84 protein-coding genes and 1 tRNA gene (1 of these 85 running past the window's edge) are annotated in these 115,343 nt (G+C 68.8%); 37 read left to right on the top strand and 48 right to left on the bottom strand.

Going from position 1 to position 115,343, the window contains the following annotated elements:
• Window positions 1–787, bottom strand: the 5' portion of a protein-coding gene (locus IT182_07010) for an SMP-30/gluconolactonase/LRE family protein (GenBank protein MCC6163083.1). It extends 191 nt beyond the left edge of the window; 787 of the gene's 978 nt are visible here — the first part of the coding sequence; it begins with the start codon at window positions 785–787; its stop codon lies beyond the left edge, outside the window.
• A gap of 165 nt (window positions 788–952) precedes the next feature.
• Between IT182_07010 and IT182_07005 the strand changes: the two genes are divergently transcribed.
• Window positions 953–1,345, top strand: coding sequence for a VOC family protein (locus tag IT182_07005; protein ID MCC6163082.1), 393 nt, complete (start codon window positions 953–955; stop codon window positions 1,343–1,345).
• A gap of 25 nt (window positions 1,346–1,370) precedes the next feature.
• Entirely contained in the window at window positions 1,371–1,694 is a 324-nt protein-coding gene (locus tag IT182_07000) for an L-rhamnose mutarotase (protein MCC6163081.1), read from the top strand.
• Window positions 1,695–1,811: 117 nt separating this feature from the next.
• On the opposite strand, the gene IT182_06995 is transcribed toward IT182_07000, so the two are convergent.
• The 5 genes from IT182_06995 to IT182_06975 are packed head-to-tail and all read right to left on the bottom strand — an operon-like array spanning window position 1,812 to window position 7,108.
• On the bottom strand, window positions 1,812–2,804 hold the full coding sequence (locus IT182_06995; GenBank protein MCC6163080.1) for an alcohol dehydrogenase catalytic domain-containing protein: 993 nt from the start codon (window positions 2,802–2,804) through the stop codon (window positions 1,812–1,814).
• A 13-nt stretch (window positions 2,805–2,817) separates the two neighbouring features.
• Complete coding sequence (gene iolB / locus IT182_06990; GenBank protein ID MCC6163079.1) at window positions 2,818–3,693, bottom strand: 5-deoxy-glucuronate isomerase; 876 nt, start codon at window positions 3,691–3,693, stop codon at window positions 2,818–2,820.
• A gap of 13 nt (window positions 3,694–3,706) precedes the next feature.
• A complete protein-coding gene (locus IT182_06985; GenBank protein ID MCC6163078.1) occupies window positions 3,707–4,669 on the bottom strand; it encodes a substrate-binding domain-containing protein in 963 nt (320 codons plus the stop codon).
• 19 nt (window positions 4,670–4,688) lie between these two features.
• Window positions 4,689–5,621, bottom strand: a complete 933-nt coding sequence (locus IT182_06980; GenBank protein ID MCC6163077.1) for an ABC transporter permease — start codon at window positions 5,619–5,621, stop codon at window positions 4,689–4,691.
• Window positions 5,622–5,638: 17 nt separating this feature from the next.
• Window positions 5,639–7,108: a sugar ABC transporter ATP-binding protein gene (locus IT182_06975; protein MCC6163076.1), complete on the bottom strand. Its 1,470-nt coding sequence runs from the start codon at window positions 7,106–7,108 to the stop codon at window positions 5,639–5,641.
• Window positions 7,109–7,607: 499 nt separating this feature from the next.
• Between IT182_06975 and iolD the strand changes: the two genes are divergently transcribed.
• The 4 genes from iolD to IT182_06955 are packed head-to-tail and all read left to right on the top strand — an operon-like array spanning window position 7,608 to window position 12,997.
• The gene (gene iolD, locus IT182_06970; GenBank protein MCC6163075.1) at window positions 7,608–9,452 is read left to right on the top strand and encodes a 3D-(3,5/4)-trihydroxycyclohexane-1,2-dione acylhydrolase (decyclizing); all 1,845 of its coding nucleotides are present in this window, start codon (window positions 7,608–7,610) and stop codon (window positions 9,450–9,452) included.
• Window positions 9,453–9,486: 34 nt separating this feature from the next.
• The gene (locus IT182_06965; GenBank protein MCC6163074.1) at window positions 9,487–10,965 is read left to right on the top strand and encodes a CoA-acylating methylmalonate-semialdehyde dehydrogenase; all 1,479 of its coding nucleotides are present in this window, start codon (window positions 9,487–9,489) and stop codon (window positions 10,963–10,965) included.
• A 32-nt stretch (window positions 10,966–10,997) separates the two neighbouring features.
• Complete coding sequence (locus IT182_06960) at window positions 10,998–11,900, top strand: TIM barrel protein (GenBank protein MCC6163073.1); 903 nt, start codon at window positions 10,998–11,000, stop codon at window positions 11,898–11,900.
• Window positions 11,901–11,947: 47 nt separating this feature from the next.
• A complete protein-coding gene (locus IT182_06955; protein ID MCC6163072.1) occupies window positions 11,948–12,997 on the top strand; it encodes a Gfo/Idh/MocA family oxidoreductase in 1,050 nt (349 codons plus the stop codon).
• A gap of 48 nt (window positions 12,998–13,045) precedes the next feature.
• Here the strand turns inward: IT182_06955 and IT182_06950 are convergent, their stop codons facing one another.
• The gene (locus IT182_06950; protein MCC6163071.1) at window positions 13,046–14,167 is read right to left on the bottom strand and encodes a transaldolase; all 1,122 of its coding nucleotides are present in this window, start codon (window positions 14,165–14,167) and stop codon (window positions 13,046–13,048) included.
• A gap of 441 nt (window positions 14,168–14,608) precedes the next feature.
• Here IT182_06950 and IT182_06945 point away from each other — a divergent pair, with 441 nt between their 5' ends.
• Both IT182_06945 and IT182_06940 read left to right on the top strand, forming a co-directional pair.
• Complete coding sequence (locus IT182_06945; GenBank protein MCC6163070.1) at window positions 14,609–17,884, top strand: TonB-dependent receptor; 3,276 nt, start codon at window positions 14,609–14,611, stop codon at window positions 17,882–17,884.
• 82 nt (window positions 17,885–17,966) lie between these two features.
• Window positions 17,967–19,034, top strand: a complete 1,068-nt coding sequence (locus IT182_06940; protein ID MCC6163069.1) for a LacI family DNA-binding transcriptional regulator — start codon at window positions 17,967–17,969, stop codon at window positions 19,032–19,034.
• Window positions 19,035–19,223: 189 nt separating this feature from the next.
• On the opposite strand, the gene IT182_06935 is transcribed toward IT182_06940, so the two are convergent.
• The 9 genes from IT182_06935 to IT182_06895 form a co-directional block, all read right to left on the bottom strand.
• The gene (locus IT182_06935) at window positions 19,224–20,279 is read right to left on the bottom strand and encodes an NAD(P)-dependent alcohol dehydrogenase (GenBank protein ID MCC6163068.1); all 1,056 of its coding nucleotides are present in this window, start codon (window positions 20,277–20,279) and stop codon (window positions 19,224–19,226) included.
• A 207-nt stretch (window positions 20,280–20,486) separates the two neighbouring features.
• Entirely contained in the window at window positions 20,487–21,854 is a 1,368-nt protein-coding gene (locus IT182_06930) for a Gfo/Idh/MocA family oxidoreductase (GenBank protein ID MCC6163067.1), read from the bottom strand.
• Window positions 21,855–21,890: 36 nt separating this feature from the next.
• On the bottom strand, window positions 21,891–22,973 hold the full coding sequence (locus IT182_06925; protein ID MCC6163066.1) for a VWA domain-containing protein: 1,083 nt from the start codon (window positions 22,971–22,973) through the stop codon (window positions 21,891–21,893).
• A 48-nt stretch (window positions 22,974–23,021) separates the two neighbouring features.
• Complete coding sequence (locus tag IT182_06920; protein ID MCC6163065.1) at window positions 23,022–23,909, bottom strand: VWA domain-containing protein; 888 nt, start codon at window positions 23,907–23,909, stop codon at window positions 23,022–23,024.
• A 37-nt stretch (window positions 23,910–23,946) separates the two neighbouring features.
• Complete coding sequence (locus IT182_06915) at window positions 23,947–24,489, bottom strand: hypothetical protein (GenBank protein MCC6163064.1); 543 nt, start codon at window positions 24,487–24,489, stop codon at window positions 23,947–23,949.
• 84 nt (window positions 24,490–24,573) lie between these two features.
• A complete protein-coding gene (locus IT182_06910) occupies window positions 24,574–24,804 on the bottom strand; it encodes a hypothetical protein (protein ID MCC6163063.1) in 231 nt (76 codons plus the stop codon).
• Window positions 24,805–24,937: 133 nt separating this feature from the next.
• Window positions 24,938–26,284, bottom strand: coding sequence for an efflux transporter outer membrane subunit (locus IT182_06905; GenBank protein MCC6163062.1), 1,347 nt, complete (start codon window positions 26,282–26,284; stop codon window positions 24,938–24,940).
• A gap of 128 nt (window positions 26,285–26,412) precedes the next feature.
• On the bottom strand, window positions 26,413–29,559 hold the full coding sequence (locus IT182_06900; protein MCC6163061.1) for a multidrug efflux RND transporter permease subunit: 3,147 nt from the start codon (window positions 29,557–29,559) through the stop codon (window positions 26,413–26,415).
• A gap of 2 nt (window positions 29,560–29,561) precedes the next feature.
• Window positions 29,562–30,752, bottom strand: a complete 1,191-nt coding sequence (locus IT182_06895; protein MCC6163060.1) for an efflux RND transporter periplasmic adaptor subunit — start codon at window positions 30,750–30,752, stop codon at window positions 29,562–29,564.
• 145 nt (window positions 30,753–30,897) lie between these two features.
• Between IT182_06895 and IT182_06890 the strand changes: the two genes are divergently transcribed.
• Entirely contained in the window at window positions 30,898–32,406 is a 1,509-nt protein-coding gene (locus tag IT182_06890) for a sigma-54-dependent Fis family transcriptional regulator (GenBank protein MCC6163059.1), read from the top strand.
• Window positions 32,407–32,526: 120 nt separating this feature from the next.
• Here the strand turns inward: IT182_06890 and IT182_06885 are convergent, their stop codons facing one another.
• The gene (locus tag IT182_06885) at window positions 32,527–32,754 is read right to left on the bottom strand and encodes a hypothetical protein (GenBank protein MCC6163058.1); all 228 of its coding nucleotides are present in this window, start codon (window positions 32,752–32,754) and stop codon (window positions 32,527–32,529) included.
• A gap of 131 nt (window positions 32,755–32,885) precedes the next feature.
• On the opposite strand from IT182_06885, the gene IT182_06880 reads away from it, so the two are divergent.
• Window positions 32,886–33,281 carry a nuclear transport factor 2 family protein gene (locus IT182_06880; protein MCC6163057.1) on the top strand — a complete coding sequence of 132 codons (396 nt, stop codon included), beginning with the start codon at window positions 32,886–32,888 and terminating at the stop codon, window positions 33,279–33,281.
• 201 nt (window positions 33,282–33,482) lie between these two features.
• Here IT182_06880 and IT182_06875 read toward each other — a convergent pair whose 3' ends face one another.
• Both IT182_06875 and IT182_06870 read right to left on the bottom strand, forming a co-directional pair.
• Window positions 33,483–36,797: a DEAD/DEAH box helicase gene (locus IT182_06875; protein MCC6163056.1), complete on the bottom strand. Its 3,315-nt coding sequence runs from the start codon at window positions 36,795–36,797 to the stop codon at window positions 33,483–33,485.
• A 13-nt stretch (window positions 36,798–36,810) separates the two neighbouring features.
• Window positions 36,811–37,788, bottom strand: coding sequence for a sugar phosphate isomerase/epimerase (locus IT182_06870; GenBank protein MCC6163055.1), 978 nt, complete (start codon window positions 37,786–37,788; stop codon window positions 36,811–36,813).
• A 38-nt stretch (window positions 37,789–37,826) separates the two neighbouring features.
• On the opposite strand from IT182_06870, the gene IT182_06865 reads away from it, so the two are divergent.
• From IT182_06865 to IT182_06855, 3 genes are all read left to right on the top strand, one after another.
• Complete coding sequence (locus tag IT182_06865; GenBank protein ID MCC6163054.1) at window positions 37,827–38,519, top strand: hypothetical protein; 693 nt, start codon at window positions 37,827–37,829, stop codon at window positions 38,517–38,519.
• 176 nt (window positions 38,520–38,695) lie between these two features.
• Complete coding sequence (locus IT182_06860) at window positions 38,696–39,304, top strand: sigma-70 family RNA polymerase sigma factor (GenBank protein ID MCC6163053.1); 609 nt, start codon at window positions 38,696–38,698, stop codon at window positions 39,302–39,304.
• The gene (locus tag IT182_06855) at window positions 39,297–40,895 is read left to right on the top strand and encodes a serine/threonine protein kinase (GenBank protein ID MCC6163052.1); all 1,599 of its coding nucleotides are present in this window, start codon (window positions 39,297–39,299) and stop codon (window positions 40,893–40,895) included. The genes IT182_06860 and IT182_06855 overlap by 8 nt, the downstream gene beginning before the upstream one ends.
• 195 nt (window positions 40,896–41,090) lie before the next feature.
• Here the strand turns inward: IT182_06855 and IT182_06850 are convergent, their stop codons facing one another.
• The gene (locus tag IT182_06850) at window positions 41,091–41,984 is read right to left on the bottom strand and encodes a phosphatase PAP2 family protein (protein ID MCC6163051.1); all 894 of its coding nucleotides are present in this window, start codon (window positions 41,982–41,984) and stop codon (window positions 41,091–41,093) included.
• Window positions 41,985–42,147: 163 nt separating this feature from the next.
• Window positions 42,148–42,918 carry a class I SAM-dependent methyltransferase gene (locus IT182_06845; protein ID MCC6163050.1) on the bottom strand — a complete coding sequence of 257 codons (771 nt, stop codon included), beginning with the start codon at window positions 42,916–42,918 and terminating at the stop codon, window positions 42,148–42,150.
• A 156-nt stretch (window positions 42,919–43,074) separates the two neighbouring features.
• On the opposite strand from IT182_06845, the gene hemN reads away from it, so the two are divergent.
• From hemN to hemG, 3 genes are all read left to right on the top strand, one after another.
• Window positions 43,075–44,556: an oxygen-independent coproporphyrinogen III oxidase gene (hemN, locus tag IT182_06840; GenBank protein ID MCC6163049.1), complete on the top strand. Its 1,482-nt coding sequence runs from the start codon at window positions 43,075–43,077 to the stop codon at window positions 44,554–44,556.
• Window positions 44,557–44,657: 101 nt separating this feature from the next.
• Window positions 44,658–45,611 carry a ferrochelatase gene (gene hemH, locus IT182_06835; GenBank protein MCC6163048.1) on the top strand — a complete coding sequence of 318 codons (954 nt, stop codon included), beginning with the start codon at window positions 44,658–44,660 and terminating at the stop codon, window positions 45,609–45,611.
• Window positions 45,608–47,032 (top strand): protoporphyrinogen oxidase, encoded by a 1,425-nt coding sequence (gene hemG / locus IT182_06830; protein ID MCC6163047.1) that lies wholly within the window; start codon window positions 45,608–45,610, stop codon window positions 47,030–47,032. Before hemH ends, hemG begins: the two co-directional genes overlap by 4 nt.
• 6 nt (window positions 47,033–47,038) lie before the next feature.
• On the opposite strand, the gene IT182_06825 is transcribed toward hemG, so the two are convergent.
• The gene (locus IT182_06825) at window positions 47,039–48,214 is read right to left on the bottom strand and encodes a DUF2088 domain-containing protein (GenBank protein ID MCC6163046.1); all 1,176 of its coding nucleotides are present in this window, start codon (window positions 48,212–48,214) and stop codon (window positions 47,039–47,041) included.
• Between the two features lie 184 nt (window positions 48,215–48,398).
• Window positions 48,399–49,346, bottom strand: a complete 948-nt coding sequence (locus tag IT182_06820) for a GNAT family N-acetyltransferase (GenBank protein ID MCC6163045.1) — start codon at window positions 49,344–49,346, stop codon at window positions 48,399–48,401.
• A 146-nt stretch (window positions 49,347–49,492) separates the two neighbouring features.
• Between IT182_06820 and IT182_06815 the strand changes: the two genes are divergently transcribed.
• Together IT182_06815 and IT182_06810 are read left to right on the top strand one after the other, a co-directional pair.
• Complete coding sequence (locus IT182_06815; protein ID MCC6163044.1) at window positions 49,493–50,536, top strand: NAD(P)-dependent oxidoreductase; 1,044 nt, start codon at window positions 49,493–49,495, stop codon at window positions 50,534–50,536.
• Window position 50,537: 1 nt separating this feature from the next.
• Window positions 50,538–51,584, top strand: a complete 1,047-nt coding sequence (locus tag IT182_06810; GenBank protein ID MCC6163043.1) for a dihydrodipicolinate synthase family protein — start codon at window positions 50,538–50,540, stop codon at window positions 51,582–51,584.
• A 62-nt stretch (window positions 51,585–51,646) separates the two neighbouring features.
• Here the strand turns inward: IT182_06810 and IT182_06805 are convergent, their stop codons facing one another.
• Both IT182_06805 and IT182_06800 read right to left on the bottom strand, forming a co-directional pair.
• The gene (locus IT182_06805) at window positions 51,647–52,612 is read right to left on the bottom strand and encodes a hypothetical protein (protein MCC6163042.1); all 966 of its coding nucleotides are present in this window, start codon (window positions 52,610–52,612) and stop codon (window positions 51,647–51,649) included.
• A gap of 9 nt (window positions 52,613–52,621) precedes the next feature.
• Window positions 52,622–53,785 (bottom strand): exo-alpha-sialidase, encoded by a 1,164-nt coding sequence (locus IT182_06800; GenBank protein MCC6163041.1) that lies wholly within the window; start codon window positions 53,783–53,785, stop codon window positions 52,622–52,624.
• Here IT182_06800 and IT182_06795 point away from each other — a divergent pair.
• The gene (locus tag IT182_06795; protein ID MCC6163040.1) at window positions 53,784–54,968 is read left to right on the top strand and encodes an amidohydrolase; all 1,185 of its coding nucleotides are present in this window, start codon (window positions 53,784–53,786) and stop codon (window positions 54,966–54,968) included. The genes IT182_06800 and IT182_06795 overlap by 2 nt on opposite strands.
• A 29-nt stretch (window positions 54,969–54,997) precedes the next feature.
• On the opposite strand, the gene IT182_06790 is transcribed toward IT182_06795, so the two are convergent.
• Genes IT182_06790 through IT182_06780 form a run of 3 tightly spaced genes read right to left on the bottom strand, consistent with a single transcriptional unit; the run spans window position 54,998 to window position 58,295 of the window.
• Window positions 54,998–56,809, bottom strand: a complete 1,812-nt coding sequence (locus IT182_06790; GenBank protein ID MCC6163039.1) for a thioredoxin family protein — start codon at window positions 56,807–56,809, stop codon at window positions 54,998–55,000.
• A gap of 55 nt (window positions 56,810–56,864) precedes the next feature.
• Window positions 56,865–57,602 carry a PIG-L family deacetylase gene (locus IT182_06785; GenBank protein MCC6163038.1) on the bottom strand — a complete coding sequence of 246 codons (738 nt, stop codon included), beginning with the start codon at window positions 57,600–57,602 and terminating at the stop codon, window positions 56,865–56,867.
• Between the two features lie 27 nt (window positions 57,603–57,629).
• Entirely contained in the window at window positions 57,630–58,295 is a 666-nt protein-coding gene (locus tag IT182_06780) for a winged helix-turn-helix domain-containing protein (protein MCC6163037.1), read from the bottom strand.
• A 230-nt stretch (window positions 58,296–58,525) separates the two neighbouring features.
• Here IT182_06780 and IT182_06775 point away from each other — a divergent pair, with 230 nt between their 5' ends.
• From IT182_06775 to IT182_06750, 6 genes are all read left to right on the top strand, one after another.
• Window positions 58,526–59,452, top strand: a complete 927-nt coding sequence (locus IT182_06775; GenBank protein ID MCC6163036.1) for a DUF3662 domain-containing protein — start codon at window positions 58,526–58,528, stop codon at window positions 59,450–59,452.
• Window positions 59,453–59,536: 84 nt separating this feature from the next.
• Entirely contained in the window at window positions 59,537–61,165 is a 1,629-nt protein-coding gene (locus tag IT182_06770; GenBank protein MCC6163035.1) for a serine/threonine-protein phosphatase, read from the top strand.
• Window positions 61,165–63,177, top strand: coding sequence for a serine/threonine protein kinase (locus IT182_06765; protein MCC6163034.1), 2,013 nt, complete (start codon window positions 61,165–61,167; stop codon window positions 63,175–63,177). The genes IT182_06770 and IT182_06765 overlap by 1 nt, the downstream gene beginning before the upstream one ends.
• Entirely contained in the window at window positions 63,177–66,533 is a 3,357-nt protein-coding gene (locus IT182_06760) for an FtsW/RodA/SpoVE family cell cycle protein (GenBank protein ID MCC6163033.1), read from the top strand. The genes IT182_06765 and IT182_06760 overlap by 1 nt, the downstream gene beginning before the upstream one ends.
• A 50-nt stretch (window positions 66,534–66,583) precedes the next feature.
• Complete coding sequence (locus IT182_06755; protein MCC6163032.1) at window positions 66,584–67,396, top strand: FHA domain-containing protein; 813 nt, start codon at window positions 66,584–66,586, stop codon at window positions 67,394–67,396.
• Between the two features lie 90 nt (window positions 67,397–67,486).
• A complete protein-coding gene (locus IT182_06750; GenBank protein ID MCC6163031.1) occupies window positions 67,487–67,948 on the top strand; it encodes an NUDIX domain-containing protein in 462 nt (153 codons plus the stop codon).
• 12 nt (window positions 67,949–67,960) lie between these two features.
• On the opposite strand, the gene IT182_06745 is transcribed toward IT182_06750, so the two are convergent.
• The 4 genes from IT182_06745 to IT182_06730 form a co-directional block, all read right to left on the bottom strand.
• Window positions 67,961–70,429: a TonB-dependent receptor gene (locus tag IT182_06745; protein MCC6163030.1), complete on the bottom strand. Its 2,469-nt coding sequence runs from the start codon at window positions 70,427–70,429 to the stop codon at window positions 67,961–67,963.
• Between the two features lie 385 nt (window positions 70,430–70,814).
• The gene (locus tag IT182_06740) at window positions 70,815–72,782 is read right to left on the bottom strand and encodes a VCBS repeat-containing protein (GenBank protein ID MCC6163029.1); all 1,968 of its coding nucleotides are present in this window, start codon (window positions 72,780–72,782) and stop codon (window positions 70,815–70,817) included.
• Window positions 72,783–72,857: 75 nt separating this feature from the next.
• On the bottom strand, window positions 72,858–73,934 hold the full coding sequence (locus IT182_06735; protein MCC6163028.1) for a TIM barrel protein: 1,077 nt from the start codon (window positions 73,932–73,934) through the stop codon (window positions 72,858–72,860).
• 393 nt (window positions 73,935–74,327) lie between these two features.
• Window positions 74,328–78,182: a c-type cytochrome gene (locus IT182_06730; protein ID MCC6163027.1), complete on the bottom strand. Its 3,855-nt coding sequence runs from the start codon at window positions 78,180–78,182 to the stop codon at window positions 74,328–74,330.
• 229 nt (window positions 78,183–78,411) lie between these two features.
• On the opposite strand from IT182_06730, the gene IT182_06725 reads away from it, so the two are divergent.
• Window positions 78,412–80,046: a serine/threonine protein kinase gene (locus IT182_06725; GenBank protein MCC6163026.1), complete on the top strand. Its 1,635-nt coding sequence runs from the start codon at window positions 78,412–78,414 to the stop codon at window positions 80,044–80,046.
• Between the two features lie 106 nt (window positions 80,047–80,152).
• Here the strand turns inward: IT182_06725 and IT182_06720 are convergent, their stop codons facing one another.
• The 4 genes from IT182_06720 to IT182_06705 are packed head-to-tail and all read right to left on the bottom strand — an operon-like array spanning window position 80,153 to window position 86,248.
• Window positions 80,153–83,704, bottom strand: a complete 3,552-nt coding sequence (locus IT182_06720; protein ID MCC6163025.1) for a ThuA domain-containing protein — start codon at window positions 83,702–83,704, stop codon at window positions 80,153–80,155.
• Between the two features lie 22 nt (window positions 83,705–83,726).
• Window positions 83,727–84,596: a phosphoenolpyruvate hydrolase family protein gene (locus tag IT182_06715; protein MCC6163024.1), complete on the bottom strand. Its 870-nt coding sequence runs from the start codon at window positions 84,594–84,596 to the stop codon at window positions 83,727–83,729.
• 12 nt (window positions 84,597–84,608) lie between these two features.
• Window positions 84,609–85,844, bottom strand: a complete 1,236-nt coding sequence (locus IT182_06710; GenBank protein ID MCC6163023.1) for a Tm-1-like ATP-binding domain-containing protein — start codon at window positions 85,842–85,844, stop codon at window positions 84,609–84,611.
• Window positions 85,841–86,248, bottom strand: coding sequence for a cupin domain-containing protein (locus tag IT182_06705; GenBank protein MCC6163022.1), 408 nt, complete (start codon window positions 86,246–86,248; stop codon window positions 85,841–85,843). The genes IT182_06710 and IT182_06705 overlap by 4 nt, the downstream gene beginning before the upstream one ends.
• Before the next feature lie 204 nt (window positions 86,249–86,452).
• Here IT182_06705 and IT182_06700 point away from each other — a divergent pair, with 204 nt between their 5' ends.
• Window positions 86,453–87,961: an MFS transporter gene (locus IT182_06700; protein MCC6163021.1), complete on the top strand. Its 1,509-nt coding sequence runs from the start codon at window positions 86,453–86,455 to the stop codon at window positions 87,959–87,961.
• A gap of 52 nt (window positions 87,962–88,013) precedes the next feature.
• On the opposite strand, the gene IT182_06695 is transcribed toward IT182_06700, so the two are convergent.
• Window positions 88,014–89,702 (bottom strand): GMC family oxidoreductase, encoded by a 1,689-nt coding sequence (locus tag IT182_06695; GenBank protein ID MCC6163020.1) that lies wholly within the window; start codon window positions 89,700–89,702, stop codon window positions 88,014–88,016.
• Between the two features lie 6 nt (window positions 89,703–89,708).
• Window positions 89,709–90,323 carry a gluconate 2-dehydrogenase subunit 3 family protein gene (locus IT182_06690; protein MCC6163019.1) on the bottom strand — a complete coding sequence of 205 codons (615 nt, stop codon included), beginning with the start codon at window positions 90,321–90,323 and terminating at the stop codon, window positions 89,709–89,711.
• Between the two features lie 61 nt (window positions 90,324–90,384).
• On the opposite strand from IT182_06690, the gene IT182_06685 reads away from it, so the two are divergent.
• From IT182_06685 to IT182_06645, 9 genes are all read left to right on the top strand, one after another.
• Window positions 90,385–91,014 carry a sigma-70 family RNA polymerase sigma factor gene (locus IT182_06685; protein ID MCC6163018.1) on the top strand — a complete coding sequence of 210 codons (630 nt, stop codon included), beginning with the start codon at window positions 90,385–90,387 and terminating at the stop codon, window positions 91,012–91,014.
• Window positions 91,015–91,037: 23 nt separating this feature from the next.
• A complete protein-coding gene (locus IT182_06680; protein MCC6163017.1) occupies window positions 91,038–93,680 on the top strand; it encodes a protein kinase in 2,643 nt (880 codons plus the stop codon).
• A gap of 75 nt (window positions 93,681–93,755) precedes the next feature.
• The gene (locus IT182_06675; GenBank protein MCC6163016.1) at window positions 93,756–94,094 is read left to right on the top strand and encodes a PadR family transcriptional regulator; all 339 of its coding nucleotides are present in this window, start codon (window positions 93,756–93,758) and stop codon (window positions 94,092–94,094) included.
• Window positions 94,095–94,099: 5 nt separating this feature from the next.
• Entirely contained in the window at window positions 94,100–94,903 is an 804-nt protein-coding gene (locus IT182_06670; GenBank protein ID MCC6163015.1) for an ABC transporter permease, read from the top strand.
• Window positions 94,881–96,278, top strand: a complete 1,398-nt coding sequence (locus IT182_06665) for an FtsX-like permease family protein (protein MCC6163014.1) — start codon at window positions 94,881–94,883, stop codon at window positions 96,276–96,278. The genes IT182_06670 and IT182_06665 overlap by 23 nt, the downstream gene beginning before the upstream one ends.
• Entirely contained in the window at window positions 96,278–96,592 is a 315-nt protein-coding gene (locus tag IT182_06660; protein ID MCC6163013.1) for an FtsX-like permease family protein, read from the top strand. The genes IT182_06665 and IT182_06660 overlap by 1 nt, the downstream gene beginning before the upstream one ends.
• A gap of 114 nt (window positions 96,593–96,706) precedes the next feature.
• Window positions 96,707–97,690 (top strand): substrate-binding domain-containing protein, encoded by a 984-nt coding sequence (locus tag IT182_06655; protein MCC6163012.1) that lies wholly within the window; start codon window positions 96,707–96,709, stop codon window positions 97,688–97,690.
• Window positions 97,691–97,772: 82 nt separating this feature from the next.
• Window positions 97,773–98,420, top strand: coding sequence for a PEP-CTERM sorting domain-containing protein (locus IT182_06650; GenBank protein ID MCC6163011.1), 648 nt, complete (start codon window positions 97,773–97,775; stop codon window positions 98,418–98,420).
• A gap of 37 nt (window positions 98,421–98,457) precedes the next feature.
• Window positions 98,458–99,687, top strand: a complete 1,230-nt coding sequence (locus tag IT182_06645; GenBank protein ID MCC6163010.1) for a VCBS repeat-containing protein — start codon at window positions 98,458–98,460, stop codon at window positions 99,685–99,687.
• A 179-nt stretch (window positions 99,688–99,866) separates the two neighbouring features.
• Here the strand turns inward: IT182_06645 and IT182_06640 are convergent, their stop codons facing one another.
• The 10 genes from IT182_06640 to IT182_06595 all read right to left on the bottom strand — a co-directional run bounded on the left by IT182_06640 (window position 99,867) and on the right by IT182_06595 (window position 112,603).
• The gene (locus IT182_06640; protein ID MCC6163009.1) at window positions 99,867–102,989 is read right to left on the bottom strand and encodes an efflux RND transporter permease subunit; all 3,123 of its coding nucleotides are present in this window, start codon (window positions 102,987–102,989) and stop codon (window positions 99,867–99,869) included.
• Window positions 102,986–106,093, bottom strand: coding sequence for an MdtB/MuxB family multidrug efflux RND transporter permease subunit (locus tag IT182_06635; protein MCC6163008.1), 3,108 nt, complete (start codon window positions 106,091–106,093; stop codon window positions 102,986–102,988). Before IT182_06635 ends, IT182_06640 begins: the two co-directional genes overlap by 4 nt.
• Window positions 106,090–107,469 carry an MdtA/MuxA family multidrug efflux RND transporter periplasmic adaptor subunit gene (locus IT182_06630; GenBank protein MCC6163007.1) on the bottom strand — a complete coding sequence of 460 codons (1,380 nt, stop codon included), beginning with the start codon at window positions 107,467–107,469 and terminating at the stop codon, window positions 106,090–106,092. Before IT182_06630 ends, IT182_06635 begins: the two co-directional genes overlap by 4 nt.
• A 214-nt stretch (window positions 107,470–107,683) precedes the next feature.
• Window positions 107,684–108,274, bottom strand: coding sequence for a YdeI/OmpD-associated family protein (locus IT182_06625; protein ID MCC6163006.1), 591 nt, complete (start codon window positions 108,272–108,274; stop codon window positions 107,684–107,686).
• 71 nt (window positions 108,275–108,345) lie between these two features.
• Window positions 108,346–108,567, bottom strand: a complete 222-nt coding sequence (locus tag IT182_06620; protein MCC6163005.1) for a hypothetical protein — start codon at window positions 108,565–108,567, stop codon at window positions 108,346–108,348.
• Window positions 108,568–108,576: 9 nt separating this feature from the next.
• Complete coding sequence (locus IT182_06615; GenBank protein ID MCC6163004.1) at window positions 108,577–110,286, bottom strand: sodium:solute symporter family protein; 1,710 nt, start codon at window positions 110,284–110,286, stop codon at window positions 108,577–108,579.
• 382 nt (window positions 110,287–110,668) lie between these two features.
• Window positions 110,669–111,229, bottom strand: coding sequence for a hypothetical protein (locus tag IT182_06610; protein MCC6163003.1), 561 nt, complete (start codon window positions 111,227–111,229; stop codon window positions 110,669–110,671).
• Complete coding sequence (locus tag IT182_06605; protein MCC6163002.1) at window positions 111,204–111,458, bottom strand: hypothetical protein; 255 nt, start codon at window positions 111,456–111,458, stop codon at window positions 111,204–111,206. The genes IT182_06610 and IT182_06605 overlap by 26 nt, the downstream gene beginning before the upstream one ends.
• 103 nt (window positions 111,459–111,561) lie before the next feature.
• On the bottom strand, window positions 111,562–112,176 hold the full coding sequence (locus IT182_06600) for a hypothetical protein (GenBank protein ID MCC6163001.1): 615 nt from the start codon (window positions 112,174–112,176) through the stop codon (window positions 111,562–111,564).
• Window positions 112,177–112,526: 350 nt separating this feature from the next.
• A tRNA-Pro gene (locus IT182_06595) sits at window positions 112,527–112,603 on the bottom strand.
• A gap of 315 nt (window positions 112,604–112,918) precedes the next feature.
• On the opposite strand from IT182_06595, the gene IT182_06590 reads away from it, so the two are divergent.
• A complete protein-coding gene (locus IT182_06590; GenBank protein ID MCC6163000.1) occupies window positions 112,919–115,201 on the top strand; it encodes a fatty acid desaturase in 2,283 nt (760 codons plus the stop codon).
• Window positions 115,202–115,343 lie beyond the last annotated feature (142 nt).

Below are 115,343 nucleotides of genomic sequence, written 5' to 3'. Positions count from 1 at the left end.
CGGCCCACACGTTGCCATCCATGTCGCAGCGGATGCCGTCGGCGCCGCCCTTCCCCATGTCGTGGAACAGCCGGCCCGCTCCCAGCGTCGTCCCGCCCACGACGTCGAACACGTGGATGCCACGGGGACGACCCGGCGCGGGATTCTCGGTGTCTGCGACGTACAGCTTCGAGTAGTCGGGCGAGAAGCAGAGGCCGTTGGGCCGCCGCAGAGCGTCGGTCACGCGCGTCACCGCCCTGGTGGCCGGATCCAACCGGTACACCCGCGTCGGCAGCTTCTGCTCTTCCTTCAATCCTTCGTACAAGGAGAGGATGCCGTAGCCGGGATCGGTGAAACACAGCGATCCGTCCGGGTGCGAGACGATGTCGTTGGGGGAGTTGAGGGGCTGTCCATCCACGCGCTCGACGAGCGTGGTGATGCTGCCGTCGAGCTCCGTGCGCGTCACGCGACGCCGCTCGCAGGTGACGAGCCGCCCCTGCGTGTCGCGCGTGTGTCCGTTGCAGTTGTTGGCCGGCTGACGGAACACGCTCACCTCGCCTGTCTCCTCCGTCCAGCGCATGATGCGGTCGTTCGGGATGTCGCTCCACAGCAGGCAGCGCATGTCGCCGAACCACACGGGCCCCTCCGCCCAGCGACAGCCCGTGTACAGTCGTTCGATGGCCGCGTTGCCGGCGCGATACTTGTCGAATCGCGGGTCGAGTGATCGCACGGCGGGATCGGGATACCGCACGATGGCCGGCGCCTGCGACGCGGACGTCGTCCGTGCCGACGCAGACCGACCACTCACGACACCCGCCGCAACGGACAACGACAGAAACGCACGACGGTTCACGAAGCCTCCTGGGAGTGGTGAAACTGTAACACCGGCTCGGAACCGTGGTTTCCCTTTCCCGCAAGCCGCAAGCCGCAAGCCATGAGCCGCAAGCCGCCCACGTCAGGTACCATCCCCGTCATGGCCGGTCTCGCGTTCGAACATCTCGCTGTCAACGTCTCCGATCCCGCGGCGGTTGCCGCCTGGTACGTCGATCACCTCGGCATGACCATCGTCCGCCGCGGCGATCCCCCCGTGTCGATGCACTTCCTCGCCGATGCCGGACGCCGCGCGATGATCGAGCTCTATTCGAACGCGTCGGCGCCAACGGACATCTATCGCGATCTGCACCCGGCGCAGCTGCACCTGGCGTTCACGTCGGCGGACCCCGATGCCGACACCGACAGGCTCGTGGCCGCCGGCGCCACGCTCATCGAGCACCTGCACAACCCCGACGGCTCGCACCTGACCATGCTCCGCGACCCGTGGGGGCTGCCCATCCAGCTCGCCAAGCGCGCCACTCCGATGCTGTGAGCCCCACTCGTGAGCCATGAGCCCCATTGAAACCGTGTCGTTCCGGATGCAACTGCACGCCGGCCAGGCGGAGGAATATCGTCGCCGGCACGAGGCGATCTGGCCCGAGCTGGTCGAGCAGCTGAGGTCCGCCGGCGTGATCGACTACCGGATCTTCCTCGACGAGTCCTCGCTCGCGCTCATCGCTGTCATGACACGACGTACCGATCACACGCTCGACGACGTGCGGAAGCATCCCGTCATGAAGCGGTGGTGGGCGATGATGGCCGACATCATGGACACCAACCCGGATCAGTCGCCGCAGACGTTCCCGCTGCGGGAGGTCTTCCGTCTCACCGATTCGTTGTAGACCGTCGTGTCGCGGGCCTGGCAATGGCCGGGCCCGGCTACCTGTTGCCGCAGTGGGTAGGGCCGGCTCCCCAAGCCAGGCCCCTTGTACACAGAGGTGATGGCGGAGGTCCGACGACTACGGGAGTCGAGGGTCGAAGACCACCTTGATGCCGCGGGCCTGGCGCAACTCCGCGAACACGCGCGCCCACTCGCGCAGCGGCACCACCGACGACACGAGCGGCTCGAGGACGACACGGCGCGTCTCGACGAAGCGCAGCGCCCGCTGCCACGACGCGGGCGTCGACGCGAAGCCCGATGACATGGTGAGCTCCTTGCGGAACACCTGATCGAGCGGCACGCACACGTCTTTGCCGAACACGCCCACCTGCACGTACCGCGCGCGCCTGCCGGCGGCATCGAGGCACGCGATCGCGCCGCCGGCCGCACCGGAGCATTCGATGACCACGTCAGCCCCCGCCTCCGTGGCGTGCGCCGTGCGCAGGCCGAGCGCGCGCGCCGCGTCGAGCCGCTGGTCATCCTGCGGCAGGCCAACGACGAGCACGTCGCCGCCGAGGGCCCGCGCCACCTGCGCGGCAAGCAGGCCCACGGGCCCTGGCCCCGTGACGAGCACGCGGTCGCCCGCCGTCACGACAGGGGGGGCGCAGAGGCAATGGCACACGCAGGCGAGCGGCTCGACGAGCACCGCGGCGTGCGGGTCGAGCCACTCGGGAATCCTGTGCAGGTTGATGGCCGGCACGACGAGCCGCGGCGCGAACGCGCCGTCGACCAACGATCCAATCGAACGTCTGTCGGGACACAGGTTGGTTCGGCCGTCGCGGCACCACCGGCACGTTCCGCACGTGGAGAAGTACGTCTCGGAGACGACCGTCGCGCCGAGCCACGCCGGCTCCACTCCGTCGCCGACGCTGATCACGGTGCCCGCCACTTCATGTCCCATCGTCACCGGCGGCCGCGTCGGGAACTCGCCGGCCTCGATGTGCAGGTCGGTGCCGCAGATGCCCGCACCGTGGACCTCGATGAGTACCTCACCGGCCGCGGGCTCGCGCTCCTCGCGCTCCGCGAGGCCCACGTGTCCGGCGCCCGGTGCGAGCTTGGTCAGGCCCTCCATGATCGGAACGCGATCAGGCGGATCGTGCGGCCGTCTGACGCCGGACCAGCGGCACCCGGGGATCGGGCGCCGGCCACGCACTGCGCAGGTGCGCGTACCGCGGATCGTCGGGGGCGGCCATGGACCGGAAGCTGCCCGCGAGCGTGTTCAGGTAGTACGCGTCGTACCCGTAAGCGGCCACGAACGGATGGTAGCCGTCGCGCACGAGCACGAGGTCGCCGTTCGCGACGGTCACCACCTCGTCGCGCCTGCCGTCAGCCGTGTAGAGCCGCTGGATCCCGAAGGCGTCTGGATCGGCGAACCTGTAGTAGTAGGTCTCCTCGAGGTCGGCCTCCACCGGCGGATTGTGCTCATCGTGCTTGTGCGGAGGGAAGCTGGACCAGTTGCCGGCCGGCGTATAGACCTCGCACACCAGCAGGCGATCGGCCGGCGCAGACGGCGGAAGGATGTCGATGATCTGGCGCGTCGCGTTGCCACCACCGCGGATCTCGAGGCCGCAGTCTTCCGGCCTGATGACGCGCGCCGGATACTGCTCGGTGGTAGGCGACTGGCACACGGCGATCTCGACGCTCCGCGTCGCGCGGATCTCGTAGGCCGTCCCCGGTGGCAGGTACACCGCGTGCGGGTAGTCGCTGAAGACGTCGCGTCGCGGCCCGAGTCGCACGGCGCGCGTTCGGCCTGTCCAGGTGACGGAGGCCAGGCCGGAGAGCAGCACCAGGCATACCTCGTGACGGCCAGTCCGGCGCTGCAACGCCTCGCCTCTGGCGATCTGATGGACGGCGAAACCCACGCGCTCCCAGCCCGCGCGCTTCGGCGTGACGGACACCTGCGTGCCGGACGTGTCCTTCGCGATCGCGCGTGAACGCAGCAGGATTCGTGTGTCGGTCATTCGGTCTGCTCCTCTACGGGTTCGGCGCGTCGGCGCCGGCATCCCTGGTCACCAGGGCGATCGCGACGCGTTGCTCGGCGGGCAGCGTCTCGCCCTTCAGCAGTCTGGCGGCGCTCTCGACGGCCACGCGTCCCATGTCGCGTGGTGATTGCGCCACCGATGCCACCATGCGGCCCGCCTCGATGGCCTTCCGTGCATCGTCCAGCGCGTCGAAGCCGATGATGCGGACCTGGCCCGTGCGGCCGGCCGCGGCCACGGCTTCGACGGCGCCCAGGGCCATGAGGTCGTTGCACGCAAACAGGGCGTCGATGCCCGGATGCGCCTGCAGCATGTTCTGGGCGACGGAGAATCCCTGATCGCGCTCCCAGTTGGCCGGCTGGCTGGCGACGACGGTCATGCCCGACGCCTGCTGGATGGCATCGCGGAACCCGCGCAGGCGCGCGTCGCCCGTCTCATGTCCGGGAATCCCCTCGAGGATCGCGACGCGGGCCGTGCCGCCCGTCTCCCGCACGAGGAACTCTCCGGCGAGCTTGCCGCCTTCGTAGTTGTCGGATCCGATGAACGACTCGAGGCGCAGGTTGCTGCTCTGCACCATCGCGGCGTCCACGCGGGTGTCCACGACGATCACCGGCACGCCCGCCGCGTTCGCCTTCGCGATGGCCGGTGCGATCTCCTTCGAGCCGCTCGGCGTGACGATGAGCGCGCGGATGCCCGTCTGCAGCAGGTTCTCGATGATCTGCATCTGCTTTTCGACGTCAATCTCGCGCTCGGCCGCCTGCACCACCACGCGTACGCCAGCCGCTGTGGCCGCCTCCTCTGCGCCGCGTTGCATGTCGAGGAAGAACGGGTGGTTGAGCGTCTTCATGACGAACGCCACCCGTGGCGCCTGACCGTCGTTCCCGCTCTCGCGATTGCACCCGGCCGCGAGGCCGAGTACCGCCAGCGCAACGACGAGCGTGTGTGTGAAGCGTGTCATGACCTCGATCCTCTCCGGCCTACTGGCGCCGCCGCTTGAACCACGTATCCATGAACACGGCACCGATGATCACGGCACCGATGACGACCTGCTGGAAGAACGATGACACATTGAGCAGGTTCAGGCCGTTCCGCAGCACGCCCATGATGAGCGCGCCGGTGAGCACCCCGACCACCGAGCCTTCGCCGCCGGTGAGGCTCACGCCGCCAATCACCGCGGCCGCGATCGCATCGAGCTCGTACATGATGCCCGCCGTGGGCTGCGCCGAGTTGAGGCGCGCCGTCAGCAGGACGGCTGCCGCGCCGCTCATGAGTCCGGCCACGCCGTACGCGCACGTCTTGTGGAAGCGCACCGCGACGCCCGACAGGCGCGCGGCTTCCTCGTTGCCGCCGATGGCGAACGTCGCACGGCCGAACACGGTGCGCGACAGCACCGCGTGCGCGATGGCGTAGATCGCGATCATGACGAACACCGGCGCAGGCACGCCCGCGACGCGACTGGTCGCCAGCATGCGGAACCCCTCGTCGAACCCCGACACCGGACGGCCCTCGGCCAGCATCAGGGCGACGCCGCGCGCCACGCTCATCATGCCGAGCGTGGCGATGAAGGGCGGCAGGCGTCCCCAGCTCACCAGCGCACCGTTGATCGTGCCGCAGGCGGTACCGACAACGAGTCCCAGCGCGATCGCCGCGGGCATCGGCATGCCTGCGGCCAGGGCGTTGCCGAGCACGATGCCCGAGAGCGCGAGCACCGATCCGACGGAGAGGTCGATGCCGCCCGATACGATCACGAACGTCATGCCGACGGCGACGATCGCGTTGATGGCCGTCTGATCGAGGACGTTGAGCAGGTTGGAAACGGTGAGGAAGTGCGGCGTCAGGATCCACAGGCCCACGCAGAGCGCGACAAGCCCCGCCACCGTACCGACCTGCCGCCCGCGATGCCGCAGCAGTTCCGCGAAACGCCCGGTCACGACGCCATCCCGAACGCCGCGCCGAGCACGCGCGCTTCAGTGGCGTCGGCGCCCTCCAGTTCGGCCTGCACCGCGCCGCCGCGCATCACGAGCACACGATCACTCATCCCGAGCAGTTCCGACATGTCCGACGACACCATGATGATGCCGGCGCCTTGTTCCACGAGTCCGTTCATCAGCAGATAGATCTCCTGTCGTGCAGCCACGTCGATGCCGCGCGTCGGCTCATCGAAGATGAAGATGCCGGCACCGGCCGCGAGCCACTTCGCCAGCACCACCTTCTGCTGGTTGCCGCCACTGAGGTTGACCACGAGTTGGTCGCGTCCGGGCGTCCTGATGCGCAGACGCGCGATCGCGTCGTCGGCTTCGTTGCGCTCACGCCCCGTGTCGAGGAGACCCGCACGCGACAACTGCCGCAGGTGCGACAGCGCGATGTTGTGCTGGACCGGCAGCTTCAGCACCAGCCCCTGGCGCTTGCGATCCTCGGGCAGGAATCCGATCCCGGCGTCGACGCCGTGGCGGGGCGTGGTCATCCTCGTCTCGGTGCCCCTGATGGTGATGGTGCCGCCGGCGACGGGTTCCGCACCGGCGATCGCCCGCACGAGCCGCGAGCGGCCGGCTCCGACCAGTCCTGCGATCCCCAGGATCTCTCCGGCGTACAGCCCGAACGAGACGTGCTTGATCGCACCGCCGTGCAGGTCGTCCACCCGCAGGAGTTCGGCGCCCCGCGCGTGCGACCGCGCGGGGTAGTGGGCGCTGACGTCGCGGTTCGCCATCAGGCGCACGAGTTCAGGTTCCGTGACGTCGGTGATGGGCCGCGTGGTCACCACACGCCCATCACGCATGACAGTGACGCGGTGCCCGATGCGGAAGAGTTCGGCCATGCGGTGCGAGATGTACACCACGGCCACGCCGTCCGTCGTCAGCCGGCCGATGGCGTCGAAGAGGCTGTTCACCTCCCTGTCGCTCAGCGCCGCCGTCGGTTCGTCCCTGATGACGATGCGCGCGCAGGCGGCGAGGGCCCTGGCGATCTCCACCATCTGCTGTTGCGCGAGACGCAGGCTGCCGGCGGGCGCGTCGGGATCGATCGACGTGCCGAGGCTCTCGAGCACGCGGCGCGTATCGGCGCGCATGCGCTCGAAGTCGACCATGCCGAACCCGCGTCGCGGGGCGTGACCGAGGAAGACGTTCTCGGCCACGCTCAGGTGCGGGACGAGGCTCAGTTCCTGGTAGATGGCGCGGATGCCGTGACGCTGTGCCTTGATGGGGTCGCTCACGTCGATGGCCGTGCCCGTCAGCAGGACCTCACCCGTGTCGCACGTGGTCGCACCGCTCAGCACCTTCATGAGCGTCGACTTGCCGGCGCCGTTCTCGCCGAGCAGGACGTGGACCTCGCCGGCGCGCAGGTCCAGTGACACATCGTCAAGCGCCACCACGCCCGGATATCGCTTGCCGATGCCGCGCATCTGCAGCAGCGGCGGCCGGCCGGGGGAGGCCTCTGACAAATCGCTTCGCTCGCTCACCGTTGCATCCCGATCAGTGAGACGCGAGTCGGGAGGTTCGCGTCGTCCCGGTGGGGGGTGACGATAGCCAGGCGGCGGAGCACTGAACGGAGAGGCATCGAATGCGGCATTGGATCCCCGACCTCGAAGTCTGGTGGTGTGTTTTCGGGTCCAGAGTATAGCAAGGCGCGCCCTGAGGACCTGCGCGCACCCCCATGGGCGCGGGCCGAGGCGCGCAGGAGACCGGTGAGAGCGGAGACGGCGGAGGGCCCGACGCCTTGGCGTCAGCGGGCTGGCGAAGCGCTTTGCCAGCGGCCCCATCGTCTCTGCTACACTCGTGCGCGTGATCGACCATCGAGGGGCCGCCGACGCTACGATGTGCCGATCGGAGCTGCTGCGACAACGGTAGACACGCCGCTCCTTCATGGGAGACAGCCGAGTGCACACCACGAGACGCCTCACGATGGCCCAGGCGCTGGTCGAGTTCCTGGCGCACCAATACACCAGCCTCGACGGCGAGGAACAACAGTTCTTCGGCGGCGTCTTCGCCATCTTCGGCCACGGCAACGTGGCCGGCGTCGGACAGGCGCTCTTGCAGGCCGGGGATCGGATCCAGTGCCTCGTCCCGCGCAACGAGCAGGCCATGGTGCACACCGCGGTCGGCTACGCGAAGATGGCCAACCGCCGGCGCGCGCTGGCATGTACGACATCCATCGGCCCCGGCGCGACCAACATGGTGACCGGCGCCGCGGTGGCGACGATCAACAGGCTCCCGGTGCTGCTGCTGCCCGGCGACATCTTCGCCTCGCGCGGCCCGGCGCCCGTCCTGCAACAGCTCGAATCGTCGGCGTCGCAGGACGTCTCGGTGAACGACTGCTTCAGGCCGGTCTCGCGCTACTGGGACCGCATCAACAGACCCGAACAACTGATCACGGCGCTGCCCGAAGCGCTGCGCGTCCTCACGTCGCCGTCGGAGACGGGCGCCGTCACGCTGTGCCTCCCGCAGGACGTGCAGGCCGAGGCGTACGACTATCCGGAGGAGCTGTTCCGCCGGCGCGTCTGGACGATCGCGCGGCCGCGCCCCGATCGGACGCGCCTGGCCGACGCCGCGTCGCTGCTGCGCACCGCGCGCACGCCGGTGATCGTGGCCGGCGGCGGCGCGATCTACAGCGAGGCCACCGGCACGCTGCAACGCTTCGCCGAAGCCACGGGCATCGCCGTCGTCGAGACGATGGCCGGCAAGGGTGCGCTGTCGTTCGATCATCCGCAGGCGCTCGGCGCCGTGGGGGTGACGGGCACGCCCGGTGCGAATCGCCTGGCGCGCGAGGCAGACGTCGTGGTGGTCGTCGGATCGCGTCTCAGCGACTTCACCACCGCGTCGAAGACGGCGTTCCAGCATCCCGACGTGCGGTTCATCGCGGTGAACATCACCGAGTTCGATGCCGGCAAGCACCAGGCGCTGCCGCTCGTGGGCGACGCGAAGGCCGTGCTCGAGGAGTGGCTGCCGCTCATGGAGGGCTGGCACACCTCGCCGGCGTACGACGCGCGCGTGACAGGCGAGAAGGCGGCATGGGACGCCGAGGTCGAGCGCGTCTATCGCACGCCCCACGAGCCGACGATCAGCCAGGCCGAAGTGATCGGCATCCTCGACGACCTGGTCGGCCCGCGCGACGTCATCGTGAACGCGGCAGGCAGCCTTCCCGGCGACCTGCACAAGCTCTGGCGCGCACGCGATCCGAAGCAGTACCACCTCGAATACGGCTATTCGTGCATGGGCTACGAGATCGCGGCGGGTCTCGGCGTGAAGATCGCCGCACCCGATCGCGAGGTCTACGTGCTCGTGGGCGACGGGTCGTACCTGATGATGGCGCAGGAGATCGCCACGGCCATCCAGGAAGGCATCCGGCTGACGGTGCTCATCCTCGACAACCACGGCTTTGCGAGCATCGGCGGGTTGTCGCGATCTGTCGGGTGCGCGGGCTTCGGCACCGAGTATCGCTACCGCGATGCGGAGACGGGACAACTCGGTGGCGCGGTGTTGCCGGTGGACCTCGCGGCCAACGCCGAGTCGCTTGGCGCGCACGTGATCCGCGCGTCGACGCCCGCCGCCATCCGCGACGCTCTCGCTGCGGCTCGTGAGGCCGATCGCACGACGGCCATCGTCATTCCCGTGGATCGCTATGCGCAAGTCGGTGGTTACGAGTCGTGGTGGGACGTGCCGGTGGCCGAGGTCTCGACCATCGAGGCGGTGCAGCGCGCGCGCCAGGCCTACGAGCGCGCGAAAGTGGCCGAGCGCCGGTACCTGTGAATGACGCAAGGCGTGGCACACGGAGAGTGATTGCATGATCGCCCAGGGGACGTTGTTGAACTACGTGGGAGGGCAGTGGCAGCGCGCCGCTGTCGCCGACACGCTGCCGGTCCACAACCCGGCGACGGGAGAAGTGCTCGCCTCGGCGCCGCTCAGTGCGGCCGCCGACGTGGCCGCGGCCGTGAGCGCCGCGGAAGCCGCGCAGGACGAGTGGCGGCGCACCCCGCCCGGCCAGCGCATCCAGCCGCTCTTCCGGTTGAAGGCGCTGCTCGACGAACACGTCGGCGAGATCGCCCGTCTCGTCACCGAGGAGTGCGGCAAGACGCTGGCCGAAGCCGAGGGGGAACTCCGGCGCGGGATCGAGAACGTGGAAGTGGCGTCGGGCATCCCGTCGATGATGCTCGGCTCCAACCTCGAGGACATCGCGCACGGCATCGACTCGATGATGATCCGCCAGCCTGTCGGCGTCGTGGGCATCATCACCCCGTTCAACTTCCCGGGCATGATTCCGCTGTGGTTCCTCCCGTACGCGGTGGCCTGCGGCAACACCCTGGTGTTGAAGCCCTCGGAGAAGACGCCCCGCACGATGGCCCGCGTGTTCGAGTTGATCGAGGCAGCCGGGTTCCCGCCGGGCGTGGCGAACCTCGTGCACGGCGGCAAGGACGCGGTGGACGGCATCCTGGATCATCCGAGCGTGCGCGCGATCTCGTTCGTGGGATCGACGGGCGTCGCCCGCTATGTCTATGCGCGCGCCGCGGCCAACGGCAAGCGCGCGCAGTGCCAGGGCGGCGCGAAGAACCCGATCGTGATCCTCCCCGACGCCGACATGGACACGACCACGCGCATCGCCGCGGACTCGGCGTTCGGCTGCGCGGGCCAGCGGTGCCTCGCGGCATCGGTGGCGATCACGGTGGGCGAGGCCGCCGAGGCGTTCACCGAGCGCATCGCCGACGCGGCCGCGTCGCGCAAGGTCGGTAACGGCCTCGACCGCGCCGTGGAGATGGGGCCGGTGATCTCGCCCGAGAGCCGCGCGCGCATCGAGTCGCTCATCGCACGCGGCGTGGCCGAAGGCGCGCGCACCGTCGTGGACGGACGTGGCGCGGCGGTGCCGGGCGGCGAACACGGCAACTTCCTGCGACCCACGGTGCTCGCCGGCGTCGCCCCTGCAAGCGATCTCGCACGCACCGAGATCTTCGGGCCCGTGCTGAGCGTCACGCGCGTCGATTCGGTGGACGAGGCCATCCGTCTCGTGAACCAGTCGGCCTACGGCAACATGGCGTGCGTGTTCACCACGAGCGGCGCATCGGCACGGCAGTTCCGTCACGAGGTGCGCGCCGGCAACGTCGGCGTGAACATCGGCGTGGCCGCACCGATGGCCTACTTCCCGTTCTCGGGCTGGAAGGAGAGCTTCTTCGGCGACCTGCACGCCCAGGGAGCCGACGCGATCGACTTCTTCACGGAGAAGAAGGTGGTCGTCGAGCGCTGGCCCTCGACGTGGAGCCGGAAGTTCTGACCTGTGACCTTTCCCCGAGCCCTGAGCCCGTCATGATCCGTGTCGCAAACGCCCCCTGTTCATGGGGAGTCCTGGAGTTCGAGTCGAAGGCGGCCAGCCCTGGCTACACGCAGGTGCTGGACGAGATCGCGGCGTCCGGCTATGTCGGCACCGAGCTGGGCGACTGGGGCTTCATGCCGACGGTCCCCGGCGTGCTGCGCGACGAGCTCGCGCGACGCGACCTCTCGATGCTTGGTGCGTTCGTGACGACCAGGCTCGCCGATCCGTCGTCGTTCGACGAGAGCGAGCGGAACGCCGTGCGCACGGCGCGGCTGCTCGCCGACGTCGATGCCGGTGCAAGGCCGGTGATCGTCCTGTCGGACGAGCCGACGGCGAGCCCGGAGCGCACGCGCAAGGCGGGACGGATCGAGGCCGGCGACGGGCTGTCCGACGCGCAGTGGGACGCAGCGGCGAGCGGCGTGGAGCGCATCGCGCGCGCCGTGCGCGAGCAGACGGGCCTGCGCACCGTGCTCCACCACCACGCGGCCACGTACGTGGAGACGCCCGACGAGATCGCCACGCTGCTCGATCGCACAGATCCGGCGCTCGTGGGGCTGTGCCTCGATTCGGGCCATGCCGTCTACGGCGGTGGCTCGCCACTGGATTTGCTGGCGCGCAACGCGGCGCGCGTGTGGCACGTGCACTTCAAGGATTGCGAGCCTGCCGTCGCGGCGCAGGCGCGCCATGAGGCGTGGGACTACCAGACCGCGCTCCGTCACGGACTGTTCTGCGAACTCGGTCGCGGGTCCGTCGACTTCGCCGCGCTGCTCCAGGCGCTCGTCGCCGGCGGCTACGACGGCTGGATCGTGGTGGAGCAGGACGTCCTGCCGTCCATGGGGGCGCCGCTCGAGAGCGCGCGCCGCAACCGCGAGTACCTGAGAAGCATCGCGCTCTGAGGCGCGAGGATGCCTTGCCGAGGCGTCAGTGAGAAGCGAGGACACCGGTGTCGAAGACGAGCACAGCGAGATTGAATGTCGGGCTGGTCGGATTGGGGCGTCTGGGACGCGCCTACGCGAAGTACCTTGCCGCGCATCTTGACAGCGCGCGCCTTGTCGGGGTGGCCGACGTCGACGCCGGTGCCGTTGACGCCGTCGCGCGGGCGTTCGACGTGCCGCTCGCGGTCACCGACCCTGCCGCGCTGATCGACGATCCGTCAGTGGACGCGGTGGTCATCGCCAGTCCCACCAGTACGCACGGCGACATCACGCGCATCGCCGCGCACGCGGGCAAGCCGACCTTCTGCGAGAAGCCGCCGGCCATCGACCTGGCGAGCGCCGTCGCGATGCAACAGGTGGTCGCCGACTCGGGCATCTTCTTCCAGCTCGGATTCATGCGGCGGTTCGATCCCGGCTATGCGGCGGCCAAGGCGCGGCTCGAGTCCGGCGACATGGGCGACGCCGTGGTCTTCCGTTCCTCCTCGCGCGACCAGTCGCGGCCGTCGGTGGAGTATGCCAACCCGGCGATGAGCGGCGGGATGATCATCGACATGGGCATCCACGACTTCGACCTCGCGCGCTGGTTCATGGGCGACGTGGCGACGGTGCAGACCAGGGGCGGCGTCCTGGTCTATCCGGAGCTCGGCGAAGTGGGCGACATCGACAACGCCGTGGTCACCATGACGTTCAGGAACGGCCGGCTGGGCGTGATCGACCTCACGCGTCACGGCGTCTACGGCTACGACATCGTCACCGAGCTGCTCTGCACGAAGGGCACGCTGCGTGTGGGCTACCAGCAGGAGACACCGCTGCTGGTGATGACCAAGGGCGCGATCACGACCGATACGGTGCCGGGCTTCCTCGAGCGCTTCCGCCACGCCTACGTCGCGCAACTCGAGAACTTCGTCGACAACGTGCTCGACGATCGGGAGCCGCCGATCACGGCGGCCGACGGCACCGAGGCGTTGCGCGTGGCTGTCGCCGCCACGAAGGCCCGCGAGCGCGGCCAGCGCGTGGACGTGGCGGCCATCACCAACGATGGCACCATCGCCTCGTGAGCAGATGATGACGTGAGTGCGCGGCGAAGAGCCCTGATCGTCTGACGATCAGGGCCGCGGCGCGGGCGTCACCACGTCGCGCACCTGCGCTTCGAGCTGATGGCACGCCTCCATGAACTGCCGGAGCGTGCGCAGCGTGGGCGCGAACGTGTCGAACTCCTCTGCGGTGAGGCCGTCCTCGTCGTAGGCGCGCCTGAAGTCCTCGAACTTCGTGTAGAGCGTGTGCATGATGGCGGGATCGACGGGCGTGTCGATGCGCGGCACGACAGGCACGTCGCTCGCGTTGTAGCGGCGCTGCCACTTCGCCGGCGGCGAGATGACCACGTCGCCGCCGATGAACTCGCTCCAGTGCATGTGGTTCCGGAACGCGGCCGAGAGCAGCCGCAGCCGATAGCCGCGCTCCCGGTAGAGACGATAGGCCTTCTTGAACACGGCCACGCCGGCCCACTCGAGGTGTCCGGGGTCGACGGTCACGTCGCGCGCATCGGCCACGGCCTTCAGCCAGTCGTCGAGGCGGCCGACCATGAGCGTGCACACCGGGCCCATCGTGCTGATGTCGTGGCCGGACTGCTCGCGGCGGGCGAGACCACGCTCCACCGCTTCGGCAACCGCCACGGCCTGCGGCAGCGCGAAGGAGACGGTGGCGTTGATGCTCACGCCGCGGGCCGTCACTTCCTCCATGGCCTCGATGCCGGCGCGCGTGGCCGGCAGCTTCACGATCATGTTCGGGGCGAGCGTGTCGAAGTGCAGCGCCTGCTCCACGAGGGCCTGCGCGTCGCGGTAGAGGCGCGGGTCGGTCTGGATCGACAGCCGGCCGTTCCTGCCCCCGTATGCCTCGAACACGGGACGCAGGAGGGCGGCGCGCGTCGCGCTGATCTCCTCGACGAGCCGCCACGCGATGTCCTGTTCCGTGGCGGCCGGCATCTCCGCGGCCAGCGCGGCGATCCGCGGCGTCCACGTGTCGATCTCCGCCTTCAGCACCTCGAGGACGATGACGGGGTTGCACGTGGCGCCGACGGCGCCGTGGGCCATCGAGTACCGCAGGTCCGCTTCGCCGCAGGAGTCGTTCCAGAGGCAGGTCGGACCGGCGTCGGTCATCTGCTGCAACGGGCTCCTGGCGGCGCCGGGGACGGACGCTCCGGCGGTGGGGGCACTGACTGGGCTCTGCATGGTCGTGGTGGCGAAGCGCTTAGTTCACGAGGCCGCCGCAGACGCCACGCAGCCCATGGCCGCCCAGGGATGTCCGCTCGCGGGCCTGAGGTTCGCCGGAGTATGGGATCACGCGAATCGCCTTGTCAAGCACGCGACGGCGCGGGTCGGGCCGGCAGCCATCGCGGTGGCTGCCGGCGGGAGGGGGCGCCCGCGTCATGTCGCTGTAGCGCTTCGCCCGTGACCATCCGCGATGCGCATGCCATGCGGGCGGGTCCGACGGTGAAGCGCTTCAATCACGGCGCCTTGACAGTCGAGATGGCTGTATGTTTCATTGAAGCCGTCGCGCCGAAATTTCCTTGAATAAGGGCTCTCGGCCGCACTGTCGGTCCTGCCGATGAAGCGCTTAGCTGGCAGGCCGGTGCTGGACGTCGACGTCATCACCGCGGCAACAGAGAGGGAATGGCCATGTCTATACGTCTCCAACGTGCCCTGCTGCACGTGTTCCTGCTGTGCTGGCTCGTGCCGGCGCATGCGCTCGCGCAATTCGACAGCGCGACGGTCCTCGGTTTCATCAGCGACCAGTCCGGAGCGGCGATGCCCGGCGTCACGGTCACGCTCGCCAACCCGGCGACGGGCATCACGACGACGGCCGTCACGGACGATCGCGGGCAGTACCAGTTCCTCAACGTGCGCGTGGGCACCTACACGCTGCGCGCCGAACTCGAGGGCTTCACCACGGCCGTGGCCGACGCGTTCACCGTCACGGTGAACGCCCGCCAGCGCGTGGACCTGGCCATGACCGTGGGCGGCATCGGTGAGACGGTGCACGTGAGCGGCGCGGCCCGCCTGCTCGAGAGCGAGTCGAGCGACCGCGGCACGGTCATCACGCGCGAGCAGATCGTCAACCTGCCGCTCAACGGTCGTGCGTATGCCGACCTGGCGCTCCTCAGCCCCGGCGTCCGCAAGTCGTCCATCTCGAACTCGCGCGACGCGTCGTTCAACGTCAACGGCCTGCGCAGCGCGCTCAACAACTTCATCCTCGACGGCGTCGACAACAATTCGTACGGCACCAGCAACCAGGGCTTCTCGAACCAGGTCGTCCAGGTGTCGCCCGACGCGGTGGAGGAGTTCAAGGTCCAGACCAACAACTTCAGCGCGGAGTTCGGCCGCGCGGGCGGCGCGGTGATCAACGCCACGTTCCGCAGCGGCACCAACCAGTTCCGCGGCGCGGCGTGGGAGTTCAACCGCAACACGAAGCTGAACGCCACAGGCTTCTTCAAGCCCTCGTCGGGCGTGAAGCCCGAGATGAACCGCAACCAGTTCGGCGGCGTGTTCGGCGGGCCGATCCTTCGCGATCGGGCGTTCTTCTTCTTCAACTACGAGGGGTTCCGCGAGGTCTCCAAGCAGCTCACCTTCGCGAGCATCCCGACGCTGGCACAGCGGCAGGGGAACCTCGGCGTGCCGATCCGCAATCCCATCACCGGCGAGGTCTACGCCGACGGCGTGATCCCGCAGTCGGCCATCACCGATTTCGCCAAGCAGGTCCTGGCGGGCCTGCCCGCACCGACGCGAGCCGGCAACTCGAACAACATCGACTCGATGCCGCGGCGCGAGGACTTCAATGACAAGTTCGACATCAAGTTCGACCAGAAACTGAACGCGGCGACCACGACGTTCTTCCGCTTCAGCCACCGCAAGGTGAACAACTTCGAACCCGGGTCGATCCCGGGCGACATCGGGTCGCCGGCCAACAACTTCGTCGAGGTGCTGAACCAGCAGTACGCGGGCGGCCTCACGCGCACGCTCTCGAACAACTCGCTGCTCGAACTGCGCGTCGGTGTGTCGCGGACCGAGGCGGGCAAGTCGGCGCTCGGCACCGGCGGTCCCAACATGCTGCAGGCGTACGGCATCACCGGCCTGCCCACTGACACGTACTTCGCGGGCGGCCTCACGCAGCAATCGGTGAACGGCTGGACTGCATGGGGGCGGCAGAGCAGCAACCCGCAGTTCCAGAATCCGCTCGTGTGGGACGTGCGCCTGAACTACTCGTGGATCAAGGGCGCGCACACGCTCAAGACGGGCTACGAGTATCAGCGCATCAACACCGACGTGGACGACGTGCACCCGAAATACGGGGCGGATTCGTACTCGGGGCAGTTCAGCCGGCCGGCGGGTGCCGCAGCCAACGCACCGATCTACAACCTGGCCGACTTCATGTTCGGCGCGCGCAGCTCGTATGACCTGGTCAACCCGTTCGTCTTCCAGTTGCGCCAGCGCATGCACTTCGGCTACATCCAGGACGACTGGAAGGCCGCGCCCAACCTGACGATCAACATGGGCCTCCGCTACGAGTTCGGCACCCCGCAGTGGGAAGAGAACAACTACCTGAGCAACTTCGATCCGGACACGCGGACGATCCTGCGCGCCAGCGACGGCTCGATCTACGACCGCTCGCTCGTGAACCCCGATCGCAACAACTTCGCCCCGCGCGTGGGCATGGCTTACAGTCTCACGCCGCGCACGGTGCTGCGCTCGGCGTACGGCGTGAGCTACATCCACTTCAACAGGCTCGGCGGCGAGAACCTGCTGTCGTTCAACGGCCCGCACGTGGTGCCGGCGTCGATCGCGCAGCAGCCGTCGCAGGGCCTCTGCTCGGGCAATCAGGCGCCGACCTCCTGCTTCCGGACGACGCAGATGGGCTACCCGGCAGGCATCAACGACGAGGGGAACTTCAATCCGCTCAACGGCCGCGTGAACCACATCCCGAAGGATCTGCGCACGGGCTACGTCCAGAGCTGGCACGTCACGCTGCAGCGTGAACTGCTCTCGAACCTCATGGTCGACATCGCCTACATCGCCAACAAGAGCGACAAGCTGATGATCCTGGCCGACATGAACCAGGCGCGACCGAACGGTCCAGACGAGAACACGCTGCTCCAGTTGCGCCGGCCCATCCAGGGCTATCAGTTCATCCAGTCGGCGTTCGACGGCGGACGTGCCGACTATCGTGCGCTCCAGGTGAAGGTGGAGCGTCGCTGGTCGGACGGCCTCTATCTCCTCAACTCGTTCACCTGGTCGCGCGCCCGTGACAACGCGTCTGGGCACCTCGAGACGGCCAACGGCGACAACAGCCGCGTCAACTACGCCAACATCGCGGGCGAGTTCGGCACCTCGGGCTACAACCAGCCGCTCAACAACACGACGTCGGTGGTCTGGGAACTGCCGTTCGGCGCCGGCCGTCGCTGGGGCACAGACATGCATCCCCTCGCCGACGCCATCGTCGGCGGCTGGCGCATCACGGCGATCAACCTGATCAGCAGCGGCTTGCCCGTCAACCTGACCTACTCGCCGTCGGCGCAGTTCTCGGTGAGCGGCACGCCGACGTACAGGCCGAACATCTCGGGCGAGATCTACGCCTCGGATCCGACGATCGACAACTGGTTCAACCGCGACAACATCACCATCCCGACCGACCGCACGCAGCCGTTCGGCAACGCGCCGCGCAACGCCGCGCGCGGCCCGAAGATCTGGTCGCTCGATCTCGGCCTGCACAAGGGCTTCGGTCTCGGCATGGGACAGAGCCGGCTCGAGGTGCGCATCGAGGCGTTCAACGTCCTCAACCGCGCCAACTTCGGCGCGCCGAACGGCAACCGCTCGTCGGCTGACTTCGGCACGATCCGATCGCTGTCGACCACGCCGCGTCAGATTCAGCTCGGCGCGCGAATCAGCTTCTGACGGCACAGGGCAAAGGGGAGGGGCGCGTATCGCCCCTCCCTGTCAGGCGGGCTGTTAGAATCGCGCCCCGGAAACCCCCGTCATGGCCACCATCTTCGATGTTGCCAAGCGTGCCCGTGTGTCGACAGCCACGGTGTCCGCCGTACTGAACAAGACCGCGTACGTCAGTCCACCGCTCCAGGCGCGCGTCAACGCCGCCATCCAGGATCTGGGCTATCAACCCAACCTCGTCGCCAGGAGCCTCGCCCGGCAGCGAACGCAGACGCTGGGCATGATCGCGCTCAACATCGCCAACCCGTTCTGGCCGGCCGTCATCCGTGGCGTCGAGGACGCCGCGCGACACCGGCGCTACGAGCTGCTGCTCGCCAACAGCGATGATGACCCGGAGAAGGAGGCGGAGCACCTGCGCCTGTTCCTTGCCAAGCGCGTCGACGGCATTCTCCTCACCAAGGCGCGCGGCAAGCTGCCGCCCGACATCGTCGAGCGGCTCAAGACCACGGGTATCCCGATCGTGCAGCTCATGCGCTTCGGGACCGGCCTTCGCTCCGACGTGGTCACCGTCGACGAAGAGGACGGCTCCTACGAAGCCGTGGCGCACCTCGTGCGGCTCGGATATCGCCGCATCGGCATGCTCAACGGACCTGACGTGAGCACGTCGCGTCGCCGGTTCGAGGGCTACAAGATGGCGCTCGCCGACGGCAACCTGCCGTTCGATCCCGACCTGGTCGTGTCCGGGGACTTCCGCGTGGAAGACGGATACTCCACCGGCATCACGCTCCTCAAGCGCAAGCCCGATGCCGTCTTCGTCGCCAACTACATCAGCGCCGTCGGCTTCATGGGCGCGCTCCGGCAGTATCAGCTCCGCTGTCCGGAAGACATCGGCATCGTCACGTGCGACGACCACCCGTGGCTCGACGCCTTCGCACCGCGGCTCACCACCATCAACCTGCCGAAGTACGAACTGGGGCAGTCTGCCGCGGAACTCCTCATCGACGCGCTCGAGCCGAAGGACGGCGAGAAGAAGCGACGGGGCTACAAGACCGTCGTCCTGAGGACGTCACTCCTCATCAGGGACTCGTGCGGATATCCGTTGCGCGCCGGTCGCTACGTCAGGGGTGACAGTGCCCCGGTGGAGCCGGCGTCCGGGTAGAACACAGGACTGAAAAGTCCAAAGGAAAAAGGGTAACGGACAAGGGCAGCGACAAAGGAGAAAGGGTCAAGGGGACAAGGCGGAAGTCTGAAGGCAGAAGGCAACCGGTCGCTTCGCGCCTTTGCCTCGTGCATTTCACTTTGCCCTCGAGGCTTCCTCCTTTTTCGCTGCCCTTGTCCGTTACCCTTCTTACGCTTTGGACTTCATGTCGATCACAAACCTGTATCTGACGTCGCTGGCGAGCATGCGTTCGTAGGCGTCGTTGATGTCCTGCATGCGGATCAGCTCGATGTCGCACGTGATGTCGTGCGCGGCGCAGAAGTCGAGCATCTCCTGCGTTTCTGGCAGGCCGCCGATGAGGGAGCCGGCGATCGCGCGCCGGCCGAACACGAGGTTCATCACGCTCGGCGAGGGGTGTGCGTGCTCGGGGACGCCGACGAGGACCATGGTGCCGTCGCGCTTCAGCAGGCTGACGAACGGATCGAGCGGGTGCGACGCGGCGACCGTGTTCAGGATCAGGTCGAAGCTCGCTGCGTGCTGCTGCATCGCCTCGGCATCGCGCGAGAGCACGACCTCGTCGGCCCCGAGCCGCCGGCCATCGTCCACCTTGCTCGGAGACGTGGTGAAGAGCACCGTGTGCGCACCGAGCGCATGCGCGAACTTCACGCCCATGTGCCCGAGTCCACCCAGGCCGACGATGCCGACCTTCTTGCCCGGACCCGCTCCCCAGTGCTTCAGCGGCGAGTACGTGGTGATGCCCGCGCACAGCAGCGGCGCGGCGGCCGCCTTGTCCAGCGAGTCGGCCACCTTCAGCACGAAGCGCTCGCTGACGACGATGCTCGTCGAGTAGCCGCCGTGCGTCATCTGCCCCGGCAGGTGGGCGTCGGGCGAGCCGTAGGTCATGACCATGCCGCCCGCGTTGCAGTACTGCTCCAGGCCTTCGCGGCAACTCGCGCACGTGCGGCACGAATCGACGAGGCATCCCACGGCCGCCGTGTCACCCACGACGAACTTCGTCACGGCACTCCCGACCGCCGAGACGCGCCCGAGGATCTCATGCCCCGGCACGAGCGGGTACGTCGACATCCCCCACTCGTTGCGCGCGAAGTGGAGATCGGAGTGGCACACCCCGCAATACAGAATCTCGATCTCGACATCGTCCGGCAGCGGATCGCGTCGAGTGATCGTCATGGGACCGAGCGGCGACGAGCTGTCGACCGCACCATAGGCGGAGGCGAGGGGCATGGGGGACAAAGTGTAAAGCAGAAAAAGGGTAATGGGTAAAGACAGCGAAAAAGGAGAAAGCTTCAAGAGGAAAGCGAAATGCCCGAGGCGAAAGCGCGAAGCGACCGCCCGGCTTTCCCCTTCGGACTCTTGCCTTGCGCTTTTGTTGCTTCCCTCCTTTTCTCTGTCTTTACCCCTTACCCTTTCTCTCTCTTTCTCCCTTTTCTCCTACGTCAGCCTCCACCCTGTCCTGTACTGTGGCCGTTTGATGAAGCGTTCGGCGTCGCGCACGTTGGTGATACGCATGGCCTTGTGGTCCCACTCGATTTTCCGGCCCACGCGGTAGGCGACGTTGCCGAGGTGATTGGCTTCGGTGAGCAGGCCCGAGTACGCGAAGTCGCAGGTGGTGGGGCCGCCGGTCTTGCAGGCGTTGATCCATTCGGCGTGGTGGCCGAGCGACTTGGGGATGGACTGGGCGGGCGGCGTGTAGCCGGCGAACTTCTCTTCCGGGAGCACGACGAACTTCGAGTAGTCGGCGAGGATCATGCCCTTGTCGCCGATGAAGAGCACGCCGCTGTCCCATTTCGGGATGCCGCCGTCGGTCCAGATCTGCGGCTTCGACGTGCCCTGGTGCCACGTGAGCGAAAGCGCGGGCTGATCGCCGTCGGCGAGATAGGTGTACGTGGCAGACATCGACGCGGGAGCGATCTCCGCGTTGACCGGCGGGCCCGAGGCTTCGACGGCTGACGGCCACTTCAACTTCAGCGCCCAGAACGGCAGGTCGATCCAGTGGCTGCCGAGATCGCTCATCGTGCCGTTGCCGAAGTCCCACCAGCGGTACCACTTCGGTCCCGGCACGTAGACGTTGTTGAAGGGGCGTGCCGGTGCGGGGCCGAGCCACAGATCCCAGTCCAGCGTCGGCGGCACCGGGTCCACGGTCTGCGGACGTTCCTGCACGAACACGATGTCCTTGGCCGCCGTGGCCTCGGCTTCGCTCGCGTGCCAGCCCCACGCGCGGCCAACCCACACATGACACTCGCTGACCTTGCCGACCACGCCGCCCTGCACGTGTTCGACCACGCGGCGGTAGTTGTCGCCCGCGTGGATCTGCGTGCCCATCTGCGTGCGGACGCCGGCCTTTGCCGCCGCCTCGCGGATCACGCGCGCTTCGTGCACGTTGTAGGTGAGCGGCTTCTCGCAGTACACGTGCTTGTTCAACTGCAGCGCGGGCAGCGTGGCGAACGCGTGCGTGTGTTCGGCCGTGCTCACGACTACCGCATCGAACTCACCCGCGTGATCGAACACCTTGCGGAAGTCCTGGAAGCGGCGTGCCTGCGGGAACATGGCCGCCGCGCGATCGACGTTCCTGGTGTCGACGTCGCAGATGGCGACGATCTGTTCACCCGACACACCCTTCAGGTTCGACCCGCCGCGTCCACCCACGCCGATGACCGCCAGGCGCAGCTTGTCGGGCTGAATCGCGGTGCGCCGCACCGCCGCGCTCATCGAGGTGCCGAAGCCGCCGGTCAGCACTGCCGCCGCAGCGCCAGCCGTCGAGAGAAAGGATCGCCGGGAGGGACGAGATCGATTGGACATGAAGGAGAACTCCGCGAAAGAGGGGATGGAAAGCGCCTAATGATACTCGCGCCTGGCGCGGACCTCGACGCCGGGGCGCGATACCTTCACGTCGATCCGTCGCGTGCGACGCTCGGCGCCTTCAGCGTCCGGCTGGACGTAGACGAGGCGGTAGTACTGCCGGCTGTCCTGGATGATGCGCGGGATGTCCTTCTGCAGGTCGTTCCTGTCGACGGTGAGGAGGCCGCCCGTCTGGTACGCCATCTGGCCGAGACTGCCGAATCGGCGTGCGGCCATCGCGTCGGCAAGCTCCTGCGCCAGCGAGGTGGGCAGTCCGGATCGCGAGGTCGCGAATGCCGCCCGTGCATCTGTCACGGGTTCGCGACTCACGGGGACCGGCTGATCGGCCATGAGTCCACGTGGGTCGACGGCGTAGACGGCCACGTTCGCGGTGGACGCGTATCGGAGCACGGCCCTGTATGCCTGGCGCACGGCCACATCCTGTCGATCGCGCGGATCGTTCGGAAGTACCGAGTGGCCTTCGCTGACCAGAACAACGGTGCGGCGCTCGTTTGGTCCCTGCCGCTGGAGCACCGCCGCCACTCGGCGCAGCACCTCGAACGTCACGTGCGCGTGGAACTCCGTCTCCGCCGCTTCCCTGAATCGCGTCAACTCGCCGTGGACACGCCCGACGAGCGCGCGGGACTCCTCGCGATCCGTGGACAACTGGTGCACGAACTCTTTCGAGCCCGTGTTCACGACGGCGAGCCGATCGTGCGGCCCGAGGCTGTCGATGAACGTCCGCGCGAAGTCGCGCGTCGCCCTGGTCTGTGGCGGTGAGATGTGCCGATCGTCGAGGACGAGCACGAAGTCACGGCGCTGCTCCGGACCCTCCACGGTGGTCAGGTCGACGAACTCGAACGCCACAAGCGGCTGCCGCCGCCCGTCCTCGTACACCTCGACCTCGTCGATCATCAGCCCGCGCACCGGCTCGCCGTCACGCGTGACGATCGCAGACACCTCGATCAGTGTCGTGCCGGTCCGAAACGTCGGCTCGACCTGTCCGTGCGCGGCGCCAGCCCAGAACAACAGCGCGCCAGCCGCCACCGCAGCGCACCTCACGAAGAGCGCAACTCTCATCGAGACGATCCTGTCGCCGCACCATAGTCGCTCTGGTCCCTTTTTCCCTCACCCCGGCACGTAGTGGCGGCGGGCGCGGACGGTGAGGCCTTTGCCTTTGACGCGGACGTCGATGGTTCTCATGGGCGAGCCTGGTTGCACCGAGGCGGGCTGGGCGTATGCGAGGCGATAGTGCTGGCGACTGTCGCGAATCATCGCCTTCAGGTCGACGTCGAGGCGATTGCGTTCGACGACGAGCGTGCCGCCGGTGCTGTCGCTGACCTGCCACAGAAGGCCGCGACGGCTGATGGCCGTGGCCGCGACATAGGTGCTGCCGACGACCGAGGCCAGGTCGGCGACAGACTGGCTGGTCGGGCCGCCAATCGTTGGCTGGCGCACCTCCAGACCACGGACGTCCACGGAGTAGATCGCGACATCGGCAGCCGCCGCGGCAGCGAGCATCTCGCGGTATGCATCGAGCGTGGCGTGATAGTCCTCGTCACCGGCAATGCCAGGGACGACGGTTGCGCCGAGCGCGCGGCCTTCGGTCAGGATCAGCACGGTTCGCCGGTTCGGACGGGTCTCCGCGGCGAGGCCGCGCGCGACGTTGCGCACGATCTTCAAGAGCACGCGACTGCGGTAGTTCGCCGATACCGGCTCGGGGCCAAGCTGTCCGCGAATCCGCTCGACAACGGCTCGTGCCGCTGCGCGATCCGTGGCGAGATCCTGGACCACGTCGAATCGGCTAGTGTTGATGATCGCGAGTCTGTCGAGCGGCCCCAGTTCATCGATGAGGCGCTTCGACAGGTCGATCGTGGCCTTGGTGAGCGAAGCGGAGATGCTCGTGTCGTCGAGCACGAGCACGAAGTCCCGCCATCGACGATTGTCGGGTCCGTTATCGGCGCCGCCGCTGTCCGTCCCGGCATCGTTCTGACTGACGTACTCGAAGGACACGATCGGCTGGGGCTCGCCGTTGTCGCGTACCTCGAAATCTTCAGATAGATAGCTCTACAGTTGCGTTGCGCGGCGAGAGGCGTCCTGTTCGGAGACTTGTTCGTTGCGGGCGCGACAGGAGGCACGGCTGCATTTGTAGCGGGTCCCGTAGGGCCCTCGTCGCTTTCGACCTTGACGCCTTCTCCTTCTTTCGGAAGAGGCTATGCGAGGTTGCGCTGGGCGCGCTGACAGATGCGGCGGGTGGGGTCGGCCGGTGCGACTGTGCTCCGACCATGGAGCAGGCCCACCCGCGCTCCGTGTCCGCGCCGTGCGAACGACATTGCGCGATGCCCGCCTCGCCCACCTCGTCCAGCAACACGGCACCGATGCGAGTCATGCGTTTGAGAATGCCCCGCTCGCAGGCGGAATCGATGGCCCCGAGCGCCGGTACCGGCAGGTCGGGGAACACGGCTCGTGCCAGGGTCGCCTGATTGACCGCCAGGCACTCGGCCAGCGTGGCACTCTGCATCTCGCCGCGCGACAAGGCGTGACGCACCTCTGCGTGGATGTCGGCGGCGCGGGTCGCGCCTTTGCGGGCTGCCATGGTGTGTTCCCTCCGAAATTGCCAGGGCTGTTCGCGAACACTGACCGCCGGATGAATCCGGCGGCTACACCGAAAGGAGTATCTTCATCCTGTCCTGAGACTCGATCGCTGCAGCCGCGGCGGAATGCGTCGAGCGATGTCGCGCCACATGGCGGGGTCGCCCGAGATCAGCGCGTCGACCTCCGTTGCGGTGAGGTCCCAGCCCTGCCGCTGCAACATCGTCAGCGTGTCGGCGGGATCACGGACGAACGCCGTCCGCAGATCTTCGTCCGTGAGCAGCCGCCCCAGCAGACATTCGACGTTGCGTTGACTCATTGCGCGAGCCTCCCTTCCGTGTGCGCGGCCGGGCTCGGAGAGCCGGCCCTACCTCCGAGCTTTTGTGCCTTTGTGCCTCTAAGCCTTTAAGCCCTGAGCCTTTAAGCCCTGAGCCGTGAGCCCTAAGCCGCCACTATCCTTCCCATCCTCCGCCCAGCGCGCGGTAGACGGCGACGTACGACGTGAGTTCGCCGAGCTGGGCCTGCACGAGTGCGAGCTGCGCCGCGAAGAGGCGCGTCTCGCTGTCGAGCACTTCCAGGTAGCTCGTCACGCCGCCGCGATAGCGCAGGTCGGCGAGTCGCCGCGCGTCTGTCGCGGCGGTGACGAGGTCTTCCTGCGCCGCGCGCACCTCGCGCGTGCGCTGGTAGGCCACGAGCGCGTCGGACACCTCCCTGAACGACTGCAGCACGGTGCTCTGCCACGCGAGCGTCGCTTCCTGCGCCTGCGCCTCGGCCAGCGCGACACGCGATCGGTTGCGGCCCGAGTCGAAGATCGGCTGCGCGAGGTTGCCGGCGACGGCCCACGTGCCCGACGAGAGCAGGCGCCCGAGCGACGTGCTCGCCACGCCGCCCGATGCCGTCAGGCCGATCTGCGGGAACTTCAGCGCCTCGGCCACGCCGATGCGTGCGGTTGCTGCGGCAAGGCGCAATTCCGCCTGACGGACGTCGGGCCGCCGCTCCAGCAGCGACGAGGGAAGTCCCGCGGGGACGTCGGGTTCATGAGTCTGATCGATGAGTGCCGCACCGCGCGCGATGGGACCGGGCGCGCGCCCGAGCAGGAGGCTCAGCGCATGCTCCACCTGCGCGATGCGCCGCTGCACGTCGGCGATCTGCGCACGCGAACCCGCGACGAGCTGTTCGGCCTGTCGCACGTCGACCAGTGGCGCCACGCCGCCGCGCTCGCGCGTCTGCGTGATGCGCAGCGATTCCTCGCGCACGGCGAGCGTGCGCGTCGACGTCTCCAGCTCGAGATCGAGCGCGCGCAGCACGTAGTACTGCGACGCCACCTCGCTCACGAGGCTCATGACGATGGCGCGCTGGCCCCACTCACTGGCTTCGAGCTCGGCGCGCGCGGCTTCGCTGGCGCGTCGATACCGGCCCCAGAAATCGAGCTCCCACGCCATGCCGGCGTTGGCCTGGACGATGCCGATGGTGGGGACCGACTGGCCGGCGAAGATCGTGCCGTGCTGGCCGGATGTGGTGACCTGCCCCGTGATGGTCGGACGCTGATCGGCGCTCGTGATGCCGAGTTGCGCGGCCGACTGCAGCACGCGCGTGGCGGCGATCCGCACGCCGTAGTTGCCCGCGAGCGCTTCGGTGATCAACGCGCGCAGCGTCTCGTCGGTGAAGACGGTCGACCACGCCTCTTCGCCGAGCGAGCGCGTCGTGTCCACTGCGGTGTCGACGCCACGAAACGTGTCTGGCGTCGTCACAGGTGGACGCGCGTAGTCCGGACCCAACGTGCATCCACCCACGACCATCGTCGTGAGCAGCAACGCGATGACCGACAACGAACGCCGTGGTGTGAGCAGACCTGACGCTCGGTCCCCGGCTGTCCGGTGCCCGATGCCCGGTGCCCGGTGCCCGCTCTGATACAGAGATGACGTGATCACGACGAGAACTCCGATGGCGTGTGCACGACGGGCGCGCCGCTGAGGCGCTCGGCCAGTCGCTCGAACAGCACGAACAAGAGAGGGATGAGGAAGATCGCGATGAGCGTCGCGGCGAGCATGCCCGTGATCACCACGGTGCCGAGGATGCGGCGCGCGGCGGCGCCGGAACCCTGCGCGGCCCACAGCGGAGCACAACCCAGAATGAACGCGAACGACGTCATCAGGATCGGCCGCAGGCGTGTACGCGCGCCTTCGAGCGCGGCCTCGACGAGCGGCCTGCCTTCCTCCAGCCGATACTTGGCGAACTCCACGATGAGGATCGCGTTCTTGGCCGCGAGACCGATCAGCATGACGACGCCGATCTGTCCGTAGACGTCGAGATCGAGTCCGCGCATCAACAGGCCTACGAACGCACCGAAGACGGCGATGGGCACGGTGAGCAGCACGGAGAACGGCAACGACCAGCTCTCGTACAGCGCCGCGAGAATCAGGAACACGAAGACGAGCGACAGCGCGAACGTCGTCTGCGTGGAGCCTGCCGCGCGTTTCTCCTGGAAGGAGAGGTCGGCCCAGTCGTAGCTGAACGTCGGCGACAGCGTGGCGCGCGCCACCTCTTCGAGCGCGGTCATCGCTTGTCCGGAGCTGTAGCCGGGTGCCGCGGCGCCGTTCACCTGCACGGCGCGATAGACGTTGAAGCGATTGGTGAACTGCGGCCCGAACGTCGGCGAGAGCGTTTGCACCGCCGACAGCGGCACCATGCCGCCCGAGTCGTTGCGTACGTAGAACTGGCCGATTTGATCCGGGCTCGAGCGCGTGTCGCCTTCGGCCTGGAGGAAGACGCGCCACTGACGTCCGAACGCGTTGAACTGGTTGATGTACAGCCCACCCAGATACGCCTGCATCGTCTGGTAGACGTCGCCGAGTGCGAGTCCCTGTCGCAGCGCCTTCTCGCGATCGACGTTGGCGTACACCTGCGGCACGTTGGCGCTGAACGGCGACGTGACGCCCGCCAGTTCGGGACGCGCACGCGCGGCGGTCAGGAACTGCTGCAGTTCGCGATTGACGTCCTCGACCGACGCGCCGCCGCGATCCTGCAGCCAGAGCGAGAAGCCGCCCTGGGATCCAAGCCCTGGAATCGCGGGCGGCATGATGGCGAACGCCACCGCTTCAGGCGCCGTCGTGCGCAGGGCGCCGTTCAGGCGATTGACGATCGATCGCGCGTCCTGTCCCGGTCCCTCGCGTTCGCTCCATGGCGCGAGCTGCACGAAATAGAACGCGTTGTTGGGCGCCGTCACGCGCGTGATCAGGCTGAAGCCGACGATGGTGTTGAAGTTGCGGACGCCCTCGGTGCGCGCCAGCAGATCGTCGACCTTGCGCGTGACGGCGTCGGTACGATCGAGCGATGCCGCGGGTGGCAACTGGATGTTGAGCAGGAAGTAACCGTAGTCCTCTTCGGGAAGGAAGCTCGTGGGGAGCCTGCGTCCGAGGCCGGCCGTCATCGCGAAGAAGGCCAGGAGTACGGCGAGACCGATGAGGGGCTTGCGGATCAGGCCGTGGCTCAGCGACACGTAGCCGCGCGTCATGCGTTCGAGCCAGCGGTTGATCGCGCCGAAGATCCGGCCGAGCCATCCGCGCGACTCGCGGCGCGGGCGCAGCAGCATCGCCGAGAGCGCGGGCGACAGTGTCAGCGCGTTGAAGGCCGAGATCAGCACAGAGACGGCGATCGTGATCGCGAACTGCTGGTTCAGGCGTCCCTGGATGCCGCCCATCAGGCCGATGGGCACGAACACCGACGCGAGGATCAGCGCGATGCCGATGACGGGGCCGGAGACTTCCTTCATCGCCTTGACCGTGGCCTCGCGAGGACTCATGCCGTGCTCGATGTGCTGTTCCACCGCCTCCACCACGACGATCGCGTCGTCCACGACGAGGCCGATGGCGAGCACGAGCCCGAAGAGCGACAGCGTGTTGACCGAGAAGCCGAGCAGGGGAAAGACCGCGAACGTGCCGATGAGCGACACGGGCACGGCAAGCATCGGGATCAGCGTGGCGCGCCAGTTCTGGAGGAACAGGAACACGACGAGGATGACGAGGATCATCGCCTCGACGAGCGTCTTGGTGATCTCCTTGATGCCTTCCGAGACGGGCGCGGTGGTGTCGAGCGTGTAGCGGTAGTCGACGCCTTCCGGAAATCGTTCGCGCAGGACGGTCATCACCTCGCGCACGCCGGCGGCGACGTCGAGCGCGTTCGAGCCCGGCGCCTGGAACACCGCGACGCCGACGCCCGGCTGACCGTTGGACCTGCCGATCTGCTGGTAGTTGAGCGCGCCGAGCTCGACGCGCGCCACGTCGCGCAGGTGGACGAGCGACCCGTCGGCGTTGGTGCGCAGCACGATCGCGCCGAACTCCTCGGCCGCCTGAAGCCGGCCTCGTGCCCTGACCGTGTACGTGAACTCCTGGTCCGCCGGACCCGGACGTCCGCCCACCTGCCCCGCGGGGTTCACCGAGCTCTGTTGCTGCACGGCGCGCGCAACCTCCGGGATCGTCAGTGCCATCGACGCGAGGCGATCCGGCTGGAGCCAGATGCGCATTGCGTACTCGCCCGCGCCGAACACGCGCACGTCGCCCACGCCGCTCACGCGGTACAGCGCGTCGATGATGTTGATGTTGGCGTAGTTGGCCAGGTACAGCGCGTCGTGCTCGTTCGACGGCGAGTACAGCGACACCATCATCATCGGCAGGCCCGTCGACTTGCGCATGGTGAAGCCGAACTGCGTCACTTCCGTCGGCAGGTTCGGCTGCGCCTGCGACACGCGGTTCTGCACGTTGACCTGATCGATGTTCGGATCGGTCTCGATGTCGAACGTGACGGTGAGCTGCATCGACCCGTCGTTGCCGTTGGTCGACTGCATGTACAGCATGTCGTCCACGCCGTTCATCTGCTGTTCGAGCGGCGTGGCCACCGACTGCTCGATGGTTTCGGCGTCGGCGCCGGTGTACGTGCCGGTGACGATGATCTGCGGCGGCACGATGTCGGGGAACTGCGCGACGGGAAGCGATCGCACCGAGACGATGCCGGCGATGACCGTCACGATCGCGATGACGATCGCCACGATCGGCCGGCGGATGAAGAACTCCGCCATGATCAGCGCCCCCCCGTCGTCGCGGCCGAAGGGGCCGCACCTGGCGCTGCCGCTGCTGCCGTCGCTCGGGGCTCGACATAGGGCGTCGTCTTCACCACCGTGCCTGCGGCGAGTTGCCCGGCATCGACGATGACGCGGTCGCCTGCGGCGAGTCCGCGCTCGACGAGCCAGCGCGAACCCACGCGCGCACCCATCTGCACGTGGCGGACTTCCACCTTCCCGTCTGCGGCAACGATGCGCACCTGCGTGCCGCTCTGCACCTCGGTGACCGCGCGCTGCGGGACGAGTAACGCATCGGTGACCGTTCGTGCGTCGACGCGCACGCGACCGTACTGGCCGGGACGCAGGACACCGCGGGGATTCGGGAACGTCGCGCTCAGGCGCAGCGTGCCCGTGCGCGCGTCGATCTGTCGATCGGCGGCGAGGAAGCGGCCGCGCTGCGGATACGTCACGCCGTCGGCGAGCGTGAGCTGGACGCCGGAGCCCGTGCTCCAGAGCCGCGACGCCGCCGTCGAGTTGATGGCGTCGGCGAGTTCCAGGTACTCGCGTTCGCTGAGCGAGAAGTACGCGCGAATCGGATCGACCTGCGACACGGTGGTGAGCAGCGTCTGCGGACCGACGAGATCGCCGATCTGCGCGTTCGCGATCGCGGCCACGCCGTCGACGAGCGAACGCACGCGCGTGAACTCGACGTTCAGGCGGGCCGCGTCGACGGCGGCTTCGGCGGCCTTGACGGCGGCCTGTCCGGCGAGCTGGGCCTGGATGTCGTTGTCGAGCTGGCTCTGCGCGATGGCGCGCTCCTGCGCGAGCGGCGTGTTGCGCGCCACGTCGCGATCCGCGCGTCCCAGTTGCGCGCGTGCCTCCGCGAGCCGCGCCTCCGCCTGTGCGAACGCCACGGTGAACGTCCGCGCGTCGATCTCGAACAGCACGGCGCCCTTCTTCACGGGCGCACCTTCGGTGTACAGCCGGCGCACGAGATAGCCGCTCACCTGCGGTCGAATCTGCGCGTTGACGTGGCCGTCGAGCGTCGCGACCCACTCGCGTTCCACGGCCACGGTTTCGGGTTGTACCTCGACGACGGGAACCGTTGGCGGTGGGGGCGCCTGTGGCGGAGGCGGCGCTTCCGAGCGCGCGCAGGCGACAGGCAGGGCAAGGGCCAGCAGGAGGCCGGGCAGGAGAGAACGCACGATCATGTTCACTTATGAAGCAATTCTCCAGCCAGAGGCCGTCAGTCCTTGTAAACATCAGAAAAATAAAGACGTGTCTACCAGCATGGCCATTCATTCATGAACCTAATGTGCGCCTATAGGCGCAACATGTGCCTGTGGGTACAATCCGATGAATCAGATGGCGCTGCCCATCGAAGTCTCCGAACGCCTGCTCGAACTCGTCGGCTCGGTGCTGGACATCAGGGAGGTGTTCCCGCAGGTGTCCGAGACGGTGCGAGACGTCCTGCCGCACGACAGGCTGGTGATGACGCGCCATGACGATGCGCGCGCGCTGGTGGCGCACGCGTTCTCGAACGAGGATGGGCCGGCGCTCATCCGCATCAGCAGCGCGGAGATCGCCACCCTCCAGGACGGCTGGTCCCGCATCGTCGACGACATCACCACGCTCGACGCGCCATGGGCCGCGCTCGAGCCGGCCGACTACGGCGAGCGCCTGCGCGAGTCGGGGTATCGCGCGGTGATGTCGGTGGTCGTGCGCGCAGGACAGCAGCGGTGCGCGCTGCACTTCTGGTCGCGCACGCCGGGGGCCTATTCGGAGCGCGACGTCCCCGTGGCGCGGCACATCGCGCTGCACATGGCACTGGGGCTGTCGCACGAGCAGCTTGCGGAGGCAGCCGAACAGACGAGGGAAGCACGAGCGCGCGCGCAGCGGCTGGAGCGGCGCGTGCGTGCGCTGTCGGACGCGCTCGACTCGAGCCGCGGGCTCGGACGGATGGCCGGCACGTCGCAGGCGTGGATGCAGGTGGTCAACGCCGCGACGCAGGTGGCCGCGACCGAGACCACCGTCATGCTGACGGGGGAGTCAGGGACAGGCAAGGCAGTGCTTGCGCGGTACATCCACCGCGTGTCAGGACGCCGGCACGGTCCGTTCGTGGCCGTCAACTGCGCGGCGCTGCCGGAGCAATTGCTCGAATCGGAACTGTTCGGCTTCGAGCGTGGCGCGTTCACCGGCGCACAGCAGCGACGCGTGGGACAGATCGAAGCGGCGGCGGGAGGCGTGCTGCTGCTCGACGAAGTGGGGGAGATGACGCCGTCGGCGCAGGTGAAGCTGTTGCGCGTGCTCCAGGAGCGGGAGTTCACCCGGCTCGGGGGCACGCGCCCCGTGAAGGCCGACATCAGGCTCGTCGCCGCGACCAACCGCGACCTGCGCGTCGCGATGGAGCGCGGCGACTTCCGCGACGATCTCTACTACCGGCTGCACGTCTTCGGGATCCGGATCCCGCCGTTGCGCGAGCGTCCCGAGGACATCCTCGCGCTCACCGCGCAGTACCTGGATGACCTGTCGGCGTCGCTCGGGCGGGCACCCGCGGGCCTCACGCACGACGCGAAGGCCGCGCTCCTCGCGCATCCCTGGCGCGGCAACGCGCGCGAGCTCCGCAACGCCCTCGAACGCGCCGCCATCGTCGCCGAAGGGGGATTGATCGCCGCCGAGCACCTCGGCCTCGACCTGCACGCGCCGCGCACGATCGCCACGACGACGAACGTGCACGCGATGGAGCGTCAGTTGATCGAACGTGCGCTGCGCGAGACCCGGGGGAACAAGTCACGCGCCGCGACGCTGCTCGGCCTGTCACGCAAGCAGCTGTATCACCGCCTCGCCCTGTACGAGTTCGGGTGAGCACTGCCGTTGTCGTTGTCCCCCGAGCAGCGCGAACTCCCGCCACTTCCAGTGGCAGTCCACATCGGCGAATCCCATCTCGCGCAGCCAGCGGAGCCGCGTCTCCACGGTCCATGAGGATCATGCGCAGGACAAGGGGTTCAGGGTGCCATCGACGTTGCCGGCCATTCGCCGCAGGCCAAACTCGACGAGCAGGATCCAGCCGGCCAGCAGGTAATCCTCGAGTTCGAAGACACGGCGAGGCCGTCGATCCAAGGGCTGTCCAGACGGCGTCGACCCCTCGCCCCGAAAGCGGGCGGCGGCCTCGGCGCCGCGGTTCTCCGGCGTCGCGCGTGTTCCGCGATCCATGTGCGGCGGATTGTAGAACGCCGAACGCCGAATGCGAACGCTTGTCCACAGGTCGGTCGCAAGCAGGTAAGATGTGCGCCATGCTGAAGATGCTTGCGGCGACCGGCGTGACCCTTCTCGCGGCGGTGACCATGGCGTACGTCCAACCGGCAGCCCAGGGCGGCGCGGCCGAGGCGGTGAAGGCCGCCGAGATGGCGCGCTTCAAGGCCCAGACGACCAACGATTTCAAGGCGCTCGATGCGCTGCTCGGCGACGACCTCACCTACACGCACTCGAGTGCGGCCGTGGACACCAAGACCACCTACATCGAGAGCATGCGCAGCGGCCAAGTCAAGTACGAGTCGATCGAGTCGCGCGACGTGCAGGTGCGGGTGTACGGCACGACGGCCGTGATCACCGGCGCCGGACGATTCAAGGTGACCGCGCGCGGCCAGGCGCTGGACAACCAGTTGCGCTTCACCGACGTCTGGGTGCTGCGCGACGGCCGCTGGCAGATGGTGGCGTGGCAGAGCACGAGGCTGCCCTGAAGCAGGAAGGCAGGAAGCAGGAAAGCTGCATCAACGCACGTTCGCCGGCGTCACCCACGTCGACGTCACCGACTTTTGGCGTGCGCATCGGCATCGAGAACTGCCCGATGTCGTTCACCCGGGACGAGCGGCCTGGGAGCAAGAACCTGTGCACGACGCCGGTCGTCTGGCGGCGCGCGTTCAGCGACCTCGACGCGGTCGTCACGACAACAACAGCTCGAGATCCTCGCGCTTGAGATCGCGCAGCAGTGTGGTGTCGGCCGAGACGACGGCGTCGGCGAGGTGGCGCTTGCTGGCCTGGAGTTGCAGCACCTTCTCCTCGACGGTGTCGCGCGCGATCAGGCGGTAGGCGAACACGGCGCGCGTCTGGCCGATGCGGTGCGCGCGATCGATGGCCTGCGCCTCCACGGCGGGGTTCCACCACGGGTCGAGCAGGAACACGTAGTCGGCGGCCGTGAGGTTCAGGCCGAGCCCGCCCGCCTTCAGGCTGATGAGGAACAGCGGGCAAGGGCCCTGCTGGAAGCGTTCGACACGCGCCGCGCGGTTGCGCGTGCGGCCGTCGAGGTATTCGTAGGTGAGTCCTGACGCGTCGAGTCGATCGCGGAGCAGGGCGAGCAGCGACGTGAACTGCGAGAAGACCAGCACCTTGCGGCCATCCTCGACCAGTTCCTGCAGCCGCGGCAGCAGCATGTCCAGCTTCGCCGACGGATCCTTGGCACGCGCCTCGTCGACCAGCCCCGGATGGCACGCCGCCTGCCGGAGGCGCAGCAGCGCCTCGAGGACGTGAATGGCCGATTGCTGTGTGCCATCCCCGGTTGCGCCCTTGCCGAGCAGCCTGGTGTGATAGTGCGCGCGCAACTCGTCGTACAACGCGCGCTGTGCCGGTTCGAGATCGCAGAACAGCGTCTGTTCGGTGCGCGGCGGCAGTTCGGAGGCCACCTGTTCCTTCGTCCGCCGCAGGATGAACGGCCGCAGCCCACGTCCGACGATCGTCAGCATCTCCTCATCGTCAAGGCCATCGACCGTGCGCGCGCCGGTGAACGCCGTCGCCGATCCGAGCATGCCCGGGTTCAGGAACTCGAACAGGCTCCACAACTCGCCGAGGTGATTCTCGACGGGTGTGCCGCTCAGCGCGAGTCGGTGCGAGGCCTTCAGCAAACGGGCCGATCGCGCGGCGGCCGTGCGCGCGTTCTTGATCGCCTGCGCCTCGTCGAGGATCGCGTAGTCGAACGTGATGTCCTTGAGCCGGCCGATGTCGCGCCGCAGCGTGCCGTACGTGACCACCACCACGTCGTGCTCGCCCAGCGTGTCGAACGCCTCGCCACGCCTGCCACCCGTCGCGTCGAGCATCCGCAGCCCCGGCGCGAAGCGCGCGGCCTCCTGCAGCCAGTTGAACACCAGCGATCGCGGTACGACGATGAGCGAGGGACGATGGGGCGTCCCGTCCGTCTGTCGTTCGAGCCGCCGGGCTTCGAGCGCCGCCAGTACCATCACCGTCTTGCCGAGGCCCATCTCGTCGGCCAGGCACCCACCGAAGCCGAAGCGCCGCAGGAACGCGAACCAGCCGAGCGCGTCGCGCTGATAGCCGCGCAGCGCGCCGGTGAACGTCGGTGGCGGGTCCAGTGGTGCGATGCCCGCAAAGTGCGCGAGCTCGTCGCGCAGGCGGGCGAACGGCTCGTCCCACGTGACGGCGGGCTGCTCGGCGAGCCAGGCGTCGATGAGCGCGGCCTGCGACGGCTGGAAGCGGATGTGATCGCCCTCGATCTCGCCGACGGCGGCCAGGCGCAGTGACCGCGCGAGCCATTCATCGGGCAGCAGGCCGAACGATCCGTCGCCCAGCGTCACGAACGTGTCGCCCCTGCGTGCGGCGGCCAGCAGGGCAGGCAGGTGCGCACGCTCGCCGCCGAAGTCCACCTCGCCGCGCAGTTCGAACCAGTCGATGCCGGAGCTGATGCCGAGCGTCCACGTGCCGGGGCGACGGTACACCCGACCATCGGCCTCGACGCGCCAGCCTCGCCTGGTGAGCTCACGCACCACGAGCGGCAGGGCCGACTCGGGCATGTCGAACGGGCGTCCGCCCCCGGCGTTGGCCAGGTGCATGCGCGCATCCCACGGCAGCGTGCGCGAGGCCTGGAGATCGCGTACGCCAAGGCTGACCAGTTCGTCCAGCGCGCGCTGTTCCGCCGCCGGGTCGCGCTGCCACACGGCGCGTGCCGCGGCGTCGAACACCGTGAGTGCCGGCGCACCCGCGGCGACCTCCACGGGGCCGTACGCGAACGCCACCGTGAGCGACAACCGCGCCGCGGTCCACGCGGCGCGCGCCGCGGGCCGCGCGATCCGTGCGATCGGCTGCGGCCGTTCTTCGTGGACGTCGAGGTGCAGGTCGTCGGGGCTCGTGATGCGCGCGCGGGGTGTCGTTGCGATGGCTTCGAGGAGCTTCGGGGCGCCCTTGGCGGGCACGTCCACGGCTCCCGTGGCGAGCAGGCTCGCCAGCCAGCGCTCGGACCCTCCCGCGTCGAACAGCGACATGGCGGGCGGCTCCGTCGCAGTACCGCGCCAGAGCACCACCGCCAGCGTCACGAACCACGCCTCGTCGAACGGGCGTTCGCGCGCGGACTGCTCGAAGACGCCGTCCACGTGATAGCCGGTGCCGGCCGTCCCCGTGATGACGAGGCGGAAGGTGGCCGGATCGTCGAGCCAGCGGATCGGCTCGAGCGAGACCTGGCCGTGTTCGCGCGGCAGGCGAAGCATCAGCCGTCCCGTGGCGCACAGGCGCTCGGCGAGGTCGCGCTGCAGCGCGGGCGTGAGCACGAACGGCGACTGCAGCGGCAGCGAGCCGCCGTAGTTCCATGCGGCGGCCCACGCCGAATCGGCACCGCACACACGCTCGAGGATGTCGCGGTCGGCCTCGTTGGGCAGATGCCGCAGTTGACTGCGCGTCAGCGTGGCGTCGCGCGGTTTGGCCCACTCCCCGTTCTTCTTGCGCTGCCGCCGCTGCAGTTCGATGTGCAGCCCCTGCGTGTCGGTGGATCGCAGCGGATCGAAGACGTAGATCAGTTCGCCCTCGGCCAATGCCCCTGACGCGGCCGGCGCGCCTGGTGGTGGTGGAAGCGCGGCGAGGAACGTCTCCCACGCGGCGGGCGCCGCGCGGGTGTGCCGCGGTGTCGGCGAGGCGTCGTAGGACCGCCAGTCCCCGACAGCGCCCGAGACGTCGAGTTCGAGATCGGGGGGGACAACGACGATGCGCTGCCTGTCTGCGGTGACCGCGAGCGCCCAGAGGTGCTTGCACGGGCCGAGCGCGGAGTCGAAGTAGGGGCAGTCGCACGACGGGACGAGCCAGCCGTCCTCGATGTCGAGCGACACCTCGTACAGCGTGGAACCCTTGACGCGCGCCGAGACGCTCGCGGGGTTCGCGTGGACGATCGCGACGCGCCCCTGACGGCTGTACGCGTCGCCGCGCGCCTGTGTGGTGACAGAGACGAAGGGGCGCAGGGTGTCGGCGAGCGTGCGAGGCATGCGGGGCGAGCGATCAGGCGACGCCGACGGCCGCGCGGAACTCGTCGAGGAAGGCGCGTACCGTGATTCTCGGATCTTCCGGCCCCAGCGTCTCGATGGGCACGTATCCGCGATAGCGGGCGTCGCGGAGGATGCGCGCGATCTGCCGCAGGTCCACGCGCTCTTCGACGTTGCGGCGGTACACCAGTTCCTTCACCTGCCACGTGCACGCGTGCGGCGCGAGTGTCGCGATCTCGGCATACGGGTCGTCAGTCAGCCTGAGGCTGCCGATGTCCACGTTCAGCCCGAACCACGGCGAGGGGATGCGCTCCCGAATCGTCAGGTAATCGCCGGCCTCCTTCAGGGCATCGTTGTGGTTCTGCAGCACGATGATCACGCCGCGCGCCCGGGCGGCGTCGACGCAGCGCCGGATGCCATCGACGATCCAGTCCATCACCGTGGCCTTCGACACGTCCGGGGGCATCACGCGGCCGTCGAACACGCGAAGCACGGGCGCGCCGAGCCTGGCGGCCACGTCCACCCACCGACTGACGTGCGCCACGTCGGCGTCGCGCTTCACGGCGTCCGGCACGGCGAAGTCGTTGCGCACGCCGGTGCCGCTGATGGCCAGGCCCATGCTGAACGCGAGATGCTTGATGCGGTGGATCAATTCGTCAGCCGGCACTGACGGATAGCCCGTGAAGTAGTAGCCGGTCGGGTCCACCGCGTCGAACCCGATTTCGGCGCAGTACTCGATCACCTGTTCGAGCGTCATCTCGCCGCGCGTGAGCGGGCCGTTGAACGAGTACAGGTTGCAGCTCGTCTTGATGCGGCTCGGCAGCCCGGGCACGACGGAGGCATGCGCCGCTGGCGCGGTCGACACGACGCCATGGGTTCCCAGGACCGCCGGGATCGTTGCTGCCGCCAGGAACTCGCGTCGCGTGGGCATCGGCGTTCGGGAGGTGCCGGACCCGTGCCCGTTTGCGGGGGCGGCCTCCGGCGTGATGACCATCCGCGCAGTATAGTGTGCCGGCGGGGGAGACGCGAGACGTGACACGACGAGACGTGATGACGGCGATGGCGTGCGGCATCGTGGCGGCGTGCGGGGCGTCGCGCGCGGTCCTGGCACAGGGTGCGTCGGCGACGCAGATCGCCGATGCGGATCGATGGGCGAAGGACATGGCGGCTTTCGCCGCCGACGATGAGGCGCGGCCGTTCGCGGCGGGTGGCCTCGTGTTCGTCGGCAGTTCGAGCATCAGGTTGTGGGATCTCGGCGCCGCGTTTCCGGGTCGGCCCGTGCTCAATCGCGGATTCGGCGGTTCGCAGATTCCAGACTCGGTTCGCCACGTCGAGCGGCTCGTGCTGCGGCACACGCCTCGCACGGTCATCTTCTACGCGGGCGACAACGATCTCGCCGCCGGGCGATCGCCCGCACAGGTGTTCGCGGACTTCCAGGCGTTCGTCGCGGCCATCCACGGGTCACTGCCCGCCACGCGCATCGCGTTTGTGGCCATCAAGCCGAGCCTCGCGCGCTGGGCCATCGTCGACAAGGTGCGCGACGCCAACGCGCGGATCCGCACGCTTTGCGATGCCGACGGTCGGCTCGGTTTCGTCGACGTGGATGGTCCGATGATCGGCTGGGACGGCAAGCCGCGCGCGGATCTCTTCATTGCTGATGGGCTGCATCTGTCGGCGAAGGGATACGCGCTCTGGAACGTGCTCGTCGAGCCGTTCCTCGACTGACGCGCGCGCCGCGCGTTCGCTCGTCTCGCGCTCGTCGTTGTTCTCGATCACAGCCAAGTCGCGCGTGGGCCCCGTGCCTGCCGGGAGTGTGCGCACTGCCGGGTGCGTGGCGTCGCGTCTGCGAAACGTTGCGGTGTCGTCGGTCTCACCAGGCGTCCTCGACCGGAGCTGCCATCGTGCGCGTCGTCAATCGAGATCATCATCCCTTCGCCGTCACCGCGTCCGCCACGGGACAGGCCTTCCGGCACCTGTTGCAGCGTGCGCGCGGCGGCGACGCGTCTGCGCTGCACGGACTGTTCGCCCCGCACGTCGGTCCGTTGCAGCGATGGGCACGAGGACGACTGCCGCGATGGGCGCGCACCATGGCCGACACCGCCGATCTCGTGCAGGACGCCGTGGTGCAGACGCTGCGCCGGCTCGACGAGTTCGAGCCGCAGGGGCATCGTGCGCTGCAGGCGTACCTGCGCCGCGCGGTGGACAACCGCATCAACGACGAGTTCCGCCGCATCGCGCGTCGCGGCGTTGCCGAGGTCGTCGACGACTGTCATGCCGACAGGCAGCCGTCGCCGCTCGACGAGGCGGTGGCACATCAGACGGAGTCCCGATACAGGGACGCGCTTGCTCGGCTGCGTCCGACGGACAGGCGGCTCGTGGTGGCTCGCGTCGAACTCGGGTACTCGCTCGATCAGCTCGCCTTCATGACCAATCGTCCGCGCGTGGACACGGCGCGGGTTGCGCTGCGACGAGCGCTCGAACGCCTTGCGCGCGAGATGGCTCATGCGTGATGGCGGTCTGGCACTCCGCGGTGCGGTGACGGCCTTCATCGACGGTTCGTCGCCCTCCGGAGACGCGCCTGTGGAGACCGACGCCCGCGTGCGCCAGATGCGCCTGCTGGCAGGGATCGCCGTATCGCCCGACAGCACGCCGTCGACGTTCGATCGCTTGTGTACGCGCGTGTCCGTGTATCTGCGCGCATCGATGCGCCTCGGTCGTGCGAGAGGGGGTGTTCGAGCCAGTCGCGTCACCGATGCTCTTGCCGTGCTCGCGAGCGACACGCATCGTGCCCGTTCGCCTCGCGAGATTGCCGCCGCTCTCCATCGTCACCTGCCGTCGATCGTCAGCGCTCCGGTCGTGGCCGTACTCACGCTGGACGGACGCGCGTGGCGGACGCTGGCCGGAGACGGGCCGGCACTCGACCCGCAGTCGGCCACCAGCGCGCTGTTGTGCGGCGGCACGACGGTTCGCGTCGATACCTCGTCTCTGGCTTACGCGTTGCTGCCCGTGTCGGATCGCGAGTGGCTTGCGCGGTTCGGCGTGGCGGCGCTCGTGCCCATCGCGTCGCCGCATGGGCGTCCACTCGCCGGCGTGCTCGTGGGACGGCGGCATGACGGGCGGCCTCACACGCGCGCCGACCGTGCGTGTCTTGGCGTGGCGGCGAACATGGCGGCGGTGGCGTTGGCGACGTGCGGGCGTACATGTGACGCGCGCGGCGAGGGCGCCGCCGACGTGGCCTTCGAGTGCGGCGACTGCGGTGCGATTCGCGAGCATGCCGGCACGTGCACATGCGCACGCGGGACGGGTCTGGTCGCCGCGGCGTTGCCCGTGCGGCTGCATGGATTCGACGTGATACGTCGTATCGGGCGTGGCGGGATGGGCGTGGCGTATCTCGCGCGCGACAGACGTCTCGATCGGTTGGTCGTGCTGAAGACGCCTCCCGGGCTCGCGCCTGCTGCCCTGGACGGCATCCGCGCCGAGGCGCGCGCGATGGCGGCGATCGACCATCCGCAGGTGGCCGTGCTCTACGGACTGGAGGAGTGGCGGGAGACGCCCGTGCTCGTCGTGGAGTATCTGCCCGGCGGCACGCTCTCGGAGCGGCTGGCGCATGGACCGCTCGCCGTCCCTGATGCGATCGCGCTTGGCGCGTCGATCGCCGATGTCCTCGCTGCACTCCACGCGCGCGGCTGGCTGCACCGCGACGTCAAGCCGGCCAACATCGCGTTCGACAGTCACGGCCTGCCGAAGCTGCTCGATTTCGGTCTCACCCGGTGGACGGCCGATCGTACGGAGACGTCGGTTGCCGGGACGCCGCGTTACCTCTCGCCCGACGCCATCGACGGCGCGCCACCGGGGGAGCACGACGATGTCTGGGCGCTGGCCGTGACGACCGTCGAGATGATGACGGGCGTGCATCCGTTCGCGACGCGGACGCCTGCCGGCGTGCTGCGGCAGATCCGGTGCCGCGACCGTGTCGACGTGCGCGCGCTCGCTCCGGGGATCCCGCCAGATGTCGCCGACGTGCTGTCGCGTGCGCTGCACCCTCGCCGCTCCGCGCGCCTCACCAGCGCCGCCGCGTTCGCCGCTGCCCTGCGTCGTTGAACGGCACGGCCGGCCATCCGGCGGGCCGGTTCCCTCATCAAGGTGTAGCCGTCGGATTTCCACCTTCGCCCTGCGGGCTACGGCGGACAAGTCGTCCGGCAGTCCGTGATCGCCGTCCGCCGGGCGGCCTGCCGCGCCGTCGCCCTCGGCGAAGGCGGGAAGTCCCGCAGTGACACCGTGGTATTGCGGCCCGCTTCAATCGATGCGCGTGAAGGTGATGCCGGCGCCGCCGGGGAGGCCCATAGGGGCTGCGGCGAATCGCGCGCGGCCGCGTCCGACGGTCACGGCTCGTCCCGAGATCAACCCGACGCCTGCGCCGAAGAGGACGTCGCTCGCGAAATGCCGGCGCTCCTGGATGCGCGAGGCGGCCACGTACGTGGCCAGCGCGTACATCGGCGCGCCGACCTTCCAACCGAAATGCCGGTGCAGCACGGCTGCGTTGGCGAAGGTGCCGGAGGTGTGGCCCGACGGGAAGGACCACGCGTCGCCGTCCGGACGCGAGCGACCGACGCTCAGTTTGAGTCCCTGCGTGAACACCGAGTTGACGATCTGCGCGCGAACGAGGTCGGCGCCGACCATGGCAAGGCGCTCGTTGCCCACGACGCGTCCGAGGCCGTACGCCGCCCACGCACCACCGAACTGCACCGCGAATCCGCCCGCCAGTTTGCCAGGCGCGAAGAACGTGTCGAGCGAGGGGGAAGACGTCAGGCGCGCGGTGATCCGCTGATCGTAGGGGTGCATCAGCGACGCCGACGCGCTCGCCGACAGCATGATGATGGCGTTGTCGGTACTTGCCGCCGCGCGGAAGTCGAACGGGAGCTCGCTGATGAGGGAGCCCACCGAGGGCGCCGCATGTCGTCTGGGCGCGAGCGCCCCGGGCAATCGTATCTCGGGCGCCTGCCGCAGCGTGGTCGCCGCGGACTCGTGGACCCCCGGAGGCGATGCATCGAGTTCCTCCGGCAGGGCGGTGGGCGACGCGATCGGAGACGAGGTGGCTGTCGGGCCTTCCTGGGCGTGTACGGCAGGAACGGCCACCCACAGCACCGTGGCGACGGTGAGAGCGGACCAGTGACGCATGAGGTGAAGCACGACAACTGTACCTCAGGTGGGGATACAGTCGGCAACCGGCAACCGGCAACCGGCAATGGGCAACCGGCAACCGGACATCTCCGCGCTGGCGCACTACGGCGGGGCAGGCCGTCCGGCAGCGACGCCCGTCAACCGGTTGCCGGTTGCCGGTTGCCGGTCGTGATCACGCTCGTGGTGTCAGGACCGCGAGGTAGCCCTCGAACAGGAGGTCCCTCTGAACGCCCTCGAACAGCGGGGCGACGTGCGTCGTCAGCCAGGTTTCCACGTCCTCGACGGGCACGCCGCGGCGGATGGCGGCGTGGACGTTCGTCTCGGTCAGGAGGTACCGCACGTAGGTGTCTGCGGTGAGCGGCAGCGGCAGGGCGAACGATTCGCCGCGCATCAGGCGGAACGCCGGAGCCCTGTCGGCCAGAATCGCCGGAGACAGGGGAATCGCCTGACTGACCGGACTCGGGTACCGCCCCGCGAACGCGCCGAACGCCCGAACGAGCCCCGTGGTGTCGCCGCTGGCGAACGTCCGTGCGACGGAGAAGTCGTACACGGCGAGCACGCCGTCTGGCTCGATGACGCGGGCGAGTTCTGGCCAGCAGGCGTCGAGATCGCGCGCGAAATTGAGCGAGCCGGCTGCGGTGGCGAGGCCGATGGCGCGATCGGGCAGCGGGATGGCTTCCGCTGCCGCCACGAGTGACACGGCCTCCGGCACCACTTGTCGCGCAGCCGCCACCATCGCCTCGGACGGGTCGATGGCGACGCACGCGCGGGCGAGCCCGAGTAACGGACGCGTCGACAACCCCGCCCCGCACCCCACGTCAAGAACCCGATCGAACCGCCGCCCGCTGAGCCAGTCGTCGAGCAGCGCGATCACATGTGGGTGTACCCCGGGCCGCGCCCGCGCGTAGCCGATGGCCATGTGACGGTCGGAGAACGGGTTCATGGGCGGCTCAGGAGGTAGGGCTCTCCGAGCCCGGCCCCGCATTCGGCATTCGGCATCGCGGCATTCCAAGTATTCCCCGCATCGGCGGAGAATTCCGCACGGGCTGCCTGCGCACACGGCTGAGTGCCGGCGGGCGTGCGATTCATGCGTGGCTCGATGCTTGCACCGGGGACGCTCGTGGCAGTGGCATCCTCCCCGCAGGACCTGACCTCCCCACTGCCCGCCCCGGGTGCGACCGTCGCACCCGGGGATTTCGACAACCCTGCTGTCACGGTCGATCTGCTGCACCGGTACGACAAGCCGGGGCCGCGCTACACCTCGTACCCGACCGCCGTCGAGTTCCACTCCGGGTTCGGCGCCGCCGACTACGACGCGCATCTGTCTCGCGCCGCCACCAACGCCGACGCGCCGCTCTCCCTGTATCTCCACCTGCCCTTCTGCGAGTCGCGCTGCGCCTTTTGCGGCTGCTCGGTCATCGTCACGCGCAAGCGCCACGTGGCCGCCGAATACCTGACGTATCTCGTTCGGGAACTGCGCATGGTCGCCGAGCGCCTCGGTCGCCGCCGGCACGTGGTGCAGTACCACTGGGGCGGCGGCACACCGAGCTATCTCTCGCCCGACCAGATGCGCGGCCTCCACGCCGCGGTGTGCGACTCGTTCGACATCGAGGCCTCCGGCGAACGGGCCATCGAAGTCGATCCGCGCGTGACGTCATTCGAACAGCTCGAGGTGCTGCGTGCCCTCGGCTTCTCGCGCCTCTCGCTCGGCGTGCAGGACTTCGACGATGACGTGCAGCAGGCGGTCAACCGTGTGCAGGGCGTGGCGGCGACGCGCGCGCTCATCCACCACGCGCGGCAGCTCGGGTTCGCTTCCATCAACGTCGATCTGATCTACGGCCTCCCGAAGCAGACCGACGCGTCGTTCGCGCGGACCATCGACACGGTCATCGCGCTGCGGCCAGACCGCATCGCCGCGTACTCCTTCGCGCACGTGCCATGGATTCGCGCGCACCAGAAACTGCTGCGCGTCGAGGACCTGCCGTCGGCGGACCAGAAGCTGCGTCTGTTCGTCGACGCGCGGCAGCGTCTGATCGACGCCGGGTACGTCGCCATCGGCATGGACCACTTCGCGCTGCCCGGAGACGACCTGGCCCGCGCCGCGGCGACGGGGACGCTGCACCGCAACTTCATGGGCTACACCACGCGTCCGGCGCCCGATCTCGTCGGCCTCGGTGTCTCGGCGATCGGCGACGTGGCGGGCGCGTTCACGCAGAACACGAAGAAGCTCAGCGCCTACTACCGCGCGATCGACGAGGGCCGCCTGCCAGTGGAACGCGGCTACGCGCTCGACCCCGACGACCAGATCCGGCGCCACGTCATCGCGCAGTTGATGTGCGCGATGGTGCTCGACGTCCACGAGGTCGAGCGGCGGTTCGGCATCGACTTCGACGCGTACTTCGCGCGCGAACTGCAGGAACTGGCCGATGGTCCCGTACGCCACGGCCTGCTGCGCGAGCACGCCGGCGTGCTGCGCGTGACGCCGAGAGGCCGCGCGCTGGTGCGCAACATCTGCATGACCTTCGACCGCCACCTGCGCGAGGCGCGCGCCGCCACGCCGGTGTTCTCGAGGACCGTCTGATCGTGCCTCTCGTTGCGACGCTTCCCTCATCGACCCAGTCTGACGCGTGTGTCGTGCCTTACGCGTTCGAGCGACCCCCCGTCGGTGTCCTGCTCTTCAACATGGGCGGGCCTGACACGCTTGACGACGTGGAGCCGTTCCTGGTCACGCTCTTCTCCGATCGCGACATCATCGAACTGCCGCTCGGCGCGGCGATGCAGCCGCTCATGGCGCGCCTCGTCGCGCGCATGCGCCGCAAGGGGGTGCGCCGCAACTACGCGTCGATCGGAGGCGGGTCGCCGCAGCTGCGTCTCACGCGCGAGCAGGCCGTTGCGCTCGAGGAACGGCTGTGCGCCGAGGGCCGGCGGTGCGTGGTGGCGATCGCGATGCGGTACTGGCAGCCGGACACCAGCGCCGCGCTGGAGCGCCTCCAGGCGCACGGCGTCTCGCGCATCGTGGCGGTGACGCTCTATCCGCACTACTCGCGCGCCACGACCGGATCGTCGCGCCGCGAACTGGAGCGCACGCTGGCGCTGCCGCGGTGGCGGGGACGCTTCGACGTGAGCTACGTGGAGTCCTATCCGGATCATCCGCTGTATCTCGACGCCATGGCCGATACCGTCGGCCGCGCGCTGGCGACGTTCCCCGAGGCGCGGCGCGATGGCGTGACCATCCTGTTCAGCGCGCACGGCCTCCCGCAGAAGTTCGTGGACGAGGGCGATCCGTACGTCGATCACACGCACGCCACGGTGCGCGGCATCCTCGAACGCCTGCGTATCCCGAACCCTCACACGGTCGCGTTCCAGTCGCGCACGGGCCCCGTCACGTGGATCGGCCCCGGCACCGAGGACGTCCTGCGCGATCTCGGCGCACGCGGTGTCCGCGACGTGTTGATGGTGCCCGTGTCGTTCGTCTCCGACCACATCGAGACGCTGTACGAGGTGGACCAGTTGTTCCGCGACGATGCGATGGCCGCAGGGATCGTGGACTACCGGCGGAGTGACGCGCTCAATACGCACCCGCTCTTCATCGAGACGCTCGCGGATCTCGTGCAACGGCAGCTCGCGCCGGTATGACTGGCGACGGCCGGCCGCGAGTCGCCATCGTCGGTGGCGGGATCGCGGGACTGTCGCTGGCACACACGCTCCTGAAGTCCGTCGACGTCGACGTCGTGGTCTTCGAGCGCAGCCCACGCGCGGGCGGCAACATCCGCACCGAGGTCAGAGACGGGTACACGTGCGAGTGGGGTCCGAACGGCTTCCTCGACAGCTCGCCGCCGACGCTCGATCTCGTGCGCGAACTCGGGCTCGGCGATCGTCTCCAGGTGGGCGACGACAGCGCACGCAGGCGCTACATCGTCAGGGGCCTGCGTCTGCACGAGGTGCCGACGGGCCCGGTGAGCCTGCTGCGGAGCGGTCTGCTGTCGTGGCCCGCCAAGGCGCGCCTGGCGTGGGAACCGTTCGCGGCGTCGCGCCCCGCCGGCGACGAGACCATCCACGCCTTCGCCGCGCGCCGCATCGGCGGCGAGGCCGCCGACATGCTGATCGATCCGATGGTGTCCGGCGTGTTCGGCGGCGACGCGCACGCGCTGTCGCTGCGCGCGTGCTTTCCGGCCATGTGGCAGATGGAGACCGATCATGGCGGTCTCGTGCGAGCGCTCGTTGCACGTCGGAAGCGGTCACGCGACAAGGCCAACGGCATCGGTGCGCCAACGGGCCGGCTCACGTCGTTCGCAGGCGGTCTCGACGTGCTCGTCCGCACGCTGGCCGATCGTCTGGGCCATGTCGTTCGCACGAGTGCGGGCGTCGAGGCCGTCGTGCGCACCGGGACCGGCGCGTATCGGCTGCTCTGCGAGGACGGCCGCACGGAGGTTGCCGATGCCGTCGTGATGGCCGGCGGGTCCGCGCAGACGGCGCGCATCGTCCGCGACTTCGATCGTCCGCTGGCCGCGGTGCTCGACGAGATGCCCACGGCGAGCATGGTCGTTGCGTGTCTCGGCTTCTCCGAGTCGCAGTTGCCGAGACCGCTCGACGGCTTCGGCTACCTGATCCCGCGCATCGAGGGATTGCGCACGCTGGGCTGCGTATGGGACTCGATCGTGTTCCCCGGCCGCGCCCCGAAGGGCCACGTCCTGATGCGGGTGATGATGGGCGGCGCGAGTGATCCCACAGCGGTGACGCTGGACGATGACAGGGTGCTGGCCGTGGTGCGTAAGGATCTACGAACGATACTCGGCATCGACTCCGCGCCGTCGTTCGTCAGGCTGATTCGCCATCGGACCGGTATTCCGCAGTACACCGTCGGCCACCGCGATCGCGTCGCCACCGCCGAAGCGCGCCTCGCCAGACACCCGGGGCTCTTCCTGGCCGGCAATGCCTATCGGGGTGTGTCCATCAATGCATGCATTGCTGACGCCCGCAATTTCGGCATCGCCCGATTGCAGAATCTCAGGGGATCAGAGGCAGCGCCGGCTCTTGGAGCCCGGCCGCTCATCTGAAATGTCCTACGCTTCGGCTGCCCACGTGGGCGCGTCGGCCAGCCGGTACAGCATCTCGCCGGCCTTGCGGACCAGGAGCACCCCTTCGGCCTCGCGGTTGGCGAAGGACTCGATGTCGATCGTCGCGGGGTCGCGGTAGCCGAGATTGAGCTGGCGGCAGATGCCTTCGGGGATCTGGCTGGCGACGGTCACCTGGATGCGGCAGCGTTCCACGCCGTCTTCGTACGTGCCCACGCCGCGGACGTGCGTGGAGTGCGCGAGCACGCCCCACGGCAGGTGGCCGAAGCGATCCCATTGTTCCCGGAAGTAGTCGCGGCAGTGGTAGCCGATGTCGAGCAGCAGGTGGCCATGCGTCACCGAGACCTCGGCGATGTGCGGCGCGTAGATGATCAACTCGCCGCCGTCGGCAACGACGGGTTCGAGCTTGTACATCCCCTTGCCGCCCGTCCAGAGGTCCTCGTACATGCGTGGCACGCACGACAGCACCGTGTGATACGGCCGCTCCTTGTAGACGATGTGGGTACGGCGCGAGAGTTCGCTGGCGTCGGTCCACGCGGCTTCGGGTGTCCCGGCGACGATCCCCGCGAGCGCGCCGTCTGGCCGGACCACGAGACAGAAGCACGTCTTCGGCACCGGCACGAGCGCGCCCGCCGCGTCGACCACCTTGCGCACGGGCGTCCACTTGTTCCCGATGATCATCGGGTTGGTCACCACCGCGCCGAGCCAGTGGAAGAAGTTCAGGATGGCCGGGCCGCTCACGCCGGGGAACAGGTACTTGTTGCCGCCGGAGAAGCCCACCACTTCGTGCGGGAACACAGGACCGATGATGACGATCCTGTCGTACTCGAGCACGCGCCTGTTGATCTCGACGGGCACGTCCATCGCGAACGCGCCGCCTGTCAGTTCCTGGATCCGATCGGCCTCCAGCACGCCCACGCGCTGCAGGGCGGTGGGATCGTCCCACGCGTGATTGAAGAACGCGACGTCGCGATACCGTCCCTGCCGCTCCTCCATCGTCATGTCGAGACGACGGCAGATGGCCTCCTCGGACATGGGCTGGTGCGTGCCGAGCGCGATCATCACGTCGAGCGCGGCGGCGTGTCCGCTCAGGTGCTCGTGCAGGAGCCTGAAGACGGTGCCGACGGGCGCCGTCCGCGTGCCGTCTGGCACGATGGCCAGCACGCGCGTGCCACCCCAGTCATCGAGCGGACAACAGCGCGTGACGACATCGGCGACCGCGTCGCGTGACACGGACGCGTCAGGCGCGGCTATGGCAGACAGACATTGCGAGAGGTCGGTCACGGATGCCCACCATCATAGCGGAGAGGATGGACACGCTCGGCAACCGGCAACCGAACGGTGGAGTTCAACCGAACTCGGGACCGATGATGGCGAACATCAGCGGATGGAGGACGGAGGGCGAGGCCGGTAGCGGACGGGGCGCGGGGGGGCGCCAGGGGCCGCGGTACATGCGGGTGAAGGGGCGCTGGGCGATGAAGCCGCAGGCTTCGACGAGCGAGCGCCAGCCGGGACTGGCATCGTCGATGTCGATGTAGAGCCTGGCGTCGGGGTGCGACGTGATCGCGGCGTCGAGCAGGGCGGCGGAGGTGTCGACCTCGGGCGCGATGATTGGGCCGATGTGGACCGCGTCGTGACCGATGCGGCCCAGCACGACGCCGGTCATGTGGCCGGCCGACTCGCACACCCACGCTGTTGTCGGCGCACCGTCGCGCAGCCACGCGAGCATGGCGGCGCGATCGAGTCCCGTCGTGTGCGCATCGAGTCGCGCGATGGCGTCGATGTCGGCTGGCGTCGCCGGCCGTACGTTGGGATGGAGCGAACGGTCGTGAACCCCCTGGCCTCCATCCGTGAGAGGTTGTCGCTGCATCCGCACCAGCGTGCCGGCTGCAACGAAGCCGAGTTTCTCGTAGATGGGTTGCCCGAGCGGTGTGGCGTCGAGACCGAGCGTGTCTTCGAGGTGGGCCGTAGCGATCGCGTGTCGCAACAACCGCGTGCCGATACCGCCGCCGCGCCGATCGGCGTCCACCAGCACCATCGCCAGCCACGCCACGCCACCGCGCCCCGCGTCAGGCGTGGCGGCTGCATCCATCGCGGCATACCTCATCGTCGCCACGGTGCCGATGACGACCCCACCACCGGCGACAGCCACCGTGGCGCCATCCGGCGTGAGCGTCAGGAACTGCCGCCAGTCGCTCGCGACCTGATTCCACCCGCTCTGTCGGCAGAGCCGCAGCCCCGCGTCGACGTCCGACTCGAGCATCGGCCGCAGCACGGCAGTCTCGGGTAAGGACATGAGGGAAAGCATAGCGTCCATCTGACGCTGCCCAGGCCTTGCCGCACCGAAGCACCGGAGGTGCGGAGGCGGGCCGGTGCCCGTTGTCGGCAGATGTCCGGTTGCCTGTTGCCGGTTGCCCGTTGCCGGCAGTTATGATCCCCCCGATGCCAGACACACCGTGGCCGCTCTCCATCGCCGACGAGGCGCAACTCGACGATCGCCTCAGCACGCCGAGCGTGGCCGCCATCGATGCGATGCGCGCGCTCGCCGACGACCTCATCGTGCTCGGCGTGGCCGGGAAGATGGGGCCGACGCTCGCGCGCATGGCGCGGCGCGCGTCCGATGCCGCCGGCGTGACGCGGCGCGTCATCGGCGTGGCGCGCTTCTCCGAACCCGGGCACGAGCAGGCGCTCCAGGCGCACGGCGTCGAAACGATCCGCTGCGATCTGCTCGACGAGGCCGCCGTCGAGCGACTGCCCGACGCGCCGCTCGTCATCTACATGGCCGGGCGCAAGTTCGGTTCGACGGGCGACGAATCGCTCACGTGGGCGATGAACGCGTGGCTGCCGGCGGTGGTCTGCCGGCGCTACGCGCGAAGCCGCATCGCCGCGTTCTCGACAGGCAACGTCTACGGCCTCACGCCAGCCGGCCGGGGCGGATCGCAGGAATCCGATCGCCCGTCTCCTGTCGGCGAGTACGCGATGAGCTGTCTCGGACGCGAGCGGATGTTCGAGCACTTCAGCCGCGCCAACGGCACGGCCGTGTCGATCCTGCGCCTGAACTATGCGACAGAGATGCGTTACGGATTGATCGTCGATCTCGCGCGTCAGGTCCACGCCGGGACGCCCATCGATCTCGCGATGGGCTACGCCAACGTCATCTGGCAGGGCGATGCCAACGCGATGTCCATCGCCGCGCTGCGGCACGCGGCATCGCCGCCGTACGTCGTGAACATCGCCGGTCCCGACGAACTCTCGGTACGTGACGTCTGTCTCGCGCTCGGCGCGCGCATGGGACGCGAGGTGCGATTCACCGGCACCGAAGCCGGCGACGCGCTTCTCAGCAACGGCGCGCGCGGGTGGACCGATCTCGGCCGGCCGGACGTCGCGCTTTCGCAACTGATCGACTGGACCGCCGACTGGGTGTCGCGCGGCGGATCGAGCCTCGGCAAACCGACGCACTTCGAGTCGCGCGACGGAAAGTTCTGACATGGACGCAGTCATTCGTGCCGCGCTCGACAGCGGCCTCGTGATTCCCGCACACCCGCTCGCGCTCGACGTCGAGGGGCGCTTCGACGAAAGACGTCAGCGTGCGCTGACGCGTTACTACGCGGCTGCCGGTGCCGGCGGCATCGCCGTCGGCGTGCACACCACGCAGTTCGCGATTCGCGACCCGAAGATCGGGTTGTTCGAGCCCGTGTTGTCGCTCGCGCGCGAGGAGATGGATCGCGCGGACGTCGGACGCGTGACGCCGCTGGTGCGCATCGGCGGCGTGTGCGGAGACACGCGGCAGGCATGCGATGAGGCGACGCTCCTTGCGACCCTCGGCTATCACGCCGGCCTGCTCAGTCTCGCGGCGCTGCGTACCGCGACAGACGATGAGCTCATCGCGCATTGCCGTGCAGTGGCGGCGAGCATCCCCATCGTGGGCTTCTATCTGCAGCCGTCGGTGGGCGGCCGGCGACTCTCGTACGCGTTCTGGCGGCGGTTTGCGGAGATTTCCGGCGTGGTGGCGATCAAGATCGCGCCGTTCAACAGGTATCAGACGCTCGACGTCGTGCGCGCGGTGGTGGACGCCGGACGCGACGACATCGCGCTCTACACGGGCAACGACGATGCGATCGTGGCCGACCTGGTGACGCCGTTTCCGGCAGGCGAGGGCCGGCAGCGGCGGATCATCGGCGGACTGCTCGGACATTGGGCCGTGTGGACGTCGAAGGCGGTGAGTCTGCTCGACGAGTGCCACCGAACGTGGGAGCAGGGGCGTGTCGATCAGGCCCTGCTGCGGCGCGGCATCGAAGTGACGGATTCGAACGCCGCGTTCTTCGATTCGGCCAACGGATTCGCCGGCTGCATCGCCGGCATTCATGAAGTTCTTCGTCGCCAGGGCCTGCTGGAAACGACGCGCTGCCTCGACGCACACGAAGTCATGAGTCCTGGCCAGGCCGACGAGATCGATCGCGTGTATCGCGAGTATCCCCACCTGTCCGACGACGCGTTTGTCGCCGAGCACCTGGACACCTGGCTGGAGGGATAGGAGTCGGCAACCGGCAACCGGCAACGGGCAACCGGTCGCTCCATCCCGCCGAGCCCGGCCCCTTACTGGTCGAGGCCGAGGGCCGACGCGGCGAGGTAGCCGGCGCTGGCGGCCCAGGCGATCGCGGTGCCGAGGGCGATCAGGATCACTGCGAACACGCCGACTGTCAGGGCCGAATGCGGAACTGCGCCGCCGTCGGCCTGCAGCAGGTGCGCGCCGCCGGTGACGGCCGTGACCGTAGCGCCCCCGAGTCCCTGGGGGACGATGGCCTGGTGTTCCGGCGACCAGGGCCCCGCCACAGACACTTCGACGCCAACGGGCAGGGCGTGCTCCTCGATCAGCAGGGTCGCGGGATCTGCCGTGGTGCCCGTCCGTCGCCAGTCGTGGCGGACACCCGACGTCTGCTCGCTCACGAGCTCACCGAACATCGTCACGGCGGACGCCATCGTGCCGAGATATGACTTGTCCTCGAACGTCGTCGTCCTGACGTATCGGCGCGCGCGCTCGACCACGTCAGCCGTCTTGCGCGTCGTCGGCGTGTCGAGCAGCCTCGGCATGGCCAGCACGCGAATCGCGCGCCGATCGGCATCGATGATGAAGGGCAGGCTCGCCATGCCCCACCAGTGGGGCACCGTGGTCTGGTGCCTCATGTCCTCATCGTCGTGGTCCTGTACCCGTTCGTAGATGCGATAGTCGTAGGCGACGCATTCGACGCCCGACAACGGTGCACGCAGCGGCATGCCGCTCTGGAGGTGCACGTTGCCTGTCACGATCATCGGTCCGCCGCCCGAGGGCGGCTCACCCGTGCGCGCCCGCGCGAGGATGGTGCCGCGACTGCGCTCGCCTCGCCCGTATCCCATCAGCAACTCGACGATGCTGGACAGTCCGAGGACGAGCAGCACCGCGGCAGCGAGCGCCGCCCACGGCCGCAGCACCGGTGCCACGTCGGCCCCCGTCGCGTGATCGATGACGAACGTGAGAGCGGCCGCGAGGGCGAGATACGCGAGACAGCCGAGGGCCTTCTTCATTACAGTGCTCTATGGTTCCCAGATGGTGGCGCCGACGAAGCGTTCGGTGTCGCCCTGGTTGTAGTAGTAGACCGTGACGAGCTTGCCGTCAGGACGCACGACCGTGCGTGGGTAGCCAAGGTCCCACGTGCCGCCGTCGGAGCGCAGCACGATGTCGTCGCTCCACGTGCGTCCCTGGTCGGTGCTCACGCGCGCACGCATGCCATAAGGCTCCGCCCGATAGCCGAACGTGACGACGAGACGCCCGTCGGCGAGCTTCACGAGGCTCGGTGGATTCCCGCGGCCCGTGTCAGGCACGGCGCGTGTCACACCCGTCCACGTGAGGCCGTTGTCGTCGGACCTGAACGCTTCGATGAACCGCCGATAGCGTACCGTCGTGTAGAGCGCCGTGGGCGAGAGCCGCACGGTGGACGGCATGATGCCGAACTCGTTGCCCGCCGCCTCGTCGTGCACGTACGCGAGGCGCGTCCACGTCTTGCCGCCGTCGGTCGTGCGCGCCGCGATCACGCGTCCCTCCTTCTCGTTGGACTTGGCCGCCGTCAGGAAGATCGTCATCGTCTGCGGGCCGTCGACGATGTAGTCGGTGCGTGCGGCGATGCCGGGCGTACCGAAGTCGGGCAGTGCGTATGGGCCCTTCCACGTGCGGCCGCGATCGATCGAGTAGTAGAAGCGCGACGGCCCGACGTGGATGCTCGCCATGCGCGCGGTGAACACGAAATCAGGGTGTGTGAACGGGATGCCGCCCGGGCTCTCGGCGACGGGCCGGCCGCCGGCTTCGGCCGGCACGCCCGCCTGCTGCAATCCTGGCGGCGGTTTGAGATCGGCGGGGTGCTCGACCGTCCACGTGACGCCGCCGTCCATGCTGCGCGCGAGCAGATGTTCGGCCGGACGCGAGTAGTCGATGGAGTGGCTGGTCTTGCTGTCCTTGAAGTATCCGGCCTCGAAACCGACGAGAATCTCGTTACCCCAGGCCCAGATGCCATGATTGGCGGGCCAGCCGCCGTAGCGCCCGGCGACGCGGTAGACGTCGACGTGCTGCACGGACGCGGCGGGTCGTGTCACCGATTGGGCCGGAGCAGGTGGGGTTGCAGGTTGACCGTTCGCGATCGACGCGCCCGGCAGGAACAACATCGCCAGCGGCAGTGCCGCGGCAGCGGGGAGGGGATGACGCATGCGAGAGTCTCGCATCATCTGGAACACGTTTCAAAAATCTCTGCGATGGATCGTTGCGGCAGGGCTTGGTGCGGGCGCCGGTGGGGCCGTCGCCTGGAGCGTGGCGCAGGAGCGGGAGAAGGATCCGCCGATGGGGCAGGCGATCTTCGTGGGCGACACGGTGCTCCGGCCCTACGACCCCACGCCGGCGCTCGTGACGAAGGAGACGCGCGTCGATCGCGCGAAGTATCCGGCCACCGACATCCACGCGCACTGGCCGGCGAGCGTGGAACCTGCGGCGCTGTTGAAGGCCATGGACGATCTCGGCGTCGAGCGCTCGGTGAACCTGAGCGGCGGCTTCGGCGCGCAGCTCGATCGCATGCTCGCGCGCTATCACGACGCGTCGCCCGGACGCCTGGTCATCTTCGGCAACATCGACTTCAGCCGCATCGACGAGCCGACGTTCGCCGCCGATCACGTGACGATGCTCGAACGCGCGCACGCACGCGGCATGGCGGGCGTCAAGATCTTCAAGAGCCTCGGCCTCACCATCAAGGATCGCAGCGGACGCGTGGTGCCCATCGACGACCCGCGCATCGATCCGATCTGGGAGGCGTGCGGGCGCCTGCGCATTCCCGTCCTCATCCACTCGTCAGATCCAGTGGCGTTCTTCCAGCCGATCGACGAGAAGAACGAGCGCTGGCTCCAGTTGAAGCGGCACCCTGACTGGAGCTTCCACGGTCCCGGCTTCCCTGCGCGCGAGGAGGTGCTGGCGCAGCGCGATCGCATGGTCGCGAAGCATCCGAAGACGACGTTCATCGCTGCGCACCTCGGCGACAACGGCGAGGATCTCGCGGCGCTGGCGCGCCGGCTCGAACGCCACCCGAACATGGTCGTGGACCTCTCGGCGCGCGAGGCCGAAATGGGTCGCCAGCCGTACACGGCGCGCGCGTTCCTGATTCGCTGGCAGGATAGCGTGCTCTTCGGCACCGACAGGTATCCCGGCCGTCCGGATCAGCCGCGGCACCGCCTCTATTACCGCCTGCTCGAAACGTCCGACGAGTACTTCAAGTACTACGACCACCCGTTCCCGACCACGGGCGAGTGGCGCGTCTACGGCCTGCACCTGCCGGACGATGTGTTGCGAAAGATTTACCAATCGAACGCGGATCGCGTGCTGGGCTGGAAGGTGGAGGACAGATAGGGGGACGGCAACCGGCAACCGGCAAGCGCTCAGCGCGGACGGAGGACGACGTACGTCGGCAGGCCCACGGCGTTGAAGCGGGAGAGGAGGGCGCGTGAGGGTTCGGCGTCGGGGTCTTCGGCCTGGACCTTGATCTTCACGTACCCGTCGAGCGCGGCCTTCACTCCCGCATCCTCGAACGTCGTCGCGTCCATGGTCAGGCAGTTCTTGCACCATGTGGCCCAGAAGTCGAGCAGGACCGGCTTGCCCTCGCGTTCGGCCTGCGCGAGACCGTCTGCGAGTGAGGCGGTCCAGCCCTCTTCGAGCCGTGCCTGCACGCTCTCCGCAACGGCCCCCGCGTCGACGCGGCGATTGTCGAAGATCGTCCACGCGAGATAGCCGTAGTAGACGGCCGTGGCGAGGATGAGCAGGCCCATCGCCTGCTTCACGCGCACCATCCACGCGCCCGGCTTCGGCAGCCACGCCATGCCGGCGCCCGCGAGCGGCCACGGCAGCGCCATGCCGAGCCCGAGCACGAACGGCAGCGCCAGCGCGAGCGACGTGCCGCCCGCGTACAGGCTGCTCGAGAAGAGAATCACCTGGATGACGACCGGCGCGACGCACGCGCCGGCAAGCAGCGCCGCCACGCCGCCCATCGTGAAGGCGAGCGGAATCGAGCCGCTGCGGCCCTGCGTCGACGGACCCGCGGCGAGCGTGGAGAAGTCGATCAGGATCACGTCGAACATCGCCAAGGCGAGCACCACGAAGAGCAGCGCGATCCCGAGGTTGAACCACGGCGACGCGTTCAGCGTGCCGAACGTGCCCGCCGTGAGGATCACCACGAGTCCGAGGATGCCGTAGACGAGCGCCATCGCCGCGCCGTACGCGAGGCCCAGCACGAAGCCGCGCTGGCGTGAGCCGGCCTTCGCCCCGGCGCCGATGATCGCGAGGTTGATCGGCACCATCGGCAGGACGCACGGCGTGAGGTTCAGCGCGAGGCCGCCGAGCAGCACGATGAGCAGGATGGCCACCGGGCCGCGGCCGTCGAGCAGGCCCTTCTGCACCACGCCGCGTTCGGCATCCGAGACAAACTGCAGGAAGTCGGCAGACCGCAGGTACCCGCCTGTGGTGCCGAGCACGGTGAAGCGGTCGAGTGCTGCGTGGATGTCGGCGTCGGAGGCCGGAGTCGGCTGCGCGGGCGCGGCGTCCTGCGGCGCGATCGCACGCGCGACGGGAGCGGCACCGGGATCCGTCGTCCGCCCCTGCGCCAACCGCGCGAACACGGGCGTGTCCATACCTGCGGTAGCGGTCCCTGCCGACGCAACGGTGACGGTCCACTCGACTGGGGCCGTCTGCGGCGCGAAGCAGATGCGATCGTCGCAGGCCTGATAGCGCAGGCGGCCGGGGATGGTCAGCGTGCCGGCGGAGACGTCTGCAGCGATCGCGATCTCGGCACCCGCGACGAACTCGTGATCGAACACGGCGAGGGGCTGCGGCTGCCCTTCCTGCTCGAAGTCCGAAGGTGTCGGGTAGATCAGGTGCCGCACGGTGACGCCCGCCGGCGCGTCGATGGTCAGCACCGTCGGGATGAGCGACGGATCGCGCGGCGCGTCCGACTGCACGTGCAGCCCCTCGGGCAGGGTCGCCACGAGCGCCACCCGCGCGTCGCCGCCCGCTGCCACGACAGTGGGTGCGTGCGTGACGATCTCGGCGCGCGGCCGCCGCGCCTGCGCGCTCAGCAGCGCGCCCGCGCCGGCGACGACGAGCAGCACCGTGGCGATGCGCATGCACAGGCGGGCCGTCGGCCATCGGCCTTCGAGAAGGGGAGAAGAGGGCTGGGCGAGCCGGCGGAGGGTGCGCACCTGACCATCGTACCAAGGTCATCACGACGCTCCTCGTCTTCGCAGGGGCCGTCTCCTACCGTGGCCTCGTCTCGTCGATCAGGAACGGCTCCAGCGGCGTCAGGTACCGTTCGTACTGATGCTGCTCGAACGGAGTGGGCAGCTTCGGAGAGATCACGTCGAGGTGGCTGCGGAACTGCTGGAGTGCCAGGTGCTCGAGCTCGCGGTGCGCCGACACATCCACTGACGTCTGCCGGCGCGGGAGTTGCGACAGGTCCGTGCCGCTCTTCAGTGTGACGATGAACTCGAACACCGCCCCGCACGCGCGCGATGCGGCGCACGCCGTTCGGGCGATCTCGTTGGTCGCCACGTGTTCGGCGTGACTCTCGAACGGACTTGTCACGTACAGTTCGGCGGGCCGGAGTTCGGCGAGCAGCGTTGTCATGCGCTGCGTGGCGACGTCCCGTTGCGCCACGAGGGACTCGTTCGGGATGTCCATGAAGACGATCTCGCCCTTGCCGTGCGTGAGGATGTTCACCGAACGGCGGGTCTCATCCTTGCGCATCGCCGCCACTTCGACTTCACTCGGGTTGGCGTCGATGCCGAACCGCCGCAACAGCGCCCGTCCATCGGTGACGACCACCACGACGACACGGCGTCCCTCACCGGCGCGCGTGGCGATGAGCCCCCCGGCACCGAGCGTCTCATCGTCTGGATGCGGCGCAAGGATGACAATGGGGCCTGCCGGTTGGGCGTGCAGCGCGGTGCCGAGCAGTATCGCGAACGTGATGGTGGCGATGGCGGCCCGGAGCATCCCGCCCATTGTACGCACGCCGCGCCCCTACGACCGTCGGGCGACGCGTTCCGTTCTGGCGCCGGTGCCGTCGGACCAGGCGCGGTAGGTGAGGGTGGCGGCGCCGAGTTCGAGGATGTCGCCGTCGGCGAGCGGGCGGGGCGTGGTGACGCGCTGGCCGGCGACGAAAGTACCGTTGCTCGAATCGAGGTCGCAGACGAGCGTGGCGTCTGCGCCCACGTCGACGCGCGCATGGCGACGGGAGACGCCGGATGCGTCGACCCACACGGCGCAGCGCGGATCGCGTCCGATGACGTGTTCGCCCGGCGTGAGCGGGATGGCTCTGTCCTGATACACGAGCCAGCACAGCGGCGTCGCCGGACCCTGGTCTGCGCGCGGCGCGGCGAGCGTCTGCGCCGGACCGCTGAAGGCGTAGCCCACGCGGTGGACGGTGCGGACGAACGCCGACTGCCGTGAGTCGTCGCCGAGCACCTGGCGGATCTCCGCGATCACGACGCTGAGGCTGGCCTCGCTGACGAACGTGTCGCGCCACACGCGGTCGTGGATGTCGCGCTTGCTGACCACGGCGGGCCGGCGTTCGAGCAGGAGCGCCAGGAGATCGAACGCCTTGGGCGACAGGTGGACGCGCGCACCCGCGTCGAGCAGTTCGCGTGTGTCCGAATCGAAGGTGAAGCGTCCGAAGGCAACCCGCATGCGCGTTTCGCCTGGCGATGGAATCCTTGGGATTCCCTTGGGACTTCGCCGCAGCGTCCGGTGCATAGTACCCGACGAGGACCGGTGACGTGGGTCCGGCAACTGGCAACCGGCAACGGGCAACCGGTTGGCGCCAGGAGCGGACGCCCCTGGCCTCCATTTTCGAGATCCGCTACGCGGCGCAGTTGTTCCGGTTGCCGGGTTGCCGATTGCCGGCCGGGAGGAACCTGATGACGACGGTGAAGGCACCGAGTGGGCGCGACATCTGGCGGGCGGTCCGGGAGGAGCTGTCACTCAACCTGTACGCGCTGCCGTACAGCACGCTCGCGCCGACCATCTATCACGTCTACCTGCACCCCGAGGACCACGAGGCCATCGCCGGCGTGTCGGCTGCCGTGGCGGATCAGGTGAAGCAGGCCCTCACCGAGGAAGTCGCACGCCTGAACCGCGGGATGGACGGGCGCGTGAAGACCATCATGGCGCGCCTGCTCGAGCGCGACAGGCTTGCGCCCATCGAGGTGCCGCCTGGCGGATGGGAGGTCCACATCCGCCAGGATCCCGACGGCGAGCTCGCGCGCGGCCAGATCGGCATCGTCTCCACGCTCGCGATGCCCGCGCCCGTGGAGTACGCCGGCACGCCCACCACGCGCATCGTGCGCAGCGTGGTCGGCGCGTCTGGACGGACGGCGACAGTGACGCACGAGCCCGTTGCCGCACCTGTTGCGCCCCCCGCCGCTGGAGTGCCGCGGCCACTGCCAGGCGCGCCGCCAGCCGGCGACGTCAGGACGACCGACGTACGCGGCGGCCGCGACAGGGCGCGCCTCACGTATCGCGACGATCGCGGCACGCACACCTTCGTGATGCGTAAGGACACGATTGCCATCGGACGCGGCGGCAGCGCCGTGTGGGTGGACGTGCAGGTGATGGCGACGCCGCGCGTCTCGCGCGAGCACGTCAGGATCGGTCTCGGCGCCGATGGCACGTTCTTCGTGCAGGACGTCAGCCTCTGGGGCACCACCGTCGACGACACGCCTGTCCCGCCGGCCGTGAAGGGACCCGAGGGCGTGGCCCGACCCGGCCCCGAGTTCCCGTTGCCCGCCCGCGCGCGCATCGGTCTGGCCGGCATCGTCACTTTCGACTTCGAGGCGCTGGTCTGATGCTCGCGGCACTGCAGTCTCTTTTCCTGCTGGCACTCGTGGCCACCGTGGCGTGGCTCGGCTGGCTGGCGCGGACGTACGACCGTGGCTGACGCGACGATCGGCACGGCGTTCGCGGCCTCGTCGCGGTCCGACGCAGGACGCGTGCGCACCAACAACGAGGATCTGCCGGTGCTCGATCGCGAGCGCGGGATCGTCGGCGTGATCGACGGCGTGGGTGGACACGCCGCCGGCGAGACGGCGGCCGCCATCGCGCGCGAGGTGATCCTCCAGCGTCTTGCGCGTCCGCTCGGCACGCCGTCGGAGCGCGTCAGGGAAGCGATCGCCCTGGCGAACAACGAGATCTACCGTCGCGCGTCGGCATCGCCCGATCTCACCGGCATGACGTGCGTGGCCACTATCGCGCTCGTGGCCGGCGGACACCTCACGATCGGCCATGTCGGCGACAGTCGCCTGTACAAGATCGGCGCCGGCGGCGTCGTGAAGCTCACGCACGATCACTCGCCGATCGGCGAACGTGAAGACGCGGGCGAGCTCGACGAACTCGCCGCGATGCGCCACCCGCGCCGGCACGAAGTGTTTCGCGACGTGGGCAGCGCGCTGCGCGACAAGGACGAGCCCGACTACGTAGAGGTTGTCGAGACCACGTTCGAAGACGATGCGGCGGTGCTGGTGTGCAGCGATGGGCTCACGGACATGGTGCCGGCGACGACGATCGACAGCGTGGTGCGCGCGCACGCGGGCGACGTCGAGGCCGTGACGGAGGCGCTCGTAGCGGCGGCCAATGATGCCGGTGGACGCGACAACGTGACGGTGGTCTATGCCGAAGGGCCGCGATTCGCGCGCCGGCTGGCCGAGTCCGCTTCCACATTGCCGGCGCAGATTTCGCGGACGGCTGACGACGACACGCACACGCGCGGCACCGGTGGTCGCGCGACCTGGTTCGTGCTCGGCGTGCTCGTCGGTCTTGCTGCCGCACTGCTCGCTGTGTGGCGACTGTCGATTGCGCCGCCGGTCGGTGGTCGCACGATCGTTGCCGCGGCCGTGGCATCCGACACCGTCGCCGGCCTGGCCACCGCCGTGCACGACGCGCGTCCGGGCGATGTGATCCGTCTCGAGCCCGGTACGTACGCCGAGTCCGTCGACGTGCCGGACGGCGTGTCGCTTCGCGCGCGCGTGCCCGGTGCGTCGATCTTCGTGCGTCCGTCGACGGCCAGCGGCGACTGGACCGCCATCGTCGCGGGCGGACCCGCCGGCGGCGCCATCAGCGGCGTCCGCATCGTGTCGACAGACGACGCACCCGTGGATGTCGGCATCAGGCTGAGCGGGCAGGGGCGGGCGATCGAACTGCTCCAGATCGACGGCGCGAGGCGGGCGGCCGTGGAACTGCTGCCGGACGCATCGGCCACGCTGATGGGCACGCATGTCTCGGGACCCGGCACCGCGGTCGCGCTGCGCGATCGCAGCAGGCTCGAAGCATCGGACAGCATCTTCATCCGCCAGTCCGCGCCAGCACCTGGACCCGCACCAGACGTCTCGGCCATCGTCCTGCACGCGGGTGCATCGGCGGTGCTGCGCAGGAATGCGTTCGTCGGGTTCGGTCCGTCGCCGGTCGCCGGCCTGTCGGCACCAGAGCGCGACGCAGTTCGGACAGACAACGTGGTGGTGCATGCTCGTCCTGACGAGACGCGCCGCGCCGGTGGGGACCGCTGATGGCGTGGCAGGTGGCGGGTTACGAGACCGATGCGGACAAGCCCTTCGATCAGGGCAGCTTCGGCACGGTGTGGCTGGCGCGGCGCAAGGCCGATGGTGCGCGCGTGGCGTTGAAGCTGGTGCTCCGCGACCACGCGGCAGACGCCGCCGAGCGTATCGAGGCCGAGCGTCGCGGCGCGATGCTGCAGCGCAGCTTCCACGACGCCCACGGCATGGTGCCCGCGGTGTACGACGTCGGCTACGACCGCGACGGCGACCTCTACATCGCGATGGAGTTGATCCAGGGCGGAGCGCTCTCCGACGCGATTGCGATGGGCGCTGTGGCACCACTGGACGCGGCGCGGCACGCGGCGGCCATCTGCGCGTTCCTCCAGCGCGCGCACAGCTTCACCACCACGATTGAAGGCGATCACTATGACCGCCTCGTTCACGCGGATCTGAAGCCGGGGCACATCTTCGTCAGGCCGTCGGGTGGCGTGATCGTGCTCGACTTCGGGATCGCGAAGGCGCTCGACAAGTCCAAGCCGCTCACCACGAACAACTGGGGAACGTCGGCGTACATGTCGCCCGAGCGTCTCATCGACGGCCGCGTGGACGAGCACGTCGACTTCTGGTCCGTCGGCGTCATGCTCTACGAGATGCTGGCGGGGCACAGGCCCTACCGCACCCTCCAGGCGCCCGCCTTCAAGAGCCAGCTCGAACGCGCGATTCGCGGCAACGCGCCGCGCGAGCCGCTGCCTGTCGCGGTGCCTGCCGCGCTCTCGGCGATCGTCGACAAGCTGCTCGCGTACCAGCCCGATCGACGGTACGGCAGCGCCGCCGCCATCAAGGCCGATCTGGCGACCTTCCTCGAAGGTGGCGAGCCGATGGCGCTCGCCGAGTACGACACGCCCGCCACCACGCGCGTGGCACCCCACGCCGACGCCGATCAGCCGACGACACGCCGCGATCAGGAGTGGCACGATGCGGCCGTGGGACTCGGGTGGGCCGGGTCGCCGGTACGGGCCGTCGGTCCGGTTCCGGCGACGGATCCGCTGCCATTCGTACCTCCGCCCTTGCCAGTCGCGGATGTGCCCCTTGCGCGGCCGCTGGACGCGGCGGGCGCGCCGGCGTCCTCGCCGGCGGTGGGTGCGACGAGATGGCCACGCCTGCGTCGCATACGCCGACTGCTGCGCGTGGCGGCATTGCTGGCCGCCCTCTATGCCGTCACGAGCGAAGCGGTGGCCTGCGCCGGCGCCGAGCGCTTGCGCGCGGCGGTGCCCGCCATCGACGGCGCCACGCTCGCGACCGCCGAAGCGAATTACGACGATGTGGCGAGGACGGGGCCGCTCGACCTGGGTTTGCGTTGGCGCGTGAACGGGCGGCTGCGGTCGCACCTGGTGGGTCTTGCCGATCGCGTGATCGAGGACTACCGCAGCGACCAGCCGTCGCTCACGCTCACGGACTGGAAGCAGGCGCAGCGCGCGCTGCTGTGGGCACTCCGGTTGTCGCCCGGCGATCGCATCGCGCGGGCTCGCCTTCAGTTGTGCGACGCGCACATCATCCGCATCTCCAATCGTCCCGGGCGATCGGAGGCCACGCAGGCCACCTACAGGCGCGCGATCGATCGCTTCAGGGCCGCGAGTCGCCTCGACGCGGTCTCGTTCGATCCGTACCTGGGAATCGCGCGCGTGGCCGTCTACGGTCTCGTGCCCGCCGACGTCGACCTCGCGTCGGAGGCGATGGCTGCCGCGCAGCAGCGCGGGTACACGCCGGGCCGTCGCGAACGCGCGCAGTTGGCGGACGGGCACATGCGGCGCGGCGAGACGCTGCGGCGCGAAGCGCGCAACGTGTCCGGGGAGGAACGCCTGCACGCGCTCGAAGGGGCGCGTGCGAGCTTCGAGGCGTGCATCGAGGCGTTCGAGCCGATCCTCGGCTTCGCGAACGCCGCGAAGAACATCGAGATCTGCAAGGACCACGTCAAGCGCGTGGACGAGGAACTGGCCGCCGCCACGTCCCGAGGGCCCTCCTGATGCGCATCATCCAGACGACGCCGTCTCGCGTGGGACGGCCCGCAGCATCGCAGCCCGGCGCCACGCGCGCGGCGAACGTGGAGATGCTCGGCCTCCTCGCGACGACGGTTGTCGTGTTGTTCGGGGTGGGTTTGGCGATCGCAGGACGCCACGGGCTGAAGCCCGTGGCCTCCATCCCCAAAGAACAATCCGTGGTCGTAGCGCCGGCGGTGCTGCACGACCTCGCGTCGCCGGCGGCGCTCGTCCCGCTGCTCACGATGTTCGAGAGCGACCGCGAACGAATGGCGGTGGCGGAACGCCTGTATCGCCGCGCAACTGACACGATCGATCCACTGGAGCACGTCGGTGGTCTGGCTGGCGTGACAGTCACGGCTGACGAGCGCAAGGCCGACAGCCGGCTAGTGCAGGCGCGCGCGCGCGCGGCGGCGCGCGAGACGACAGGGCCGATCCGTCTGCTGTCGCCGGCGGACCTGGCGGCGCTGAAGCCGTCGCTCGCCGTCAGGACGTCGAGCGCGTACCTCAGGCAGCTGGCCGGCGCGATCGCGCTTTTCGTCGCGGCTTTCTGGATCGCACACGTCGTGCGCCGCTGGCGTGGCGCGACCGACGACCCGATCGTCCTGCCGACGCTGCTGCTCCTGTGCGGCATCGGCCTGATGGGGATGATCGCGCTGCGCGATCCGTTGCGCGACGCCATGATCGCCTCGACGTTCGCGAGTGGCGTCGCCGCCGGGCTCGCCCTGCTGCTCGTTGCGTCGGAGCTCGATTATGAGTCGTCGCCGCTCCGCCACACCGTGCTCCTGCCGCTCGCGGCCGCGCTGCTGCTTGCCGTACTGCTGCTCCTGTTCGGGTCCGGGCCCGGCACGAGCGGCGTGAAGGTGAACCTCTTCGGCGGACAGCCCGTCGAAGCGATCCGCCTGCTCGTCGTCTTTGCGATTGCCGGCGCGCTCGCGCGCCGATTCGAACTGTTGCGCGAACTGCACGAAGCGCCGGCGGCACAGCCCGCGTGGCTGCGCGCCGTGCGCCTGCCGCGATGGCGCGACGTGCGTCCCGTAGTGGCGAGCATGTTGCTCGTGATGGCGTTCTTCTTCCTCCAGAAGGATCTCGGACCGGCGCTCGTCCTCTCCGGCGTGGTGATCGCGCTGTATGCGATCGCACGCGGACGCCTGGCATTCGTGTTCGTCGGCACGGCGATGCTGGCGGCCGGCTTCGCCGCGGCGTATGCGATCGACGTCCCGGCAACGGTGGGGCAGCGCGTGCGGATCTGGGCCGATCCCTGGAACAACGGCGTGACGGGCGGCAACCAGATCGCGCATGGCCTGTGGGCGCTCGCGACAGGCGGACTCTGGGGCAGCGGACCGGGTGCAGGCAGTCCGCAGTCGATCCCCGAAGGCCACACGGACTTCGTGCTCGCCGCGCTCGGCGAGCAGTTCGGCGCCGTCGGCGTGCTTGCCGTCGTCGCGCTGTTCGCACTGCTCGCGTGGCGGTGCCTGCGCATCGCCGTACGCGCGCCCGGCGACTACAGCGCGCTGCTTGGCGTTGGCCTCACGCTCGCGCTCGTCGTGCAGGCGGCCGTGATCGCGAGCGGATTGCTCGGCCTGCTGCCGCTCACGGGGGTGGTGACGCCGTTCCTCAGCTACGGCCGGTCGTCGATGCTCGCCAACTGCGTCGCCGTCGGCATCATCCTTGCCGTCGCCCGTCGACGCGGCGACGTGCGTGCGCATCTCGCGCAACCCGTGCGCGTGCTCGGCGTCGTGCTGGCGGTCGTCGGCGGCGTGCTGGCGTTGCGCGTGACGTGGGTGCAGGTGGTGAAGGCCGATGCCATTGCCGGCGCGTCGAGCCTGAGCGGGCAGGCCGATGGCGGCTACCGCTTCGAGTACAACCCGCGTCTGGTCGCCGCGGCGCGGGCCATCGAGCGCGGCACGATCTACGACAGGCGCGGCGCGGTGCTCGCAACGAGCCGGCCGTCGGAGATGCGCGCCGCAGGCGAGTCGCCGGGACGGTCGCGCGCATGTACGGATGGCGCGCCGCGCTGCTATCCGCTCGGTGCCCTGACGTTCGGCGTGATTGGCGACTGGGCCTCGCAGGCCAACTGGGGGGCGCGCAACGCGTCGTACGTCGAGCGCGAGTACGACACCACGCTCAAGGGCTTCGACGATGGGCAGCGGGTGGTGGAGGTGGTGCACCCACGGACGGGTGCGCGCGAACGCACGGTGAGACGCGACTACTCGGCGCTGCTGCCGCTCGTCCGTCATGGGGCCGATTCGACGCGGTCCGACGTGGCGTTGCTGCTGGGGCGTCCGCGCGACGTGCACGTGGCGCTCGACGCGCGACTCCAGCAGCGGACGGCTCACGCGCTCGCGTCGGCGATCGAGCGCGGCGGCCACGCTCGCGGTGCGGCGGTGGTGCTCGACGTCGAGACGGGTGACGTGCTCGCGTCTGTCAGTTATCCGATGCCAGACGCGTCGGCCAACGGGCTGGTTCGCGTGACACCATCCGACGCCAGTACCGATGGTGCGCGCGCGGCGGATGCGCTGCTCGACAGGGTGCGGTACGGGCTGTACCCGCCAGGGTCGACGTTCAAGCTGCTCGTCGCCGCCGCAGCGTTGCGCAGTCGTCCGGAGGTGCAGACGGTTCCGCACCTGTGCGTGCGACTGCCGGACGGGCGCGTGGGCCACGAGATCCGCGGCTGGTCACGGCCCGTGCGTGACGATGTGATGGATACCGTGCCGCATGGCGCCGTCGATCTGCACAAAGGCCTCGTGGTGTCGTGCAACGCGTATTTCGCGCAGCTTGCGATGCAGCTCGGCCCCCGTCCGATCCTCGATGCCGTCTCGACGTTCCAGATCGACGTGGCGCGACCTGCGACAGCCGAGCGCCTGCGCGACACGCTGCCGCACGCCGGCTACGGCCAGGGCGAGGTACTCGTCTCTCCACTGAAGATGGCGCGCGTCGTCGCGTCGATCGCGGGCGGCGGTCTTGCGCTCCCGGCGCGATGGACGCTCGAAGACGATGTGGCGCCTGGTGACGCGCCGCGCTTCCTGGCCGAGAGCGACGCGGCACGCCTCGCGCGAGACATGCGCGAGGTGGTGAAGGTGGGAACAGGCAAGACGCTGGCGGGCAACGCCACGCCGATCGCCGGCAAGACGGGGACCGCCGAGGTCGACGGACGGCCCGCGCACTCGTGGTTCGTCGGCTTCGCTCCATACGGTGGATCGCGTCCCATCGCCTTCGCCGTCATCGTCGAGCACGCCGGATACGGCGCACGTGCGGCGGCGCCCGTGGCGGGCGCGATCGTCGACGCGGCGCGCGACCTCGGGTACTTCGAGAAGGGACCGGAAACCCTTCGTTCCCGGTAAGGCCGTTCGGTGCCCGGTGCCAGGTGCCCGGCCGCTTGGGGGTGATCGCCATGGATGCACGTACGCTCGCGGGGTTCGGCAGGGATGTCCAGTCGCGCCTGCGCACGTTCTTCGACGCGCCGCTCGGACCGGGTGCCACGCCGATCGAGATCGTGCAGGCCATCCTCGACGCCGTGGAGCGGCAGGCGCCGGCCGTTGGCCGCGGCCGGCGCGTGTTCCCCTGGCGAGCGCTCGACATCCGTGTCCTGGCTCCTGCGCGCAGTGCGATCCCGGCGGCGCTGAAGGGACTCGACGCGCGCATTCGCGAACGACTCGCCGAAGTGCGCTGCGAGGTGCCGACGGCCCTCGTCGTTCGCGCGTCGTGCGTTGACGAGGCGCCAGCCGAATGGGCCGACGGACAGTTGTTCGACATCGCGGGTGAGGCACACGGTGAGATGGCGGACGCAGACGTGGAGACCGCGGAATCCCCGGCGATGTCGCTCGCGCGATGCGAACTGGTCATCACCGTGATCGCCGGCACCGCCGATGTGGCGGGTCCTTTCCGCGAGGCGACGGTGTCCATTGGCCGCTCGGTCGATCCCAGCGACGGGTACGGACACCTCCGGCGGAATCGCCTCGCGTTCCACGACGTGATCGACGGCGTGAACGAGACCGTCGGCCGGGCGCATGCGTGCCTGAAGCGCGACGGGGCGGGCGACTACCGCCTGTTCGACGAGGGCAGCCGCAACGGCACGGCGATCCTGCGAGATGGCGAACTCATCGCCGTCCCGCGGCGCGATCCGCGCGGCGTGCGCGTGCGGTCCGGTGACGAGATCCACCTCGGACGGGCAATCGTTCGCGTCGAGATCGTGCGAAACGCTTGACTTACGTCTTCGGCCCGGAACAACCTCAGCCATCCACCGCCCCGCCGGCACCCCGTCCCGGGTTACGCGCCGACAGGGTACGGACGCGTGATGCCTTCGAAGACGAGCGCGGGCGTGTTGCTGTACCGGCAAGGCGCCGAGGGCGTCGAAGTGTTCCTCGTGCACCCCGGTGGCCCGTACTGGTCGCGCAAGGATGCGGGGGCCTGGACGATCCCGAAAGGGGAGATCGAGCCGGGCGAGGATCCGCTTGCTGCCGCGACGCGTGAGTTTCTCGAGGAAACGGGGTCCGAAGTCGCCGGGCCGTTTCGCGCGCTCGGCTCGGTGCGCATGCGCAGCGGCAAGGTGGTGTATGCGTGGGCGACAGAGGGTGAGATCGATGCCACAGCGATTCGCAGCAACGTCTTCTCGATGGAGTGGCCCCCGCACTCCGGCCGCCAGCGCCAGTTCCCCGAGGCAGATCGCGCCGCCTGGTTCACGATCGGCGAGGCCCGGACCCGCATCCTGACAGGCCAGGCCCCGCTGCTCGATACGCTGGTGAAACTGCTGGAGTAGAGGCGGTATTCCTCAGAAGCTGACGTTCACCGAACCCCAGAAGCGGAGCGGCTCCTGGAGGTTGTTGTACGGACTCGCGTACAGCGTCTGACCGTTGGAAACGTAGGGCTCGTAGGCGAGGAAGTCCGTGTTGAGCAGGTTGAAGATCGTCGCGTTGAACGTGATGCGGCGCGTGAGCGTGTACGAGCCTCCGAGGTGGACCAGGCCGTACGGCTTGAAGTCGCCGATGGCCGCGCGTGCGGCCTGCGCGGCGGCGCTCGTGCCGCGCGTGCGGCTGCCGCGCGCTTCGACGCGCACCCAGCTGCCGAGACGATCGGTCACCGACACGCGCACGTTGGCGTTGAACATGTGCCGCGGCGTGTTCACGAGCGGCTGTCCGGCCTGCGCGCCGCTGCGCTGCTCGCTGTCGGTGTACGTGTAGTTGGACATCAGGTTCACGCGCGCGCCGATGGCCAGGCGCGCGGCCGCCTCGACGCCCTGCGTGATGGCCTCGTCCACGTTGATCGACTGCCCGAACAGGTCGACGTTCGGCCAGTTGCCGACGTCCACGCAGCCCGGACGATTGGGATTGCCGCGGAAGCTGCAGTTCTCGAGGCCAGGCCCGCTCGCGATCTTGTTGTCGAAGTCGTTGCGGAACACGCCCACATTCAGGCTCAGGCCGCCGCGCACGTAGAACGCGCCGGCTTCGGTGGTGGTGCTCGTCTCGGGTTGCAGGCCCGGGCTGCCGAGGAGCGGGATCGTCCCCTGACCGCCGAAGCCCGTGATGCCCTCGGCGAGCTGCTCGAGGCGTGGCGTCTTGAAGCCGCGGCTCACGCCGCCCTTGATCGTCCAGTTGGTGGCCGGCGTCAGCACGAGGTACGCGCGCGGGCTCACCTGGCCGCCAAAGGTGCTGTGGTGGTCGTAGCGCACGCCCGCCGTGAGCGACGTGGCCCTGGCAAGCCGCCATTCGTCTTCGGCGAAGAGCGCGCGCTGCGTGTGGTCGTAGGGCGCGGGTGCGACGGCGTCGACCATGTGGGCATCCCACCACTGGCCACCGACCGAAACGGTGTGACGGCCGAGGGGCGCCACCAGCTTCGCGTCGACGATGGTGTTGGTGGAGCGCAGCGCCCGCGGATCGCCGGCGACGCGGCCGGGCGTGCCGGGCGGGATGGTGCGGCCGATCGTCTCTGTCGCGTTGCGCGCGACGCTCGAGTCGATCACGCCGAACCCGAGCCGGCCCACGTACGCGCCCACGAACTGCTGGCGCTGGAACTTCAGCTGCTCCTGGTAGCCGCCCTGCACGCCGAGGGTCCCGAGCTGGCGCTCGCTGTTGTCGTAGGTCTGCCACACGCCGTCGGCGTCGAACGTGACGTCGTGGTCGCGACCGGGCACGAAGGACAGCCGGCCGCCGGCCGTCTGGATGTCGGCGCCCGTCGGGCTGAGGCCGAACGAAGTGAGCGGCACGTCCGTGCCATCGACGTTCTCGTACTTCAGCGCCGCCGCTTCGCGATGGTAGGAGTTGCCGCGGAGCGCCACGCCGAGACGGCGGGAGATGACGGGGCCTGTCAGATAGAGCGAACCCTGGCCTGTCCTGCCGTAGTCGGAGTTGGACTGGAGCGTGCCGTCGAGCGTCGCTGTGCCGCCCCAGCGATCGGACACCCTCCGCGTGATGATGTTCACCACGCCGCCCATCGCGTCGGAGCCGTACAGCGTCGACATCGGGCCGCGCACCACCTCGATGCGCTCGATGGCGCCCACGGGGGGCATGAAGCTCGTCGCCGTCTCGGTGAAGCCGTTGGGCGTCACGTTGCCTGCCGCGTTCTGCCGGCGGCCGTCGATGAGCATCAGCGTGTAGTCGCTGGGCATGCCACGCATGCTCACCGTCAGCCCGCCCGTCTTGCCCACGTCCTGCCCGACGTCAACGCCTTCCACGTCGGCGAGTGCTTCGGCGATCGTCGAGAGGCGGCGCTCCAGCAGCTGCGGTCGATCGACCACCGTGACGCTGGCGGGCGCGAGGCGGACGGCCTGCTCGAAGCCGCCTGCCGTCACCGTGACCGTCTCGGTCACCGGCGCGACGGGCAGCGCGAGGGTGACGCGATTGTCCTGACCGACTGCCACGACGAGCTCACCCGTGAGCGGCGTGAAACCGGGCTTGATCGCCGTCACCACCCACGTGCCGACAGGCAGTGGCCTGTTCCATGCGCCCTGGCCGCCCGTGCGGACCACGTGCGTCGTGCTGCCGCAGGTGAGCGTCACCTCGGCGTCTGGCAGAGGAGCCGTCGACGCGTCCGTGACCAGGCCGCCCGCGTCTGCGGACTGCCCGTCGTGCGTGCATGACGCGCCCGCGGCTGCTTGTGCCGGCGCGGCGATCGCTGGTGTGGCGCAGGCAGCGAGGACGCCCGTCACCACGAGGACGAGCGGCCACTGGCGGTGACGCCATGACGCATCGCGCACCGCGAAGGGGGCGGTCGACGAAGAGGGAGAGAGCAACACGGAGAACATCCTTCGTATGGGGAGGGCAGTGGGGCTGCCCCGGAGAGTCGCCGATGGCCAATCGACAGAAAGAGAAGTGAGACTCAGTCTCGCTTGCGGCCGAGCGGGAGTCTAGCCGCTCGAAACCCGACCAGTCAAGTCGGATCTGCCGGCAACCGGCAACCGGCAACCGGCAACCGGCAACCGGCACCGAGCGCCGGCAACCGGCAACCGGCAACCCGGCAACCGGCAACCGGCACCGAGCGCCGGGCAGCGGACGGATGGAGGCCAGGGCAACCGGAACCATCCGTGGTAGGTAGGGCAGGCCCTCCGGGCCCGGCGCCGACACCGATGTGGGTTCCGGAGGCGTGCGTCCGGTTGCCCGTTGCCGGGTTGCCGGTTGCCGGCAACCCCTTCAGCGCCGTGGGTTGCGGAGGTAGTACAGTCGGCCGTCTTCGGCGCCGCCGATGAAGTCGGGGGTGCCGTCGCCGTCGAAGTCGGCGGTCGTGGGGCTCACGTCGTGTCCTTCGATGTTGCGCGCGGTGAGCGGGCCGGCGTCGCGGAACCACCAGCGGCCGTTGCGGTCGGAGACCTGCAGCAGGACATTGGCGTTGACGGAGTTCACGAGCAGGTCGAACCGACCATCGCCGTTCCAGTCGGCGATCGCGATCTTCCGTCGCCCGCTGCCACCGGCTGTCTTGTCGTTCAGGCGAAGCGGCGCACCCGTCTCATCGACGAACACGCGACGGGGATGCCGGACGTCGACGCCCTGTCTGTCGCGCCCGAACAACGAGAGATACCCCTCCGCGTCGAGCATCACGAGATCGGGCCGGCCATCCCCCGTCACGTCGTACAGGACAGGCGTCGTCCGCCATTGCGTCAGCAGGTTCTGACCTGTCGGCCGCTTCCAGCCCCACGCCAGACGCGGCGGATCGCCCTGCCAGGCCACGCGAATCGGCTCCGGCGCGGCCAGCCGCGGTGCGCGATGTGTGCCGACATTGCGCAGCCACATCACCTCGCCGAGGATCGAGTTGAAGACGATGTCCGGCCGGCCGTCGCCGTCCCAGTCGGCGGCGCTGAGCGTCGTGTAGCCCCACTTGGCTTCGACAGGCCCCTGGATGGAACCGTTGGGCCCGGCCATCACGCGGAATGTCCGTTCGCCCGCTTCGAGCCGCTTCGGTGCCGCCCAGCGCGGACGCTCGACGCGCGGCCCGCTCAGGTTCTCGAACCACTCGATGTAGCCCGCCGTGTTGCCGCTGATGATGTCGATGTCGCCATCGCCGTCCCAGTCGATCGTCGTGGGCGTGGCGAGCGCGCCGGACTTCAGCGTGTCTGCCTGCTGCTGGAAGTAGCGCGGGGTTTCGAAGATGGGCGTGCGCGCGGCGTCGAGCCTGCCGGTGTTGCGCACGTACGCCACGCGGCCGTCCTCGTCGCCGACGATGAGATCGGGGTGACCGTCGCGATTCCAGTCGAACGCGACAGGGACGATCATCTCGAGGTCCATCCGCAGCGGCGTGCCGTCGGGTGTCGGCACCGGACGTCCTGCCGCGTAGCGCGGCTCGCGCCGCGTGCCCACGTTCTCGTAGTACGTGAACCCGTCGAGGAACTCGCCCGTGAGGAGGTCGAGATCGCCGTCGCGATCGAAGTCCTCGAAGTTGGGCACGGGGTTGCCCATCGGCTGATCGAGCCGCACGCCGCCGGCCATCAGCGGCTGCGGCGCGGCGTAGCGCGGTGCGGCGGTCGTGCCTTCGTTACGCAGCACGTAGATCACGCCATGCAGCGGGCCGTGGATCCAGTGCCCCGACGCGTCGTACCCATCGTCCCAGCCGTAGTCGGACCAGTCCTCGGCGGCCTGGACGATGTCGAGCGCGCCGTCCCCGTCGAAGTCGACGTACTTCCAGACGTTGTGGCGGATGCGCGGCCCTTTCGGCTGCGTGCCGAAGAGCGTCGTGTGCGCGGTGACGGGCAGGGGCAGCGTGACGCCGCGATCGGGCGTGAGGCCCGTGCGCGTGACGTCGGGCCATTCGGTGTTCATGCGCAGCACGCGCAGCGCGCCGTCGACGTAGGACGGCGTGACGTAGTGCAGCGTGGGGCCGAGCCGGCGGCCCGGTGCGAACACAGGCATCTCGTCGCCGGGGCCCGATCGGTTCTCGAACAGCCACACGCCGTTGGAGGGCTTGTCCGGACAGGAGACCAGGAGGTCCGTGTCGCCATCGCCGTCGACATCCCACGGGATGGGCCACGCCCACAGGCCGACGCCGAGATCGACGACGAGCCCCGGGTTGTTGTAGTGGAGCGGCTGGAGCGGCGAGTCCTGCGCGCTGACGACCGCGGCAGCCAGTGCAAGCGCGGCGACGGTTCTGGTGAGGAGAGGGGACGGCATGAAGGGGCGCCGGATGGGGGAGGCGCGTTTGGAGAGGTGCAGGGGCGACGCATGCGTCGCCCCTGCGGACGGACTCTACTCGTCGCCCACCACGGTGGCGGGCGAGGTCAGGGCGGCGAGCACCTCGCGGTAGAGGTACAGCGCGCCCTGCACGCCATCGTGCGGGCCCTGCTCGTACTCGAGCGCGAACGTGCCGCGGTAGCCGGCAGACAGCATGATGCGCACGCCGCGCTGCACGTCGTTGCGATCGCCCCAGCGATCCCAGTACTTCGCGTGGCAGTTGGTGTGCGAGTACGGTGCCAGCGCGCGCAGGCCGTTCACGAGGTTGTACTCGTGCTCCCAGTTGCAGAAGTCGGGCGAGGCCTCGCAGTACGGGTGGTTCACCTCATCGATGATCGTCCTGATGATCTGCGGGTCCGCCGCCAGACCCCAGTGGTTCTCGATGGTCACCCGGATGCCCAGCTTGCCGCCGTAGTCGGCCATCTCCTTGTGCGATTCGATGGCGGCTTCGAGCAGCGGGATCAGGTCGATGTTGCGCGGATAGCCGTCGCCCGGCCCACGCGGCACGGCGTTGGGACGGATGCTCGGCCCGAGCGCCTGCGGCGAGTTCATGCGCATCGACTTCACGCCGAGCACCTTGCAGCCCTCGAGCCAGCGCTTGGCGAGGTCCACGCCAGCCTTGCGACGCGCGTCGGCTTCGGGCGACCCGTAGTCGGCCAGGCCGTTGGGCGCGTTGTTGGAGACGTGCTGCACGTACGTGCCCGTCTTGACGCACGTGTTGGCGAGCTGGTCAAGCCACTTGCGGCCCGACGGGCTCAGCGGATCGAATCCACCAGGACGCCCGTTGGCGTTGGTGAAGAACATGCTGTCGTCCTTGATGTCGCCGAAGAACCCCGAGAAGATGTCCATCCGGGTGACGCCAGGGAACGTGTCCTTGGTGAACTGCGGGAAGTCCAGGAGCGTGAGCTCGCCGTACTTCTTCTTCATCTCGTCGGCGTTGGGCAGGTTCGCGCGGGCCTTTGTCGCGGCCTCGGCCACGCGCAGGGCTTCCTTCGCGTTGGGGTTCTTCTCGATCTCGGCCTGCGCGGCGCGCGCGGCTTCCTCGCGGCTCTGCATGGCGGCCGACGGCGCGCCTGCCGGGCGCGGCCCCATGGAGCGCTGCCTGAACAGCGACCGCAGCGGCCACGTGTTGCTGGCGATGCGGTCGAGCGCCGCCTTCTGCACCGCTTCCTGCGCCAGCGCGGCGTCCCGCGGCGACAGCAGCACCGCCGCCGTCGTCACCCCTGCCGTCGCCGCCTTGAAGAAGTCGCGGCGTCCCACCCCGTTGCCTTGTTCGTGCTCCATGCGCGTCAGTCCTTGTCGTAGAAAGAATCGGAAAACTGCCGGTCCCGCGACGCGACGATACACCGCTGTCACGAACCCGTCCTCAAATACGACGAGGAGGGAGGAAATGTGACGGCAACGGGCAACCGGCACCGGGCAACCGGTTGCCGGTAGGGAGTCCGACGTCCGATTGCCGGGTTGCCGGTTGCCCGTTGTCGGGTTCTACCGCTCGAGCTTGGCTCGCTGCTCTGGGGTCAGCCACGCGGAGGAGACGGTGCCGCTCGTGAGGCCGGTCTTCAGGCGCGTGCGTCCGGCGTCGGTCTTCAGGAGGCCGTCGATGGCGATTGCGCGGTTGCGCTCGGTGTACTCCGCCATGTGCGCGGCGAGGGCGTCTGCCGCGCGGGCGTCCTGCATGTCGGCCAGGCCGGCGATTGCGCCCATCTGGAGTTCCGCGTCGACCTCCTTCGAGAGGTAGCGCGTGAGCTGACCGCCGGCGCGCTCCCACGGCAGTACCGCCAGCATCCGCTGCGCGTCGTACCGCGTTCCGTTGCGCACGCGTGCCTCGTCGACCATCGCGACGGCGAGGTCGAGCGAGCGCTGCCAGCGCGCGGCGCGCGTGGCGTTCCGCGCGAGCCACGGCGCCATCACGTCACCCGGCCACGTGCCCGCCTGCGACAGTCCCATCACCACGCCGCCGCCGAGCACCACGGCCTGCCAGTCGCGCAGGGGTTCACCGACAACGGGCATCGACGCATCCATGAGGGCGATCAACGCGGGCTCGTTCACCGCGCGGCCGGCGGCCACCGCCACGCGCCAGATCCACGGGATGCGCCGATACTCCTCGGTCTCGTCGTTGTCGGGCAGTCCGGCGACGAGTGCCTGCACCACGGCGCTCGCGCGCGGTGCCGCGTCGCGCGCCAGCGTGTCGCGGGCCTGGCGGTCGCGCGTGTCGTCGAGCAGCGCCGCGGCGATGGCCGCCGGCGTGGCCGTGGCGGCGTCGGGGAGTGCCGCTCCCGCGGATACCGGCGTCGCGGGCGCAGGGACCTGTCGTGGCGACGACGTGAGGAACACGAGCAGGTCTGCCATTTCCTCCGGCGAGATCTGCTCGGCGAACGACTCCGGCATGATCGACTGCGGCACCACGCTCATCGTCCTGATGTCTGCGCGCCTGACGGTTGTCGTCACGCCGGGGCCCTGCCTGAACGTGATGCTCGTGGGCGACTGCTCGCCGATCACGCCGACGAGCGGATCGCCAGACGTTCGTTCGACGGCGTATGTCTCGTAGTGCTGCGCGATCGAGCGATTCGGTTCGAGTATGTTGGCGAGCAGCACGGGCATGGGCTGGTGCCTGACCGTGGAGAGATCTGGGCCGATCTCCACGCCGTTGCGACCGTCCACCTGATGGCACATCGCGCAGTGCGTCACGAACACCGCTTCGCCACGCGCGGCTTCTCCGCGTCCGCCGAGTGCCGCGGCGTACCGTTCGAGCCTGGCGGCACGCGCTTCGGGGGCTTCCTCCAGCACCGTGCGCGCCCGCGCGCGGATACTCTCGTCGCGATGCATGATGAGGCTGCGCGTGTGCCCGAAGTTCAGCATCCAGCGCTTCACGGTGCCCTGCTGGAGTGCGTCGAGCATGGCGACCGATCCTTCGCGCCGCGCGAGGATCACCGTGGCTGCCCGCGTGCGCACGGCCGTCGACATCGCCGGCCAGTGCGCGAGCAGGAATGCGGGCGTCTCCGCGCCGGGGATGCGGCCGAGGGCCGACACGCCGGCGACCTGCACGGCGTCCGGTTCGCCGGGGCCGATCACCGCCTCGAAGAGCGACTGTGACGCGGCGGGGTTCACGAGCGCGAGCAGCGCGATCGCATCGACGCGTGCGTCGGCCGTGGCTTTCGCATCCTTCGCGACGCGCGTGGCAGTGGCCAGCGCCGTCGTCGTCGCGGGACCTGCCTCGACGCCCGCTGCTGTGAGCAGCGTCACTGCCGCCCGCCGCAGCCGCGGCCGATCCCCCGTCGCCATCGCGAGCAGGGTGACCTGACTGCCGGCGAGCGCGCGCCGATCGGCGCTGGTGACGCCGCGCGCGATGCCTTCGAGGAGCGACGCGCGCCACCACTCGCCGGTGGCCGCCGCATCGTTCACCGCGGCGATGGCCGTCGTGAGCTCGTCGGCCCGCTGTCGCGCGGCGAGGACGCCGCCGAGCCTGTCGAAGAAGCGTGCGCGTCCCGGCGACTCCGCCGCCGTGAACGGCGATCCCGGCGCAACGGCTCGTGCGAAGTACGCCGCGGCGCGATCCGACGAGGCGCTGAGCGCGGCTACCTGCACCCATTCGTCCTCGATGTCACGGAGCAGGAGCTGCTCCTGCGCGGCCAGCGACGCCGGCGTCGAGAGCGATCCGAGCGTGGCCAGCAACTGGAACCTGACGCGCGGGTTCGGATCGTCGACGTGGGCGAGCAGGGCCTGCGCGACGTCGGGCTTCGAAAGCCAGCGTTCGGCGAGCACGATGGCGTTCTCGCGAATGCCGGGATCGGCGTCGGCGAGCGCCGCGAGGACGGGGGCGGCCTCCAGCCTGTCGAGGCCTTCGAGCGTCCAGAGTGCGTGCAGGCGCGCGACCGGGGACGGCCGGTTCGCGGCCATCGCGTTGAGCGCGGGCACCGCGCCCCGCTTGCGTCCGTGAACGAGGAGTCGCTGCGCCGTGCGTCGCTGCCACTGGTTGGGGTGTGCGAGCGTGGCGACGAGCTGCGCATCGGTGGCGGATCCGAGCGTGGGCTTCAACTGCGCGCGCCTGTCTGCCGGTGCGTCAGCCGAGACGATGCGGTAGATGCGTCCGCGATCCTTGCCGGTGGAGAGGACGCCGGGGTTGCGCTGCAGGTCGCTCGACGCCCACTCCGGATGTTCGATGTAGGGTCTGTAGTAGTCGACCACATACAGCCCCGCGTCGGGACCGACATACAGGTTGACGGGCCGGAACCACGCGTCCTGCGACGCGAGGAACTCCATGTCCGTCCGTGCGCGGCTTGCAACGAACGTCGAGCCCGTCGGCGTGAGCACGTCGCGATGAACGAGGTTGTGGACCGGTTCGGCGATGAACGTAGTGCCCTCGTAGCCCTCGGGGAACGCCCCACCGCCGTACACGGTGAGCGCGCACGCCGACGTGAACTGGCCGGCCTCGGTGAGCAGGTCGAAGCGCGCGCCGTGCGTGATGGGCATGATGTTGTTGTTGCCGTGGTCCGAGATGTCGGCCATCGCGCTCGGCAGCAGCAGGTGCGGGTTGCGTTCGAGATAGCGCGCGGCGATCGTCTCGTGCCGCTGGTGAATCGAGTTGTTGTGCGCGAAGTAGTGGCCGTACGCGTCGAACGCGTTGCCGTACTGCGTGCGGCTCGACAGGCCTTCCATCAGGTGCGAGTCCGGCTTGAGCCGCACGCCGCGTCCCTTCGCGTCGAGTGCCTTGCCTGCGGGCATCGCCGCGAACCGCAGGTCCGTGCCCTTGTCTCCGAACAGGTCCCTGTAGATGACGGGTTCCGATCCGCCCGAGTGTGCGAGGTAGATCCAGTTGTCGAGGCCGAACACCGGATGGTTCACCGCGTGCTGCGGGTTGGTGCGCGCGAAACCGGTCAGGATCACCTCACGCGTGTCGGCCTTGCCGTCGCCGTCGACGTCCTCGAGATAGATCAGATCCGGCGGACTCGTGACGAGGATGCCGCGCTTGTAGCGCATCACGCCGCTCGGCAGCACGAGGTTGTCGGCAAAGAGCGTGCTCTTGTCGACACGCCCGTCGCCGTCGGTGTCTTCGAGGAGCTTCACGCGGCCGCTCGGGCTGACGTCCAGCGGATAGCCCGGCATCTCCACGACCCAGATGCGGCCGTCCTCGTCCACGTCCATGGCCACGGGACTCTGCACGTCGGGTTCGCTTGCGACGAGCTCGATGCGGAACCCCGGCTCCACGCGCAGCATCGTCATGGACTGCTCGGGCGCGTACGGAGGAGCGCCGGGCCCGCCTTGTCCACGCACGCCCGCGTGTGTCACGAGGGCAGCCGCCAGCAGCGCACCGCCCAGAACGATCGTCGATCTCTGTCGCATCGGCCTCTGCATGGTAACCGGGCACCGGGCAGGGGGCACCGGGCAGCGGAACGGACCGAGTCCATCTCGGCCGGGCTCGGAGAGCCGGCCCTGCCCACTGCGATGTTGGCGCTAGCCATTGGGACGGTAAGGCGGGTCGGCCCTCCGCGCCCGACCCGTCCTGTGCGCTGCGCCCTGTGCGCCCACAGGCCACCAGCCGTGAGCCGCAAGCCGGCTGCATACTGTGTCGATGCGCGTGGCGACCGATGGCGTGGTGGACTCGGCGGCGACAGCGTCGGGTGGCGCGCTGCCTGCCGGGTTGATGGAACAGGCCGCACGGCGACTGTGCGTCTCGGCGCTGCTCTACGCCGTCGTGTACACGAGCGCCGGCATCGTGCCTGCGCTGATGCTGCCAGAGGGACGTGCGGCGTTCTTCGCGCACGTGTCGGCGTGGCTGCCGCCCGTCGCCTCAGTTGTCGTGGCGTTGATCGTGGCTGCGCTGGCGAGCCGGCGGACCCTGTCGAACGAGGCCATCGGTCGCGTAGGACTGGCGTTCCAGGTCATCGGCAGCCTGGGCATCGCGTTGTTCGAGTACCTGCAGCCGATCGGCGGGCTCGCCGTGCAGTCTCCGCTGACGGGGCTGTCCTGGGTGGCGATCTGGATGCTGGTGTTCGCCATCATCGTGCCCACGCGTCCCTCGGCCGCACTCGTCGCGTCGTTGCTCTCGGCCAGTACCGTGCCCATCATCGCGTCGCTGGCGATGGCGCGCGGCTTCCTGCCTGCCGTCGGGCCGCTCGAGTTCTTCCTGCGCGTCGTACTGCCCTACCTGCTCGTGGTGCTCATCGCGAGCGTCGGCGTGCGGCTCGTGTACACGCTCGGTGTGGATCTGAAGCGCGCGCTCGACCTCGGCAGCTACCAGTTGGAGGAGCGGCTCGGCGCGGGCGGCATGGGCGAGGTGTGGCGCGCGCGCCATCGCCTGCTCGCGCGGCCGGCCGCGGTGAAGCTCATTCGCCCCGAGGTCTTCGAGGCGGCGGGCGAAGCCAGGCAGTCGGCGCTGCGTCGACGTTTCGAGCGCGAAGCGCAGACCACGTCGCTGCTGTCGTCGCCGCACACCATCGATCTCTTCGACTACGGCGTCACCGACGATGGGGCGTTCTACTACGCGATGGAACTGCTCGACGGGTTCGATTTGAAGACCCTCGTCGAGCGCTTCGGTCCGCTGCCCGTCGAGCGTGCGATCGTCCTGCTCTCGCAGGTGTGTCACTCGCTCGCCGAGGCCCACGCATCGGGACTCGTCCATCGCGACGTCACGCCGGCCAACGTCTTTGTCTGTCGATACGGCCGTGACGTCGACTTCATCAAGGTGCTCGACTTCGGTCTCGTGAAACCGGAGGCGGCGGTCCACGGTCGCGACCCGGGACCCACGCATCACGATCGTATCGGCGGCACGCCGGCGTTCATGTCGCCCGAACAGGCGCTCGGGCAGTCGCAGCTCGACGGACGCGCGGACATCTACGCGATCGGCTGTCTCGGCTACTGGCTGACGACGGGCTCGCTCGTGTTTCCGCGCAATTCCGCGATGGCGATGGCGGTGGCGCACTCGCAGGCCGTGCCCGAGCGACCGTCGCAGCGTACGGAGTTGCCGATTCCCGAGGCGTTCGACACGGTCATCCTGGAATGCCTGGCCAAGTCGCCTGCCGATCGGCCTCCGACGGCCGAACTGCTCGCGCATCGCCTCGAGTCCATCATCGTCCCCGCGTCATGGGACCGCACCCGCGCGCGTGAATGGTGGAACCTCCACCACCCGATCGACCCCTCCCGCCGTCGCCTCGCCGCAGACACCATGGCCGTGAAGCTCGTCAGACGCGAAGACAGGTCGGTGTAACGGCGACGCGGGCCGGACTTCCACCTTCGCGCTCCTGGCTACGGTGGACGGGTTGCCCGGCCCGTCGGCGACAACCGGTGACCCGTTGCCGATTGCCGGTTGCCGGTCAGTTGCGCACCGTCATGACGCCGTTCATCAGGCGCCAGTGGCCGGGGAAGGTGCAGACGTAGGGGTACTCGCCGGGCTCCTGCGGGGCGCGGAATTGCACCGTCAGGGTCTGCCCGGGATCGAGGACCTTCGTCGAGAAGAGGACGTCGGCGATCTGCGGGACGTACTGGTTCGCCAGCGCGTCGCCGGCGGTGAGCATCGCGTCGGCGGCGGCGCCGATGCGCTCGAGCGATCCCGACGCACCGAGGATGAAGTTGTGCTGCATCGGGTCGGGGTTCGAGTAGACCAGCTGCACCAACTGGCCGGGCGCGACGGTGAAGGCCGTCTTGTCGAACTTCATCTCGCCCGGGACGACCGAGAGCTGGACGATGACGTCCGGCGTCGGGAGTGGGGCGGGCATCGTGGTCGTGGCGCTGGCGCGCGCGGCGTCGCTCGTGGCGTACGCCAGGTGCGCGGCGATCTCGCCGGGCCGGCTGTACGGCGTGACGGCGTTGGTCTGCCGCTCCACGCGGTACTGCCACGTGCCTGCGAGAGAACGCGTGGTGCCGTTCGTCTCTGCCACCAGCAGATCAGGCGTGCTCAGGAACCCGCCGTCGCCGCGCGAGTTCTGGATGCGCAGCGTGATCGTGTTGACACCCGCGCGCAGCGCGCCGTCAGGCACCGTGAAGATGGGCGTCGGCGGCGGCGTGGCGCTGCGCGGCGGCGCGGGCACCGTGTGACCGTTCACCCAGATCTCGGCGGCCTGGCTGATGCGGCCGAATCCCAGCGTCGTCGGACCGGGTGCCGGCAGATCGAGCGTGCGCGTGAACCACACGACGCCGTCGAAATCAGGTAACCCCTTGCTTTCCCAGTTGCCGGGGACCTCCATCGGCTTCCAGGCGCCGGCAACCGTGGCGGGTTCGGGCGTGGTCCAGTCTGGCCGCGTGTCTCCGAGGCGCAGCGCGAGTGGCAGCGCGGTCACGGGCACCGCCGCGCGATCCGCGCGGTACGCCGTGAGCACGCCCTCGCGATGCCTGTACGACGCCACGTACAACGCACGACTCAGCCAGCGGTCGCCGATGTTCTCCTGACTCTTGCCCGCCGCGTACAACGCTGCCGCGATCGCGGGCGATGGCGTGGCGTCGGCGATCGCGAGCACGGCGGCAAGACGCGTCTGGAGATCGGGATCGCGGAGCAGACCCGCGTCGAGAATCGCCTGACCGCCGCCGGGACGCGTGGCGACGACTGTCGCGGCCGCCTTGCGGACGCCCGCCGCCGGATGCCTGAGCGCCGCCACGACGGCACGTCCACCCTCGCTCGCGAGATCGGGCACGGCCCCGATGCCGTCGAGCGTCCACACCGCGTGCGGCGCGGCACCGTTGAGGCCGATGGCGTCGAGACGCGTGTTCCGTGTGTGGGCGACGAGCGCGGGCACCACGTCGAGCTGCGCGCGCTCGACGAGCAGGCGCTGCGCGTGCAGGCGCCACAGCATGTTGTCCGACGCGAGCGCCGCGACGAGGCCGGCCGGATCCGTCTTCGACAACTGCGGCGCGTCCGATGGCGCGGCCTGCTTCGGCACCACGCGATAGATGCGGCCGCGATGTCTGTCGCGCATCGATGTCTCGTACGCGTTGCCGGGGCCGTTGCTGTACCCGGGCGGCGTCGGGTTGTGCTGCGCGATGAAGTTGTACCAGTCGGCCACCCACACCGCGCCGTCGGGGCCCACCTGCGCCTGGACTGGCGCCACCCATTCCTCGGCCCCCGCGAGCAGGTTGTAGCCATCACGCGTGACGAAGCCCGATCCATTGCGCTCGACGATGGCCTGCCCTACGAGGTGCGCCGTGGGCTCGCTGATGAATGCGATGCGGTTCCAGTACGCCTGCGGAAACGCGCGCGCCGTGTAGAGCTGATGTCCTGCCGCGGCGGTGTAGCCGCCGTGCACGTCCACCTGACGGATGTACGGCGTGATGAAGTGCGCGTGATAGAACTGCGCGATGCTGTGGTACCCGAGGCCGCTCGCGAGCCGGCTGCCGGTACGCAGTCCCTCGACGCCCTCGAAGTAGCGGTTCGGGATCGCGACGTGGAAGCTCGGGTCGTTGTTGGCCGTGGACCCGAGCACGTCGAACGTTTCCGAGAAGCCGAGGCCCCACGTGTTGTTGGTCGACCCCGTGACGAACTCGAAGCCTGACCCATCGGGCCTGAAGCGGAACACGCCCTGCGAGAACCGCATCGGCGTGCCGTTCATCACGCCATCGAAACCCGCGTAGCCGACGGTGCCCCAGATGTAGTTGTCATGGCCGTACATCAGGTTCGACGGTCCGGCGTGGCTGTCGCTGACGCTCCAGCCCGTGCTGAGCACCGTACGCCTGTCGGCCTTGTCGTCGCCGTTCGTGTCCTCGAGCAGCAGCATGTACGGCGCCGCCGCCACGATGACGCCGTTGCCCGTGAAGACGAGGCTCGACGGGAGATTGAGGTGGTCGGCGAAGATCGTCCGCTTGTCGGCTTTCCCGTCGCCATCCCTGTCTTCGAGGATCGTGATGCGATCCCCGCCGGGCTGGCCGTGGAGCACGCGGTTCGGGTAGTCGCTGACCTCGATCACCCACAGCCGCCCGCGCGCGTCGAACGAGAACGCGATCGGCTTGATCACGTCGGGTTCCTGCGCGAAGAGTTGCAGGTCGAACTCCCCCGGCAGCGTGATGAACTTCATCGAGTCGGCGGGCGTGAACGGCATCTGGTACTTCGGTGCCGGATCGCGCTTCTCGTAGTTCGGCACGTTGAAGCCGTCGACGTACACCACCTCCGGCATGACGAGGCGCGACCACGCGCCGCGTGCCTCGTCGGACACGGCCCACACCGTGCCCTGTTCGACGAGTTGCTGGAACGCCGGATGGCGCCACGTCCGCTCGTCGTGGCCGTACGCCGTGTAGAACACGCGCCCCTTGCCCTGCGTGCGCACCCACGTGTACGGCTCGCGCCCGCGTTCGTCGACGCGTTCCATCAATACGGTGCGATCGACGGTGTTGTGTCGTGTATGGACGTACGTCTCGTCCCACGTCGTGAACGGCGTCAGGCCGCGCATCACGGGATGATCGGGTGCCACGATCGTCGCGGCGAACTCGCCCGTGCCGTGCGTATGGAATTCACCGCCCACGAGCGGGATGTAGCGCGGCGCCTCGGTGAACATCGCCGACGCGCAGTGCAGCGCCACGAGGCCCTTGCCGCCCTCGACGAAGTCCACGAGCGCCTGTTCCTGCGCCGCGGTGAGCGTCTTGTGGTTGGCGTAGATCATCAGCGCGTCGTAGTGCGCGAGCACCTCCGGGCGCAGCGCCTCGTCTGGTGTGCTGACGTGCGTGAGCTGGATGCCCCTGCGCGCCAGTGGGGCCGCGAGGATCGGCATCAGCGTCATCGACGGATGGTGCGTGCTCGTGTGGCCGAGGAACAGCACGCGCAGGGGCCGTCCGGCGTCGGGCGGTGCCTGCGGCGCGAGCTGGCGTGCGCGGAGCGTCATGACGCTCGCCAGGGCGATGGCGAGGGCCAGGAGTACGGCGGCGTGAGTGCGTCGGAATCCCATGCGCATTCTCCTCACACGGGCGTCAGCGACGCGTCACAGAGTCCTTTCGCGTCGCGCGCCTGCGCAATGTGAGTTGGCGGAAGCGTCGGGCCTGCTCCTCGATCCCGACTTCCGTCGCGAAGCGTTCGATGCTCGACGCACCGAAGAATCCGTCGATGCCTGTCGTGTGCGCGAGCACGTACGCGACATCATCCGGCTCGGCGATCGGACCGCCGTGGCAGATGACGAAGACGTCCTTGCGCACCGATCGCGCGGCGTCGTGCATCGCCTGCACGCGCGCGGCAGACTCGTCGAGCGTGAGCGCCGTCTTCGCGCCGATCGATCCCTTCGTCGTGAGTGCGAGGTGCGCCACGAGCACGTCGGCGCCGGCCCTGGCCATCGCCTTCGCGCTGTACTCGTCGAACACGTACGGGCAGGTCAGCATGTCGAGCGCGCGCGCCTCACGGACCATCTCCACCTCGAGGTCGTAGCTCATGCCCGTCTCTTCGAGGTTCTGGCGCAGCACGCCGTCGATGAGGCCGACGGTGGGGAAGTTCTGCACGCCGTCGAAGCCCATCGCCTTCAGCTCCTTGAGGAACACCGGCATGATGCGGAACGGATCGGTGCCGCACACGCCAGCCAGCACGGCGACATCCTTCACGACGGGCAGCACTTCCCGGGCCATCTCCACGACGATGGCGTTGGCGTCGCCGTAGGGGAGGAGCCCCGCGAGGCTGCCGCGGCCGGCCATGCGGAAGCGACCCGAGTTGTAGATGATGATCAGATCCACGCCGCCGCGTTCGGCGAACTTCGCGGAGATGCCGGTGCCGGCGCCAGCTCCGATGATGGGCTGGCCGGCCGCCACACGCCTGCGCAGTCGCGCGAGCATCGTCCTGCGTGAGATGAACGGCATCTGTATCGTCTCCTACGGCATGTGCCGTGCGAGTGAGCGGTATGTGTCGACGAGGGCGTTGGCGAACGCCGCGTCGTTGATGTGCGCGTCGACGTCGACGAGCGTGATGCGCGGATCGAGCGATGTGCGCAGCGTGTCGAACAGCGCGGCGTCGGCAGCGGGGTCGTGGAACGGCTGGCCGGGCGCGTCGATGGCGCTCACGCCGCGCAACGGCAGCACGACGGCCGTGGGGCCCGTGGCGGCGTTCAGTTGCGCGGCGATGCGGTGCGCGATCGCCACGCACTCGTCAGCTGTGGTCCGCATCAGCGTCACGGTGTCGTTGTGCCTGTAGAGCGTACGAGAACGAAACCGTTCCGGCACCGCATCGATGCCGCCGAAGTTGACCATGTCGAGCGCGCCGACCGAGACCACTTGCGGGATGCCGCGTCGGCCCGCCGCGGACAGGCGCGTTGGCCCGGCGGTCAACACGCCGCCGACGACCTCGTCGCACCACTCGGTTGTCGTCACGTCGATCACGCCGGCGAAGAACCCATCGTCGATCAGGCCTTCCATCGCGCGTCCGCCGGAACCCGTGGCGTGGAAGACGATGGTGTCGACGCCCGCGTCATCCATGGCGGCGCGGACGGCCGTGACGCAGGGCGTAGTGACGCCGAACATCGTCGCCGCCACGAGTGGGCGCGCGTCATGGGCGCCAGGGTCGCCATCGTCGGCGTCGAGCGCTTCGACCATCCCGCAGATCGCACCGGCCGCGTTGCCGAGAATGCGGCGCGACAGCGGGTTCAGTCCCGCGATGTCGACAACCGAGTACATCAGCGTCAGGTCCTTCACCCCGACGTACGGCGATGTGTCTCCTGCTCCCATCGTCGAGACGATCACCTTCGGGACGCCGACGGGCAGCGTCCGCATGGCGGTGGCGATCATCGTCGTACCGCCGCCTCCGCCGAGTCCGATCGCGCCGTCGAAGCGTCCGGCTGCGTACCAGGCCGGGAGCAGCGCCGCCGCACCACGCTGCATGGCGTCGACGGCGTGGCCGCGGTCGGCGCGCGTCCGCAGCGATGCAAGGTCCGTCCCCGCGGCGCGCGCCACATCGTCTGCCGATACGTCAGGCATCACGAACGGATCGCCGAGCACGCCGATGTCCACGAGCATCGTGCGGTGACCACGCGCGCGCACGGCGTCGCGCACGAAGGCGTATTCGGGCCCCTTCGTGTCGAGCGTGCCGACGAGCAGGATGGTGCGCGGAGTCACGGGCGAAGTGTGCTCCAGGGCGCTTCGGTGGACACGTCCACCAGTGCGGGACCGTCGAAGATCGCCGGCGACAGGATGGCGAGGAACACCAGCGTCTCATCGCCCGCGTTGTAGGTGGCGTGGACGAGGTCCTTCGGGATATGTGCGATCTCGCCCGCAACGAGGCGACGGCAGGTCCGGTCCACCCATTGTTCGGCCTCGCCGGAGACCACGTAGATGATCTCTTCCATCTCCGGATGCCTGTGGAACGCGTGTCCCGTTCCTGGCGGCATGCGCACGCGAACGAGGAGCAGGTCACGCGCGTCGGTGAGCCCGGGCCTGCACAACCATTCGTGCGGTCCCCATGGCAGTTCCTCCACCTCGACGTCAGCCGCCGTCACGAAGCGCCGCGCGCCCGCGCCCATCGTTCCCTCAGCCACCTGTCCACGCCCTCCGGAATGAGGCGACAGGTGTATCACAGCCGCATCGGAGTGCGCATATACTGCGCGGCACATAACAGAATCCGGGCACCGGGCACCGGGCACCGGGCATCGGGCACCGGGGGCGAGACGCGAAGAGGCATGGGGGCGTCGCGAACGTTGGAGGGGCGTACAGGTATGTCCGAGGTCATGGCGCACGGAGTCAATCGCAATCGGCTGTTCTCGGGAATCTGTCTGGCGCTGATTCCGACTGGGGCGTCGTTTGCGCTGGTCAGCAACATCCTTGTCGCGCTCAAGCATGACTTCATCCTGACCAACTACCAGGTCGGCCTGATTGGCGGCGCGGCGCTGTGGGGGATGGCGATCTCGCTGCTCGTGCTCGGGCCGCTGCTCGAAGCGTACGGACTCGAGAAGGGCGTGCGATTCGGCTTCGCGATGCACCTGGCGGGCATCACGCTGATGATTGCCGCCGTCATGCAGGTCGGTTCGCCGTCGGGATTCTGGATGCTGATGCTGGGCGCGGCCACGCTGGCCGTGGGCAACGGGATGATCGAAGTCACCGGCAACCCGCTTGTCGCGGCGTTGTTCCCGGACGCGAAGACCACGCACCTGAACTGGTTCCACGCCTTCTTTCCGATCGGCATCGTCGCCGGCGGGATCGTGGGCTTCCTCCTGGCCTCTTACGGCGGTCGCTTCGGCTACTGGCCGTATCAGCTCGCGGTGATCTACCTCCCGATTCTCGTCTACGGCGTCCTGGTGCTGCCGCAGCGGTTTCCGCGGACGGAGAACGCCGAGGCGGGCATTCCCGTCGGCGAGATGTTCCGCTACACGCTGACGAGTCCGCTGTTCCTCCTGCTGCTCGCGATGATGGCCATCACGACGTCGATCGAGCTCGGCCCGATGCGATGGGTGCCGGCGGTGCTCGAAGCGGTCGGCATCCACGGCATCCTCGTGCTGGTCTGGATCAGCGGATGGATGGTCGTCCTGCGCCTGCTTGCGACGCACTTCGTCGAGCGCCTGGCGCCGACGGGCATGCTGCTGGTCGCCGCCATCCTCACGGGCACGGGCTTGTTCCTCCTCAGCTTCGTGCAGGGCCTGTGGTCGGCGCTCGCGGTGGCCACCGTCTTTGCCTGGGGCATCGCGTTCTTCTTCCCGACGATGGTGGGGCTGGTGAGCGAGCGACTGCCACGAACGGGGTCGCTGGGGATCGTGCTGACCGCCGGGATCGGCCTCGGCATGGCGGGTGCCGTGGGCGTGCCGCTCATGGGGAGTCTCGCGGATCGCTTCCTGGCCGAGGCGCTCGACCCCGCGCAGGCGACAGCCGTCCTCGAGCGCGTCGCGCAGCGCTTCCCGGAGCACCTGGCCTCCGCCACCCGCGGCGCGGCCTCCGTGGACGCCGGTGACATCAGCGATGCCCTCACCGCGACCCGCACGGCGTTGACGACCCTGCGTCAGGCCGGCCAGGTACACGGTGATGCCACGGCGACGGCCCTGCGCGCGGTCGTCGCGACCCGCCTGAACGATCCCGTCGTGGCCGAAGCCGGCGCGCTTCTTCAGCCGGCCGAAGCGCGCGGCGGACAGGAATCCTTCCGCTACGTCGCCCCGGCGGCTCTCGTGCTCATCGCCGTGTTCGGCACGATGTACGTCAACGACAAGCGGCGCGGCGGCTATCGCGCCGAGCGGCTGAAAAAAGTGTGACCGACCTGACGCCCAACCGGTTGCCGGTTGCCCGTTGCCGGTTGCCGACTGCTTACAGGTTCCCCGCTCGCAGTTGCTCCAGCAGATAGTCAGTCGAGCGGACGGCCAGCGCCATGATCGTGAGCGTGGGGTTCTGCCACGCGCTCGACGGGAAGCTGGAGCCGTCCATCACGAACAGGTTGCGCACGTCGTGCGATTGCAGGAACGGATTGAGGACCGATGCCTTCGGATCCGTACCCATGCGCGCCGCACCCACCTCATGCGCCTGGCCGCGCACCTGGTGCGTCTGCCTGATGTTGGTGGCACCGATGCGCTCGAGGACCTCCGCCGCGTGCGTCGCCATGTCGCGGTGCATCGCCTGCTCGTTCTCGCGCGGCGTCAGGTGCAGGCGTACCACGGGGATGCCGAACGCATCGCGCGTGTCGGGATCGATCGTGCACGTGTTGTCGGCATACGGCAGGCACTCGCCGAAGCCGGAGAACGTGACAGATACGGGACGCCTGCGCGCGATCGCGCGCGTGTACGCATCGCCGATGCCTGGCGCGGAGAAGTCGAAGCCCGTGCCGACGCTCGTGCTCCACGCATAGCCGCGCACGAAGTCCGCCGACTGCGGCCCTCCCGGCAGGTTGCGGAAGCGTGCCGTGAGGAGCTGGCAGGGCCGGTTCGGACCGTTCATCGACGGCGTGGCCTCGACCTCAGGCAGGCGGCCAGACGCGCCGCCGCCCGAGAAATGTGTCATCAGATACTTACCGACGAGGCCGCTGGAGTTGGAGAGGCCGTTCGGATCCTGCGGGGATGACGAATTCAGCAGCATTCGCACGGACTCGAGCGTCTGCGCGCACAACGCGACGACGTTGCCGAAGATCTCCTTCGGCTGGCGCGTGTCTCTGTCCACGTACAGGACGCCGCGCGCCTTGTGCGTCTCCGGATCCATGAGGACCTTGTACGCCATCGCTCCTGTCACCAGCGTGCAGCGGCCTGTCGCCATGGCGTCGCGCATCGTCGTGAACGCGGCGTTGAAGTACGAGTGCGTCACGCACCCGTGCTCGCACGGTCCGCAGTAGTGGCAGGCCTGGCGGCCGTTGAGCGGGCGCGGGAGGTTGGCCGTGCGGCCCTGCGTGATGGTGTAGCCGAAGGCGTTCTTCACGCGCGTGCGGAGCGCCACCTCTTCGCACGTGAATCCCATCGGGGGCTGGAACCGCCCGTCGGGATACTGTTCGAGTCCTTCCTTCACGCCCGATACGCCGACGTAGTCCTCGACGAGGTCGTAGTACGGTGCGATGTCGGCGTACGAGATCGGCCAGTCCACGCCCCTGCCGTCGCGCGAGGCGGCCTTGAAGTCCACGTCGCTCAGGCGCAGGCAGGCGCGACCCCAGATGTTCGTGCGTCCACCCACGACGCGCGTCCGCACCCAGAGGAATGGCGGCGTCGACTCGTCGTGATAGGGCTCCTGGATGTCGTCGACGTACCAGTCGGCGTTCCACTCGCGCACGGCGTACGACTGCGACTGCTTCGGCCGCCGCTGCTCCAGCGGCGCTTTCGTCCGGGCGCGATACGGCAACTGGTACGCGTGCACGTGTTCCTTGTAGTCGGCATCGGTCAAGGCACGGCCGGCTTCGAGCACCACGACGCGAAGGCCTGCCTCGGTGAGTCGCTTGGCCGCCCAGCCGCCCGACGCGCCAGACCCGATGATGACGACGTCGAAGTGCTGTCCCGCGGGATCGCGCTGTGTGGTCTGCATGGGAACCTACGCGTGTCCCTCGCCGTGCTGGCACGCCGGGAACTCCTGGAAGAAGACCATGCCGTCGAAGCCGAGCGACTTCAGCCCGGCCTCGGACGAGTAGTGCGCGCCGGCGACCCACGTCTTCAGCGTCACGAGCGGTCGGGTGAGGCTTTCGAGAATCGCGATCTGCTGCGGTGCCTTCAGCGTGCGGAACGTGGCGCGGTGCGCGTCGCGCGCCGCCGCGTCGAGGGCCGACAGGGCGCTCACCACGGCGATGCGGACATCGTCATGTTCCACGGCAAGCACGCTGTCGATGTATGCCGGGCTGCCGCTGGCGACCGAGCCCGGCACGATGAGTTCGGACACGACACCCAGCGTGGCGAACTGGTGTGCGTCGAAGAACTTCGGCGTCGCGGGAGTCGTGGCCGGTGGCGTCGCGCGCCGCTGCACGATGTGCGCGGCGAGCGGGTGGTCATGCACGTCCGCGTCAGCTGTCGTCGAGCCGGCGGTCAGACCGAGGCCCGCGACGAGTCCCTGGAGCGCAGACCGTCGCGAGATGCCGGGAGTGGCGCTGGTGCCGGCCGTCGCACCTGGCGAGGGCAGCACCGGGAGGATATGCGGTGGAGCGCTGGACGACATGGACTTCGACCTCATGAGGGCAATCTCACTGGCTGGGACGCCGCCACCATAGCCGCACGCGATGCAACGTGGCAACTCATTCGACCCGCCTCAGCCGTTTCGGTATTCTTGTTCTCGCGTGAACGACCAAGCGCAGGCGCAGCGCCCCACCCTCGATGGCACGTCGATCGGGGACGAGGCGGCTGACGTCGTCTTCCCCCGCCTCTACGAGGAACTGCGACGCCTCGCCGCGTCAGCCCTCCGCCGCGAGCGTGCCGGGCACACTCTCCAGCCGACCGCCCTGGTCCACGAGGCGTTCCTGCGGCTGGCCAACAGCGCCGATGTGCCGTGGGATAGCCGTGACCACTTCGTGGCAATCGCCGGGCGCGTGATGCGCCAGGTCCTGGTCGACCACGCGCGACGCAAGCACGCGGCCAAGCGCAGCACGGGAGCCGTTCGCGTGCCTCTCGACGATGTGGACGTGCCGGCCGCGACGGTGGATGTCGACCTGGTGGCGCTCGACGCGGCGATCGTGAAGCTGGCCACCTTCGACCCACGTCAGGCCCGCATCGTCGAACTGCGTTTCTTCGCCGGATTGTCCGTGCCGGAGACGGCGGCCCTCATCGGTGCGTCGGAGCGCACGGTGAAGCGCGACTGGCAGATCGCCAGGGCCTGGCTCACGCGTGAGCTCTCGTACGGCGAGCCGGCCTGATGGGCGTGCGCGTGACGGAGGGCATGGACCCCACGAGATGGCAGCGCGTCAAGGCGATCTTCGCCGAGGTGGTCGACGAGCCGCCGGAGCGTCACGCCGATCTGGTGGCGCACCACTGCGGCAACGACGAGGCGCTGCGCGACGAAGTCCTCTCGCTGCTTGCCGCGCACGGCGCGACGAGCGCGCCGCTCGGACCCGAACTGCCTGACGACAGGCCCACGTCCGGCACCACCGCCGCCGATGCATACGCCGGCCGTCGATTCGGCGCGTATCGCATCCTTCGCGAGATCGGCCGTGGCGGCATGGGCGCCGTGTTCCTCGCCGAACGTGCCGATGGTGCGTTCCATCGCCAGGTGGCCTTGAAGATCGTCGGCCGCACGTTCTCGGGCGACGACATGCTGCGCCGCTTCCGCCGCGAGCGCCAGATCCTTGCCACGCTGAACCATCCGCACATCGCGCATCTCCTCGATGGCGGCGTGAGCGCCGAGGGCGAACCGTTCTTCGTGATGGAGTACGTCGATGGTGTGCGCATCGACGAGTACTGCACTCGGCACGCCCGTACGCAGCGCGAGCGGCTCGCCCTCATGGCCGACGTCTGCCGTGCGGTGGCGCATGCGCACGCGCAGCAGATCATCCATCGCGATCTCAAGCCGTCGAACATCCTCGTCACGGCGGCGGGCGTGCCCAAGCTGCTGGATTTCGGGATCGCGCGCGTGACCGAGTCGCCGGAAGGAGGGGAGCTCACGCTCACCGAATATCAGGCGTTCACGCCTGAATACGCGTCGCCGGAACAGGCCAGCGGCGCGCCGGTGCTCACGCCGGCCACCGACGTGTTCAGCCTTGGCGTCCTGCTCGCGCACCTGCTCGACGAAACGGAGACGACAGGGAAGACAGAGCCGACTCCAGGGCCGACAGGGCCGGCTCTCCGAGCCCGGCCGACCCGCCGATCGTCGTCACTGCCGCGCGAGCTCCGTTGCGTGGTGGCGAGGGCCACGCACATCGACGCGAGCCGCCGGTACGAGTCGGCCGCGGCGCTGGCCGACGACATCACGCGGTACCTCGACGGCCGGCCGGTGCTTGCGCGGCCCGACGGCCTCGGGTATCGGATCGCGACGTTCGTCCGTCAGCGCAAGGTGCCCATCGCCGTGGCGGCACTTGCCATTGCGGCGCTGCTCATCGGCGCATTCGTCGCGACGTATTCCCTTGGCCGCGTGCCGGTCTCGTCCGCGTCGGTCGGCGATGCCGTTGCACCGGGCGACGAGCGCACGATGGCAGTGCTGCCGCTCCTCGTGGCACCGCCGGAGGGCGGCACTCGTGCCGCGCCGCCGTCCACTGCCGATCGCGCGCTCCGCGTCGGCCTCGCGGACGCCATCGCCACGCGACTCGGGCGCATCCCGTCGCTGGCGGTGCGTCCCGTCGACGCGACGCTTCCGTATCTCGATCGCGTGGTCGACACGGTCGCCGCCGGCCGCGAGCTCGAGGTCGACACGGTGCTCGAAGGGACGCTGGCGCGAACCGGGACGCGGCTGCAGACGACGCTCAGGCTCGTGGACGTCGCCAGCGGACACGTGGCCTGGCAGGCGTCATTCGTCAGCGATCTCGCACATGTCCTCATGGGCGAGCAGGCACTCGCCACGCAGGTCAGTCGCGGCGTGTCCACCGCGCTGTCGCTCCCGTTCGCGTCAGCGCGTCCGGCGGCGGATACGACGGCGGCCGCGCAGGAGGCCTATCTCGACGGCAACCTCGCACTCGCGATGACCAGGCGCGACGTCTCGCAGATCTTTGCCGCCCGCGACGCGTTCGCGCGCGCGATCCGCCTGGATCCCGACTTCGCCGCGGCGCAGGCGGGCCTCGCCTCGGCGTTCACGCGGGCAGCGTCGATGGCGTTCCTGGCGCCCACCGAGGCGTATCCGCGCGCCGAGCGCGCCGCCAGGCGCGCGCTCGAACTCGATCCCGACCTTGCCGCGGCGCACGTGGCGCTCGCCGAAGTCGAGGGCGACTACAACTGGCGTTGGGCGGACGCGGAGGCGCACCTGCGCCGGGCGCTGGTGCTGGAGCCGACGAGCGCGCGGGTCAACCACTCGCTGGGCGAGTTCCTGGCCAGTCACGGCAGGTTCGCCGAGGCCGCCGAGTTCTCGGCGCGCGCGCGGGCCCTCGATCCCACGCTCGTCAATTTCGTGGCCGTGCGCGGGCTGCACTACTACCTCGAACATCGCTTCGACGAGGCGATCGCGGAGAGCCGGAAGGCCCTCGCGCAGGATCCCCAGACGTATCTCGCGTACCTGTACATGGCTGCGGCGTACGCGGCGCGCGGCAATCCGGCCGACGGGCTCGAGGCCGCGCGGGCGGCGGCGGCGCTCTCGGGCGGCGCGCAGTCGGACATCTTCGTCATGGCCTGCAACCAGGCCCTCCTGAACGACAGGCCCGCGGCGCTGACGCTCCTGAACCAGCTCCTGACCCTCCGCCGCACGCGATACATCGAGCCCTTCCAGTTCGTCGGGATCTACGCGTATCTCGGCGATACGGAGCGCGCCTTCGAGTGGCTCGAACGCGCGTACGAAGAACGGTCGTACTGGATGCCCACGCTGAAGGTGCATCCGATGGTCGACTCGCTCAGAGGCGATCCACGCTTCGCCGCCCTGCTCGCCAGAATGCGACTGGAATAGCCATTCGCGCTTGACGGCGTGGCGCGGCTCTCTATTATCCCTGTCTAGCTATAGCTAGGGCATGAACGGCTGGACATGACCACACGGACCCGCAACGACATTCTCCAGGGCACGCTCACGCTGCTCGTGCTGCGCAGCCTCGAAGGGCAGGGGCCGCTGCACGGCTACGCGCTCTGCGGCCACCTCCAGCGCATGTCCGCCGATGCGCTGCGCGTGGAGGAGGGCTCGCTTTATCCGGCGCTGCACCGCATGGAGCAGGAAGGCTGGATCTCGGCCACGTGGCGCGTGACCGACAAGGGCCGGCGAGCCAAGTACTACCGGATCACCAGGCTCGGACGGACCCAGCTGGACATCGAACGCGAGAGTTGGGCGCGCCTGACGCGCGGCGTCGGACGAGTGCTGCGCTACAGCTGACAGCCATGGCCTGGATCGCGCGCGCGGTCAACGTCTTCAGGCGGAACAGGCTGCTTCGCCACCTGGACGATGAACTGGCGTTCCATGTGGCCGAGCGCATCGACGAACTGGTGGCCGGCGGCATGACGCCGGACGACGCGACAACCGAGGCGCTCCGCCGCTTCGGCGGATACACACGGCAACGCGAGAGGACGCGGGACATGAACATCGTGGCGTGGCTCGAGGCGCTGGTCGCCGACGTGAGGTACGGTGCGCGACAGCTCTGGGGGCATCCGGGCTTCACGACCGTCGCGGTCCTGTCGCTCGCGCTCGGCATCGGCGCGAACACGGCGATCTTCCAGATGATCAACGCGCTGCGCCTGCGAAGCCTGCCGGCGGTGGAGGCGCCAGCGGAACTGGCGGTGCTCGCGCGCGGCACGGACTTCTTCACGTTCGGCTGGTACTCGTCGCGTCATCAGGCGTTCACCTATGCGCAGTTCCAGGCCGTGCGTCAGGCGCAGGATGCCTTCTCCGACATGCTCGTGTTCGGTCCGACGAGCTTCAACGTCTCGCCGAGCGGCGAGGCGCACCGTGTCGAGGGATTGTGGGTGAACAGCAACTTCCTCGACGTCCTTGGCGTGCGCCCGATACTGGGCAGCGGCTTCGTGCGCGTGAAGGACGAGGCCGATTGCAGCCAGGCCGGCGCGGTCCTGTCGTACGCGTCCTGGCAGCGCCAGTACCGCGGGAACCCGGCGTGCTCGGCCAGGAGTTGTACCTGCAGGGTCGCCCGCGATCTTCGGCGACACGGTGCCACCCAGCTACCGTCCTGATTCCGTCGAGAAGTATCTGAAGAACACACTCATCGTCGAGGATGCGAGCGCGGGGATGTCCTCGTTGCACAGGGCATACAAGGATCCGCTGTGGATCCTGCTGACCGTGGCCGGCCTCGTGCTGCTCATCGCGTGCGCCAACCTCGCGAACCTCCTGCTGGCGCGTGCGAGCACGCGCCAGCGCGAGATGGTCGTGCGCCAGGCCGTCGGCGCGTCACGCCTGCGGCTGATCGTGCAGTTGTGCACGGAGAGCCTGCTGCTGGCGGGCCTTGGTGCCATCCTCGGACTCGGCATCGCTCACGTCGCCGGGCGTGCGCTCATCGGGTTCCTGACGACGCAGGATCAGCCCATCGTCCTCACGCTCGGCCTCGATTGGAACCTGTTCCTCTTCACCACGGGACTCGCGCTCCTGACATGCCTGCTGTTCGGTGTCGCGCCGGCGATCAAGGCCACCAGCACACCGCCGGCGGCGGCGATGTCCGGTGCGCGCGGCACGGCGCAATCGGCCGAGCGCCATCGCCTGCGCCGGAGTCTCGTGGTGGCGCAGGTGGCGATGTCACTGGTGCTGCTGTGCGGCGCACTCCTGTTCGCGCAGACGCTGCGCAACCTGCTCACCACGGAGTCGGGCATGGTGTCGGAAGACGTCCTGGTCGCCAGCGTCGACGCACGACTGCCGGCCATGCCGCCCGAGCAGCGCCTCCTGATGTTCGACCAGATCGAGGCGCGCATCGCCGCGCAGCCGGGCGTCATCGCCTTGGCGCAGGTCTCGCTGAGTCCGTTCGGCGGCAGCAGCTGGAACGGCGACGTGCGTGCAAAGGGCGCGGCAGACGGCGAGAAGAAGGAGTCGTGGTTCACGCTGGTCGGCCCAGGCTACTTCGGCGCGCTGAAGACGCCGCTCCTGGCCGGGCGCGAGTTCACGCCGCAGGACACGGCTTCCAGTCCGCGCGTGGCCATCGTCAACGAGCAGTTCGCGAAGTCGGTCTTCGGCGACGACAATCCGATCGGCCGCACCTTCGCGCATGCACAGGTGGCGGGCAAGCCCGACCTGGAGTACGAAGTCGTGGGACTCGTGCGCAACACCAAGTACGGCGGCCTGCGCGAGGACTTCCGCCCGATCGCGTTCTTCGCCGCGGCCCAGGACGAGGATCCGCCCGATTACATGACGTTCATGGTGCGCTCGCAGGTGTTCGCGAACGCGACGATGGCCAGCATCAAGCAGGTGATGACCGAGATGCAGCAGGGACTGCTGATCGAGTTCCGCGTGTTCGACGACCAGATCGCGCAGACGGTCATGCGCGAGCGGTTGATGGCCACGGTGTCCGGCGCATTCGGTGTGCTGGCATCGTCCTCTCGACGCTCGGCCTGTATGGCGTGATGTCGTACATGGTCGCGCGGCGCCGCAACGAGATCGGCGTCAGGCTCGCGCTGGGCGCAGGCGCGGACCACGTACTGAAGCTGGTGCTCTTCGAAGCGGCGCGGCTCGTCGTCGTCGGCCTGGTCGTGGGCCTCGCCGTGGCGTGGTGGAGCGGCCGCTACGCCGAGTCGCTGGTCTACGGCCTCCAGGTTCACGACGTGCGCACGCTCGCCATCGGCTGCGCGCTGCTGGCGTGTACCGGCGCGCTGGCATCGCTCGCTCCCGCGCTGCGTGCCCTGCGCGTCCAGCCCGCCACGGTCCTGCGATCGGAGTAGGGTACGCAGGGGCGGCCCTTGTGGCCGCCCGTTCGGATCGGGCACCTACAAGGGGTGCCCCTACATCTGTGGGAGAGGCGCATGACGCGCTCATGGCACATGATGTAGCGCGACATGCGCATGCGATGGATGGTGACGGCGGCGGTGCTCGCGGTCGCGATGGGGTGCGGCGGCGACGGCGGACGGAAGTCGGGCATCACGATAGGCTTCGTGCCGAAGGGCTCGACGCACGAGCACTGGAAGCGCGTGAAGCTTGGCGCCGAGCGTGCGGCGGCCGAGTACACGGCCGCGGGCACGCCAGTCGAGGTGATCTGGACGGGCCCCATGCGCGAAGACGATCGGGAGCAGCAGGTCCAGGTCGTGGAGGGGTTCACGAGTCAGGGCGTGTCCGGCATCGTGCTCGCGCCGCTCGACAGCACGGCGTTGCGTCGTCCGGTCGAGGAAGCCGCGCGAGCAGGGATCCCCACGGTGATCTTCGACTCGGCGCTCACGAAGCCGAACCCCACCGTCAGCTACGTCAGCACCGACAACGGCAGGGGCGGCCACCTCGCCGGCCGGCGCATGGGCGAACTGCTCGGCGGCAAGGGGACCGTGCTGTTGCTGCGCTATCAGGAAGGCTCGGCGGCGACGGAGGAGCGCGAGCAGGGATTCCTCGACGAGCTGCGATCGAGCTTCCCTGGCGTCACGGTGATCTCCTCCGATCAATACGCGGGCGCCACGCGCGACACGGCCAAGCGCGCGTCGGAGAACCTGCTCAATCAGTACGGCGATCGCCTCGACGGCATCTTCACGTCCAACGAATCGGCCACCGCGGGCATGCTGCTCGCGCTCCAGGACATCGGCAAGGCCGGTTCGGTGACCTTCGTTGGCTTCGACTACAGCGCCAGCTTCATCGAGCCGCTGCGCGCGGGACAGATTCACGGCTTCGTCGCGCAGAACCCCATCAACATGGGCTACCTCGGCGTGAAGACGATGGTCGATCACCTGCAGGGCAAGCCCGTCAGTGAAGTCGTCGACACGGGTGTCGTGCTCGTCACGCCGGATTCGTTCGACGAACCCGAGATTCAGGCGGTGATCGATCCGCCGGGAGTGCCGTGAGGATGTGGTGCGGCAGAGCTTACGGAAAAGTCCACGGCTCTGCTTGCAGTCGCGATCCGTTGCGGACACACTGGCGGGCATCATGCGTCGCACAACACCATTCCTCGTCGTACTGGCCGTCCTCGCCAGCGGATCGATCGCCGCCGCCGCTCCGGTGCTGCCCCTCTGGTACGACACGCTCAACGGCCACACGGGGTCGTACAACTACTGGGACGAGAGTTACAACGGCACCGGAAACACGGCTGCAGATGGCGCGCCACTGACCGGCGGCCTCGGAGACCTGACAGACGGAATCATTGCGACCACCAACTGGTTCGACGCCGAGGCGCCTGCCGGCAATGGCCCCTACGTCGGCTGGGACGGCATCGATCCCACCATCACGTTCTACTTCACGGGCGGGACCACCATCGACTCGCTGACGATCCACGTCGACGACTCGAACGGGGCAGGTGGCGTGTCGACACCCAGAGCGATCCGCATCAACGGAACCACCTATTCGTTGACCGACGACCCCGGTGGAGCGCCCGTCGCGTTCACCTTCTCGCAGCTCGCAGCCACGGGGCCGCTCGAACTGCAGCTGTTCCGCGACGACGAGAACGGGCACTCGTGGGTGTTCCTGAGCGAAGTCACGTTCCAGAGTGCGTCGGTGCCCGAACCGGGTGGCCTGCTGCTCCTCGGCGTCGGCCTGCTGGCCACCCACTGGATCGTCGGCCGCGTGCGTCGCGCCTGATGCGCGCCGCCGCACGCGCCGGTGTAGAGTGCGGCTCATGCAACGGTTCCCCCTGCAACGTTTCCTGCCGCGCCGTGCCGGTGTCGTGCTGGCTGGCGCGGCGTTGGTGTGTACCGCCCTGGGCCATCTCGCCGCGTCTTCGCAGCCGGCCGCGACGGGCTCGAGCGGCGTGACGTTCGAGCGACAGGAGATCCGCCGCGAGTTCGGCGTCGGCTACGCCGTCACGACGGCGGACATGAACGCTGACGGCAAGCCAGACGTTGTCGCCATCAGCGGAACGCAGCTCGTCTGGTTCGAGAATCCGACCTGGAAGGAACACGTCGTCCTCGACGGGAAGACGCCGAAGGACAACGTCACCCTCGCGCCGCACGACATCGACGGCGATGGACGGATGGACGTGGCGATCGGCGCCACGTGGAATCCCCGCGACACGGCGGGCGGTGGCACGCTGCACTGGACGAGGCAGACGGCCGACGGCGCGCCGTGGCCCCTGTTCGACATCACGAACGAGCCGACGCTGCACCGCATCAAGTGGGCGGACGTCGACGGGAAGGGCGGGCCCGAGCTCATCGTCACGCCGCTCCACGGCCGTGGCACGAGCCCGCCGGACTGGCCAGAAGCCGGCGCGCGCATCGTCGTGCTGTCGGTGCCCGCGCAGCCGGCCAGCCAGCCGTGGCCGTCGGAGATCGCCGACGACAGTCTTCACATCCTGCACAACTTCCTGCCGGTGCGGTTCACACGGCAGGATCGCGACGAACTGCTCACCGCGAGTCGTGAAGGTCTGCACCTGCTGACGCGCTCGGACGACGGTACGTGGCAGAAGCGCAAGGTGGGGGAGGGTTCGCCCGGCGAGATCAAGATGGGGAGCGTCGGCGGCAGACGCATGCTCGCGACAGTCGAGCCGTGGCACGGCACGTCCGTCATCGTGTATCGCGAGCCAGACAGCGGCGCCGCATCATCGGCGCTGTGGCCCCGGACGACAGCGGATGCCACGCTGACAGGCGGTCATGCGATCGCGTGGGCCGACCTCGATGTCGATGGCGACGATGAACTTGTGGCGGGGTGGCGCGATGGCGCCGCCGGCCTCGTTGCCTACGACATCACGAAGGACGGTGCTGTCGAGCGACGGACGCCGATCGACATGGGCGGCATGGCCACCGAGGACGTGACGACAGCCGACCTCGATGGCGACGGCCGCCCGGAGATCATCGCCGCCGGCCGCCGCACATCGAACGTGGTCATCTACTGGAACAGGACGGGGAGGTGAGTCCGGCAACCGGCAATGGGCCACCGGCAACCGGACACAGGGCCATCACACTACGTGCTTGAGCGAACGGGCTTCAGCCCGTTCGTCGGAGCCAGGGGCTGAAGCCCCTGGCCTCCATCTGGAAGAAGTTCATCCCGGTTGCCGGCTTGCCGGCTTGCCGGTTGCCGGTTGCCGGTCCCTTACGCGTGCGTCGCGTCTGACACGCTCGGATCGTGGATGACCTCGTCGGCGACGCTGTGGCCGCGGCGGCGGTTGACGCGCACGCGGATGTTCTCCAGGTACAGATAGACGACAGGCGTGGTGTAGAGCGTGAGCACCTGACTCACCACGAGGCCGCCGACGATCGCGATGCCGAGCGGCTGACGCAGTTCCGCGCCTTCGCCCGTCCCCAGCATGAGCGGCAGCGCGCCGAGCAGGGCGGACATCGTGGTCATCAGGATGGGTCGCAGGCGCAGCAGGCACGCTTCGCGAATGGCGACCTCCGGTGACACGCCGTGTTCGCGTTCGCGTTGCAGTGCGACGTCGATCATCAGGATCGCGTTCTTCATCACGACGCCGATGAGCAGGAACAACCCGAGCAGCGCCACGAGGCTGAATTCGGTCTTGAGCAGCAGCAGGGCGAGCAACGCCCCGGCGCCGGCCGAGGGCAGCGTCGACAGGATCGTCAGCGGGTGCAGGTAGCTCTCGTAGAGCACGCCCAGCACGATGTACACGATGAGCAGCGTGCCGAGGATGGCGAGGGGCTGGTTGCCCTGCATGCGCGTGAAGAGGCTGGCGTTGCCCTGCATGGTGCCCTGCACGGACGTTGGCAGGGTGAGCACGCCCACCGCGCGGTTGATCGCCGCTTCGGCCTGGCTCAGGCTCACGCCGGGCGAGAGCTCGAACGAGATACTCTCCGATGCGAACTGGCCGCTGCGGCTGATGCGGTCGTTGGCCGACGTGCGCGTGTAGCGGCTGAACGCCGAGAGCGGCACGCGGTCGCCCCGCGACGTGATCACGTATGTCGCGTCCAGCGCTTCGGGTCCCTGCGCGAACTGGGGAGCCACTTCCATCACCACGCGGTACTGGTTCATCGCGTTGTAGATGGTGGAGACCTGCCGCTGTCCGAAGGCGTTGTTGAGCGCCTGGGTCACCGTGGACATCTCGACGCCGAGCTGCCGCGCGGCCTCGCGATCGACGTCGAGCGTGATCTGCTGGCTCGACACCAGTTCGTCCTGGATACCCGTGATCTCGGGGAGCGGCTTGAGCGCTTCGCGCACGCGCTGTGCCCACACGCGCAGTTCGGTCACGCTGTCGGACCGCAGCATGTACTGGTACGACCCGCCGCCGAACCCGCCGCCGAAGCGGATGTCCTGGTCCACGTTCAGCCACAGCCGCGCGCCTGGCACCTTGGGGGTGTTGCGCCTGATGCGCTCGGCCACGACCTGACCGGACACCTTCCGTTCGTCGAGCGGCTTGAGGCGCACGAACATCTGGGCGTTGTTGATGCCGCGTCCGCCACCGACGAACCCTGCCACGCTCTCCACCGCCGGATCGGCGAGTACCGCCTTGCGATAGGCCTCGATCTTCGGCTGCATGATCTGGAACGACATCCCGTCGTCGCCGCGGATGAAGCCGCCGAGCTGCCCCGTGTCCTGCTGCGGCAGGAAGCTCTTCGGCGCGTTCACGTACAGGTGCACCGTGAACGCCGCCGTCCCGATGAACAGCATCAGCACGATGGGTGAGTGTGCGAGCGCCCAGTCCAGCGTGCGGCCGTAGCCGCGGCGCAGCCATCCGAACCCGCGATCGCTCAGTGTCTGGAGGCGCCCGGGCCGCTCCACGCCCTGGTGCACGAGCCACCGCGCGCACAGCATCGGGGTGAGCGTGAGCGACACCACCAGCGAGATGAGGATGGCTGCGACCAGCGTGATGGAGAACTCGCGGAACAGCCGCTCGACGATGCCGCCCATGAAGAGGAGCGACACGAACACCGCGACGATCGAGAGGTTCATGGAGAGGAGCGTGAAGCCGACTTCCTTCGAGCCGGTGAACGCGGCCTCGAGCGGCGACATGCCCTCCTCGACGTGCCGGCTGATGTTCTCCAGGACGACGATCGCGTCGTCCACCACCAGTCCCGTCGCGACGATGAGCGCCATGAGAGAGAGGTTGTTGAGCGAGAAGCCCCACAGGTACATGACCGCGCAGCTGCCGATGAGGGCCACCGGGACGGCCATCACGGGAATCATCGCCGCGCGGAACTTCGCGAGAAACAGCAACACGACGAGGATGACCAGGCCCACCGCGATGAGCAGCGTGTGCTGCGCCTCGCGGAGCGTGGCGCGGATGGTGGGCGACCTGTCGCTCGCGATGTCGAGCGACACGCCGGCGGGCAGGAACGCGCGCAGCGCGGGCAGCTGTGCCGTCACGCCATCGACCGTGTCGATGATGTTGGCCTGCGCCTGCCGGCTCACCACGAGCAGGACGGCCGGCTTGTCGTTGAAGTAGCCGGCGTTGTAGCGATCCTCGACGCCGTCGTACACGCGCGCGACATCGGACAGCCTGACCGGCGCGTCGTTCCTGTAGGCGATCACCAGCGGCTGGTACGCGTCGGCCGTCGTCAACTGGTCGCTGGCCTGGATCTGCCAGTGCCGATCGCTGTCCTCGACCATGCCCTTCGGGCGGCGGAGGTTGGCGTTGCTGATTGCCTGTCGCACCTCGTCGAGCGAGATGCCGTACTGCGTGAGCGCGCGCGGCTGGAGTTCGACGCGCACGGCGGGCAGCGACCCGCCGCCCACCGTCACGTCGCCGACGCCGGTGACCTGCGCCACCTTCTGTGCGAGCACCGTCGACGCGAGGTCGTACAGCTGACTCGTCGTCGCGGTGTCCGACGTGAGCGCCAGCAGCATGATCGGCGCCTGCGACGGGTTGATCTTGCGGTAGGACGGCATGCCCGGCAGGGCACTGGGCAGCAGCGAGCGCGACGCGTTGATCGCGGCCTGCACTTCGCGCGCGGCGGCGTCGATGTTCTTGCCGAGGTCGAACTGGATGAAGATGCGCGTCGAACCCTGCGAACTCTGCGACGAGATCTCGTTGACGCCCGCGATCGTCCCGAGCGCGCGTTCGAGCGGCGTCGCCACCGATGAGGCCATCGTCTCTGGGCTCGCGCCGGGCAGCGACGCGCCCACGGTGATCGCCGGGAAGTCCAACTGCGGCAGAGGCGACACCGGCAGCAGCATGTAGCCGATCGCGCCCATGAGCACCACCGAGATGCTCAGGAGCGTGGTGGCGACCGGGCGCGTGATGAACGGCGCCGAGAGGTTCATGCCGTCACGTCCTCCGCAGTGAGCGCCGGCGCCTTCGAGCCGCGCCAGGCGTGGCCCAGGCGATCGAAGAACAGGTAGATGGCCGGCGTGGTGAAGAGGGTGAGTACCTGGCTGACGAGCAGGCCGCCCACCATCACGAGACCGAGCGGTTGGCGCATCTCGGCGCCCGAACCCGTCGAGAGCATGAGCGGCAGCGCGCCGAAGAGCGCCGCAAGCGTCGTCATGAGGATGGGCCTGAAGCGCAGCAGTGCCGCCTTGTAGATGGCGTCGCGCGGGTTCATGCCTTCGCTGCGCTCGGCGTCGAGCGCGAAGTCGATCATCATGATCGCGTTCTTCTTCACGATGCCGATCAGCAGGATGATGCCGATGATGGCGATCAGGCTGAGGTCGGTGCCCGTGAAGAGCAGCGCGAGCAGTGCGCCCACGCCCGCCGACGGGAGTGTCGAGAGAATCGTGATCGGGTGGATGTAGCTCTCGTACAGCACGCCGAGCACCAGGTACATCGTGACGATCGCGGCCAGCACGAGCAGCAGCGTGCTGGAGAGCGATGCCCTGAACGCCGCCGCGGCGCCCTGGAACTTCGTCTGGATGCTCGCCGGCATGCCAATCTCGCGCTGCGCCGATTCGATTGCTTCGACGGCATCACCGAGCGACGCGCCGTGCGCGAGGTTGAACGACATCGTCACGGCGGGGAACTGGCCGGAGTGGTTGATCACGAGCGCCGTGTTGCGGTGCTCGATCGACGCGATGTTGGAGAGCGGGATCTGCCGGCCGTCGGCGGTGGAGACGAATACCTGCCCCAGCGCTTCGGGACCCACCTGGAAGCGCGGCGCCACTTCCAGCACCACGCGGTACTGGTTGGCCTGCGTGTAGATCGTCGAGATGAGGCGCTGTCCGAACGCGTCGTAGAGCGCATCGTCGATGGCCGAGACGCGGATGCCGAGGCGGCTCGCGGCGTCGCGGTCGATGTCGAGGAACGCCTGCAACCCCGAATCCTGGAGGTCGCTGGCCACGTCGGCCAGGTGCGGCGACTCCTGGAGCCTGGTCACCAGCCTGGGGACCCACTCGCTGAGGCGCGTCATGTCGGGATCTTCCAGCGTGAACTGGAACTGCGTACGGCTCACGCGATCCTCGATCGTGAGGTCCTGCACTGGCTGCATGTACACCGCGATGCCAGGCACGCGCGAGACGCGCTCGCGCAGCGACGCGATGATCTCGGTGGCCGTGCGCGACCGTTCCGCGCGCGGCGTCAGCGTGACCAGCATGCGTCCGCTGTTGAGCGTGGCGTTCGAGCCATCGACGCCGATGAACGACGACAGCCCCTTGACGTCGTCTTCCTCGAGCATGGCACGGGCCGCGGCGCGCTGCCGCTCCGCCATCGCCGCGAACGACACCGTCTGCGGCGCTTCGGTGATCACCTGGATGGCACCCGTGTCCTGCACGGGGAAGAAGCCCTTCGGCACGATGACGTAGAGCCAGGCGGTGAGCGCGAGCGTGGCCACCGCGACAAAGAGCGTCAGCGTCTGGTAGCGCAGCGACACCGTCAGCATGCGGCCGTACCAGGCCACCATGCCGTCGAAGAAGCGGCCCGTGATGTGGTACAGGCGGCCGTGCTTCTCGGCGTGCTCGGCCTTCAGCAGGCGCGCGCACATCATCGGCGTGAGCGTCAGCGAGACGACCAGCGAAATCATGATCGACACCGCCAGCGTGATCGCGAACTCCCGGAACAGCCGGCCCACCACGTCGGCCATGAACAGCAGCGGGATCAGCACCGCGATGAGCGAAACCGTGAGCGAGACCAGCGTGAAGCCGATCTGTCGTGCGCCTTCGAGCGCGGCCTCCATCGGCGAGGCGCCCTCTTCGAGGTAGCGCGCGATGTTCTCCACCATCACGATCGCGTCGTCGACCACGAACCCCGTGGCGATCGTGAGCGCCATGAGCGTGAGGTTGTTGATCGAGAAACCCGCGAGGTACATCACGCCGAACGTGCCGATGAGCGAGAGCGGCACGACGATGCTGGGGATGATCGTGGCGGGGATGTTGCGCAGGAAGACGAACGTGACGAGCACGACCAGGCCGACGGCGAACACCAGTTCGTGCTGGACGTCGGAGACCGATGCGCGGATGGTGTCGGTGCGATCGCTGAGGACCGATACGGTGAGCGTCGACGGCAGGCTGGCCGTGAGGGCCGGCAGCAGCGCGTTGACGCGATCGACGACGTCGATCACGTTGGCGCCGGGCTGGCGCTGGACGTTGACGAGCACGGCGGGCAGGTCGTCGGCCCACGCACCGAGACGCGTGTTCTCCGCGCCGTCGACCACCTCGGCCACGTCCGACAGCCGGAGCGGCGCGCCGCCGCTGTAGGCGACGATCAGGTTGCGATACGCATCGGCCGAGCGGAGCTGGTCGTTGGCGTCGAGCATGTACGACCGCTCGGGGCCGTCGAAGTTGCCCTTCGGCTGGTTGACGTTGGCGGCCGCGATCACCGCGCGCAGGGTCTGGAGATTCAGGTTGTGCGCCGCGAGGGCCTGCGGGTTGGCCTGGATGCGCACGGCCGGACGCTGACCACCCGCCAGGCTCACCAGACCGACGCCGGGCAACTGTGACAGCTTCTGCGCCACGCGCGTGTCCACCAGGTCATACACGTCGGGCAACGGCATCGTCGGCGACGTGATGGCGAGCGTGAGCACCGGCGTGTCGGCCGGATTGACCTTGTTGTAGACCGGCGGCTGCGGCAGGTCGTTGGGCAGGAGGTTGCTGGCGGCGTTGATGGCCGCCTGCACTTCCTGCTCGGCCACTTCGATGGCCTTGTCGAGCGAGAACCGGAGCGTGATGACCGACGCGCCGCCGGAACTGGTCGACGACATCTGTTCGAGACCGGGCATCTGCCCGAACTGCCGTTCGAGCGGGGCGGTCACGGCGCTCGTCATCACGTCGGGACTCGCGCCCGGGTAGAACGTGAGGACGCGAATCGTCGGGTAGTCGACCTGCGGCAGTGCCGAGACCGGCAGCAGCCGGTAGGCCAGCGCGCCCGACAACAGCAGGGCCGCCATCAACAGCGCCGTGGCGACCGGGCGCAGGATGAACGGGCGCGAGATGTTCATGGACGGCCTGCCTTCGGCTGGCCGGAGGCGGCACCGGCGGGCGCCTGACCAGATCCCTGACCCGCGGCCGGCGTGGCGGGCTGTGCGGGAGCCTGCTGGCCCGCACCGGCACCCGACGTCGCTCCGGGGGCTCCACCGGGTCCGCCCTGGCCGCGGCGCGGCTGCGCGACGGGGATCTCGGTGGACGGCGGCGGCGCGGGACCCGTGCCGACGATCTCCACCGTCGTCCCTTCCTGCAGCGCGTCGACGCCTTCCAGCACCACCTGCTCGCCCGACTCCACGCCTTCGGTGATCGCCACGCGTTCGCCTTCGCTCGTGCCGAGCGTGACCTTGCGGATCGTGGCCTTGCCATCGGGCTTGATGACGTAGACGAACGTGCCGAAGGACGCGCGCTGGATCGTCGCTGCGGGGACGACCGTGGCGGCGCGCACGGTGGCGAGCTTCAGGTTGATGTTGACGAACTGGTTCGGGTAGAGCTTCTCGTCGGCGTTGTCGAACAGCGCGCGCAGGCGAATCGTGCCCGTCGTCGTGTCGATCTGGTTGTCGATGGTGCGCAGCGTGCCAGTCGCCAGTCGCGTCGTCTCGGCGCGATCCCAGGCCTCGACGGGTGGAGCGACCTTGCCGCGCATCGCCTCGAGCACGGCCGGGAGTTCCGTCTCCGGCACCGTGAACAGCACCGAGGTCGGCTGCATCTGCGTGATCACGACGATGCCGTTGGCATCGCCGCTGCGAACGAGGTTGCCGACGTCCACCTGCCGGAGTCCGAGGCGGCCCGAGATGGGCGCGACGACCTTCGTGTACGAGAGCTGCAGCCTGGCGTTGTTGATCTGCGCGTCGTTGGACTGGATCGTGCCTTCGATCTGCTTGACGAGCGATTCCTGCGCCGTGAGCTGCTGCCTGGGAATGAGTTGCCGCTCGTAGAGCGACTGGAAGCTCGCCAGGTCTGTTCGGGCGTTGGTGATCCGAGCTTCGTTCTCGGCGCGCTGGCCCTCGGCCTGCGCGAGCGCCACCTGGTACGGCCGCGGGTCGATCTCGGCCAGCACCTGGCCCGCCGAGACGCGCTGGCCTTCGGAGAAGGCCACGCGCACCAGTTCGCCGTCGAGCCGCGGACGGACCACGACGGTGTTGATGGGGGTGACCGTTCCCAGTGCCCTGAGGGAAACGGCGATGCTGCGTGTCTCGGCCTCGACCACGCGGACCGCCGGCGTCTCGTTGCCGCGCATCCCGCCGAAACGGCCCGGTCCGCCCTGGTTCGGAGCCGGTTGCCCGACTCCGTAGTACCAGACGGCCGTGCCGCCGCCCACGAGCAGGATGAGACCGATGATCCATTGGCCCAGGCGCGATGCCCTGGACGGTGCTTCCACCGACGTGTTCATGTGTAGGTTCTGTTCTCCCCGGTTGTCCTGAGTCCAATACGACGCCGCGCCGGGTCGCGTGTCGCCAGTCGTGCTTCGCCCACGACCGGGGCCTGCCCAGGGTAGTGTGCGGATGCGCCGGGGCGGCCGTCAGGCCTGAAACCCCTCCATGCAGGGTACCTCAGGCCGGCTGAGATAGGGGGCCGGCAACCGGCCCGACCTCCGCCACGCGCGCTCACTCTGCGCGACGAGTCTCGAGATCCTTGACGAGCGCGGCGATCTTTCGGCTTCGGCCGGCCGGGGTTTTCATGGCGTTCACCCGAAATCCCAGGGCGAACAGGTGCTGGCGGTTGACGTCCGCGACCGCCTTCCTGGCACGCGGGCTGGCCTCGATCGCGGCGCGGAGGTCGGCCGGGAGGCTCTCCCATGACGCGGCACGGATGGGCGCGTAGGCGGCATCCCATCGGCCGTCGGCCTTCGCGGCGTCGACCTGCGCCTGCCCGAACTCTGTCATGCGGCCCGCCGTCGTCAACCGCGCGACGTGCGCCTGGTTGACCTGACTCCACATGCTGCGCGGCCGCCGCGGCGTGAACCGCTGCACGAACGACAGATCGTCGTAGGCCCGGCGGATGCCATCGATCCAGCCCCAGCACAACGCCACGTCGAGCGCCTGCGCGATGGTGACCGTCGTGACGCCGGAGTCCTTCTTGTAGACGCGGAGCCAGAGCTCGGGCGCGCGCTGGTGATGGCGGCGCATCCACGTCTCGAGCGCGGCCTCGCTCTTGAAGCTCTTGACGTCGCCGGGTTCGGGAACGAGGGCTGACATACAGGTATCGGGCGGGCCTCGGGGCCTTGGGCCATCGACCTTCGGCCTTCACATCGCTGTCGTCGGTTCAATCAATCCGGTTGCCGGTTGCCGGCCGCAAGGTTCCGCGCACGCCGCGCGAGCGCGACCATCGCCCCGCCGCACGCCACCAACGCCATGCCCCACCACGCGTTCACGTTGAGTCCGAGCGATCGCGCGTAGATGGCCGGGTCGGCCACGAGGCCGTACACGACGAGGATCGCGCCGAGGATCAGGAACAGCAGCCCCATCGGCCAGCGGATGTCGAGTCCCATGTGCGCCTCCTACCAGAACACCACGTTGAGGGCGGCCACGAGCAGCAGCACGCCGATACCCATGCCTTCGGGTGTCCGCCACCACGGCAGATGTGCCGACGGTTGCCGTGGCGTGAGCGCGTACACGAGCCCCGTGAGCTCATCGTCGGACTTCGTGCGTCTTGTCGCCAGCGACACGACGATCGTGACGATGAAGCAGACCGACCAGGCCCAGATGGCCGTCCAGAAGTTCTGCGCCATCTCGCTGGCGTACGCGTGCGTCATGCCGAGCCAGCCGCCCTTGATCCCGGCCACCGCGCCCACAGGCAGCGTGAGTCCGTGGTGCAGCGCCGCCGCGATCGTGCCGCTCATGAGGCCGATGAACGCACCGTGTCCCGTCGCGCGCGTCCAGAACATCCCCAGCAGGAACGTGGCAAACAGCGGCGCGTTCACGAACGCGAACACGAGCTGCAGGAAGTCCATGATGTTGTTGAACTGCGCGGCCAGGTACGCCGTCGCCACGCTGAGCGCGATGCCGACGACGGTGATGACGCGGCCTACGTGCAGGTAGTGCGCGTCGGAGGCGTGCGGCTTCACGTACGACTGGTACAGGTCGTAGGTGAACACGGTGTTGAAGGCCGTCACGTTGCCGGCCATGCCCGACATGAACGAGGCCATCAGCGCCGTGAGTCCGAGTCCGAGCAGACCCGACGGGTAGTAGTGCCCGAGCATCATCGGGATCACCATGTCGTAGTCGAGCGTGCCGTCGGGCTTGGGCGGCAATGCGAACCCGCCGGAACTCATCGCGTCGGCCGTCAGGCCCATCGCGATCATGCCGGGCACGATCACGAGGAACGGGAACAGCATTTTCGGCACCGCGGCGATGAGTGGTGTCTTGCGCGCGGCATCCATCGAGTCTGCCGCCATCGCGCGCTGCACGACGAGGAAGTCCGTACACCAGTAGCCGAACGACAGGACGAAGGCGAGGCCCATCATCATGCCGAACCATTCGACGCCCATCGGGTTGTTCTGCGCGGCGCCGAGATGTGCCCATGAATCGGTCCAGGCACCGGGTTCGAACCCGCGGCTCGTGGCCACGGTGGAGAGACGCGCCACGAGCCCGTCCCAGCCGCCGATGTCACGCAGGCCGAGGAACACGAGCGGCGCGAAGCCCAGCACGATCAGGAAGAACTGCACCACCTCGTTGTAGATGGCCGACGTGAGGCCGCCGAGCAGGATGTAGGCGAGCACGATGCCCGCCGAGATGAGGATGCTGACGTTGAAGTCCCAACCGAGAATGGCCTCGAACAGGCGCGCGAGCGCGTACATCGAGATGCCCGACGAGAACAGCGTCATCGCGGCGAAGGTGAGTGCGTTGAGCGCGCGCGTCTTCTCGTCGAACCGGAGCTTGAGGTACTCGGGCACCGACCGCGCGCGCGACCCGTAATAGAACGGCATCATGAAGATGCCCACGAACACCATCGCGGGCACGGCGCCCACCCAGTAGAAATGGCTCGTCGCCATCCCGTACTTGGCGCCCGACGCCGCCATGCCGATCAGCTCCTGCGCGCCGAGGTTGGCCGAGAGGAAGGCGAGGCCCGCGACCCACGCCGGGATCGATCGACCGGAGAGGAAGAAGTCGTCGCTCGTCTTCTGGTAGCGCTTCAGCACCCAGCCGATGCCGAGCACGAAGGCGAAGTAGACGAGCAGAATCAGGTAGTCGACCGCGTGCAGTTGGATGCCGCCCAAGAATCCCTCCCGCGAGCCGCCAGGCGCGCCTGCGCCGGAAGCTTAGTCCGGCAACGGGCAACCGGCAACGGGCAACCGGTCGGGTCGGTGGGCGCGGCCCTTGCGTAGGTCCTGTCGCCGGACGGCCCCACCCTTCCTCCTCGCCACACGCACTTGTACGGGAGAGGCTCGTCGGCACGGGCGGGGCGGCCCCGTCCGGCGCCAGCCGCGCAACCGACGCGCTGCTGAGGCGAGCTCTCGTCAGATGGAGGCAACCCCTGGCGCGGTTGCGCGACAGGAGTGGCACGGAGAAACGGGTGAAGGCGAGTTCGCCCTCCGTGAGGACCGCACGCGCGAGCACGTCGCGCAGGTGGTCGACGCGCACGATGGGCAGTTACGAGGAGATGTCTTCGAAGGCGGAAACCAGGTCGCTCTGGCGCAACGCTTCTTCGAGCAGACGCAGCATCGTACGAATGCGTTGGGCGTCAATACGTGGGCTGTGCAAGCGCCACAACGCTCTCGCATCGTCGATATCCCTGGTGCGTCCCGCGAGCACCTTGGCGATGAGCAGATCGCTGACGTCGATGAGCGGGACGTTCGTGCCGCCGATGTCGGTCGGTATGGCCCGTTGCAGGAACTCGTCTTCGAGTCCGGAGCCGGCCAACACGACGTCGAGAGGCATGCCCGTTGCCACGTGGACGAACGGCATCACGCGTGTGCGGCGGACGAAGTCGGGATCGTCGACGGCGAGTGCGAAGCCCGCCGCCCGCATGTCGACAGCGAAGCGGTCTGGCGCGTCCGGTTCGAGGGCCAGCGTCACGTCGACGTCGGCACTCAGGCGTGCCACGCCGTAGACGATCACGGCCTGGGCGCCGAACAGATACCACCGTCCCCATCGCGCGAGCACTGGCGCGAGGGAGGCCAGGAGCTCAAGTGCGGCGGGTTGGACAGGCACGGCGAAAACACTCGGCCAGGCGCGCGTGGGCAAGGAGGTCCGTCTGGCGGAGCGCGGCGTCCGGCCATGCTGGATCGTGGTGCATCGCCTGTCGACGCAATTGATCGGCGATACGAAACGCTTCGAGTGGCCCCAGGCGAGCGATACGTTCGCCCCAGTAGGCGTCCTTGCGATCGCGCGCCGCCTGCCAGTCCCTGGCCACGAATTCCTTGATTCCCCGCGTGATCACTCCGCGATTGTATCGCCACCATCCGTTGGGTCGCCCGGTGCTCACGCATCCATCGGGGCCAGATATGCCGTGAGGGCCAGACGATGTACTTGCCCGAGTGCGATCACCTCGGCACAGTCGTGTCGGGTTCTCCGCTCAACCTGCTCAGAATCTCGGCCTGCGTCGCCTTGTTCGCCGCGCGAGCCAGCGGCCCGTTGCGGGTGCTGTGCAGCGTCCCATCCGGCAGCATCCGGAATGTGGTGTCGAAGAAGGCGGCGGGCCGCCACGCCGAAAAGCTGTCCTCCCACAGCAGGGCGACGAGGAACGTGTTTCCGACCTGCCACGGTTCCCCTTCATTGACCACCACTCGCTCGAGATGGTCACCTCTGTCGACCGTGCCGCCAGGGACCAGGACGAGCAGTTGGCCACTCTCGGGAAGCGCGCGAGTACCGTTGGACACGACGACGCGCTGCACGGTCACGGCATGTGCCGTCACCACCGACTTGAAGTTGGGGCCCAGATACGCGACTTCACCAGCCACGCTCGAGGCGACCTTCACGACGGCGATCACGTCGGACGCCTCGATCAGGGACTCCCACGTGTCAGGCGCACCATGGCAAATGTACTCCCGCGACGTCTTGACCGGCTTGCCGTGTGTCTGGTCGACGACTTGCGCCCAGCCCGCAGTTGCCGAGGCTGCGATCGCAACGATGACAAGCGTCTGGAGGCAGAGGGCCATGCGCACACTCCTCGTGCGTCGGCGACGCACACCAACGCAGACTCCGCTCTCTATCGGCGCTCGACGTGCCTCGCCCATACGGCCACTCGGTACACGAGCCACGCGACGACAGCCACGAGGCAAAGGACGATGGCAACTTCAAGCGGATGAATCGACCCGCGCCACCACAGTTCCATCACCGCAGTATGGACTTGATCCGATGGGTGCGCGATGCCTGAAGGCTGTCGCTCCGACGAGCCGAGGCACGTGAAGCTGGTCGTGAGGGGACAGGATTCGAGCCTGAGCGCGCGGCCGAAGGCTGCGCGCGATGCCTGAAGGCTGTCGCTCCGACGAGCCGAGCAACGCGAGGCTGGTCGGGGCGACAGGATTCGAACCTGCGACTTCTCGCTCCCAAAGCGAGCGCTCTACCAGGCTGAGCTACGCCCCGTGGTGAGCTGCTGATCGTACTACAGGCGGGTTGGCCGAACACTCGTCTCGTCACGCTGCGGTCGGGCCCGGAGGGCCGACCCTACCCTATATCGCCGCAGGGGTAGGGCCGGCTCTCCGAGCCCGGCCCCGACGACTGGCATTCCGGGCATCGCGGCATTCCCGGCGTCGCCTTCTCGGTTGCCTGGCGCGCCACAGCGTCGTGGCTGACGAACGGGTTGAAACCAGTTCGCTCCATCAAGTCTTTCGTCTTTGCCCTTGTCGGTGCCCGGGTGCCGGTTGCCGGTTGCCGGTTGCCGGTCATACTGTGTCCCTCATGCCAAGCGCGACGGTTGTCGGCGCCGAGGAGGCGCGTCGCAAGGATTACAGTCTCGTCGGCCGCGAGGCGGCGCTTGCGGTCGATCGCGGGCTGGCCGAAGCCGACTGGTATACGTCGCCCGTCCCGCGCGACGTCATGCGCGAATTGCTTGAGCGGCGCGACGGGCCGGCCATCCGCGACACCATCCTCTACTTCGCGCTCATCGGCGTGAGCGGCTACCTCACGTGGCGACTGTGGGGCTCGTGGTGGGCCGTGCTGCCCATGATGGTGTACGGCGTGCTGTACGCATCGGCGTCAGATGCGCGCTGGCACGAAGCGGGACACGGCACTGCATTCCGCACCGACTGGCTGAACAACGCGCTCTACGAAGTCGCGTCGTTCATGGTCCTGCGCGAGTCGGTCCCCTGGCGATGGAGCCACGCCCGTCACCACAGCGATACCATCATCGTCGGTCGCGACCCCGAGATCGCCGTGCCGCGTCCGCCCGACATCCCCGGCATCGTCCTCAAGGCGTTCAACCACAAGGCGTGGAGGCGCTACGTCACCAACATCGCGCTGCACTGCGTCGGCCGGGTCACGCCGGACGAAGCGACGTTCATCCCGCCGTCGGAATACCCGAAGGTGTTCCTCCGCGCGCGCATCTACGCAGCGATCCAACTCACGATCCTCGGCCTGTGCGTGTGGTACGGCACGTGGCTGCCGCTGGTCTTCGTGCTCGGACCGAACCTGTACGGCGCGTGGATGATGACGGTGTACGGCCTCACGCAGCACGCCGCGCTCGCCGAGAACGTGCTCGACCACCGCCTCAACTGCCGCACGATCCGCATGAACGCGGTGCACAGGTTCCTGTACTGGAACATGAACTACCACACGGAACATCACATGTTCCCGATGGTGCCGTACCACCAGTTGCCGCGACTGCATGCGGTCGTGAAGGACGACTGTCCGGAACCGTATCCGAGCCTCACTGCCGCCTATCGCGAGATCATTCCCGCGCTGTTCCGGCAGGTGCGAGAACCGGGCTGGTACGTGCGGCGCAAGTTACCGCCTGCCGCGCGTCCCGTCGGCACGCGCCCGACGGCCGCCGCCATCACGCCGTCGATCGCCGGCGATGGCTGGCTCGACGTGTGTACGAGCGCCACGCTCCACACTGAAGACGTGGTGCGCGTGGACCACGATGGACACACGTACGCTGTCTACCGCACCGCTGACGGTTGCGTGTACGCCACCGACGGCACGTGTACGCACGGCAACACGCACCTGGCCGACGGTCTCGTGTTCGGCACCACCATCGAGTGTCCGAAACACAACGGCCGCTTCGACATCGTCAGCGGCGAGCCGCGACGTCTGCCAGTGTGCGTCGCGCTGCGGACGCATCCGGTGCGCGAGGAAAGTGGCCGCATCCTGCTCGACGCGTCGCGAGCTCGCGGCGCTGATGCGACAGCCAACGCTTTCCAGTTCCGTGTGACTGGCAACCGCAGCGTCGCGACGTTCATCAAGGAGCTGGTGCTCGAACCCGTCGATGGCGTGCCCGCGTATTCGCCCGGGCAGTACATGCAGCTGCACGTGCCCGCGTACGGCACGCTGCGCTTCGCCGACATTGCCGTCGACGAACCGTACGCGTCCGTGTGGCGCGCGCATCACCTGTTCGATTTGCGGACGAGCAACGCGCTCGATCTGCGCCGCAACTACTCGATTGCGACAGCACCAGGCGCATCGCCGCGCGAACTCCGCTTCAACGTCCGCATCGCGACGCCGCCGACGGGCCTCGATTGCGACGCGGGCGCCGGGTCGTCATGGGTCTGGCACCTGAAACCCGGCGACATCGTCACGGGGAGCGGACCCTTCGGCGACTTCACGCTCCGAGACGATGAGCGGGAGTTGGTGTATGTGGGTGGCGGTGCGGGGATGGCCCCGATTCGGTCGCACCTGTCGCACCTCTTCGACGTCGCCCGCACGGGCCGCCGCGTCACGTACTGGTACGGCGCGCGTTCACGGCAGGAGGTGTTCTACGAGGACTACTTCCGCGACATCGAGGTGCGCTTCCCGAACTTCCGATTCCACGTCGCACTGTCGGCGCCGCTCGACGAGGATGGGTGGAACGGCCCGACCGGCCTCATCCACGACGTGATGCGTCGCGAATGGCTGACGCGTCACGCCTCGCCGGCCTCGCCGCGCTACTACCTGTGCGGCCCACCCGTCATGATCCACGCCACGCGAGAGATGCTCCGCCACGAGTTCGGCGTCCAGCCGGAAGACATCATCGCTGACGAATTCTGAAGAAGGAGAGAGGACGTCGGACGGGGGCACGGCGCGCGCGGGTGGCGCCGGACGGGCCGCCCCGCCCGTGTCGACGAGCCTCTCCCATACAAGTGCTTGTGGCGAGGAGGACGGGTGGGGCTGTCCGGCGACAGGACCCGCG

Source organism: Acidobacteriota bacterium (assembly GCA_020845575.1).
Classification (GTDB): Bacteria; Acidobacteriota; Vicinamibacteria; order Vicinamibacterales; family Vicinamibacteraceae; genus Luteitalea.
The sequence above is the reverse complement of the archived record's forward strand: the minus strand, read 5'-3'. Positions and strand labels throughout refer to the sequence as shown.

Bases quoted from the DNA above. Each gene is read 5' to 3' on its own strand.
- IT182_07005 (MCC6163082.1), top strand. From the start codon at position 953: ATGGCCGGTCTCGCGTTCGAACATCTCGCTGTCAACGTCTCCGATCCC.
- IT182_06995 (MCC6163080.1), bottom strand. From the start codon at position 2,804: ATGGAGGGCCTGACCAAGCTCGCACCGGGCGCCGGACACGTGGGCCTC.
- iolB (MCC6163079.1), bottom strand. From the start codon at position 3,693: ATGACCGACACACGAATCCTGCTGCGTTCACGCGCGATCGCGAAGGAC.
- IT182_06985 (MCC6163078.1), bottom strand. From the start codon at position 4,669: ATGACACGCTTCACACACACGCTCGTCGTTGCGCTGGCGGTACTCGGC.
- IT182_06975 (MCC6163076.1), bottom strand. From the start codon at position 7,108: ATGCGCGGCATCGGCAAGCGATATCCGGGCGTGGTGGCGCTTGACGAT.
- iolD (MCC6163075.1), top strand. From the start codon at position 7,608: ATGGCCCAGGCGCTGGTCGAGTTCCTGGCGCACCAATACACCAGCCTC.
- IT182_06965 (MCC6163074.1), top strand. From the start codon at position 9,487: ATGATCGCCCAGGGGACGTTGTTGAACTACGTGGGAGGGCAGTGGCAG.
- IT182_06960 (MCC6163073.1), top strand. From the start codon at position 10,998: ATGATCCGTGTCGCAAACGCCCCCTGTTCATGGGGAGTCCTGGAGTTC.
- IT182_06950 (MCC6163071.1), bottom strand. From the start codon at position 14,167: ATGCAGAGCCCAGTCAGTGCCCCCACCGCCGGAGCGTCCGTCCCCGGC.
- IT182_06945 (MCC6163070.1), top strand. From the start codon at position 14,609: ATGGCCATGTCTATACGTCTCCAACGTGCCCTGCTGCACGTGTTCCTG.
- IT182_06940 (MCC6163069.1), top strand. From the start codon at position 17,967: ATGGCCACCATCTTCGATGTTGCCAAGCGTGCCCGTGTGTCGACAGCC.
- IT182_06935 (MCC6163068.1), bottom strand. From the start codon at position 20,279: ATGCCCCTCGCCTCCGCCTATGGTGCGGTCGACAGCTCGTCGCCGCTC.
- IT182_06930 (MCC6163067.1), bottom strand. From the start codon at position 21,854: ATGTCCAATCGATCTCGTCCCTCCCGGCGATCCTTTCTCTCGACGGCT.
- IT182_06925 (MCC6163066.1), bottom strand. From the start codon at position 22,973: ATGAGAGTTGCGCTCTTCGTGAGGTGCGCTGCGGTGGCGGCTGGCGCG.
- IT182_06915 (MCC6163064.1), bottom strand. From the start codon at position 24,489: ATGGCAGCCCGCAAAGGCGCGACCCGCGCCGCCGACATCCACGCAGAG.
- IT182_06910 (MCC6163063.1), bottom strand. From the start codon at position 24,804: ATGAGTCAACGCAACGTCGAATGTCTGCTGGGGCGGCTGCTCACGGAC.
- IT182_06905 (MCC6163062.1), bottom strand. From the start codon at position 26,284: ATGGTCGTGGGTGGATGCACGTTGGGTCCGGACTACGCGCGTCCACCT.
- IT182_06900 (MCC6163061.1), bottom strand. From the start codon at position 29,559: ATGGCGGAGTTCTTCATCCGCCGGCCGATCGTGGCGATCGTCATCGCG.
- IT182_06895 (MCC6163060.1), bottom strand. From the start codon at position 30,752: ATGATCGTGCGTTCTCTCCTGCCCGGCCTCCTGCTGGCCCTTGCCCTG.
- IT182_06890 (MCC6163059.1), top strand. From the start codon at position 30,898: ATGAATCAGATGGCGCTGCCCATCGAAGTCTCCGAACGCCTGCTCGAA.
- IT182_06885 (MCC6163058.1), bottom strand. From the start codon at position 32,754: ATGGATCGCGGAACACGCGCGACGCCGGAGAACCGCGGCGCCGAGGCC.
- IT182_06880 (MCC6163057.1), top strand. From the start codon at position 32,886: ATGGCGTACGTCCAACCGGCAGCCCAGGGCGGCGCGGCCGAGGCGGTG.
- IT182_06875 (MCC6163056.1), bottom strand. From the start codon at position 36,797: ATGCCTCGCACGCTCGCCGACACCCTGCGCCCCTTCGTCTCTGTCACC.
- IT182_06870 (MCC6163055.1), bottom strand. From the start codon at position 37,788: ATGGTCATCACGCCGGAGGCCGCCCCCGCAAACGGGCACGGGTCCGGC.
- IT182_06855 (MCC6163052.1), top strand. From the start codon at position 39,297: ATGCGTGATGGCGGTCTGGCACTCCGCGGTGCGGTGACGGCCTTCATC.
- IT182_06845 (MCC6163050.1), bottom strand. From the start codon at position 42,918: ATGAACCCGTTCTCCGACCGTCACATGGCCATCGGCTACGCGCGGGCG.
- hemN (MCC6163049.1), top strand. From the start codon at position 43,075: ATGCTTGCACCGGGGACGCTCGTGGCAGTGGCATCCTCCCCGCAGGAC.
- hemH (MCC6163048.1), top strand. From the start codon at position 44,658: ATGGGCGGGCCTGACACGCTTGACGACGTGGAGCCGTTCCTGGTCACG.
- hemG (MCC6163047.1), top strand. From the start codon at position 45,608: ATGACTGGCGACGGCCGGCCGCGAGTCGCCATCGTCGGTGGCGGGATC.
- IT182_06820 (MCC6163045.1), bottom strand. From the start codon at position 49,346: ATGTCCTTACCCGAGACTGCCGTGCTGCGGCCGATGCTCGAGTCGGAC.
- IT182_06815 (MCC6163044.1), top strand. From the start codon at position 49,493: ATGCCAGACACACCGTGGCCGCTCTCCATCGCCGACGAGGCGCAACTC.
- IT182_06810 (MCC6163043.1), top strand. From the start codon at position 50,538: ATGGACGCAGTCATTCGTGCCGCGCTCGACAGCGGCCTCGTGATTCCC.
- IT182_06805 (MCC6163042.1), bottom strand. From the start codon at position 52,612: ATGAAGAAGGCCCTCGGCTGTCTCGCGTATCTCGCCCTCGCGGCCGCT.
- IT182_06795 (MCC6163040.1), top strand. From the start codon at position 53,784: ATGCGAGAGTCTCGCATCATCTGGAACACGTTTCAAAAATCTCTGCGA.
- IT182_06800 (MCC6163041.1), bottom strand. From the start codon at position 53,785: ATGCGTCATCCCCTCCCCGCTGCCGCGGCACTGCCGCTGGCGATGTTG.
- IT182_06785 (MCC6163038.1), bottom strand. From the start codon at position 57,602: ATGCTCCGGGCCGCCATCGCCACCATCACGTTCGCGATACTGCTCGGC.
- IT182_06780 (MCC6163037.1), bottom strand. From the start codon at position 58,295: ATGCGGGTTGCCTTCGGACGCTTCACCTTCGATTCGGACACACGCGAA.
- IT182_06775 (MCC6163036.1), top strand. From the start codon at position 58,526: ATGACGACGGTGAAGGCACCGAGTGGGCGCGACATCTGGCGGGCGGTC.
- IT182_06765 (MCC6163034.1), top strand. From the start codon at position 61,165: ATGGCGTGGCAGGTGGCGGGTTACGAGACCGATGCGGACAAGCCCTTC.
- IT182_06760 (MCC6163033.1), top strand. From the start codon at position 63,177: ATGCGCATCATCCAGACGACGCCGTCTCGCGTGGGACGGCCCGCAGCA.
- IT182_06755 (MCC6163032.1), top strand. From the start codon at position 66,584: ATGGATGCACGTACGCTCGCGGGGTTCGGCAGGGATGTCCAGTCGCGC.
- IT182_06750 (MCC6163031.1), top strand. From the start codon at position 67,487: ATGCCTTCGAAGACGAGCGCGGGCGTGTTGCTGTACCGGCAAGGCGCC.
- IT182_06745 (MCC6163030.1), bottom strand. From the start codon at position 70,429: ATGTTCTCCGTGTTGCTCTCTCCCTCTTCGTCGACCGCCCCCTTCGCG.
- IT182_06740 (MCC6163029.1), bottom strand. From the start codon at position 72,782: ATGCCGTCCCCTCTCCTCACCAGAACCGTCGCCGCGCTTGCACTGGCT.
- IT182_06735 (MCC6163028.1), bottom strand. From the start codon at position 73,934: ATGGGGCCGCGCCCGGCAGGCGCGCCGTCGGCCGCCATGCAGAGCCGC.
- IT182_06730 (MCC6163027.1), bottom strand. From the start codon at position 78,182: ATGCGACAGAGATCGACGATCGTTCTGGGCGGTGCGCTGCTGGCGGCT.
- IT182_06725 (MCC6163026.1), top strand. From the start codon at position 78,412: ATGCGCGTGGCGACCGATGGCGTGGTGGACTCGGCGGCGACAGCGTCG.
- IT182_06720 (MCC6163025.1), bottom strand. From the start codon at position 83,704: ATGGGATTCCGACGCACTCACGCCGCCGTACTCCTGGCCCTCGCCATC.
- IT182_06715 (MCC6163024.1), bottom strand. From the start codon at position 84,596: ATGCCGTTCATCTCACGCAGGACGATGCTCGCGCGACTGCGCAGGCGT.
- IT182_06705 (MCC6163022.1), bottom strand. From the start codon at position 86,248: ATGGGCGCGGGCGCGCGGCGCTTCGTGACGGCGGCTGACGTCGAGGTG.
- IT182_06700 (MCC6163021.1), top strand. From the start codon at position 86,453: ATGGCGCACGGAGTCAATCGCAATCGGCTGTTCTCGGGAATCTGTCTG.
- IT182_06695 (MCC6163020.1), bottom strand. From the start codon at position 89,702: ATGCAGACCACACAGCGCGATCCCGCGGGACAGCACTTCGACGTCGTC.
- IT182_06690 (MCC6163019.1), bottom strand. From the start codon at position 90,323: ATGTCGTCCAGCGCTCCACCGCATATCCTCCCGGTGCTGCCCTCGCCA.
- IT182_06685 (MCC6163018.1), top strand. From the start codon at position 90,385: ATGCAACGTGGCAACTCATTCGACCCGCCTCAGCCGTTTCGGTATTCT.
- IT182_06680 (MCC6163017.1), top strand. From the start codon at position 91,038: ATGGACCCCACGAGATGGCAGCGCGTCAAGGCGATCTTCGCCGAGGTG.
- IT182_06675 (MCC6163016.1), top strand. From the start codon at position 93,756: ATGACCACACGGACCCGCAACGACATTCTCCAGGGCACGCTCACGCTG.
- IT182_06670 (MCC6163015.1), top strand. From the start codon at position 94,100: ATGGCCTGGATCGCGCGCGCGGTCAACGTCTTCAGGCGGAACAGGCTG.
- IT182_06660 (MCC6163013.1), top strand. From the start codon at position 96,278: ATGTCGTACATGGTCGCGCGGCGCCGCAACGAGATCGGCGTCAGGCTC.
- IT182_06655 (MCC6163012.1), top strand. From the start codon at position 96,707: ATGCGCATGCGATGGATGGTGACGGCGGCGGTGCTCGCGGTCGCGATG.
- IT182_06650 (MCC6163011.1), top strand. From the start codon at position 97,773: ATGCGTCGCACAACACCATTCCTCGTCGTACTGGCCGTCCTCGCCAGC.
- IT182_06645 (MCC6163010.1), top strand. From the start codon at position 98,458: ATGCAACGGTTCCCCCTGCAACGTTTCCTGCCGCGCCGTGCCGGTGTC.
- IT182_06640 (MCC6163009.1), bottom strand. From the start codon at position 102,989: ATGAACCTCTCGGCGCCGTTCATCACGCGCCCGGTCGCCACCACGCTC.
- IT182_06635 (MCC6163008.1), bottom strand. From the start codon at position 106,093: ATGAACATCTCGCGCCCGTTCATCCTGCGCCCGGTCGCCACGGCGCTG.
- IT182_06630 (MCC6163007.1), bottom strand. From the start codon at position 107,469: ATGAACACGTCGGTGGAAGCACCGTCCAGGGCATCGCGCCTGGGCCAA.
- IT182_06625 (MCC6163006.1), bottom strand. From the start codon at position 108,274: ATGTCAGCCCTCGTTCCCGAACCCGGCGACGTCAAGAGCTTCAAGAGC.
- IT182_06620 (MCC6163005.1), bottom strand. From the start codon at position 108,567: ATGGGACTCGACATCCGCTGGCCGATGGGGCTGCTGTTCCTGATCCTC.
- IT182_06600 (MCC6163001.1), bottom strand. From the start codon at position 112,176: ATGGCCCTCTGCCTCCAGACGCTTGTCATCGTTGCGATCGCAGCCTCG.
- IT182_06590 (MCC6163000.1), top strand. From the start codon at position 112,919: ATGCCAAGCGCGACGGTTGTCGGCGCCGAGGAGGCGCGTCGCAAGGAT.